This window comes from Virgibacillus sediminis, assembly GCF_042643265.1.
Classification (GTDB): domain Bacteria; phylum Bacillota; class Bacilli; order Bacillales; family Amphibacillaceae; genus Virgibacillus_O; species Virgibacillus_O sediminis.
Genome location: NZ_JBHRRZ010000008.1, coordinates 1 through 115,343, shown reverse-complemented (window position 1 = coordinate 115,343; position 115,343 = coordinate 1). Strand labels below are relative to the sequence as shown.

The 115,343-nt window shown below is 41.5% G+C and carries 113 protein-coding genes, 11 tRNA genes, 1 rRNA gene and 2 pseudogenes (1 of these 127 running past the window's edge); 22 read left to right on the top strand and 105 right to left on the bottom strand.

Going from position 1 to position 115,343, the window contains the following annotated elements:
• A protein-coding gene (locus ACFODW_RS04725; protein WP_390303724.1) for a type I restriction endonuclease subunit R crosses the window boundary here: on the top strand, positions 1-2,949 show its 3' portion. The gene continues 201 nt to the left of window position 1, outside the view; the window shows 2,949 of its 3,150 coding nt (coding positions 202-3,150); its start codon lies beyond the left edge, outside the window; it ends in the stop codon at positions 2,947-2,949.
• Positions 2,950-3,143: 194 nt separating this feature from the next.
• Here ACFODW_RS04725 and ACFODW_RS04720 read toward each other — a convergent pair whose 3' ends face one another.
• Entirely contained in the window at positions 3,144-3,884 is a 741-nt protein-coding gene (locus ACFODW_RS04720; protein WP_390303721.1) for an LEM-3-like GIY-YIG domain-containing protein, read from the bottom strand.
• A gap of 77 nt (positions 3,885-3,961) precedes the next feature.
• A complete protein-coding gene (locus tag ACFODW_RS04715) occupies positions 3,962-4,579 on the bottom strand; it encodes a recombinase family protein (protein ID WP_390303718.1) in 618 nt (205 codons plus the stop codon).
• A gap of 471 nt (positions 4,580-5,050) precedes the next feature.
• Between ACFODW_RS04715 and ACFODW_RS04710 the strand changes: the two genes are divergently transcribed.
• The 4 genes from ACFODW_RS04710 (at position 5,051) to ACFODW_RS04695 (ending at position 10,614) form a co-directional block, all read left to right on the top strand.
• Positions 5,051-5,917: a MurR/RpiR family transcriptional regulator gene (locus tag ACFODW_RS04710; protein WP_390303715.1), complete on the top strand. Its 867-nt coding sequence runs from the start codon at positions 5,051-5,053 to the stop codon at positions 5,915-5,917.
• Positions 5,918-6,805: 888 nt separating this feature from the next.
• The gene (gene putP, locus ACFODW_RS04705; protein ID WP_390303712.1) at positions 6,806-8,281 is read left to right on the top strand and encodes a sodium/proline symporter PutP; all 1,476 of its coding nucleotides are present in this window, start codon (positions 6,806-6,808) and stop codon (positions 8,279-8,281) included.
• A 70-nt stretch (positions 8,282-8,351) separates the two neighbouring features.
• Entirely contained in the window at positions 8,352-9,431 is a 1,080-nt protein-coding gene (locus tag ACFODW_RS04700) for a proline racemase family protein (protein WP_390303709.1), read from the top strand.
• Between the two features lie 211 nt (positions 9,432-9,642).
• On the top strand, positions 9,643-10,614 hold the full coding sequence (locus ACFODW_RS04695; protein WP_390303706.1) for an ornithine cyclodeaminase family protein: 972 nt from the start codon (positions 9,643-9,645) through the stop codon (positions 10,612-10,614).
• Between the two features lie 949 nt (positions 10,615-11,563).
• Here the strand turns inward: ACFODW_RS04695 and putP (ACFODW_RS04690) are convergent.
• The 7 genes from putP (ACFODW_RS04690) to ACFODW_RS04660 form a co-directional block, all read right to left on the bottom strand.
• Positions 11,564-13,105 carry a sodium/proline symporter PutP gene (gene putP, locus ACFODW_RS04690; RefSeq protein ID WP_390303703.1) on the bottom strand — a complete coding sequence of 514 codons (1,542 nt, stop codon included), beginning with the start codon at positions 13,103-13,105 and terminating at the stop codon, positions 11,564-11,566.
• Between the two features lie 290 nt (positions 13,106-13,395).
• Positions 13,396-14,958 (bottom strand): BCCT family transporter, encoded by a 1,563-nt coding sequence (locus ACFODW_RS04685; protein ID WP_390303700.1) that lies wholly within the window; start codon positions 14,956-14,958, stop codon positions 13,396-13,398.
• A gap of 316 nt (positions 14,959-15,274) precedes the next feature.
• Positions 15,275-16,312, bottom strand: coding sequence for a proline racemase family protein (locus tag ACFODW_RS04680; protein ID WP_390303697.1), 1,038 nt, complete (start codon positions 16,310-16,312; stop codon positions 15,275-15,277).
• Between the two features lie 130 nt (positions 16,313-16,442).
• Positions 16,443-18,008: an L-glutamate gamma-semialdehyde dehydrogenase gene (gene pruA, locus ACFODW_RS04675; protein WP_390303694.1), complete on the bottom strand. Its 1,566-nt coding sequence runs from the start codon at positions 18,006-18,008 to the stop codon at positions 16,443-16,445.
• A 16-nt stretch (positions 18,009-18,024) separates the two neighbouring features.
• On the bottom strand, positions 18,025-18,942 hold the full coding sequence (locus ACFODW_RS04670) for a proline dehydrogenase family protein (protein WP_390303691.1): 918 nt from the start codon (positions 18,940-18,942) through the stop codon (positions 18,025-18,027).
• Positions 18,943-18,969: 27 nt separating this feature from the next.
• Entirely contained in the window at positions 18,970-20,034 is a 1,065-nt protein-coding gene (locus ACFODW_RS04665; RefSeq protein ID WP_390303688.1) for an ornithine cyclodeaminase family protein, read from the bottom strand.
• Between the two features lie 324 nt (positions 20,035-20,358).
• On the bottom strand, positions 20,359-20,484 hold the full coding sequence (locus ACFODW_RS04660; RefSeq protein ID WP_390303684.1) for a hypothetical protein: 126 nt from the start codon (positions 20,482-20,484) through the stop codon (positions 20,359-20,361).
• A 255-nt stretch (positions 20,485-20,739) separates the two neighbouring features.
• Between ACFODW_RS04660 and ACFODW_RS04655 the strand changes: the two genes are divergently transcribed.
• Complete coding sequence (locus ACFODW_RS04655) at positions 20,740-20,976, top strand: hypothetical protein (protein WP_390303681.1); 237 nt, start codon at positions 20,740-20,742, stop codon at positions 20,974-20,976.
• A 372-nt stretch (positions 20,977-21,348) separates the two neighbouring features.
• Positions 21,349-21,594 (top strand): hypothetical protein, encoded by a 246-nt coding sequence (locus tag ACFODW_RS04650; RefSeq protein ID WP_390303678.1) that lies wholly within the window; start codon positions 21,349-21,351, stop codon positions 21,592-21,594.
• Between the two features lie 234 nt (positions 21,595-21,828).
• On the opposite strand, the gene ACFODW_RS04645 is transcribed toward ACFODW_RS04650, so the two are convergent.
• Positions 21,829-22,017: a hypothetical protein gene (locus ACFODW_RS04645; protein WP_390303675.1), complete on the bottom strand. Its 189-nt coding sequence runs from the start codon at positions 22,015-22,017 to the stop codon at positions 21,829-21,831.
• 224 nt (positions 22,018-22,241) lie between these two features.
• Here ACFODW_RS04645 and ACFODW_RS04640 point away from each other — a divergent pair, with 224 nt between their 5' ends.
• From ACFODW_RS04640 to ACFODW_RS04630, 3 genes are all read left to right on the top strand, one after another.
• Positions 22,242-22,586 (top strand): AbrB/MazE/SpoVT family DNA-binding domain-containing protein, encoded by a 345-nt coding sequence (locus ACFODW_RS04640; RefSeq protein WP_390303672.1) that lies wholly within the window; start codon positions 22,242-22,244, stop codon positions 22,584-22,586.
• A gap of 82 nt (positions 22,587-22,668) precedes the next feature.
• Positions 22,669-22,893, top strand: coding sequence for a hypothetical protein (locus ACFODW_RS04635; RefSeq protein ID WP_390303669.1), 225 nt, complete (start codon positions 22,669-22,671; stop codon positions 22,891-22,893).
• 581 nt (positions 22,894-23,474) lie between these two features.
• Positions 23,475-23,699, top strand: a complete 225-nt coding sequence (locus ACFODW_RS04630) for a hypothetical protein (protein ID WP_390303666.1) — start codon at positions 23,475-23,477, stop codon at positions 23,697-23,699.
• Positions 23,700-24,357: 658 nt separating this feature from the next.
• On the opposite strand, the gene ACFODW_RS04625 is transcribed toward ACFODW_RS04630, so the two are convergent.
• From ACFODW_RS04625 to ACFODW_RS04515, 23 genes are all read right to left on the bottom strand, one after another.
• Positions 24,358-25,803: a vWA domain-containing protein gene (locus ACFODW_RS04625; protein WP_390303663.1), complete on the bottom strand. Its 1,446-nt coding sequence runs from the start codon at positions 25,801-25,803 to the stop codon at positions 24,358-24,360.
• A gap of 73 nt (positions 25,804-25,876) precedes the next feature.
• A complete protein-coding gene (locus ACFODW_RS04620) occupies positions 25,877-27,001 on the bottom strand; it encodes an AAA family ATPase (RefSeq protein WP_390303660.1) in 1,125 nt (374 codons plus the stop codon).
• Between the two features lie 115 nt (positions 27,002-27,116).
• Positions 27,117-28,007, bottom strand: a complete 891-nt coding sequence (locus tag ACFODW_RS04615; RefSeq protein ID WP_390303657.1) for a DUF6744 family protein — start codon at positions 28,005-28,007, stop codon at positions 27,117-27,119.
• 142 nt (positions 28,008-28,149) lie between these two features.
• Entirely contained in the window at positions 28,150-28,725 is a 576-nt protein-coding gene (locus ACFODW_RS04610) for a hypothetical protein (protein ID WP_390303655.1), read from the bottom strand.
• Positions 28,726-28,847: 122 nt separating this feature from the next.
• Positions 28,848-29,138: a hypothetical protein gene (locus ACFODW_RS04605; RefSeq protein ID WP_390303652.1), complete on the bottom strand. Its 291-nt coding sequence runs from the start codon at positions 29,136-29,138 to the stop codon at positions 28,848-28,850.
• Positions 29,139-29,153: 15 nt separating this feature from the next.
• Positions 29,154-29,339 (bottom strand): hypothetical protein, encoded by a 186-nt coding sequence (locus ACFODW_RS04600; RefSeq protein WP_390303649.1) that lies wholly within the window; start codon positions 29,337-29,339, stop codon positions 29,154-29,156.
• Positions 29,340-29,456: 117 nt separating this feature from the next.
• A complete protein-coding gene (gene radC, locus ACFODW_RS04595) occupies positions 29,457-30,107 on the bottom strand; it encodes a RadC family protein (protein WP_390303646.1) in 651 nt (216 codons plus the stop codon).
• 114 nt (positions 30,108-30,221) lie between these two features.
• Positions 30,222-30,593 (bottom strand): hypothetical protein, encoded by a 372-nt coding sequence (locus tag ACFODW_RS04590; RefSeq protein WP_390303643.1) that lies wholly within the window; start codon positions 30,591-30,593, stop codon positions 30,222-30,224.
• Positions 30,590-30,832 carry a hypothetical protein gene (locus ACFODW_RS04585; protein WP_390303640.1) on the bottom strand — a complete coding sequence of 81 codons (243 nt, stop codon included), beginning with the start codon at positions 30,830-30,832 and terminating at the stop codon, positions 30,590-30,592. The genes ACFODW_RS04590 and ACFODW_RS04585 overlap by 4 nt, the downstream gene beginning before the upstream one ends.
• Positions 30,833-30,948: 116 nt before the next feature.
• Complete coding sequence (locus tag ACFODW_RS04580) at positions 30,949-31,299, bottom strand: hypothetical protein (RefSeq protein WP_390303637.1); 351 nt, start codon at positions 31,297-31,299, stop codon at positions 30,949-30,951.
• Between the two features lie 416 nt (positions 31,300-31,715).
• Complete coding sequence (locus ACFODW_RS04575) at positions 31,716-32,300, bottom strand: hypothetical protein (RefSeq protein WP_390303634.1); 585 nt, start codon at positions 32,298-32,300, stop codon at positions 31,716-31,718.
• A 122-nt stretch (positions 32,301-32,422) separates the two neighbouring features.
• Entirely contained in the window at positions 32,423-33,115 is a 693-nt protein-coding gene (locus ACFODW_RS04570; RefSeq protein WP_390303631.1) for a PD-(D/E)XK nuclease family protein, read from the bottom strand.
• A gap of 77 nt (positions 33,116-33,192) precedes the next feature.
• Complete coding sequence (locus tag ACFODW_RS04565) at positions 33,193-33,624, bottom strand: single-stranded DNA-binding protein (protein WP_390303628.1); 432 nt, start codon at positions 33,622-33,624, stop codon at positions 33,193-33,195.
• Between the two features lie 58 nt (positions 33,625-33,682).
• A complete protein-coding gene (locus tag ACFODW_RS04560; RefSeq protein ID WP_390303625.1) occupies positions 33,683-34,441 on the bottom strand; it encodes a hypothetical protein in 759 nt (252 codons plus the stop codon).
• Between the two features lie 5 nt (positions 34,442-34,446).
• On the bottom strand, positions 34,447-35,736 hold the full coding sequence (locus ACFODW_RS04555; protein ID WP_390303622.1) for a RecT family recombinase: 1,290 nt from the start codon (positions 35,734-35,736) through the stop codon (positions 34,447-34,449).
• Positions 35,737-36,164: 428 nt separating this feature from the next.
• On the bottom strand, positions 36,165-36,530 hold the full coding sequence (locus ACFODW_RS04550; RefSeq protein ID WP_390303619.1) for a sigma factor-like helix-turn-helix DNA-binding protein: 366 nt from the start codon (positions 36,528-36,530) through the stop codon (positions 36,165-36,167).
• Between the two features lie 598 nt (positions 36,531-37,128).
• A complete protein-coding gene (locus tag ACFODW_RS04545; protein ID WP_390303616.1) occupies positions 37,129-38,406 on the bottom strand; it encodes a TRAP transporter large permease in 1,278 nt (425 codons plus the stop codon).
• Positions 38,406-38,897, bottom strand: a complete 492-nt coding sequence (locus ACFODW_RS04540; protein WP_390303613.1) for a TRAP transporter small permease — start codon at positions 38,895-38,897, stop codon at positions 38,406-38,408. The genes ACFODW_RS04545 and ACFODW_RS04540 overlap by 1 nt, the downstream gene beginning before the upstream one ends.
• A 73-nt stretch (positions 38,898-38,970) precedes the next feature.
• Positions 38,971-39,990: a TRAP transporter substrate-binding protein gene (locus ACFODW_RS04535; RefSeq protein WP_390303609.1), complete on the bottom strand. Its 1,020-nt coding sequence runs from the start codon at positions 39,988-39,990 to the stop codon at positions 38,971-38,973.
• 82 nt (positions 39,991-40,072) lie between these two features.
• Positions 40,073-41,284, bottom strand: coding sequence for an FAD-dependent monooxygenase (locus ACFODW_RS04530; RefSeq protein WP_390303606.1), 1,212 nt, complete (start codon positions 41,282-41,284; stop codon positions 40,073-40,075).
• A gap of 65 nt (positions 41,285-41,349) precedes the next feature.
• Positions 41,350-42,462 carry a cupin domain-containing protein gene (locus ACFODW_RS04525; RefSeq protein WP_390303603.1) on the bottom strand — a complete coding sequence of 371 codons (1,113 nt, stop codon included), beginning with the start codon at positions 42,460-42,462 and terminating at the stop codon, positions 41,350-41,352.
• A gap of 259 nt (positions 42,463-42,721) precedes the next feature.
• On the bottom strand, positions 42,722-43,228 hold the full coding sequence (locus ACFODW_RS04520; protein ID WP_390303600.1) for a DinB family protein: 507 nt from the start codon (positions 43,226-43,228) through the stop codon (positions 42,722-42,724).
• Positions 43,229-43,230: 2 nt separating this feature from the next.
• Positions 43,231-44,181, bottom strand: coding sequence for a fumarylacetoacetate hydrolase family protein (locus ACFODW_RS04515; RefSeq protein WP_390303598.1), 951 nt, complete (start codon positions 44,179-44,181; stop codon positions 43,231-43,233).
• Between the two features lie 404 nt (positions 44,182-44,585).
• On the opposite strand from ACFODW_RS04515, the gene ACFODW_RS04510 reads away from it, so the two are divergent.
• On the top strand, positions 44,586-45,317 hold the full coding sequence (locus ACFODW_RS04510) for an IclR family transcriptional regulator (RefSeq protein WP_390303595.1): 732 nt from the start codon (positions 44,586-44,588) through the stop codon (positions 45,315-45,317).
• Positions 45,318-45,388: 71 nt separating this feature from the next.
• Here the strand turns inward: ACFODW_RS04510 and ACFODW_RS04505 are convergent, their stop codons facing one another.
• From ACFODW_RS04505 to ACFODW_RS04445, 13 genes are all read right to left on the bottom strand, one after another.
• Entirely contained in the window at positions 45,389-46,633 is a 1,245-nt protein-coding gene (locus tag ACFODW_RS04505) for an MFS transporter (protein ID WP_390303590.1), read from the bottom strand.
• 191 nt (positions 46,634-46,824) lie between these two features.
• Positions 46,825-47,871 carry an MBL fold metallo-hydrolase gene (locus ACFODW_RS04500; protein WP_390303587.1) on the bottom strand — a complete coding sequence of 349 codons (1,047 nt, stop codon included), beginning with the start codon at positions 47,869-47,871 and terminating at the stop codon, positions 46,825-46,827.
• 310 nt (positions 47,872-48,181) lie between these two features.
• Entirely contained in the window at positions 48,182-49,105 is a 924-nt protein-coding gene (locus tag ACFODW_RS04495; RefSeq protein WP_390303581.1) for an alpha/beta hydrolase, read from the bottom strand.
• A gap of 120 nt (positions 49,106-49,225) precedes the next feature.
• Positions 49,226-50,344: an FAD-dependent oxidoreductase gene (locus ACFODW_RS04490; RefSeq protein WP_390303578.1), complete on the bottom strand. Its 1,119-nt coding sequence runs from the start codon at positions 50,342-50,344 to the stop codon at positions 49,226-49,228.
• Positions 50,345-50,894: 550 nt separating this feature from the next.
• Positions 50,895-51,644 carry a GntR family transcriptional regulator gene (locus tag ACFODW_RS04485; protein ID WP_390303575.1) on the bottom strand — a complete coding sequence of 250 codons (750 nt, stop codon included), beginning with the start codon at positions 51,642-51,644 and terminating at the stop codon, positions 50,895-50,897.
• 5 nt (positions 51,645-51,649) lie between these two features.
• Positions 51,650-52,345: a 3-oxoacid CoA-transferase subunit B gene (locus ACFODW_RS04480; protein WP_390303572.1), complete on the bottom strand. Its 696-nt coding sequence runs from the start codon at positions 52,343-52,345 to the stop codon at positions 51,650-51,652.
• Positions 52,338-53,030, bottom strand: coding sequence for a 3-oxoacid CoA-transferase subunit A (locus ACFODW_RS04475; protein WP_449366027.1), 693 nt, complete (start codon positions 53,028-53,030; stop codon positions 52,338-52,340). The genes ACFODW_RS04480 and ACFODW_RS04475 overlap by 8 nt, the downstream gene beginning before the upstream one ends.
• Positions 53,031-53,034: 4 nt before the next feature.
• A complete protein-coding gene (locus ACFODW_RS04470) occupies positions 53,035-53,985 on the bottom strand; it encodes an MBL fold metallo-hydrolase (protein ID WP_390303566.1) in 951 nt (316 codons plus the stop codon).
• Between the two features lie 67 nt (positions 53,986-54,052).
• Positions 54,053-55,738 carry a CocE/NonD family hydrolase gene (locus ACFODW_RS04465; protein WP_390303563.1) on the bottom strand — a complete coding sequence of 562 codons (1,686 nt, stop codon included), beginning with the start codon at positions 55,736-55,738 and terminating at the stop codon, positions 54,053-54,055.
• Between the two features lie 72 nt (positions 55,739-55,810).
• Positions 55,811-56,224: a Zn-ribbon domain-containing OB-fold protein gene (locus tag ACFODW_RS04460; protein WP_390303560.1), complete on the bottom strand. Its 414-nt coding sequence runs from the start codon at positions 56,222-56,224 to the stop codon at positions 55,811-55,813.
• 5 nt (positions 56,225-56,229) lie between these two features.
• Positions 56,230-57,393 carry a thiolase domain-containing protein gene (locus ACFODW_RS04455; protein WP_390303557.1) on the bottom strand — a complete coding sequence of 388 codons (1,164 nt, stop codon included), beginning with the start codon at positions 57,391-57,393 and terminating at the stop codon, positions 56,230-56,232.
• Positions 57,394-57,518: 125 nt separating this feature from the next.
• The gene (locus tag ACFODW_RS04450; protein WP_390303554.1) at positions 57,519-58,526 is read right to left on the bottom strand and encodes a phosphotriesterase family protein; all 1,008 of its coding nucleotides are present in this window, start codon (positions 58,524-58,526) and stop codon (positions 57,519-57,521) included.
• The gene (locus ACFODW_RS04445) at positions 58,514-59,563 is read right to left on the bottom strand and encodes a phosphotriesterase family protein (protein WP_390303551.1); all 1,050 of its coding nucleotides are present in this window, start codon (positions 59,561-59,563) and stop codon (positions 58,514-58,516) included. Before ACFODW_RS04445 ends, ACFODW_RS04450 begins: the two co-directional genes overlap by 13 nt.
• A 411-nt stretch (positions 59,564-59,974) precedes the next feature.
• Here ACFODW_RS04445 and ACFODW_RS04440 point away from each other — a divergent pair, with 411 nt between their 5' ends.
• A complete protein-coding gene (locus ACFODW_RS04440; protein WP_390303548.1) occupies positions 59,975-60,961 on the top strand; it encodes an MBL fold metallo-hydrolase in 987 nt (328 codons plus the stop codon).
• Positions 60,962-61,135: 174 nt separating this feature from the next.
• On the opposite strand, the pseudogene ACFODW_RS04435 reads toward ACFODW_RS04440, so the two are convergent.
• The 5 genes and pseudogenes from ACFODW_RS04435 to ACFODW_RS04415 all read right to left on the bottom strand — a co-directional run bounded on the left by ACFODW_RS04435 (position 61,136) and on the right by ACFODW_RS04415 (position 67,550).
• Positions 61,136-62,241, bottom strand: a pseudogene (locus ACFODW_RS04435) (5-methyltetrahydropteroyltriglutamate--homocysteine S-methyltransferase).
• Positions 62,242-62,622: 381 nt separating this feature from the next.
• Positions 62,623-63,981: an MFS transporter gene (locus tag ACFODW_RS04430; protein ID WP_390303546.1), complete on the bottom strand. Its 1,359-nt coding sequence runs from the start codon at positions 63,979-63,981 to the stop codon at positions 62,623-62,625.
• A 152-nt stretch (positions 63,982-64,133) separates the two neighbouring features.
• The gene (locus ACFODW_RS04425) at positions 64,134-65,234 is read right to left on the bottom strand and encodes an FAD-dependent monooxygenase (RefSeq protein WP_390303544.1); all 1,101 of its coding nucleotides are present in this window, start codon (positions 65,232-65,234) and stop codon (positions 64,134-64,136) included.
• A gap of 261 nt (positions 65,235-65,495) precedes the next feature.
• Positions 65,496-66,503, bottom strand: a complete 1,008-nt coding sequence (locus tag ACFODW_RS04420) for a phosphotriesterase family protein (protein ID WP_390303541.1) — start codon at positions 66,501-66,503, stop codon at positions 65,496-65,498.
• 24 nt (positions 66,504-66,527) lie between these two features.
• The gene (locus ACFODW_RS04415; protein ID WP_390303538.1) at positions 66,528-67,550 is read right to left on the bottom strand and encodes a phosphotriesterase family protein; all 1,023 of its coding nucleotides are present in this window, start codon (positions 67,548-67,550) and stop codon (positions 66,528-66,530) included.
• Between the two features lie 258 nt (positions 67,551-67,808).
• Here ACFODW_RS04415 and ACFODW_RS04410 point away from each other — a divergent pair, with 258 nt between their 5' ends.
• The 4 genes and pseudogenes from ACFODW_RS04410 to ACFODW_RS04395 all read left to right on the top strand — a co-directional run.
• Positions 67,809-68,705 carry a LysR family transcriptional regulator gene (locus tag ACFODW_RS04410; protein WP_390303535.1) on the top strand — a complete coding sequence of 299 codons (897 nt, stop codon included), beginning with the start codon at positions 67,809-67,811 and terminating at the stop codon, positions 68,703-68,705.
• Between the two features lie 151 nt (positions 68,706-68,856).
• Positions 68,857-70,380, top strand: coding sequence for a hypothetical protein (locus ACFODW_RS04405; RefSeq protein WP_390303532.1), 1,524 nt, complete (start codon positions 68,857-68,859; stop codon positions 70,378-70,380).
• Between the two features lie 70 nt (positions 70,381-70,450).
• Positions 70,451-71,206, top strand: a complete 756-nt coding sequence (locus tag ACFODW_RS04400; protein WP_390303529.1) for a cytochrome c oxidase assembly protein — start codon at positions 70,451-70,453, stop codon at positions 71,204-71,206.
• 172 nt (positions 71,207-71,378) lie between these two features.
• A pseudogene (locus tag ACFODW_RS04395) lies at positions 71,379-71,606 on the top strand (iron chelate uptake ABC transporter family permease subunit); the annotation flags it as partial.
• A 406-nt stretch (positions 71,607-72,012) separates the two neighbouring features.
• On the opposite strand, the gene ACFODW_RS04390 reads toward ACFODW_RS04395, so the two are convergent.
• From ACFODW_RS04390 to ACFODW_RS04230, 33 genes are all read right to left on the bottom strand, one after another.
• The gene (locus ACFODW_RS04390) at positions 72,013-72,093 is read right to left on the bottom strand and encodes a putative holin-like toxin (RefSeq protein WP_390303775.1); all 81 of its coding nucleotides are present in this window, start codon (positions 72,091-72,093) and stop codon (positions 72,013-72,015) included.
• Positions 72,094-72,218: 125 nt separating this feature from the next.
• Complete coding sequence (locus tag ACFODW_RS04385) at positions 72,219-72,416, bottom strand: hypothetical protein (protein ID WP_390303526.1); 198 nt, start codon at positions 72,414-72,416, stop codon at positions 72,219-72,221.
• Positions 72,417-72,570: 154 nt separating this feature from the next.
• On the bottom strand, positions 72,571-72,717 hold the full coding sequence (gene sda, locus ACFODW_RS04380; RefSeq protein WP_390303523.1) for a sporulation histidine kinase inhibitor Sda: 147 nt from the start codon (positions 72,715-72,717) through the stop codon (positions 72,571-72,573).
• 67 nt (positions 72,718-72,784) lie between these two features.
• Entirely contained in the window at positions 72,785-73,471 is a 687-nt protein-coding gene (locus tag ACFODW_RS04375) for a hypothetical protein (protein WP_390303520.1), read from the bottom strand.
• A 12-nt stretch (positions 73,472-73,483) separates the two neighbouring features.
• Positions 73,484-74,329, bottom strand: coding sequence for a S1 RNA-binding domain-containing protein (locus ACFODW_RS04370; RefSeq protein ID WP_390303517.1), 846 nt, complete (start codon positions 74,327-74,329; stop codon positions 73,484-73,486).
• Between the two features lie 85 nt (positions 74,330-74,414).
• The gene (locus ACFODW_RS04365; protein ID WP_390303514.1) at positions 74,415-76,673 is read right to left on the bottom strand and encodes a type IV secretory system conjugative DNA transfer family protein; all 2,259 of its coding nucleotides are present in this window, start codon (positions 76,671-76,673) and stop codon (positions 74,415-74,417) included.
• A 101-nt stretch (positions 76,674-76,774) separates the two neighbouring features.
• Positions 76,775-76,948 carry a Spo0E family sporulation regulatory protein-aspartic acid phosphatase gene (locus ACFODW_RS04360; RefSeq protein WP_390303511.1) on the bottom strand — a complete coding sequence of 58 codons (174 nt, stop codon included), beginning with the start codon at positions 76,946-76,948 and terminating at the stop codon, positions 76,775-76,777.
• Between the two features lie 668 nt (positions 76,949-77,616).
• Complete coding sequence (locus ACFODW_RS04355) at positions 77,617-77,838, bottom strand: hypothetical protein (protein ID WP_390303508.1); 222 nt, start codon at positions 77,836-77,838, stop codon at positions 77,617-77,619.
• Positions 77,839-77,852: 14 nt separating this feature from the next.
• Positions 77,853-78,908, bottom strand: a complete 1,056-nt coding sequence (locus tag ACFODW_RS04350; RefSeq protein WP_390303505.1) for a replication-relaxation family protein — start codon at positions 78,906-78,908, stop codon at positions 77,853-77,855.
• Positions 78,909-79,173: 265 nt separating this feature from the next.
• Positions 79,174-79,842, bottom strand: a complete 669-nt coding sequence (locus ACFODW_RS04345; protein WP_390303502.1) for a hypothetical protein — start codon at positions 79,840-79,842, stop codon at positions 79,174-79,176.
• Positions 79,843-80,113: 271 nt separating this feature from the next.
• A complete protein-coding gene (locus tag ACFODW_RS04340) occupies positions 80,114-81,196 on the bottom strand; it encodes a peptidoglycan DD-metalloendopeptidase family protein (protein WP_390303499.1) in 1,083 nt (360 codons plus the stop codon).
• A gap of 15 nt (positions 81,197-81,211) precedes the next feature.
• Positions 81,212-81,889 (bottom strand): hypothetical protein, encoded by a 678-nt coding sequence (locus ACFODW_RS04335; RefSeq protein ID WP_390303495.1) that lies wholly within the window; start codon positions 81,887-81,889, stop codon positions 81,212-81,214.
• An 18-nt stretch (positions 81,890-81,907) separates the two neighbouring features.
• The gene (locus tag ACFODW_RS04330) at positions 81,908-84,208 is read right to left on the bottom strand and encodes a CD3337/EF1877 family mobilome membrane protein (protein WP_390303492.1); all 2,301 of its coding nucleotides are present in this window, start codon (positions 84,206-84,208) and stop codon (positions 81,908-81,910) included.
• A 69-nt stretch (positions 84,209-84,277) separates the two neighbouring features.
• The gene (locus ACFODW_RS04325) at positions 84,278-84,910 is read right to left on the bottom strand and encodes a hypothetical protein (protein ID WP_390303489.1); all 633 of its coding nucleotides are present in this window, start codon (positions 84,908-84,910) and stop codon (positions 84,278-84,280) included.
• A gap of 29 nt (positions 84,911-84,939) precedes the next feature.
• Positions 84,940-87,531, bottom strand: coding sequence for an ATP-binding protein (locus tag ACFODW_RS04320; RefSeq protein ID WP_390303486.1), 2,592 nt, complete (start codon positions 87,529-87,531; stop codon positions 84,940-84,942).
• Positions 87,532-87,553: 22 nt separating this feature from the next.
• Positions 87,554-88,018: a TcpE family conjugal transfer membrane protein gene (locus ACFODW_RS04315; RefSeq protein ID WP_390303483.1), complete on the bottom strand. Its 465-nt coding sequence runs from the start codon at positions 88,016-88,018 to the stop codon at positions 87,554-87,556.
• 74 nt (positions 88,019-88,092) lie between these two features.
• The gene (locus tag ACFODW_RS04310) at positions 88,093-88,317 is read right to left on the bottom strand and encodes a TcpD family membrane protein (protein ID WP_390274425.1); all 225 of its coding nucleotides are present in this window, start codon (positions 88,315-88,317) and stop codon (positions 88,093-88,095) included.
• Positions 88,318-88,351: 34 nt separating this feature from the next.
• Positions 88,352-89,380, bottom strand: coding sequence for a conjugal transfer protein (locus ACFODW_RS04305; RefSeq protein WP_390303480.1), 1,029 nt, complete (start codon positions 89,378-89,380; stop codon positions 88,352-88,354).
• Between the two features lie 28 nt (positions 89,381-89,408).
• On the bottom strand, positions 89,409-89,630 hold the full coding sequence (locus ACFODW_RS04300) for a hypothetical protein (RefSeq protein WP_390274428.1): 222 nt from the start codon (positions 89,628-89,630) through the stop codon (positions 89,409-89,411).
• A gap of 127 nt (positions 89,631-89,757) precedes the next feature.
• Positions 89,758-90,249 (bottom strand): hypothetical protein, encoded by a 492-nt coding sequence (locus tag ACFODW_RS04295; RefSeq protein WP_390303477.1) that lies wholly within the window; start codon positions 90,247-90,249, stop codon positions 89,758-89,760.
• Between the two features lie 220 nt (positions 90,250-90,469).
• Positions 90,470-90,838, bottom strand: coding sequence for a hypothetical protein (locus ACFODW_RS04290; RefSeq protein WP_390303474.1), 369 nt, complete (start codon positions 90,836-90,838; stop codon positions 90,470-90,472).
• Between the two features lie 3 nt (positions 90,839-90,841).
• A complete protein-coding gene (locus tag ACFODW_RS04285) occupies positions 90,842-91,348 on the bottom strand; it encodes a hypothetical protein (protein ID WP_390303471.1) in 507 nt (168 codons plus the stop codon).
• A 14-nt stretch (positions 91,349-91,362) separates the two neighbouring features.
• The gene (locus tag ACFODW_RS04280; protein WP_390303468.1) at positions 91,363-91,887 is read right to left on the bottom strand and encodes a ParM/StbA family protein; all 525 of its coding nucleotides are present in this window, start codon (positions 91,885-91,887) and stop codon (positions 91,363-91,365) included.
• A 223-nt stretch (positions 91,888-92,110) separates the two neighbouring features.
• Complete coding sequence (fosM, locus tag ACFODW_RS04275; RefSeq protein WP_390303465.1) at positions 92,111-92,533, bottom strand: FosM family fosfomycin resistance protein; 423 nt, start codon at positions 92,531-92,533, stop codon at positions 92,111-92,113.
• A gap of 71 nt (positions 92,534-92,604) precedes the next feature.
• Positions 92,605-93,168: a tetratricopeptide repeat protein gene (locus tag ACFODW_RS04270; protein ID WP_390303462.1), complete on the bottom strand. Its 564-nt coding sequence runs from the start codon at positions 93,166-93,168 to the stop codon at positions 92,605-92,607.
• Between the two features lie 133 nt (positions 93,169-93,301).
• Positions 93,302-94,315 carry a S66 family peptidase gene (locus ACFODW_RS04265; RefSeq protein ID WP_390303772.1) on the bottom strand — a complete coding sequence of 338 codons (1,014 nt, stop codon included), beginning with the start codon at positions 94,313-94,315 and terminating at the stop codon, positions 93,302-93,304.
• Positions 94,316-94,608: 293 nt separating this feature from the next.
• Positions 94,609-95,061 carry a metal-dependent hydrolase gene (locus tag ACFODW_RS04260; protein WP_390303460.1) on the bottom strand — a complete coding sequence of 151 codons (453 nt, stop codon included), beginning with the start codon at positions 95,059-95,061 and terminating at the stop codon, positions 94,609-94,611.
• Positions 95,062-95,208 carry a hypothetical protein gene (locus ACFODW_RS04255; RefSeq protein WP_390303457.1) on the bottom strand — a complete coding sequence of 49 codons (147 nt, stop codon included), beginning with the start codon at positions 95,206-95,208 and terminating at the stop codon, positions 95,062-95,064.
• Entirely contained in the window at positions 95,205-95,348 is a 144-nt protein-coding gene (locus ACFODW_RS04250; RefSeq protein ID WP_390303454.1) for a hypothetical protein, read from the bottom strand. Before ACFODW_RS04250 ends, ACFODW_RS04255 begins: the two co-directional genes overlap by 4 nt.
• A 458-nt stretch (positions 95,349-95,806) precedes the next feature.
• Positions 95,807-96,463 (bottom strand): hypothetical protein, encoded by a 657-nt coding sequence (locus ACFODW_RS04245; protein ID WP_390303451.1) that lies wholly within the window; start codon positions 96,461-96,463, stop codon positions 95,807-95,809.
• Positions 96,464-96,480: 17 nt separating this feature from the next.
• Complete coding sequence (gene recD2, locus ACFODW_RS04240; protein WP_390303448.1) at positions 96,481-98,691, bottom strand: SF1B family DNA helicase RecD2; 2,211 nt, start codon at positions 98,689-98,691, stop codon at positions 96,481-96,483.
• Complete coding sequence (locus ACFODW_RS04235; protein ID WP_390303445.1) at positions 98,688-99,581, bottom strand: transcription termination/antitermination NusG family protein; 894 nt, start codon at positions 99,579-99,581, stop codon at positions 98,688-98,690. Before ACFODW_RS04235 ends, recD2 begins: the two co-directional genes overlap by 4 nt.
• Before the next feature lie 27 nt (positions 99,582-99,608).
• Positions 99,609-99,929 carry a hypothetical protein gene (locus ACFODW_RS04230; protein ID WP_390303442.1) on the bottom strand — a complete coding sequence of 107 codons (321 nt, stop codon included), beginning with the start codon at positions 99,927-99,929 and terminating at the stop codon, positions 99,609-99,611.
• A 323-nt stretch (positions 99,930-100,252) separates the two neighbouring features.
• Between ACFODW_RS04230 and ACFODW_RS04225 the strand changes: the two genes are divergently transcribed.
• The 3 genes from ACFODW_RS04225 to ACFODW_RS04215 all read left to right on the top strand — a co-directional run bounded on the left by ACFODW_RS04225 (position 100,253) and on the right by ACFODW_RS04215 (position 102,449).
• The gene (locus tag ACFODW_RS04225) at positions 100,253-100,615 is read left to right on the top strand and encodes a helix-turn-helix domain-containing protein (protein WP_390303439.1); all 363 of its coding nucleotides are present in this window, start codon (positions 100,253-100,255) and stop codon (positions 100,613-100,615) included.
• 141 nt (positions 100,616-100,756) lie between these two features.
• On the top strand, positions 100,757-101,260 hold the full coding sequence (locus tag ACFODW_RS04220) for an ImmA/IrrE family metallo-endopeptidase (RefSeq protein ID WP_390303436.1): 504 nt from the start codon (positions 100,757-100,759) through the stop codon (positions 101,258-101,260).
• Complete coding sequence (locus tag ACFODW_RS04215) at positions 101,244-102,449, top strand: site-specific integrase (RefSeq protein WP_390303433.1); 1,206 nt, start codon at positions 101,244-101,246, stop codon at positions 102,447-102,449. The genes ACFODW_RS04220 and ACFODW_RS04215 overlap by 17 nt, the downstream gene beginning before the upstream one ends.
• A gap of 80 nt (positions 102,450-102,529) precedes the next feature.
• Here the strand turns inward: ACFODW_RS04215 and groL are convergent, their stop codons facing one another.
• Together groL and groES are read right to left on the bottom strand one after the other, a co-directional pair.
• Entirely contained in the window at positions 102,530-104,170 is a 1,641-nt protein-coding gene (groL, locus tag ACFODW_RS04210) for a chaperonin GroEL (RefSeq protein ID WP_390303430.1), read from the bottom strand.
• Between the two features lie 60 nt (positions 104,171-104,230).
• Entirely contained in the window at positions 104,231-104,515 is a 285-nt protein-coding gene (groES, locus tag ACFODW_RS04205) for a co-chaperone GroES (protein WP_390303427.1), read from the bottom strand.
• Between the two features lie 330 nt (positions 104,516-104,845).
• Between groES and ACFODW_RS04200 the strand changes: the two genes are divergently transcribed.
• Together ACFODW_RS04200 and ACFODW_RS04195 are read left to right on the top strand one after the other, a co-directional pair.
• Positions 104,846-105,556 carry a CPBP family intramembrane glutamic endopeptidase gene (locus tag ACFODW_RS04200; protein WP_390303424.1) on the top strand — a complete coding sequence of 237 codons (711 nt, stop codon included), beginning with the start codon at positions 104,846-104,848 and terminating at the stop codon, positions 105,554-105,556.
• A gap of 2 nt (positions 105,557-105,558) precedes the next feature.
• Positions 105,559-105,762, top strand: a complete 204-nt coding sequence (locus ACFODW_RS04195; protein WP_390303421.1) for a YdiK family protein — start codon at positions 105,559-105,561, stop codon at positions 105,760-105,762.
• 75 nt (positions 105,763-105,837) lie between these two features.
• Here ACFODW_RS04195 and ACFODW_RS04190 read toward each other — a convergent pair whose 3' ends face one another.
• On the bottom strand, positions 105,838-106,479 hold the full coding sequence (locus tag ACFODW_RS04190) for a redox-sensing transcriptional repressor Rex (protein WP_390303418.1): 642 nt from the start codon (positions 106,477-106,479) through the stop codon (positions 105,838-105,840).
• A 140-nt stretch (positions 106,480-106,619) separates the two neighbouring features.
• Between ACFODW_RS04190 and ACFODW_RS04185 the strand changes: the two genes are divergently transcribed.
• Entirely contained in the window at positions 106,620-108,536 is a 1,917-nt protein-coding gene (locus ACFODW_RS04185; RefSeq protein WP_390303415.1) for an ABC-F family ATP-binding cassette domain-containing protein, read from the top strand.
• 35 nt (positions 108,537-108,571) lie between these two features.
• Here ACFODW_RS04185 and ACFODW_RS04180 read toward each other — a convergent pair whose 3' ends face one another.
• The 18 genes from ACFODW_RS04180 to rrf form a co-directional block, all read right to left on the bottom strand.
• Positions 108,572-109,744: an FtsW/RodA/SpoVE family cell cycle protein gene (locus ACFODW_RS04180; RefSeq protein WP_390303412.1), complete on the bottom strand. Its 1,173-nt coding sequence runs from the start codon at positions 109,742-109,744 to the stop codon at positions 108,572-108,574.
• Between the two features lie 205 nt (positions 109,745-109,949).
• Positions 109,950-110,960 (bottom strand): tRNA (adenosine(37)-N6)-threonylcarbamoyltransferase complex transferase subunit TsaD, encoded by a 1,011-nt coding sequence (gene tsaD, locus ACFODW_RS04175; protein WP_390303409.1) that lies wholly within the window; start codon positions 110,958-110,960, stop codon positions 109,950-109,952.
• Complete coding sequence (gene rimI / locus ACFODW_RS04170) at positions 110,957-111,406, bottom strand: ribosomal protein S18-alanine N-acetyltransferase (RefSeq protein ID WP_390303769.1); 450 nt, start codon at positions 111,404-111,406, stop codon at positions 110,957-110,959. Before rimI ends, tsaD begins: the two co-directional genes overlap by 4 nt.
• Positions 111,403-112,104, bottom strand: a complete 702-nt coding sequence (gene tsaB, locus ACFODW_RS04165; RefSeq protein WP_390303406.1) for a tRNA (adenosine(37)-N6)-threonylcarbamoyltransferase complex dimerization subunit type 1 TsaB — start codon at positions 112,102-112,104, stop codon at positions 111,403-111,405. The genes rimI and tsaB overlap by 4 nt, the downstream gene beginning before the upstream one ends.
• Positions 112,105-112,125: 21 nt before the next feature.
• Positions 112,126-112,587: a tRNA (adenosine(37)-N6)-threonylcarbamoyltransferase complex ATPase subunit type 1 TsaE gene (gene tsaE / locus ACFODW_RS04160; RefSeq protein WP_390303403.1), complete on the bottom strand. Its 462-nt coding sequence runs from the start codon at positions 112,585-112,587 to the stop codon at positions 112,126-112,128.
• Positions 112,588-112,599: 12 nt separating this feature from the next.
• Positions 112,600-113,565: a thiamine-phosphate kinase gene (gene thiL, locus ACFODW_RS04155; protein ID WP_390303400.1), complete on the bottom strand. Its 966-nt coding sequence runs from the start codon at positions 113,563-113,565 to the stop codon at positions 112,600-112,602.
• Between the two features lie 201 nt (positions 113,566-113,766).
• Positions 113,767-113,843 (bottom strand) — tRNA-Asp (locus tag ACFODW_RS04150).
• Between the two features lie 68 nt (positions 113,844-113,911).
• Positions 113,912-113,988, bottom strand: a tRNA-Met gene (locus ACFODW_RS04145).
• Positions 113,989-114,149: 161 nt separating this feature from the next.
• Positions 114,150-114,225 (bottom strand) — tRNA-Ala (locus tag ACFODW_RS04140).
• Between the two features lie 15 nt (positions 114,226-114,240).
• Positions 114,241-114,317: transfer RNA gene (locus ACFODW_RS04135), tRNA-Pro, on the bottom strand.
• A 4-nt stretch (positions 114,318-114,321) separates the two neighbouring features.
• A tRNA-Arg gene (locus ACFODW_RS04130) sits at positions 114,322-114,398 on the bottom strand.
• Positions 114,399-114,404: 6 nt separating this feature from the next.
• A tRNA-Leu gene (locus ACFODW_RS04125) sits at positions 114,405-114,489 on the bottom strand.
• Positions 114,490-114,497: 8 nt separating this feature from the next.
• Positions 114,498-114,569: transfer RNA gene (locus tag ACFODW_RS04120), tRNA-Gly, on the bottom strand.
• An 18-nt stretch (positions 114,570-114,587) separates the two neighbouring features.
• A tRNA-Leu gene (locus ACFODW_RS04115) sits at positions 114,588-114,672 on the bottom strand.
• Positions 114,673-114,678: 6 nt separating this feature from the next.
• Positions 114,679-114,754 (bottom strand) — tRNA-Lys (locus ACFODW_RS04110).
• A 44-nt stretch (positions 114,755-114,798) separates the two neighbouring features.
• Positions 114,799-114,874, bottom strand: a tRNA-Thr gene (locus ACFODW_RS04105).
• Positions 114,875-114,881: 7 nt separating this feature from the next.
• A tRNA-Val gene (locus tag ACFODW_RS04100) sits at positions 114,882-114,957 on the bottom strand.
• Between the two features lie 65 nt (positions 114,958-115,022).
• A 5S ribosomal RNA gene (gene rrf / locus ACFODW_RS04095) occupies positions 115,023-115,138 on the bottom strand.
• Positions 115,139-115,343: the final 205 nt, after the last annotated feature.

Genomic DNA, 115,343 nt, shown 5'->3' with positions numbered 1-115,343 from the left:
CTGTTATTAAAAACAAAAACCCCTTTTGATGCTGCAAGATGGCTCAAAGGGGAGAATGGAATTGCTCGTATTACCATTGAACGGGAAAATGCTTCCTTAGGTCCGATGGCCTTAGTATTGTATTCCAATCAAGATATTGGTGGTGGGATCTCTACATACGAAGTCGTTCACCAAATTGCAAAACAAAAAACAAATGTGGATGACCGTGATCGTCGCTTTGATGTAACTCTCTTAATCAATGGCTTACCGATTGTTCAACTAGAACTAAAACAAGCTAGCGCCAAAGATGGTGTATTCCAAGCGTATAATCAGATTAAGAAATATGCAGAAGAAGGCATGTTTAGAGGGAATATCTTTTCTACACTGCAATTATTTGTCGTTTCTAATGAACAAACGACCCGCTATTTTGCGAATGCATTGCCCAAAAATATGCATAAGAAATTTCTTTTTAGCTGGCGAACGACAGATAATAAAAAAGTAGAAAATCTCTATGAATTTGTAAAACAGGTCCTAAATATACCAGACGCCCACCGGTTAATTGCTGATTATACGATTGTGAGTGACGACCATGATAATAAAACATTAATGGTTTTACAGCCGTATCAAATTCATGCAATTCAAGCCTTATATAAATCCGCCATGAAACATGAGTCTGGGTTTGTTTGGCATGCAACTGGTTCTGGGAAAACATTAACCAGTTTTGTTTCTACAAAGTTATTAGCTCGTAAAGCCGGTGTAGACCGTACCATTATGCTGATTGACCGTAAAGATTTGGATAACCAAACTACTTCTGAATTCACTAAATTCGCTTCTGAATTTAATACTGGCATCTCTTCTGGTAATGCGCATTCTAACAGCTTAATTGTCGGAACTGGCAGCGCAAAAGAACTAAGTAATACATTATTATCTGACGCTAATTCAAATACAGTCATCATCACGACTCGTCAAAAGCTAGAATCAGCTTTACGCCATGCACAAAAGGTAGAAGAGAAAAAAGGTACGCAACGCTTTAAGAAACTACTAGGACAACACATCGTTTTTATCGTGGATGAATGTCATCGTGCATTAAGTGCGGAAGGAATGGAAAGTATGAAAGATTTCTTTCCAAACTCCACCTGGTTCGGCTTTACAGGTACGCCAATTTTCAATGTCAATAAAAAGCAAGCGAAAGGTCAATTAGCACGCACGACTCGTGATCAATATGGAGAAGTCCTGCATACCTATACGATTAAAAACGCACTAGAAGATGGCGCTGTTTTAGGGTTTCAAGTAGAACATGAAGATACGATTGAACCGACATCACTAAATAATTATATCTTTGACCAACTCCGTAACAATGAAAAATATGCTGATTCTACTAATGATGAAATAAATGACTTGATTGATCAAATGGATGGCATAGAAAAAGAAAAATATATTGAACCCTCCTCTTTTGAAAGGGATGAACATATCCAGAAGGTCATTCATAAGATTTTCAGGCCAGATAACGCTTATATGAAATTTGACTTCCAAAACGGTCGACCACAAAAATCCGCCATATTAACAACAAGTTCAATTGATATGGCGAAACGTTATTATCATGCAATCAAAGAAATGACCAAAAATCCAGAGTGGTTGACTGAAGAATTTGCTGATAACCCCATAAGAAAAGGACGTACGGTTGAAGACTCGGATTTTCCTCGGATTGCCATCACCTATTCGTTACAAGAAAACGAAGAGAATGCCACACTAAACCAAGATGAAATGAAAGAAATCATCAAGGACTATAATGATTATTACGATACAGCATGGTCCATAGAAGATATGGAACGATATAATGGCGATATTAATAATCGTTTGGCTCGTAAGAAAGCAGAGTTTAAGGAGTTCGGAAAACAAATTGACCTTGTCATCGTTGTTGATCGCTTATTAACGGGCTTTGATGCACCAACCATTCAAACGTTATTTGTCGATCGGAATTTAAGTTATGCCAATTTGATTCAAGCATTTTCTCGGACCAATCGAACATACCCAGAAAAAACAAAGGGGTTAATAGTAACCTTTCGAAAGCCATACACTATGGAGCAGAATGTACAAGAAGCGACGAAGTTATATTCTCAAGAACAAGAAGAGTCTACACTTGTTTATCCAACATATGGTGAGTCAAAGAAACGTTTTAAAAAGGCCCATAAAACATTAAAATCTGTCGTCCCAAATCCAAACGATATTAATGAACACTCACCTATTGATACTCGGATTGAATTTGTAAAGACATTCCAAGAGCTTAATAATTCCTACGAAGCGTTAGTAACGTATAATGAATATAACGATGAAATGGAACAATCAGAAGCACTTCAAAATCAAGTAAGAACGATAGAAGAATATATCGGCATATATAACACAATTAAAGGTTCGCTAGTCGATGACCAGAATATTATTGATGGACCAGAACCAGATTTCTCCGATATTGAATTCTATGGAGACAATGCGATCAAGATTTATGATATAGACTCAACCTACATTGATAAATTATTGGAAACATACTCAGCTAATAATAAAAATATTCGTGACGATATTGAACAGGCACTTCAGAAACTAGAGAAATCAGAAATGGTTAAGAATGTATACCGTGCGATTTTAAATGCTATTGATGCCGAAGAAGTAAATACAGATGAAGATATTTTTATAGTAAAACGAGGATTTTTTACTGAAGCACGCAATAAAGCGATTGAAGAATTTGCAAATACATGGTTTGTGGAAGAAAATGAGCTGCATCTATCTGCAATTCAATACTTGATAGGAATCGACCCTATTCCAAATATTGGCGGCATCCTCAACAGCAAGCAATTTGATAAGTATAAAGCTGTTAATCTTGATGCAAAACCATTGAAGTACGGACCAGAAATGAAACGTCAGTGGAGAAAAATGTTAGATGAAGTCATTATACCTTTAGATGACGAGCTCAGATAAATTCCAAAATAAATATAGTCATAGGTCAACTACAAATCTGTAGTTGACCTATACAGTATCCGAAAAACTTCCATTGTTGTGTGATTAACTCAATACCCTAACATGATGCAGTCCGAACCCTCCCTCTTTCCTCATCACCCTCAGGACAATTAAGGTACAACTGTTCAAACAAGATGTTACAAAGCAGTAATAATTCAAACAGACTTGTTCAATACATTCACGTATTTAATCGGGTTCTGTGCACCTCTTGTCAGATAGTGTTCAACCGATTTCCTCAAATATTTGGATCTCATGGTATCCTCTGCGATATGACCGACGAACTCCCACCGGGAATCGTTATCGAGCCTCCCTCTTGTATTGAAGGTACTTCCCGCCTTAAACCAGCCTTCCACTTTATATACTTCGTGCACAATACCATCAAATACTGCAAATGCATAATCTACTTTTTCCCGATTATCCCCGATTCGCCATACCCCCCTGACTGCGTCATATAATTCGATGTCTGTTAAATCATAACGAAAAGCTTTGGTTAAACGGATTAACATCACAGACTCATCGATGATGACATGCTCCCGATCATAGTGAGAGATTAATTGGTTAACGCTAACTCTTCCAAAGACACCACTCTGAAAACCACGCACTCGATTCGTCAATTTCTCCTTTCCAATAAGGTCTATCACTGAAGCTTCAACTTTCAGGGCTGTATGGTCATCTTCCAGTCCGTGAATAAGAATTTCGATTTTGGGTTCTTGTCCCCTGTCCCGAATACGTTTAATCATGCGGCTCTTTTCTACATCCTCATTATCGGTTAAGTGCGAAAATACGCGATTGCCCACACCCTTTCCGACATAAAAAATGTCATCGGTCTCGGGGTCTGAGTAAATATAGACATAATGCTTTAATTGGTTAATAACCTCTTTTGAAAACTTTTGCATATTCCACCTTCCTTTTTAATTCACCCTGATTATTTAATTTAGCTGCTTCCACCCAAAGTGCTAATAATTTATCATAGTCAGTTAGTGGGAGTTGATGGGTGCTCCGCCTCTCTTACTAATTTGTAAAAGGTAGTTTTTTTAACCCCAGCCTGTTGCATGGCTTCTATAGCTGTAATCTCTCCCCTTTTCCACTCTCCGTAAGCTTCCATGAATTTATCGGTTATCTGCACTTTAGGACGCCCGAAAGGTTTCCCCTGCTTTATTGCAACATCAATTCCTTCCCGCTGTCGTTTTCTTATCCGGTCTCTTTCTTCCTGGGCCATCCAGGACAAGATTTGCAAGACTAGATCCGCTATGAATGTTCCCATGCTGTCCTTGTATTGAGTGGTATCAAGCAACGGCATGTCCAATACGACAATGTCAGCTTGCAATTCTTTCGTGATAGCATTCCACTCCTGTACAATCTCCTCTTTATTTCGGCCGAAGCGATCGAGGGAATGGATGTACAGCACATCTCCCGGGCGAAGGATACGTTTTAATAGCTGGTACTGCTCCCTATCAAAGTCCTTCCCACTTACTTTATCGATAAAGATATCCCGCTGCTTGATTCCCCGTTCTTTCATGGCTGCGACCTGCCGTTCTTCATTTTGGTCTCTGCTGCTCACCCGTATATATCCATACTGCCTTACTTCCATTAAAGAATAACCTCTCTTTCAATGGTAGATTCTTCCTTAATTATACGCCCATCTGTTCGTAAAGGTCTACAGGAAACCGCGAACGTTCGTAATTAATTTCGAGTGTTTTACGAACGTGAAATTCGCTAGTTTTGTTGATTACCTAGACCGTTCGTAAAGGTGTACTTTTACAGACAGCCCCTTTAAGATGAAATTGTTTGTTTCTGTTAATTTTACTTATACTTTGTTCCTCGCAGTAGCATCATATGACCATATTTTAATTTTCTGCTAGTGAAGTTCCAGGCCGTTTCTCAGTCATAACAGAGATGATTAGGTAAGCACCAAGCCTCCCATCTTACCAAATATTTTTTCTAATATATAAATTAATAATTCTTTACAAAAATTAAATCTGTTATTATTAACATACACTGTAATTAGTATTCGCTTTATTTAGTGAACTATCTCAAAATCAAAAGAAGAAGGAAGGTTGTTATGAGTAGACAGCAAGAAAGTAAAAGTATAATAGATAAATTAATATCTATCCAAAGTTCACTGCCAAAGAAACAGGAAAAATTATGTTCTTACATTTTGGAGCACTATAAGGAAATTGGATTACTGACCGTTAAAGAATTAGCGGACCGAGCAGGAGTTGGTACAACGACAGTAATGCGTTTAATTAAGGCTTTAGGGTATGACAGCTTTTTTGAATTAAAGAAGGAATTTCACCAAATTCAAGTTAATCAATCAAATAAGTGGTTAAATGTCCAAAAATCGTTTGTTTCAGATGATAGCAACTCTAATACCCCTCTCTCAGTTGGAGGTCAACAAGGAATTGATTTAATAGAAAAATCTATAACTCCCCAACTGATAGAAAATTTCAGCTTAGCAATGGATATGATTGATAGCGCAACTAGAATAAACCTATTGGGATTACGAACTTATAAGGGTATAGCAATTTACATGGAATCACTTTTAATAGAATTCCACCCCAATGTTCAGCAGTTAAGTCATGATAGTGAGGCAATGATTGATAGAATCTTACAATGTGAACAAGATGAAGTACTTATTATTTTTGCTTTTTCTAATTATTTACAAGGTACAATAGATGCAGCAAATGTGGCAAAGGAACGAGATATTCCAATTGTTTTAATTACTGATCAACTTTCTTGTCCAGTTTCTGAATATGCAGACGTCATCTTGAGGTTAGACTTAAGTGGTAAATATTTTACTGTTATTCCCATTATTACACTTATAGAGGCTATTGTAGTTGAATTAGGGAAACGGACATCCGACACATCAGTACCGAAAATTCAAGATCTATTTAGTATTCTAAAAGAAAAAGGTATTATATTAGATTAATTCTACACTGACAACGAGATTTAAAATGGAATAAATTTTTCTTTTTTTAAAAAAATAGTTTACAACAAACCAAACTGATGGTATGGTAAAAATAATCAATATAAGTAAGCGTTTCCATTTTTATATAAACAAAGGAACAAAAAAGTTTTTTTATTAACAAAAGGTTTAAATGTGCTTTTTTCATTTTCCATTCACATAGAAGGGAGGGGGGTCGATTGACTGTACCGATCCAGTAGGAAGGAGGAATGCGAGTAGATGCTTAACGGGATGTTTCATATGTCCAAGATATTTAAAACTGTTGATCCAAAGTCTTGAATAAATCTGTAATTGCTAGTTAAAGGGCAAAAGCTGTCTCCTTGCATCTATTTGAGAGGTTAATGATCTGGAACAGGTTCAAAAGCTGTGCCTTATGATTATCTAAAGATCTTCTCCCAAGTTTAATTATTTCCGCCACAAATCACTAAATAATTATTAAGAGGAACTTGCAAATCGGTGCAAGTTCCTCAACTATACACATCAATTGTACTGCATAATTATCTATCAATACCAAAGGGGGGATTAGGAATTATTTTTTTAGCTTAAATTGTCGGAATGTTTATAACCCTAGGAACTTTCAGATCGAAGAGCCTGGGATAACCTTTTATCGATCTGGGACCCGATGAATAATTTGAGAAGAGTGAAAGCGATAGGAAATGTTTGAGGACGTTATAAAGCAGAAAGGTGGAAGGATATGTTTACAACCGTTACATTACTCGTTTTATTTATACCTATGCCTTTGCTTATCTTATTTTCTTTAATATCTATTTTAAATCAATCTAAAAGTAGAAAACAAAGTCATTCCATAACAGAGAAGGAGCGTAAATTAATATAAGGAGGCATATATCAACTATGGATTATTTTTCTTTGACTGTATTTACCATCTATTTTTTGTTAGTACTATTAATTGGTTACTTAGCATATAGGAAAAGTAATGATTTTTCAGACTATATATTAGGGGGGAGAAAACTAGGTCCAGTAGTCGGTGGATTGAGCACAGGTGCTTCTGATATGAGTGGTTGGTTGCTGCTAGCGTTTCCTGGCGCAGTTTATGCCGGGGGAATTTCAAATGGAGTTTGGATGGCGGTCGGCCTGGCAACGGGCGCTTTTTTAAATTGGAGGTTAGTCGGTAATAAAATTAGACAATTCACCATAATAGCCGGTGATTCTGAAACGGTTCCTGACTTTTTAGAAAATCGAACCCGTGATAAAACCAAAACTATAAAAACCATTTCTTCCCTGTTCATTATAATCTTCTTTACTTTCTATGTTTCTTCAGGTCTAGTAGCAGGAGGATTACTCTTTGAACAAACTTTTGGTATCTCATACTCTACAGGGTTACTATTGATTGGTTTAGTCGTTCTCATTTACACCACCACAGGAGGTTTTTTTGCAGTAACATGGACTGATTTTATACAAGGGATAATTATGTTGTTGGCTGTAGTAATTGTTCCAATCGTTGCTTTCACTGATTTAGGAGGGTGGAAAGCTACCATAGGTGAAGTCGGACAAGTTTCTTCCAGCAATCTTGATGCCTTTTCGGGAATTACAATATTGGGTATTATCTCTGCAGTAGGTTGGGGGTTACTAGGATACTTCGGCCAGCCCCACGCCCTTATAAGGTTCATGGCTTTTGGTTCTTCGAAAGAAATTACTATTGGGAGGGCAGTATATACTACATGGAATGTAGTTGCCCTATATGGGTCTATGTTTATAGGTGTAGTGGGAATCGCTTTTTTTGCTAACAATCCCTTAAACGATCCGGAGGTAGTATTTATTCAGCTATCCCAAGTGCTATTTAATCCTTGGGTCACAAGTATATTATTAGTTGCCATCTTAGCTGCAGTTATGAGTACCGTAAGCACACAATTATTAGTTTCAGCCACTGCCTTGACTGAAGATTTGTATAAAGGTTTGTTTAGAAAGAATGCTTCAGAACGTGAACTGTTTGGGGTTATTCGGTTGGCTATTATGACGGTTATAGGTATAGCTTCGGTAATAGGATTAAACCCGGATTCTTCAATTTTAGGTTTAGTGGCTTATGCATGGGCCGGTTTTGGTGCTGCTTTCGGTCCAGCTGTTTTGTGTTCGATATTTTGGAAAGGAACTACAAGAAATGGAATATTGGTTGGTATTATTGTGGGGGGGCTGACAGTAATATTCTGGAGTTTACTTACTACTGCTGGCATTATTCCGTTTACATTATACGAGATTGTACCAGGATTCATTTTTTCAACTATAGCCATTTTCATTTTTTCGAAGATTGGTTCACCGCCAAGCAAAGAAATGACTGAAGAATTTGAGTTAGCTAAACAAAGTACAATATGACTAACTACTAATTTCCGAATATTAAATATACTAATAAGAATTTTAATTTAATTAATGGGGAGTGTAAAATATGAGTTTTAAAAGAATGATCCATGCTGTAGATACTCATTCCGGGGAGCCTATGCGCGTAATTACTGGAGGAGTTCCTAATATACCTGGAAAAACAGTTTATGACCAGATGCGTTGGCTTGAAAAAAATGATAACCAGCTTAGAAACCTTATGTTAAGGGAGCCGAGGGGATATCCTCCTCTATGTTGTAACCTCATTGTTCCTCCTAAGCATCCGAATGCAGATGCCGGTTATATTATAATGGAACAGGTTGAATACCCAGTGATGTCTGGTGGAAATACCATTTCAGTAGTTACGGTATTACTAGAAACTGGAATGTTGCCTATGCATGAACCGATAACTGAACTTACCCTAGAAGCTCCAGCTGGGCTTATCGATGTTGTAGCAGAGTGCTCAAATGGTAAAGTTACTAGTGTTGCTTTTAAGAATGTCCCAGCCTTTGCGCCGTACATCGACACAGAAATTAATGTACCTCATTTAGGAAAAGTAAAGGTTGATGTGGGCTGGGGGGGGATGTTCTATGTCATTGCTGACGTACGCCAGTTTGAAGGACTTGAACTTATCCCTGAACATGGTCGTGAAATTGCTCGTATTTCATCTATGATACGAAAAGCTGCTCAGGAGCAATTACCCGTAGAACATCCTGACTATCCGGGAGTAGGAATTACTATTTCTCAGCTATCTGGGCCAACTACAAATCCAGAAGCAGATTGGAAGAATGTTGTTAATGTTGCTTCAGGAGATCTTGACTGGGATGACCCTTCCACATGGACGGGTGCTCTGGATCGATGTCCTTGTGGGACTGGGACATCTGCAAAAATGGCTACCTTGTATGCTAAAGGAGAATTGAACTTAAATCAAGACTTTAGGCATGAGGGAATTCTAGGGACAGTATATAATGGGCGTCTTGTTGAGGAAGTGAAAATTGGTGACTACAAAGCTGTAATTCCAACAGTTAGTGGGGAGGCTTGGATTACCGGATTTAACACGTATGTTCTCGATCATCAAGATCCTTTTCCGAACGGATTCCAGGTGGGGGATATTTGGGCTCAAAACAATTCTAATCTTTTAAGAGTGTAACAGGACATTAGTGCAATTTACCACATCTTATTTTTAAGTTCTATTTTGCCATTTTTAATAATTTATCAAGAGGAGAAATTTAATATAAATCACCAACACTCTCCTATATTACTAACAGAGACGTTACTATATTAAGTAGAGATATTAAAATACTCCTTTTACAATCAGTAGATAACTTTTTAAAATCAAAAACTAAATGGAGGAAATAGTAATGTTAATTTTATCGGAAAATGATGTAAAACAGTCCCTTTCTATGAGGGAAGCGATTGATGTCATGGAACAAGCCTTTATTACCTATGCAAAGCAAGACTTTATTATGCCGGATAGAATATTCTCACAAGTAAAAGAGGAAGATACATTTTTACTGATGCCTTGTTATGTAGATGATTGTATCGGATTGAAAGCGGTCACCTCTTTTCCTTCAAACAATGAGCGTAGTGAACCGGTAACGCAAGGGGTTATTATGATAAATGATAGAGAAACGGGAACCCCTATTGGCTTGATGGACGGAACCTTATTAACTGCGATAAAAACAGCAGCTGTGTCTGGAGTAGCTATGCGTTATTTTAAAAAAGAAGCAACAACGATTGGTTTAATTGGAACGGGCTTACAAGGGCTATATCAACTTCTGGCAGCAATTGAATCGACGGAAGCAGAAAAAATTTATGTGTATAATCGTACACCTGAAAAAATCGAGCCCTTTAAAAAGGAGTTTCATAAGTTAACAAATCAAACTGTTGAAGTAGTTACTTCAGACACAGTAGAACAATTAATTCACAATTCCGAGATCATAATCACTGCAACAACATCCCTGTCTCCAGTTATTCCGAATGACGCTACTCTTTATAAAGGGAAACTTGTTGTTGGTGTTGGTTCTTATAAGGAAAACATGCGTGAATTACCTGAAGAATTATTCAAAAGTGCCGCCTATTACGTAATAGATTCGGAAGATGGTAAGAGAGAATGTGGCGATATCATCGATCCAATTCAAAGTGGCTGGGTCGAGAATAAAAACATTGTTTTACTATCAGACTTGATCATCGGAAATAGAAATTATGAACCTTCAAGTGAGGAACCAATCATTTTTAAAACAGTAAGTATGGCATTGTTTGATGCGTTAATTGGTAATTATGTATATAAAAAAGCCCAAGAGCAAAACGTCGGTGTAGTTGTGGAAATTTAAAAGTTTAGAATGATAAGGTAAGTTAACTCTTTGTTAGAGAGGGTTGCCAATCCCATCTTATTATTTGTAGCTGTTTTATGGCTCGATATTTAACCATTAAAAAAGCCTCCTGTATAGAAAACGAGCACTCTATGGTGCTAGTTTTCTACAGGAGGCTGGTCCTTGTCATGGCAGAGGTGATTCAAAATTACCTCAAAAGTGCATCAGAAATATGGTAGACGTTGGATTTTTCCATGTCTTCATTCATATACGCACGTAGTTAGACACACATTATTAAAAAACAGGTTTGTGGATCGATAACCTTATATATATGATGATGGATCAATACCAGGCAAACCTGTTTTACCAGTGAGTTAATTATTTGTATGAGCGAAGCTCAATTATACTGACTTTTAATCAAGGGATCAGAGGAATGAGGCGAATTAATGGGTGATCAGGATCACCTCAGCAGTTTTCGACAGACTAATCCATTTAAATGAAGGCTTCCATTTAAAGGTATAAATTTATCCTAATAGTGACATCGCTCAGGAAATAAGATATAGGAAATTCATTAAAACTTCTCCTTATGACATAGTTTATAATCAGAAAAAAATGGCATCAAATTGTATTTCCTCATCTTTCTCCATAATCCGTAAAAATAAATCCCGATTCTCTTCAGTCAAGGTTTCTATGAGGTACGTATTGTCGTGCGTTTCAATCTTAGTACATCTTAGTAAATATATAACATAAACGTTGTCTTACAAAAAAAGAAAAAAGGCAATTCTTAATAAGAATCTCCTTTTCCCCTAAGTAAATTTAAACACATTCTACCAATTTATTATATAAAGTAATAATCGTCCATTTAACAATTCAAATAGCATAATGGGGTAATTTTCAACTACCATGGCAATTTCCTATCCACCCCAATACACATAGTGGCCAGTCCGGATTGTGCTTTCCTTTTTTCACTTTATATACCTACCTTTAGATCTTCTTTTTCTCTGTCTACAGGCTTAGGTCCAATGTACTTCTTCATCATCTCAAACTCTTCGAGCATTTCCTTGCTTGGTTTTCTGCCGACTTTGGAGAATGCAAAGGTGGCTATTAGGGATAAGAAAAATCCAGGAACCAGTTCGTATAGCTCAAATGGGATTATGGCAGCACTTTGCTCCATGCCTTCAGGAGGAGTGGATAAGATACTCCAGAAAATAACAGTCAGACCTCCGATTAACATCCCTGCCATCGCACCATTTTTCGTTGTTCCCTTCCAAAATAAAGCTAAAAGGATAACCGGACCGAAAACAGAACCGAACCCAGCCCACGCATAACCAACCAAGCCTAAGACGGAACTCTCTGGATTCAAAGCCAAAAAAATCGCAAAAATGGAAACCACTAAAACACTTAGCCGTACTACTATCAATAATTCTTTTTGTGAGGCATTTTTTCTAATAAATCCTTTGTAGAAATCCTCCGAGATAGCTGTTGCCGATACCAAAAGTTGTGAACTGATTGTACTCATGATAGCTGATAACACAGCTACCAACAGGAAACCGGAAATCCATGGATTAAACAGATTCTGGGCAAATGCTATAAAAACTGTTTCTGAATTTTCTAATGGATTACTATTAAAATAAGCGATTCCGACAAACCCGGTGAAAATAGCCCCAAGCAAAGCAAGAAAATTCCAAGTTGTATAAATCGTAGTCCCTATAGTAATATCCTTTGTTGATTTCATTGACATAAAACGAACAATTACATGAGGCTGTCCGAAATACCCCAGCCCCCATGCCAATAAAGAGATAATTCCAAGCGAGGTAGTCCCTGAAAATATATCCAAATGGCCAAAATCAATGCTGCCAACAGCATCCATTGTAGAATTCCATCCGCCCATAGTGGCAATGGCCACTACGGGAACAATCAACAAAGCAATAAACATTAATGTTCCCTGCAAAAAGTCTGTCCATGCTACGGCGAAAAAGCCACCAATAAATGTATACGCACAAATAATAATGGAACCGATTATTAAAGCTGTCAAATAAGGAATATCAAAAATGCTTTCAAATAGAATAGCTCCTCCGACTAACCCGGAGGAAATATAAAAGGCAAAGAAAACTAAGATAAATAATGAAGAGATCATTCTCAATACTCTATCTTTATCTTCAAATCGATTCTCCAAAAAATCTGGTAATGTCAGTGAGTTTTTAGATACCTGTGTATAGACCCGCAATCTTTTCCCAACAAATTGCCAATTAATATATGCTCCGATACAAAGGCCGATAGCCAACCAAGATCCCGACATACCACTTACATATACTGCCCCTGGCAACCCAAGTAATAGCCAGCTACTCATATCGTTTGCGCCAGTTGCAATTCCACCAACTACGGGACCTAATTTTCTCCCCCCTAAGATATAATCTGAAAAGTCATTTGTCTTACGATAAGCTAAATAGCCTATTAAAAGTAAAACTAGGAAGTAGAAAATCATGACGATTAAAGAAATGTGTTCGCCCATAAGTATATTCTCCCCTTCTATTTATTAGATTTGCCATTTCCCGAATCCTTTTTAAGAAATATTAAGGATGAAATAACGCATAACAACATGGGAACAAACACCCAGAAAACGGTCGCTATCGTTAAAAAATAGTCCATTTTGGTTCCCCCTTCTTAAATATAAACTACTCTCAATTTTATATATTTAAACGCTTTCATTTATCAGTAAAAACATAGTTTGTTTTGAACAAGCAAACTATATTTTTACTGATTATGACCTTTTCCTATTCTTTACTTGGAGTAGCAAGTCTCTTAGTTATACTTAGATGCTACTTGTTCTGGCACTGACTTGTTGGATTTCTCAAACTTTCGGATGTTATTACTATTGGCGACTTCTTCTTCTTCTTTTAATGATTTAAATAAAGATATGTTCATCAAAATCATCAATATAACAATGGGAAGAGCAACAATCATTAATGTTGTCTGCAAGGCATTTAAACCGCCTATCCATAGTAATAAAGAAGTTACCCCAGATACTATAACTCCCCATATAAATTTAATCTTATTTGAAGGGTTGAGATTCCCTGTTGTCTGGATACCTAGCACATAGGTTGCTGAATCTGCTGATGCAATAAAGTAGGTAAATAACAGCACAATGGCCAGCAGAGATGAAGCAAAACTTAAAGGAAATTGGTCCAGTAGCACAAAGATGGCATATTCCACTCCTTGAGTATTCATTACCTGACTTATTCCAACTTCAGAGAATAAGTCGAATGATAATGCTGTTCCTCCAAATGTCGAAAACCAAATAATCCCAAAGGCAGTGGGAGCTGCAATAACCCCTAATACAAATTCTCTTATTGTTCGCCCTTTAGAAACACGGGCAATAAATGAACCAACATAGGGAGCCCAAGAAATGTACCAAGCCCAATAAAATATAGTCCAATCTTCGACCCAAAGGCTACTTTGTTCACTAAAAGACCCTGCAAACAAACTCATTCCTACTAAATTTTGAAGATAATCACTTGTACTATTTGAAATCAAACTCATAATAAATTGCGGATTCCCCATGACAAAAACAAATAGTAATAAGACAATGGAGAGAGTCATATTTATTTGACTGAAATACTTAATGCCCCTCTTTAGGCCTGTTTGAGAAGATAAGATATATAACACAGTAGCGAATCCTATTATACATAGATAAGTGGTAATAGAATTCGGAATAGTGGGGAACAAATGAGAAATACCACCTCCAATTTGAACAGTTCCGAATCCAAAGGTTGTAGCAACTCCAAATGTTGTCGCTAAGACTGTTAAAATATCAATCATCTTCCCTAGAGGTCCATTTACTCGATCACCAAAAATAGGATAAAAAATGCCGCTAATTAAACCTGTAGTATTCTTTCGGTAATTAAAATAGGCTGATGCTAAGGCAACCGTACCAAAAATAGCCCATGCATGTAATCCGTAGTGAAAAAAGGCTGATCTCATTGCTATATTTGCTGCATCAACTTGGTCGGAGGGTTCAACTGGAGGGTTGGAAAAATGGATCAAAGGCTCTGCAACACCATAAAACACTAGTCCAATACCAGTCCCTGCAGAAAATAAAAAGGCAAACCAAGTAAATTTACTGAACTCCGGCTTTTCATCATCTTTTCCTAACTTGATAGAGCCAAAACGGCTGAAAGCCAGATAAAGTAAAAAGACTAGAAACCCAGTAGTTCCCATTAAATATAGCCACCCAAATTGATTGGTAAAAAAAGACTCTATGGTATTAACAGTCATTTCTAAACTCTTTGGACTAGTTAGACCCCAAACTACAAAAGAAAAAATCAATGTTAATGAAATATACAGTATAGAATTACTCTTTTTCACTAATTCTTCACTCCTCTTTATGGAAATTACATCAGTGATAATTTTACAATCTAATGTAATATCGATTGCAATGGTGAATTATGATTCGGCAGCCCATATCTGTAATTTTAATTTTAGGTTTTTTAATGGATTTTAGCTCTACTCTCCATGACGCGAGGAAGAATAAATATGGAATGGAATTCTCAAGAGAACAGGCGATTAACATTAGGCTGTCAAGATTTTTCTCAACAGCCCGTTCCAATTATGGATATACTAATTTTAACAATATGGCTACCTATATAAATATTAGGAAAATTTATGTTAAGCAACTTAGAAGTTAGTCCAATAAAAAACCTCTGCTCAATGAGTCTCGCCTATCAATATAAAATTCATGTTGTCCAGTTACGACTGCATCTCCTGTTATAATTGGTATGACTCCTACTTTATTTTCAAGTTTAACTTCTTCCACTAAAACACCTCTCATCGTTGTACCAATGAAGCTTTCTGTTACATACGTTTCATTCAGAGATAACTTACTATTATAGATAGCAGCCATTTGGGCACTTAGCCCTGTTCCGCATGCCGAACGTGCAACATTACTTTCTCCAAATACCGCTACATTTCTCGTATTCACTCCTTCTGTATCAGATTTATCTAGAAACAAAACTAGATCTATTGTATTGATATCCTCCACCGTTGGATGTTGAACTGGAATTTGTTTATTTACTTCTTCTTTAATCAGCATCCCTAAACTTCTGAGTCTATCAGCATTTGCAGGAATTAAATCTATATTCAACTCTCTCGGATTTACAAAAACATAAAAACTTCCACCAAAAGAAACGTCTACATGAATTTCTCCTATTCCGGAGATAGTAACTCTTTTATCTTTGATCCAAGAGAAGGAAGGGACATTTTTCAATGATACACTTGTTACCTTATCCTCTTTCATTCTCGCTTTAATCTCTACTAACCCAGCCGGTGTATCCAACACTAACTCAATCTCATTTCCTGATTTATCAACAATCCCAGATTCAATTATTGCCGTCACCACCCCGATGGTCCCATGGCCACACATATTTAAATATCCGCCTGTATCCATAAAAACAACACCTATATCTGCAGTTGGAGAAGTAGGCTCTAATAAAATTGCTCCAAACATATCACGGTGACCTCTTGGCTCATGCATTAAACTGGTACGAATGTTGTCGTAATGATCAATTAAATAACGTTTTTTCTCTATCATAGTATCCCCTATTATTTCAGGCAATCCATCGGTAACGATTCTTGTAGGGTCACCGCCAGTATGGGTATCTAAGGTTGTAATCTTCATAATACCTTTATTAGATTCTGTTTTCATTTTCTCGCTTATATACACTACCACTCACTCCCTAATTATGCTGTTGTTAGATTAAAATCTTTTTCAATTATTCATAGTGGAGAATATGCTTTTAAAGAATTAAAGGAGAATCTCCCTAAGTTATATCTAGGGAGATTCAAAACTTATATTATAGCTTTTGTGTATAGAGTTTACCTTGGCTAAATAGTTTCAAATAATCATAGCTACCCGCTTTGGAGTCCGTACCAGATAAGTTAAATCCACCGAATGGATGAACTCCAACTAGTGCGCCAGTAATATTTCTGTTAATATATAAATTTCCACAATGCATTTTATTTACTGCTTGATCAATCCTTGATTGCTCGGAAGAGAAGAATCCACCAGTGAGACCGTAATCTGTGCTATTATAAATATCAATGGCTTCTTCCCAGTCTTTTGCTTTTGCTATGGCAATTACCGGTCCGAAAATTTCTTCTTGCATGATGACATCATCTTTTTCTGCATCTATAAAGATGGTTGGTTCAATATAATACCCTTCATCATCACCCGTATTGCCGCCTAATACGAGTTTCGCTTCTTTTTTACCAATCTCAATATACTCCAAGATTTTATTGTATGCTTTTTGATCAATAACTGGGCCTACAAAATTATTTTCTTCACCATTACCAACTGTAATTTGTTTTGCCCGATCCACTACTTTTTCAATCAATTCATCATAAACGCTTTCTACCACCACTACTCGTGAACCTGCAGAACACTTCTGCCCTTGGAAGGTAAACCCGGAATCAATAATAGCTTGTGCCGCAGCTTCTAAATCTGCAGTCTCATCAATTACGATACCGTCTTTTCCACCCATTTCAGCATTTAAACGTTTAATCCAGATTTGCCCTTCTGCAGTTCTTCCTACAATCTCATTGATGTGGAGTCCAACATCTTTAGATCCTGTGAAACTAACGAATCTTGTTTTTGGATGACCTGTAAGATAATCACCAATCTCCGACGAATCCCCAGTAACAAAATTAATAACTCCATCTGGAAGACCAGCTTCTTCAATGATTTCAAAAAACTTATATGCAATACCCGGTGTTAGTGAAGCTGGTTTTAATAAAGTTGTATTACCAGTAACAACCGCAGAAGCCGTTAGTCCAATGCAAATTGCTAGAGGGAAGTTCCAAGGTGGGATAATAAACCCTACACCTAATGGAACATATTTAAGTCTGTTTCTTTCTCCTTCTATGCTTTTCACATCATGATTATCACTTTCAAGTTTTATCGCGGATCTTCCGTAGAATTCTAAGAAATCAATCGCTTCAGATACCTCAGCGTCTGCTTCTTCATAATTTTTTCCAGCTTCTAGGATTAGAGTAGCACTGAATTCATGACGACGTTCTCTCATAATATCTGCTGCTTTAAATAAATACTCTGCTCGTTCTTCAGCAGTGGTTTGTTTCCAGGACTTAAACGTTTCCGTTGCTACTTGTAATGCCTTTTCTGCATGGTCTTTATTTGCCTTACTAGCATAACCTACTACCTTGTCTTTTTTTGCGGGGTTAATAGAATGAATCTTTTCGTCCGTATAAATTCTTTCTCCGCCAATAACCAGTGGATACTGCTGTGGCAAGTCTTTTTTAATTTTAGCAATCGCCCTCTGCAGTGCCTTCACTTCACTTCCTTTTTCAAAGTCTGTATTCGGTTCATTTACAAAAGTTTCGAATGTTCTTTCAATTGTTTTCATAATGAATCTCCTCCTGTTATTTTTTAATAGTGTTTTTTAATACAAAGGATACGTTCTCTGGCCTTTCTGCTAACCTCCGCATAAAATAACCAAACCAATCTATTCCATATGGTACATAAACCCTCATCTTATAGCCGTTTTCAGCTAACTTCCTTTGTAATTCTGGCCTGATTCCATAAAGCATTTGGAATTCAAATTGACCCTTTGAAATATTGTTTTCTTTCGTGAATTTAATTACCTCTCTGATAATTTTCGGATCATGAGAAGCAACTCCCGCATAATTACCATTGAGTAAATGAGTTTTTATTATTGCTTCATAACTCTCATCTACCTCTGCCTTATTTGGAAATGCGATATTTGGCGGCTCATTATAAGCACCCTTTACTAGACGTAAATTAGCATTGTACCTATTTAGATCATCGATATCCTTTTCTGTCCTATATAAATACGCTTGCAATACAGTGCCAACGTTATCGTATTCAGCTTTCAGTTCTTTAAAGATTTCTAATGTGACTTGGCAGTGACTGTAATCTTCCATTTCGACCCTAACAAAATTATCATACTCTTTTGCCACATCTAATATTTTTTTCAAGTTAGTAAGTGTAACTTCCTTGTCAAGATCTAAACCTAAAGATGTTGGTTTCACGGTTAAATTACAATCAAGTCCATATTTATTAATAGCATCTAATGTACGTATACAATTTTCCGTCGCTAGATCTGCTTCTTCTTCAGATGTCACAAATTCACCCAAATAATTCAACATAGCTGCCATTCCATTATTATTTAGAGCTCTTACATGCTTTACTGCATCAGAAATATTATCTCCCGCAACAAATCTAGAAGCACCAAACTTTAAACCATACTTCTTCGCCAGTTTGTTCGCAATCTGATTTCTCGATAATGAACTGAAAGTGTTTGTTAGTACCTTTGACACCATTTCTCACTCCCTTCTAAATATTTTCTATATCCAATATGGGTGATCCCATAATGTCATATCGTTGCCTATCCCATTTTCTTTAGCACTTTTATAAACTCTATATGCTTCTGATATATCATGAATGGACATTCCAATAGGGTTAAACAAAATTCTTTGCTTTAAATCTCTTCTCCCTTCGGTCTTTCCAATAATTATATCTCCTAAATTTATTATCTCCTCTTCTTTCAAATATCCTTCTTGAACTGCTCGGTAGCTCACATCTACTCCATGGTGTTTTACATGTTCAAAATCATCCACTACTACTTTGTCGTAATGTACTACTTCTTTTGGAGCGGTATCCCAGAAAGAAATTTCAGAATGAAATGCTCCTTCTTTTAACCATTCACCTTTCACATATGGGTAAGATGACATTGTTGCTGTTACGACTATATCTGAATCCCTTATAGCTTCTTCGGCGTTTTTTGCACTGAACACGCTTACATTAAGTTCAGCAGTCATTGATTTCGCAAACGCGTAAGCCTTTTCCTTATTTAGATCATATACTTTGATTGTTTCAATTTGATCCTTAAATGTCTCTGTCAATGCTTTTAATTGCGTTTGGCTTTGAACACCAGCCCCAATAATTCCAATACTATTGGAAGATGGATTAGCTAGATACTTAGCAGCGACCCCCGTCGCCGCTCCGGTTCTCATTGCACTAACAATTGTTCCATCCATAATAGCAAGTGGGAATCCGTTATGAGGATCAGAAAGAATGATAATAGCTGATGCTCTAGGCTGCCCTAACTTTTTTGGGTTTTCTGGCATACTTGGAATCCATTTCATTCCTGCAATATCAATATCCCCACCCAGATAGGAAGGCATCGTCATTATCCTTCCTCTAGTTTCTTCTGTCTCCGGCCCTCCCCACCTTATAACAGGTTTGGACGGTTGAACTACATCATTTTCAGCATGTAAAGTAAATGACTTTTCTATTGCCTCTAGAGTTCCTTCCATTTCAAGACCGCCCGCTTTAATACACTCTTCCTGGGAAAGATAAGTAAAGCCTACCTTCTTACTTTGGACACTTCTCTCAGTCTCTTTTAACAAGACATGCCACCTCTTTATTTTATTTTTTCAAAAATCTAAATCTTATGAGTAAGATTAACAGCTTTTTGGTTTAAAGTAAACCATTTTTTTAAAATAAAATATATTTATTCCGTTATTACTAAAAAAATTTATTACTAAAAAAATCATACTACCTGTTGCAAATATTCTTTTAAAACTACTCGGTTTAACGAATGGATTTCCAATCAACAATCTGAAAGTCTAGGTCGTTCCCTTATATGGTGTTTATTAAATTTAAGAGACCTTTCTAAATAACCGAATTTAATTCTCTTACAGGGAATCATTCGAAAACGTTTTCAAACGATGTTACGCATTCGCTAAAAGTTTATCCAAAAGCTCTTCTTCGGATGATTCTTTAGAGTCCTCTAAACTACGCGATACAAAGAATAAAACTAATCCTATCATGAACATCGCAGTCCAGTATTTTTTCATAACAATCCTCCTTTTTTTACTAGTCCTAGGATTAATTCAATTTCCCTTTATCTATTTATGAATAGGGAATATTTTACTAAGACTAAATATTGTTTGATTTCTTACTATTTAAATTAACACTAATTTTTTATTATTTCAATAACTTTTATTCCTTTTTTTATAAAAAAGGAATAAAAGTACCTAATAAATATTTTCGGAATATTATATGGGCCTATATTTTTCATAGCAACTACTATTTCACCAACAGTGAAAATCATGATATTACCAATAACTGCAACTATAGAATCAGCAGGAAATGTAGTGGCCTATGTCAACGGACATAATCATGCTGGGAACTATGCTCTCAAAAACGACGTTCACTATGTTACTCTACAAGGAATGGTGAAAACCGAAGATAGTAACTCATATTCCATTGTCCAAGTTTATAAGGACCGTTTAGAAATAGACGGCTATGGCAGAGAGGAAGACCGCGTGTTAAAAATTGAAGATTAAAGTGACAAAGTTAAAGGCCTCTCGTTCAACAGGACGAGGGGCCTTTAACTTCCATCATTCGTGCATATGAAAAAAAGGGCAATTATGAGGTCGCTCTCCGTGAATTAATACCTGCATTATAAATTGTTTTCTTGCTCATGGGGAAAGATTTACCTAATAACCACGCAGTTCCTAAATTCAACTTCATACATCCTCCGTGGATGAGGGAAGAGGCTGGAATCTTCCCTGTATAATAATATCCTATTCTTAATCCTATTAAATTAATTTAACTTCAAAATTGATGTCGAATTATGTTGTATTTCTTCCTATTCTTTTCTAATATATAACTAAATTATTTTGCGGAATAAATAATTCAAAGAAGTGGGTGATTGTATGGCAGATATCATTCCCTTTAAATCCCGTGCTCAGTTAGAACAGGAACGCAAGAAGCAAGCTCAGGCCGAGTGGGAAGAATGGTTAGAATTTGAAGACTATTACTTAAGAGAAGCGGTTTTGAATAAGGAACCTACAGAAATGACGGAACAAGAAATAATTGAGGATGTTAAGCAGCGTCTTACTGAAGAAGAAATAAAAGATATTAAAGAGATTACCGGCTTGGCAAATATCGTTGGTACGTGAGCAATTGGCGGAGTAGCTTGTTCTGTCATCTGTGCTTATGCATTTTCGTATGCATGTTAATTGGGGGTCAATTTGTATTTTAAAACGATTGTTTTGGTCACTCAATAGTGTTATTGCAGGACTGGTGGTGGGGTATTCCTTATTTGCCCTCACCAACACCGACAATAAAGAGATCGCAACGGTATTTTTACTCTTAGGCATTTCTCACACCATTGTTAGTATCTGGGGGTATCGTCAGTTTGTCGGTAAAGGATTATTCTTTGTTAAATAAATAAACTGCTTCTTTGGCCTGGAAATTATTTTTGGAATTTCCTTTTTTTTCTTGATTTCAAGTTCCCCAAAAGGGGTGTAAGTTATTGTATTCCACTCGTCTCCCAATCCCGAGATTCCAAGGTAGAGTTCTCTCCATTCATCGGAAGTCACCTCCCCATTCTTTTTCTGGATACGGCATAGCTCTCGTTGCCTGCCCATATATCATTCGTTGTCAATGGAATTATAATTGGGTAGACTACATCGAGACTCGAGACTCATAGCGATATTGTTAGTTATCTACATTCAAGATATAGTTTATCCCCCACCGAAAATGGGTAGAGGTACTTAGATTTAAGGAAATAAAGTTAATACCAGTTTAGGGGGTGTCAATTTCCATGGAACACTATGAGTCCGTCCTACAACAAGAAGGAGAGCATATCGAAACCGAGTCCACTTGCAGATTAACCACACGATACTCGATTACTATTCCGAAGAGGATTAGGGAGACACTTGATTTAAAATCACATGAGGAAGTGTCCATCAGTTTTAGGAGTAAACCCAGTGAAGTCTTCATACAAAAAATACATCAGAATAATTCAGGAGAAAACACAATGGTAATGGATAGCAGAGGAGGTATACGGATCCCTGCTGAAGTCCAAAGGTTTCTGAACCTAAAGAAAGGAGATAAGTTTTCCCTTTTCATAATAAACAATGATAAATTAATGTTAAAAAAACGATAAGGTACTGCTATTATATAGAATAATATTTAACACTGGTGCCGATGATGTACCTAGAAAATAACTACTAAACGAGTGAGGGCTTATGGCAAACTATTTGGAGGCTGCTAAACACTATAAATTAACCTTGATGGAAGTCAGCATCCTGGTGCAATTGGATAAAAATTATCCCAAGGCGGTTACCATCGATCAACTTGGTGGTCATGAAACCATAAGGTGGAACATTAAAAGAAGTATGGAAAAGTTAAAATGGAAAGAGCTTGTCGAGGAATCGCCAGACGGATATCTGAGGAAACGAAAAATTGACTAATGCAGAAGAGACTAATCGATGTCTACCAAACCCAACAGTCTCTTTTTGTCTTCGATGACCCCCTACCCGCTCCTTCTTTGAAGAGGTTCTTTTTTTGAGTGGGAACTTTTCCTGGAAAGAACTTCGTTACACTCTGACTGCATATAATCCAGATCCGCTTCCAACTTCACCATTTTGGCCTCTAAAGTTCTAAAATAATAATCCAATTCTTTGATGATTTCCTCCATCTACAACCATCTCACTCTCCATAAAGATATAAAGGTCTATACTATCACATTATCCGTCATACTACTCTTCCCCCGGCATGCTGTCTCTCAGTCAGAAGGGGTTGGCGGAAAAATCTCGTCTTATTTGAGTACTTTTTAATCCTTCCCTATTCTTTTAAGAACTTCCACTTCCTAAATAGGTACTTTGACAATCCTTTACCATTTCTACAATAATATATCCTTCCCCTTGCCCTCTTAAACCCAATTTGCTCTGGAAGATTATGTCGAATTATGTTGTATGCCTGCCTATTTTATCCTATTATATAACTAAATTGATTTACGGAATAAATAATACTTAAAGAAGTGGGTGATTGTATGGCGGACATCATTCCCTTTAGATCCCGTGCACAACTAGAGTGGGAAGAATGGTTAGAATTTGAAGACCGGTTAAGGGAAGCGATTTTAAAAAATGATGAGAGAACGTCGGAGATGACGGAACAAGAAATAATTGAGGATGTTAAGCAGCGCCTTACTGATAAAGAAATACAAGGGGTTAAAGAGATTGCAGCATTGTTAGATCATAACCTTGGCAAAAAATAAAAAGAGGTTTTTGCTTTTCCCAAGAACGGGTATGTAATAATATCTGCTGGATGATGTAGGCTTGTACCACCATGCTTACATGTGCTAATTCCTTCATAGGATGTCGCACCTCTTACTTTGGCAACTACTCAATAGCTCATTACTATGGGTAGTTGTTTTTCTTTATTCTGTATATGTTGCGCTGTCTCATCAGTCGCTTAGGCTTGCTTCAATGTTGTATAATCAGAATAAAAGGTTTTAACTTCTTCAAAAATGAGGTATACTGAGAGTAGAAAATCATAAAACTAAAAAGACCGGTTGGTGCTGGTAACACCAAACGGCCTAAGTGTAACAGCCCTCCAAAGGGGCGACTCACAATTTTAAGTAACTACCTGGTAAAGTAACTACCCCAAAAAGCTCGTCAGGCTATAGGGTGGTTACTTTTTTTGATGAAAAGACAGTACAGCTACGATTAAAGATGCAAACGAAATACTGATGATTAGTGTCTCAAATACCGTCAATCCTATCACCCCCTTTCTTCAAAGGGAGTGAGTTCGCCACCCATGGAAGCCTTATTACACTGTAGCTAGTATACCAAAAAACATGATTAAATTGGGCATTATAGCTAAATCGAAAAAAAATAGACCCCGGAAAGTATTCCAGAGTCTATATGTTTAGCCTATATTTCAAATGCGGTAAAACTTCCCTCATCGGTAAAGTCTCTCACCTGCACCATCTTATCGGAAAACGCTTGGACGCTTTTACTGCTCGACCCGAGGAGAAGCGTCAACACGTGAAAACCTTTTTCTTCCTTCTGCTCATCCAAATACCGAAGAAACTCTTTGGAGATAGGGGCTTCCCCGTCTGTAACGAAGACAATATCCGCTTTCTTGAAGCTGCTGCTTTGGATGACTTCTGTTCCCTTCCTTAACGGAGCTTCAAAGTTCGTCCCGCCACCGAGAAAGTTTTCACAGACCTCTACCATATCATTTCCTTTGATTCTTCCCCTCTTGAAAATATATTTATAAGCACTACCTGAAAAGGGAATGAACGCAAAGTCACGATGCTGCTTCTTTGCAATGCTCATCAAAGCCAGGGCAAACCCTTTGGACTGTGTGTCCAAGTTCTTCATACTGCCTGATTGATCCAGACAGAGAATGATTGGTCCCTGTCCCAACGTGTCCTTCCCTTTGGTGTCATGCTGTCGTGTTCGACGTTGCGCAAACCGTCGTAGGAATTCCATTCGGGTGGATTCATTCTTATACAGGGCAAGCTCGGATGACAGTAACCTTTCCGGGTTGTTGCCCAAGGTCACGCCACTCCTGCTGGTTGTCCTATCATGCTTCGACTTTTGTTTTTTACGGGCTATCTGCTTGAAACGTCCCGCCCATTCTGCAATTTCTTTCATCTGTGCGTTGGCTGCCATATTATCAGCAAGTTCCAGTTGATCACGGAGGGGCATCTTCTTTAATTCGGCTTCCCCGCTTCCGGCTTTTGTACCGCCAATCAACGACTTCAGATTCTCTTTGGTATCTTTGGTGTCCTGTATTGCCTCTTCCATTGCCTGTTCAAAACTTCTTTCGCCCCCGGTCAATGCCTGTTCAATATGGCTATGCAGTTCCTCTAATTGCTGCTGCAAGTCCTTTTGGAGGTCCTGGTTTTCCTTCCCAGCCCCATGGTCTCGACGCTGTTTCTCCAGTTGGTTCTGCATGTGTTGGAGTTCCCTCATATGCTGATCGAGTGCTTCATTGTCTTCCCTCTGCTGTTCCAGCCATTCCCGAGTCTTCCTCCCGAACTGCACCGTGCCGATGGCCGATGAGAGGTCATCCAGGCGTGTGGTCTCCCGATAACGCTTAAAGTTCTCATCCTCCACGATTCGCTGCATGAAGGCATGATTCGTCTGAAATTCATCGGTCACTTCTTCCCTGTCTTTTAACTCGGGGTTCATTTTATACAGGGAACCCCAGATATCATTCAACAAAGCATGATAGGTCGGGAACGGGGTATCAAAGTCATTCAAATCCTGTAACCCCTGCGACATATCATAAAGCTTCTGGAATCTCCGTCTGTCGAACTTATCACTATTAATCACCGCCTCCTGTCCGTTCCACGTTTGATTCTTCATGGTACCCTCCTTTTGAATAAAGAAAAATGCCAAAGTCTATCACTTCGGCATTTCTCCCCGTTTCCTTATGATTTTATCTTTCGATTGGCTCCAACACCGAATTGGTCAGTTCATCTAAATTTCTTTTTAACTCTTCATGGGCTGCTTCCAACTCATCCCCTCTCTCGGGATACTTGGTTTTCAGGTTAGAGATTTCATTCGCCAGTGACTTCATTTTCTGTGTGGCTTCCAGCACGTACTCGGTAGAAGAATCCTTGTCTCTGCCATCCATAATGTCTTTGGCATCTTCGGCTACCGCCTCCAACGCATGAGCGACCGCATCCTGCGCATGATGACGGACAATGTCTCTCACTTGTTCCCGCTGATCCGCATTTTCCCAGAGTGCATGTTCCAGAAACAGAATATCTTTTACTTCAACGATTTGTCGCTGTTCAATCAACGCCTTCGCCTGCAGAGCAGAATAGGAACGCTGCAACCGCCTGTCGGACGGGTGTATCCCTTCGTCCTTCAGCTCTTCCCAGATATCTGCCAATGTTTCATAGACATTTTCGGGGATATCCACCATTTCACGGAGAAACTGCAGGCCTTCCAATTCTTCCAGCGTTATCGTAGGCATGTTCTGCCCTTTTCCCGTTCCTTTCATCATGGAAATCAGGTTTTGGCGATCTTTGATGTAATCCACTTCGAAACGGAGAAGAAACCGATCGAATAACGCCTCCAGCCCTTCATCTTCTTCCGGATACTCGTTGCTTGCACCGACTAAGGTCATGAGTGGCATGGCCATCTCATCGGGGCCGTTTTCGAATGTCCGTTCATTGATCGCTTTCAGCAGGGAATTCAGGATTTCCGAGCTGCCCTTGAATATCTCATCTAGGAATACCAGATGTGCTTCGGGCATTTTGGAAGCTGTATTATGCCTGTAGATGCCCTGTTCCATCTCTTTCAGCATGATGCCGCCGAACACTTCATCCGGTGTCGTGTACTTGGTCAGCAGCCATTGAAAATAGCTCGCTCCCTCTATCATGTTGGATAGTTCATTGGACAGAGCGCTTTTGGCTGTACCCGGCGGGCCAACGAGCAAGAGATGTTCTTTGGCCAGCAGAGCCACAAGCATCCCTTCAATCTGGGTTTCCCGTTCCAGATACTTTGTGTTCAATGCATGCTTTATTTCTTTTAACTTTTCCAGGTTATTTGACATATAAATCGATCCTTTCTTATATCTTAAGTAATGACCTGTTTCTACTTATTGGTTTTCTTACCGGCCCCCGTAAGGAGACCATTTTTTTATTTATCCAGCAAGTGTGGCTTACCCTCTACTCCATTCCCTTGAGGAGTTGGTTCATCTCCGAACGAATCATCAGGATGGTCTCCTCCATCTGTTCAGACTGCTCCTGCACAATCGATTTATAATTTCGGTAGTTTTTTATGACGGTATTGGCTTCATCGACCAATTCCTTGACCTGTCCTTTTTTCAGTCCCTCTCGGTTTCGGCAGCCTTCTAAAACGGATTGCAGATGCTCCGCCAGTTTGTCATTTACCATCTGACGGTTATCCGTGGTATCAATCACCGGAATCTTGTAGCCTTCACTGTTTTCCAGAGAAGAGATGAAACGTACCAGACTGGATAAGTCCACCGTCTTGGAGGATGGGACAAAGTAGATGCCTCCATTCTTCCGTACCGGTGTAGGTGCGAGGGATTGTAGGATTTTACTTACCATGACCCGGATTTGCTGGGCTGCATAATGGTTTTTATAAACATCGAATTTCCTTTCCGCTTCCTGACACAGCGCCTGTGCTGCTTCTTGATGTGCGACCAAGGCAATCCTATCCTGTTTCTTATCCAATGTGATGATGGCCGCCTCTGCGTCATAGGACAGACGCTTCCCATGCTGATCCACGCTTTCGATGACCAGATTCCGCTGGACGGTCGTGGCATCCGAAAAGACTTCCCGTACCAGAACGTTTTCATACACATCCGGATTAGTGGTGGTCTTCCGCTGTTCCAGTTCCTTGGTCGCACGGCGGAAAGCGTCCGGAGAGCGAATGGCTTTCGGCATCCAGCATAAGTCCAATCCAGCCTCGTTCAGCTTTCGTTCCAGCTCGTCCGTTTGGATTAATTGCTTTCCCACGCTGTACCACATTAAATGACCTAAAAGATCCGAATGTTTACTTTTAACGACTGCAAGATTAGCCAACTCCGCCATTATTAAACACTCCTTCATCAGAAAAGATTTTTAACAAGTAAAGGAACGTATTTCCCTCAACTTATAGCAAAAGTTGAACAAAAATACGTTCCTAAACCGCCCTATTATTCAGCTTTCATATTTTCTCTGTGCTTTCCTCTTCCTAGCTTGAAGCTTCCCTTCCGTTATTAAAGGAAAGTTTGTTGAGAATACTCACCTTAATTCCTGAAATGACGGGAATACGATAAAGGTTTTTACCAGCTTCAAATCCACTGGCGAAGTAAGTGACTTTCTCTTTATTATAGCTGACCCCAGAATCTTCCAACATTTGGCTCAGTTCCTTATTCTCATCTTTCAGTCTTTTCGTTTCTGTTCTATAGCATTCATTTTCTTCTATGAGTTCCTCCATAATTAGGGAGGGCATTTTTTCAATAAGGGTATCCAGTTCAATAGTTAGTTGAGGCATCAGACTATACCACCCCTTACTCCAATTTTCACCATCAATATCATAGTGATAAACGTGCACAACCCCTGTGTGTCTATCGATAGAGACCTTCTTATTTCCTTGGTCCCAAGTATTAAGGGAAGGGAATTGTTGAAATACCAAGATGTACGAATCTTTTTCTTCCGTCACTGCTGCATCTTTATAAAATAGATTTCTATCTTTTACCCCGATGGCATAAAGTCTTATTAATTCTACATTGAATTTGTCTTCCAATAGTTGTTGAATATGTTCCATTCGCCTATTTCTCCTCCTTTTATCGATCACTTTTTCTTCCACTTTGGAAATAAAGAAAGCACCTTCCTTTTCTTGTTCTGTGATGGAAAGATGCTTTCAGGGATTTTTATTTATGTGCTCATCTAGTACTCTCGCGGCAGCATTGCCACACAAGTGATATTAGCATCTGTCTCTTCCAATACCAGCCATATATTCTCCGGCAGGGACAGCAACAATCTCTCTAGGACATTGCCATCCCCGTCGGTTACCAGTGTGGTTCCTTTCTGTTTATGGAAAGCGATAAAACAGCTTATTTCCGCATGCTTTACTGCCGTCTTTATCATCTCCACCATGTTTTCATGGCTGATGACTTCTCCTTCCCTTAGATAGTTTTCCAGTTCTGGAGTAACTGCCACCAGGAAATCCTTCACCATTCCATTCTCCCCCTTTTATCCTGCGTACACGTGCATCTCCCTGTATTGCTCCACAATGTCATGGAAGTTGTCATCCGCCCAATCCTCGAAGCAGCCGTTGTCACAGAAATAGACTTCCGCCTGTTCATCGAATAGGGCATCGTCTAAACTGGTTTGAGCATCACAGATTTCGCAGGTAATCAATTCATTTTTAACTTTCATGGTATCGTTCTCCTTTCCGTTTACTTTTATGGGTAGAAGCTGTCTAAACAAAAAGAAAGACACTCCGGGGACCGGCGTCTCCAGAATGTCTTTTCATCGTTCCTATTCATGTACCTTTTACATATAGCCTTTTTCTTTCAGACTGACGAATTTCCGGTCTCCCAGTATCACGTGATCCAGCACCTCAATCCCAATGGTTTTCCCCGACTCCGTCAATTTGCGAGTGATATGAATATCCTCCTGTGAGGGAGACGGAGTTCCACTTGGATGGTTGTGAGCCACGATGACGGAGGAAGCCGAACACTTCACCGCCTCACGGAAAAGTTCTCTTGGGTGAACGACCGAAGCATTCAGGCTGCCTATGAAAATCGTTTTTTTATGCGTGACCTCATTTTTGGTGTTCAGCATCAAAGCCACGAAGTGCTCCTGTTTGTACTGGCGCATTTCCTCCATGAGATAGTCGGCTGCATCTTCAGGTGTGCGAATCACGGTTCCATGCCTGTTCTCTGTCTGGGTGTATCGCTTACTCAACAGCATTGCCGCATGGAGCGTCAGCGCCTGATTATGCGTCAACCCTTCCGCTTCCAATTCATGGACGGTCATTTCAGCCAGACTGCGTATGGAATGCTCACTCAGCTTGAGGACCGTTTCCCTGGAAGCGAATGGTCCGAGCACCACCGAAAGAATGTCATACGTGCTGATCAGCCCGTGCTCCCCAATGGATTCATACGTTGCCACTGCTTCTCTCGCTTTTTCTATCACGCTCATATTATCTCCTTTCCATGCAAGACAGGAACCAGATGGCACCCGTCTTGCATGCCATCTGATTGTATGCCTTGATGGAAGGCTTATTTTAAGATATAATTTCTGTATTCAACTATTTTATTTCTTTCGTGACGTAAATCTTTGCGTCACTTTTTTTGTGCCCAATTTGGAAAGGCGCTGTTCCTCCCATCCCAACTTGTTTAGATTGGCTTTGGAGATGTTCAGCATCTCCCACGGGTCAATGCCTTCCATGGCCATTTCCCCTGCCAGCTCTTTCAAGCGCTGCCGATCAAACTTCCAAGAAACAGATTCATAGAAGTCCCAGACTTCCTCGCCCGTATCGATTCCCCCATGATCTTTTACATAGGATTTCAATACCGCTTTCATCTGTTTCAGCGCTGCTTCCAACCGGTTGATTTCATTCGCCAGTTGAACAGCCTCTTCATGCGTTTGCAATTCCTCTTCTTGTAGTTTTAATGCTGTACTCACTTCACTTCCACTCCTTTATTCATGTTTTGAAAAGAACCAATGCCCCGGAATTCCACTTCTTTCATGGAGATCAAGAGAAAGATCTGATAAGCCTCTTTAAGACTTAATTTCCGGACCTCTTTTTCACCGGATAGGTGGAAATACTGCTTTCCCTTCCGAACCAGGAACTGGTTCTTGTTATCCTCACCGGCAAATGCGATGAACACCTTCTTCTGCTTTTTGAACCATGCATATGACATGGACATCCTTCCTTTCCAATAGATTTTTTATATTAAAAAAGCCCATTAGCTCCCGTGGGATCTAATCAGCTTCTTTAATCAGTGTATATAAAGTTACTTTTTGAATGGAGAAAGTCCTATTCTTCCTCCCGGGTCAACACATGAAAATGAGATTGAAGGAACTCATCCAGATGCATATGTTGCTCACCAGCCAGTACGATGAAGTCATCTATGGGTATGATGCCTTTAACCCTCTTGATGTCTAAGGAACGCTCGATGGTATGCATTTTCTGCGCACTGCGTTCACCGACTACAACCAGCATCATTTCCCCTTGTTTAATCGGATACACATCCTTTTTAGCACTGCTGGCGCACACTACTTCTGCCAGCAACGGGGTCTCTTGTTTTACTCGCTCCTTGTACTGTTTCCATTCCTTTCGTAGATCTCTTTCACTTCGGAATCGAATGTAAGACTCCTGATATCCCATTTGTTTTCCACTCCTTTTCAGTTGATTTTTATATATAAAAAAAGCCGACCAATCCCCGGAGGAATCAATCGACTTTTTTATCCGCATGAAAAAAAGCATTGCAAGTAGCAATACTCCTTTTTACGATATCTTGATATGATATTCATTGTGTATTTATCGTGTTCGATAACATACTGCCTTTTTACGTGTTATTATCACCAAAACCAAAGGCCAGAGATGCTTTATGCCGAATCTCCTTCTTAAAGAAGGCCTGACGACTGCTGCACAGGATGCAGGTTGAATACTTAATAATATACTGATAGCTTACTGAAATAGTTTAAAATTGTCAATATAAACCATTCAATTCAATTTAGACTCAGCAGGAATCCCCTTATCCTGCTCTAACTTGCTATATAATAAATAACTTTAATATATTATTAAAGAGAAAAAAAGTCTTTTTTTATCTCGTTAGAACTTTTGTTAGTGTTTAAAAGAAGAAAGCTGTGTATTTTATCCTTATCATTGTTCTCAATAAGCGTTTTAAATTTATTTATAAGCCCTTCATAGTCCTCAAAATATTGACTATCATATTCTATATTATTATATATTTTTAAATACTCTTGGTAATCACTTACAGCCATCTTATCTTCAATTTGTTTTAGGACATCTTTCCATTTTATTATTCGTTTTGAATGTATTCTTTTTTTAACAGCAACTTCTTTTTCCTCTTCCTCTTCAATCTGCTTAATAAATTGCTCTATTTCTAATTTAAATTGGAATAGCTCACTCTTTTTTCTATTATTTAAATTTGGTAGTACCTCAGTATTATAATAAGCATAACGTAACTTTCGAAAAGGAACCTTCCCTTGCTGATGTTTATTTTCATTATATTTTTTGAAGGACTCAACACCTTGTAGCACAACTGGAGCCGCAACTCTCCAATTATCTTTAACTAAATTTTTTGCTTTCGGCCCATAGTATTTAACTGCACCAAGAATCGGTTTGACTGGTATTTTAGCCATATTATCACCCTTAATTAGTTAATTAACTATATTTTACCAACTCTTACCATGAATAGTCTATATGATTTTCAATTTTACATAAATACTATTTAAAGGTTATCCTCCATTGGTATATTTTATTATCATAATCTTTTCACACATTGACTAGCAAACGGGCAGTGACTACACTGGCGTGATGGTCTTGGCGGGAATAATTTTCCCCTCTCCTCAGGCATGATCTCCAACAAATTCAGCCTCTCATTGATTTCGTCGGCTGTATCCAATGCCCATTTTCTCGCCTTTTCCATTTCCTCTTTGCTGAATATCCTTCCCTTCTCTATACGAAAACGTAAGAAGTACAGGATTCCCTTTACTCTATCTATGCCTGTTTTTTGGCTAGTTGCCCAAGCGTATAAAGCTAACTGCTTATTATCCTGTACTCCGTAAATTGACCTGTTCGTCTTCCAGTCTGTAATCGCTCCATCAGGTGACAAGAGATCAATATAGCCTTGAATTTCCGGTGCGTTATGGCTTTTAGATAGCGGGAGTTTAAAATACACTTCCGTTCTGCCCATATTCCGGTGAACTGGGGCGCGTTCCACTAGATCCGAAATCTCCTGATGCATCAGTTCTTCATGAAACCCTGTGGCTGCATACCCGTTCAAAACGGCCTCCTCATGGCTGGCACCATTGATTATATCGTCGATGGCCTGATGGACCGCCTTTCCAAGAGCCAACGGCTTTGTCACGGGCTCTTCTTTTCCTAAGACATACTTGTTGTAGAAACGGTAGGGACATTGGCTGTACAGATTTAATCGTGAGAATGAAAATATCATCTTTCCCTTCTCCTTTCACGTATAGATGAAAGAAGAGAGACAGATTTGATTCCATCTCTCTTCACTCTTCAATCATTTTAAAATGGCAGGTCGTCATCATTCACATCCACAGGTACGCCCTGGGATTGATATGGATTATTCTGTGGACGACTCTGGTTATTGGGGTTGGATTGGTTCCCCTGTCCATTCTGGTTACGGGTATCAAGAAACTCAACATGATCGGCAACCACTTCGGTTATGAATACCGTCTTTCCATCCTGTCCTTCAAAGGAACGGGTCTGAATGCGGCCGGTCACGCCTACTTGAGAACCTTTCCTGCAATATTGTGCTGTATTCTCCGCGGGTTTCCTCCATACCTGACAACGAATGAAATCCGCGTCCTGACTGCCTTGATTATTTTTGAATGGACGGTTCACCGCCAGTGTAAATGTTGCCACAGCATTTCCGTTCTGCGTATATTTCATGTCCACATCTTTTGTCATGCGACCGATTAATTGAACGTTATTCATTTCATAAAACTTCCCTTCGATTTGATTTTTGTTTTTGACCTTGGTAGACTAAACCAAGTTAAATAACTTTTTGTGTGACACGTTTCTCTTTCGGAACGTGTCTTTTTTTAGTTTCCATGTGGGCTGCATAATGGATGAACATGATGTTCAGAAGCAATGTCTCCAGTTCAAAATCCATGGTCTTCAGACAGACCCTCCATGCACTCCGTCCCAGTTCGATTCCTTCTCTCGCCCAATCCGCAGCAGCTTCACTCGGTTTCAAAAATTCATCTTGGATCCGTGTGTACATATTTGGGATATAAGCCTCCCAACAGCTTTGTATCAACCATTCCAATAACTCCTCTTGGCGCTTCTCCTGATTTTCCAGATGAGCGATGCAGATGAATAGGGCATAGTTCACCACCATTTCATCATGGACGTATTGCTTCCAATCTTTGATGACCTGCTCCCGTTTCTGCAAGAAATCTTGGAACGATTTCCTTTTGTACTCCTTCCAACCGATCCGGTCCAGCTGATAGGGATTCAGCAGGTAGGCCGGATGCAGTTTTCTCTTCTTTTTACCAAAGTACTGTTCCTTCACCTTGTCATAAGGCTTGCCGCTGAGTTGCACTTCAAAATCCAGCACTCCACCGGAAGTCTTGCAGTACCAACACTTGTAAACGTTATCGACTGTGTTCAAGGAAAGGTAATATTTCTTCGGCTTGTTGGCATCCTCCTCGCAAAACGGGCATTTGCATCTGGTTTCCTTTTTGCCGTAACTCCTTGTTTCAAATTGTATTCCAAACTTCTGAGCCACATCCAGAATGCTAGGCAGCACGATGATCACCCCGCTTTTTCGGCTGGCTGAACAACATCAACCAGAAAAAGGAATCCATTCTCTTTTTTCAAGATGAGGCTGGCGTCAGCTCCTTGTTCCAACCTCTCCGCTTTTTGAACAGCTTCATTTCCACGCGCAAGGATCAGTTGATTTTTGCCATCAATAACGCCGGCAATCTTCGCGAATTTCTCCGATGCTTTTTCACCAATTGTGACGTTTTGGATGAAAACGTTATAAGCATTACCGGATTCTGTCTGAGCTGAGGGCTCCTGCTGTTCGCTCTCAGATTCTTGAGCAGGATCATCAGGCTGGTCAGATGGCTGACCGGTTTGGCTCACCTCTGCGTTTTCATCTTCATCTTCTTGGTTTGAAATTGTTTTGGCATAATTTTTTAGGAAATAAAAACTGTTTTCCTCATAGAGTTCCAACTCTAGTATTTCTCCTTCAGTTACCTGTTTTAAGGATTCCATTAATTGTTCATCCTTCACCAATACCTGGAATTTTTTCTCAGACTCCTTGCTTTGAACCATGAGCAGGCCATACTTCTTTTCCGAGGAGGTCGTCTTGATATCAAATGATTTTATTGCCACCTCATTAGTGAGTGTTTCTGGTTCCGACTGTTCAGCTTCCTGTTGAACTTCTTTAGCAGGTTGCAGAATTTCGGATGCCTGCTGTTTCTGTGGTGTTTGGCCTGCACCCTCTGTTGGCATGTCTTCATCCAGCCCGATTTCCTCCTGCGTATGCAGTCCTCCCAATGGAAACTGCCGGCGCAATACAAAAGTTTCTGCTATCTTGACAATCATGGCGCTCGGGAGGGTGTCCCAGACGTTGGGGTTGCCATACCGGGAGTTTTGCCTTCCACTGTTAGCTTGGAAGTACTCCTCGAAGTCAACAAAGACGGCTACAGGGTGGTGGGTCTTATGCTGCATGATCGCATATGCCCCCAGGATCTTCCCACGCTTAGTGCCGAATTGATGTCTGACCGTCCCCTCAGAAGGTAAAAACTCAAAATGATCGCCTTCTTTAACAACGTTAGCGTTAGGCGGTCCGACATACCCCGGCTGACGGGTGGCTACACGAAGAAGGCCGTCCCTTGTGGTGATGAACTGGGTCTTGGCTCCACGTTTGGTCTCATAGCGCTGAAAGACGATATCCCCCAACAGTGGATTCAGCCCGAAGTTCTCACAGACTTCAAGAAAATGTTCGGCCTCTTCCTGTGTGCCGTTGGCTGGTTTAATAAACCGGTTCCAGATCAGCGACTTTTCATTGTTCGAGAATTGAATAGCTTTTTCCATGATTTCATCCACTCCTTCATAAGATTTTGTGTGATATGGCGACAGACAAAAACTCGGTCAGGTCATACCATCACTCCCTTCACTGAGATTTTTATATACATGAAAAAAAGCCAGTTGACCCCATAGGTAAACTGGCTTTTATAAGCAATAAAAAAAGCGTATCGCTCGTGCAATACACCACTTTTAATATCTTGAGTTTTAATACCATTATTTTGGACGTTTTTCACATCCGGTAGATGTTGCTGTGTTCCTTCAGCACTTTTAACAGAAATACTTTTGTGTCGAATCTCCCTCTCATGATGAGGATATGACGACTTCCATCGGTTGGATGACAGGTACACTTGATAACTATACCTGCACAATAACAGAATATTATGATGATGTCAAAATAATCGATCGGTATCTAAGCAACTATTAGCGTAGGTTTGTTAATTAGAGACCTTTACCACCCTCAAAACCTCCCTCACTATTTTCCTCTCAGCCTGATTGCGTATTTGTCTTACACGTTCAGGTGTTATATTTAATAATGCACCTACTGTTTTTAATTGGCTACCTTCTTTAATTAATCCATATAATTCATTTAAAACTACCTGTTCTCTTTCAGATAAAATATGCCTCAAAGCTATATATATTCTAATAAACCTCCTGAATTTATTGGAATCTCTCTCTTTTATGATTTTATAGTATGGTTTTACCCCATTCATTCTAGTTTCAAAATTAGGACTTTTCACAGATCCAACCATATCCATAAAGAAGATTGCATCATCTTTACTTAAATTGTTTTCCTGTTGCATTGAAATACTCCTCATTAATTGTTCAGATATTTTGAGTCCAACACTAACATAATGAACACAGATGTAAAAAAGGCATTCACACATGTACAAGTTTTGCTTGTTTGTCTATTACCTGCATGCTATTGTAGCGATTAATAAAACAAACATAAAATCTTTAACGAGACATTTATCCTTGGAACTGTAAAGATGTGATCAGTGCCGGTGGATTAACTCCCGTAAAAATAAAAGAGGTAATCCCTATTCCAAAGAGTAATACCATACCTATATTTAATAACTTCACTACCAGATCTTCTCATTCCTCACTCTCACAATGGATGACCATTTGAGTTTCTCCAATGATTAAGGCCATTCAACCTATCTCTCCAGCTTATTTAATTCGTCAATTATCGATGGAGTAAAAAATACTAACAACTTTTAACTTTGACTTAATTAACCACTAATTTCAACAAACTCTATCTCTTGTGTTCAGATTTATATCCATTCAAGATACTCTTATTCAGGAAACGTCTCTTTGTTAATGTAAGAGTTCTCGCTTTGGTAAGAACTTATTCCAATTCAACATGTATACCATAATTTTCGATCTATTAGGCCATCCTTCTTATTCTCCAATTACTGCTGGCAGCCACAATACAATATCAGGTACATACGTCAAAATGACGAGGACCACATATGTTACCAATAGGAACGGTAAGATTGCCCGTGTTAATTGACCGATTGATATATTAGCAAGGGATGACGCAATGTAAATACCTGAACCAACCGGCGGAGTCAGTAACCCTGCGGCTAGGTTAATACACATAATTACCCCAAAATGGATCGGATCTATTCCATAGGTTACTAGTAAAGGGGTAAAGATGGGGATTAAAATGACGAGTGCAGCAATTCCATCCATAAACATTCCTACAAAAAGTAAAAATAAATTAACTAGCAATAAAAAAATTAATGGATTTTCCGTTAAGGATGCCATCCATGAGGCAATGGTCTGGGGGACTTGTTCAAAGGAAAGCATCCATCCGAAAATATTAGCCATGGCAATTAATAAGGTAATCATTGCAGTAGTTTTTGCAGTATTTACTAATATTGATGGGGTGTCCTTTAACTTGATTTCCCGATAAAAGAAAAATCCGCTAATCAAGGCAACCACACTAGCTATGGCTGCAGATTCGGTTGGTGTAAAGGCTCCGCTGATGACCCCTACAATAATAATAAGAGGAACGAGTAAGGCGGGAATCACAGTAGTAAAGCTTCTAGCGACTTCCATAATCTTTGCTCTGTCATGAGTTGGCCACTTTTGTTTCATCCCAATCAATGCAATTAAGATAATAAATGTTAATGACAGCAGAATCCCCGGAAGTACACCTGCTAAAAACATCTCCCCAATAGAAACTCCAGACCCTACACCATAGATAATAAATAACATACTCGGTGGGATAATCGGTCCTAATAACCCTGCGGAGGCCGTAGTAGCCGTACTAAAATCTCTGGAATATCCCTCTTTTTCCATAGCTGGTACCATGGTTCTGCTCATCATCGCAATTTGGGCGGACGCGGAACCAATAATAGAAGCAAGCATCATGTTGGCTAGGATGTTTACATAAGCCAGGCCTCCCCTAAAATGACCAACAACGGTCTGAGCAAACCCTACTAATCGTTTCGTCAGGCCACCTGAATTCATTAATTCTCCTGCTAACATAAATAATGGAATGGCCAATAACCCGTAGTTTTCCATTCCAGAATACAGCCTTTGTGGAAGCGTCGTTAAGATACCGATATTTCCTGTAACCCAGATGTATATTACCGTTGTCATCCCAAGTACTAAAGCAATCGGTATTTTGATTAATAAAAGCACGATAAACGCGGTAATTGTAATGGCCATCACTCTACCTCCTTGTTAGGAAAGATGCTATGAAGCAGTAACTCTAAAACATGTATTAACATAAAGAGAAAACTAACAGGTATGCTTAAATACGGAATAATCATCGGCAATTCCATCGATCCGGATCGCTGAATTAAGATATTCGGGGAACTTAACCAATTGATGGATAGATAGAAAATGTAGGAAACAAAAAGAAACATTAGAAGATATCCTATTACATTAATTACATGTTTTAGTCTACCACGTAAATTTTCCACTATGATGTCAATTGTTGGTGCAGTTGACGTTTTAATGGTCATACTCCCACCAACAAAAGTCAGCCATGCAAGCGAAAAAATAGCCGTTTCATTTGGCCATGTTAATGGTGCACTTAGAACGTACCGAAAAATTACTCCCAATGTTAAGGAAATAAGGATAATAGAACACAAAAAGGCTACTATACCCTTCTCTATTTTATATACCAGTTCACTTACATTCTCGATAAATTTCATGCGATCACTCCTTTAACTGGAATAGCAGCTTCTAAGGAGATAATTAGAAGCCACTATTACGTTATCTAAACTATTACTCTGCAGTTTCTATAAAGTTTTTAATAATCTCAGACTCAGCAGAGAACTCGTCACGAACCTCGTTTGAAACATCTTCAAAAGCAGACCCATCAAGTTCCTTTACCAGTACACCTTCTTCTTTCAACTTTTCTAAATTCGTTTCCTCCCGCTGGATTGCTTCTTCTACTCCCCAATCAACAGCCTTCTCCAGTGATGTTTGAATAATTTCTTGATCTTCGTCAGATAAGCCGTCAAAGACCTGTTTACTCATTGCAATCACCGTAGGGAATGTTGCATGATTGGTTAATGTTAAATACTCAGCGTTTTCATAGTATTTTTCAGTGACCAATGCATCCAAGTCAATATCCATCCCATCAATGACACCTGTTTGCAGAGATGTGTAAACCTCAGATAAGGGCATTGCAGTAGGGCCAGCAGAAGTTTTGTCCCAGAAACTTTGGAATGCTGGACTGCCAATTATTCGAACCTTTTTCCCTTTAATATCTTCCGGTGATTGCACAAAACCTTCTTTTAATAGAATATGACGATTCCCAGCAAATCCGAAATCAAGTCCTACTAAACCTTGAGATTCTAAGGATGCGAGCATTTCCCTTGCTTCCTCCGAGTTTCTCATTTCTGCTGCTTCTGCTAAATCACTGAATAGGAATGGCATAAACCATGCATTAAGAGAATCTTCCCTCGTACTCATGTAAGCGTTTGTAAGAAAACCAAAGTCAATAGATCCAGATTCCATCTGTTGTACCATGTCCTGCTCCAGTCCCAATTGTGATGCAGGATAAATTTCTAAAGACATTCTGCCATCTGAGGCAGCCTGTAATTCCCCATCAAACTTTTCAGCCGTTTTGTGCCATATATGAGATTCCTGTACAACGTGGGAAACCTTAAAAGTATATGTTCCATCCTCACTGGCACCACCCGACCCACTCGTCTCGCTTCCCCCACATGCTGTCAATAGCAGAATAATAGAGACAAAAAGACTACAAATCAATCCTTTTCTTAGCCTAGAAACTTTCATAAACTTCCTCCTATCATGAAAAATATCTGGCAAAAAACAATAAAGGAAATCTCCTCTATTGTTTTTTGTCTAATATTCACCTTTAATTAACCTTTTCCAATACTTTATTATAGCCATGGTACTGATCAACATATTTGTAATCTTTATCTGTTCGATTTTCTAAAATCTTATTACGCAGCAGTGTCATAATAGGATCAGTAGCATGGATAATTTCTCCCCATTTTCTTGCACTGGTCTGTACATAAGCAGTTCGTGGCTGACGTTCTTTTTGATATTTTCTAAATGCTTCACTGTAGTTATCGCCGTGCTGTCTAACAACATCCGCTAGGTATCCTGCATCTTCTAATGCTTGGCAAGCCCCCTGTGCCAAATATTGAAGCATCGGATGTGCAGCATCTCCCATTAAGGTAATATTTCCTTGTGTCCAATTCTCGATTGGATCCCTATCGTACATTGGCCATCTTTTCTGCCTGGAAATATAAGAAATAGCTGTTTTCACTCGGTCACATGTATCTTTGAATACTTCGTCCATTTCTTCTGGTGTTCCCCACTGGTCTGTATGTTCAATTTCTTTTCTGTATTGGCTGCTCTTGAACACGACAACCTGATTATATAACTCCCCACGTCTTACCGGATATTGAACGACATGCATGTTTGGGCCAATAAACATATAAACATCTTCTGGATCCCCAACATTCGCATTTGCTACTTCTTCCATTGGAATTGCTCCCCGATAGGCTACATATTCAGAGCATACTGGTTGGTCGTCGACAAATAGTTTACGTGTCTTTGACCACAATCCGTCAGCGCCAATTACCGCTGAGCCTGTGTAGGATTCACCTGCCGCCGTAAATACTTGTACAGAGTCATCATTATTTTCAGCATTGGTAATTTCTTGGTTTGTCAGTAGTTCTATTTTCGGATGGTTTTCACATGCATCAATAAGTGTTTTTTGAAGATCGGTACGATGCAGTACAACATACGGCGCACCATACCTTTCTCTATATAATTCATCGATATTCAATGCGGATAGTTCCTCACCTGTAAACGCATCCATTAAAACCAAGCGTTTTGGAAAAACAGAAACTTCACTGACTTTATCCATTACCCCTAATTTTTGTAAAACATTTGTTGCATTCGCTGCAAGCTGAATTCCCGCTCCTACCTCGCCAAATTCTGGAGCTTGTTCCAGTACTTTTACATATCTATCGGCTTGTGCGAGGCCAAGTGCGGTTGCTAAGCCACCAATTCCTCCACCAACAACGATGATCGGATTTTCTTTACTGTTTATCATTTTCTTTCCTCCCCTTGAGTGTGTAATAGTTGGAAAACAAAGCATATATATTTCCCCTGGAAGCCTCATCTAAAGTCCGGTTCAAATTCTCCAGTTACCGTTTGGTGGCCGTTGTTTTTCTCATACTTTTCTTCTCTTTCTAGTTCAAACCGATTCATTATAGGAATATCATTTACAGAAAAAAGGTAAGAATCTTCAGCTGGTATATGCTCATACCATGCCCAGTTTGGCACTACGAAATAGTCGCCAGCTTTCCAATCGAACCTGACGCCATTAATAATCGTATAGCCAGATCCTTTATACGCATGATAAATGGTTGAATGTGTATGACGCAGTGCTTTCGTACCAAAGTCCTTTGGAAGAAACTGCATTCGTGTACCCATCGTTGGGTTGGCAGATTTCCCAGTTGTTGGGTTAATATAATCTACTGCATATCCATGGTTTGGATCTGGAGGAAATTCCATTAGCCCGTTAATTGCATCCAGCGTACGGCTCCATTTATAGTTTGCTAATGGTGCAACATCGAATTTTTCATCTCCAACCGGACGAACCATTCCACCTCTATACCTTTTTTCAGAGAAGTTATCCGGAACATTTGGTTGTTGCAATCCTGCTTCATATGGCTCAAAAAACGTTCCGCCAATATTGTAAATCGTCGGGATATCCAACGCATCCATCCAAATCATTCGCTTGTCACCTAGGTGTCCATGACCATGCCATAGATTTTTAGGAGTGGTGAGGAAATCTCCTTCTTCCATAAAAATCCGTTCCCCTTGTACAATGGTATAAGCGCCTTCTCCTTCTGTAATAAAACGGAGAGCACTTTGTGTATGTCGATGGGACGGCGCTTCTTCACCAGGTAAAAGCATTTGAACAGCAGCATATAATGTCTGTGTAGTGGAAACATGGCCCCATGGATTACGATAGGTTAAGCCAGGGTTTTGGAAATAAATGGCCCGACGTTCTCCTCCCCGTTCCGGGGTGAAGATTTCTGCTGCTTCCATTAGTTTCTTTTCGATTAGTTCACTTGACCATAAGTAAGCATTTGCATGAGGTTCTGGGTTTTTATTCATTACTTCTGGAATTGCTTCCCATAATGGTCCAAGGTTATACTGCTGAATGTCCTTAGTGAAATCCCTTACATCTTTGTCTTGAAGAAAATTTGCCTTTTCAACCATTAGAAAAACTCCTTTTTATTTAGGCTTTTTTCGAAAACCTTCGCTTGTAAAAGCATTGCAGTTATACGGTACATATGCCGGCCTCAATCTACCGTCCCGGAGAATAACTTAGCTTACACCTCCCGCTAAAATTACTTTCAAGGAAAGCATTTCTATCGAGGAAGTTGTCCGCAGAAATCCCGTTTGTCCGGGACGGAGGCCAACAAGCATCTTAAGCCGCCTTCTTTCGCGATACAGTTAAGTATCTAATCTCTCACTTTTAATTAGCACTTTTGCTGCTTAACTTGCTGAGGTTGCGTTGTATTTGCCCGTAGTGTCCTTCAATATGTTCTACTAAAAAATGTTCGATTAAGAAGGATACTGGCTGGTTTCCAAATTTTTCAAAGTTCCGGTGGGGGTTTTCTTCTTTTAACCTATCGTCCCTTACTTTTGATATTCGATTTGTTACCTTTTCTTTGAGTTCTTCCACTACCGTAATAGCCTCGTCAACTTTTAATTCTTCTGGTTTTTCAACTGCTGCTAATCGTTTTGGATTTTGTAATCCTCTCCCCCATTCAGAACCTGGAGTTTCGAGGATCGTCTCTAACTCTCCTAACCAGTAATTCGTAGATTCCCATACATGAGATAAGATTTGTAAAATAGACCATTCCTCTTCCGATGGTTTCCAGCGGATCGTGTCTTCGGATAAATCATTGACAGTAGCCACAATTTTATCTAGTGAACTGTTAATAGATTCGATATAACTCTCTGCCTTTGAATTTGCCATTTTTATGCTTCTACTCCTTTTTGCAATGCTACTTTATTTTCAAGTGTTCCAACATTGTCCACTTCAATTTTGACAACGTCTCCGTCTTTCAAGAATACTTGTGGATCACGTGCGAAACCTACACCGCCTGGAGTGCCCGTAAGAACAATATCACCAGGCTCTAGCGTCATTAGGTTAGATAGGAAAGCAACAAGCTTTTGAACGGTAAATACTAAATTTCTCGTATTCGAACGTTGGCGTTCTTCCCCGTTTACCGTAAGCACAATTTCTAAGCCGGAAGGATCAGTTAGTTCATCAGAAGTAACTAGCCACGGACCCATTGGAGCACTGCCTTCCACTGCTTTCCCTTGTAGCCATTGAAGGGTACGCCGTTGAATATCCCGATAAGTGACATCGTTTACGATCGTATAACCAGCCACATAATCCAATGCATCATCCTCTGAAACATTACGAGCCTGACTTCCCACTACAAAAGCAAATTCCGCTTCATAATCCAGTTGTTCAGATATCGGGTAGTGCGGAATATCATCTTCGGGACCGACTATAGTGTTTGCAAATTTGGCAAAAACTACGGGATTGGATGGCAACTCCCGGCCCATTTCCAAAATATGTTCCCGATAATTATGGCCCACACAAATCATTTTTCCAGGTTTAGATAATGGGGCTTCCACTTTTACTTCGTTTTTGCTATAAACTAATTTGTGCTCAGAGGAAGTTTGATTTCCTAATGCAAAATCAACGGCTTTCCGGGCTATATCGATACTTTCATTCCCACCTTGTAAAAACGCTTCCATTTTAGACGGAACAAAAGCCTCTGCAATTTGCTCATAGCGATATTTTCCTTCCCTTTGCAATTGGGCTTGATATGCATGATTAAGATCTACTACTTTATTCTCTTCAACAATTGCTCCGACTCTTGAATAACCATCTACAGTAAATGTAATAAGTCTCATCGAATTCTCCCTTTTGTTTTTAAGAATTTAGGTTTTGTCTGAACCCCGTTTATGTCCCTTTCTACACTCACTAAGTTGTAAATCCTCCATTATTTTTACAGTAAAATCACCTACCTTAACTTTTATTAATTCCACTATTGTGATACACAGTTATATTATATATAATATTATAGGTCAGAATATAAACTAATGTCAATGTGCAAATTGTCAGAAATAATTAATTTGCCTAATAAATTATCTAGAAGAAATAAGGCTTCACCTGGAATTTTGGCTGTTTTGTAATTGAAGAAACTACTGAGAAACCCGTGATATATTCACTGCTGAATAGCAGGCCTATCAATTTTCCCAATAAAATATTAAAATTATAGAAAATAATAATTAAAAGAATAAGAGGAGAAATAAATATGGAGAAAAAAAGCAGGGATACGATTCAATCTCTAAGAATTGGAATGTCGATTTTAGATGTCTTAGCTCAAGAGAAGAGGCCATTGAAGATCACTGAAATCCAAGAAAAGACAACTATTACCAAAAGTAATTTATATAAATATATCAATACCTTAATTCAAGATGATTGGATTTACCGGGATTCGAATACTGGATTGTATTACCTGGGATCCAAGTTGATCAAATACGGTATGACAGCCATGGGCAACCAGGATATACTAGCAATGATCACACCATATTTACGATCTATCAGCGAACACACGAAAAATTCCGCACTATTTTCTGTACCAACTTATAACGGACCAGTCATTGCCAAAATTAATCGTTCCAATCAAATATTGAATATTGGTGCGGAAATTGGAACATTACTTCCGCCGAATTCTTCGTCTGGAAAGATATTTTATCTATTCGCAGATAGTCAGAAATCAAAAAAGTGGAGAGTGAATTACGCTTCTTCGATCATTCAAGATACAGAGGAAATTCAAAGGATACGCAAGGAGAAAATTGCTTTTGCAAGAGCACCTTTAATAGCTGAAGCGTCCTCCGTTTCTATTCCGATTATGGACTATTCCATGGAGTTAATTGGGATCATCACGGTTGCGGGATTCTCTTCAGATATTCCTCGAACAATTGATGACCCACTTAGCCGATATCTACAACAAATGCAAGCAGAAATATCAATGGAATTTTAATGCAGTAAAACATTAAAAAGGTATACCAAAGCAGGTGTTGGTATACCTCTTTACCCTTATCCAGCTGGATATTATGCTAGCTTTTCTACTTTTTCTTTGTTTGCTCGAAGCTTAGCTGGTGCTGTTTCTCTTAGAAATAGAGAGAATAAAAAGCCGGTAAATGCTGCCGATGAGGCAATCATTAGTGGTGCAGCAAGCCCCCAAGCATCCGCAGCCATTCCACTAAATACAGGGTTGAGAACCCCGCCAAAGATTTCCCCTATACCAATCGTTATTCCTACCGCAAATCCACCATATTGTGCTGGAACGGATTCTGTTGGGATAACAGACATTGCTAAACCACCTACACCCATCCCTGCTGAAAATATAAACACTAATACAGACATCAATGCTACTGAATCGAACATTAACACGACAATCGGAGAAAATAGGGAGAGAAACCCAAAAATAAGTGTTGCCGGCTTACGACCAATACGGTCAGAAATAGCTGGGACAACAAATCCTAAAATGGCGGTTCCCGCACCGAATCCAGCCATTACTATACTCATTGCACTTTCTGATAAGCCTTTCCCGTTGACAAGAAAGACAGGCCCGAAAATCTGAAAAGACATCAAATAAACCATAAAACAACTAAAAATTATGATGGATAACAAGATATTTCTGTTACCCATGACTTGTTTGATGCCCATTTTTTGCCCTTCCGCAGCAGGGGAAATGACAGTTTTATCATCTGTTTTCGGCTCCTTCATATATCTCCAAATAAAGAAAGCTAAGATAAGCCCTGGAATAATCGTTAAGTAAAACGCAGTACGCCAATCAAAAGCGTTAGCCAACGCAACAATGATTAGCGGGGCTAAAAATCCCCCGAATACACCTTGAGCTGTATTCATCGAGAATCCCAAATTGAAACCCCGGCGTTTTTCGGATGATTCAACCGCTAGAACGGATTGTGTAATAGGTATAATAGGACCTTCTAGTAAACCCATTAGTAAACGCAATACAAGTAATAACCCAAATGTTGCGACCAGTCCATGCATAAGGGATACAACAGAAAATAGCAAAATGGAGATGATCAAAATATTTCTTTTGGCATTAACCTTGTCAGATAGATAACCTACCAACGGTCCAGAGATTGCCCAAGTGATGGCTAAGGCCGATCCAATTAAACCGATTTGAGTATTGGTCAGACTAAAATCGTTTTGCATAAAAGGAATAAGATAGTTGATAGCCAGTCGATCAAAAAATACAAATCCAACTGAGAAGAAAAAGAGCGTAACAATTTTATTCTCATAGTTCCAAAATTTTCCTTCTCCCATATTAAACACCCTTTCAAATTTATCCCCTATTATTAGGAGATTTTTAGGTGACCAATGTTAACTGCCTACGGAATGTTACCAATATTACAAAATTTCTGCGGAGACTAAGCTCTATAAGTGTTATTTTTAATAATGTCTGTTTTCTAAGCCTTACCATCACCTAATATCAACTTACACTGACAGCCTTTAAATTAATCGACTTCATAGGCTTTTAGAGATTCTGCAATAATCACTTCCCCTTCATACCCCTGTTTCCTTAACACTTCTGTTGTAAGTTCTTTATCCATTTCTCCATTAAACAAATGGGTTAGCACCATTTGTTTATAATTTCCTTCTGCTGCTGTTTTTCCAATTTCCTCTAACGTCATATGTGCCCTTGATAAATTAGGTTTCAGCTTTTGAAACATACTATAAGAAGGGTCATCTTCTTTTACTTCCGTCAACATTCCATCCATAACCACTAAATCCGTATCTTTTGAGAATTCAATAAGATCTTCACTGAATTCTGTATCTCCAGTGATCACTACTGACTTTCCACCAGCCTCAAATTTATAAGCTACGGTTTTAATAGAGTGTGGTACTTCAATCGTAGAAATTTTGACTCCATCCAGTTCAAATTGTTCTCCACCCTCCACTTCTTTCAATTCCACATTATCGATGATTCCCTGTGGGGTTGTAAAACCGGCATCAATGCGATATTGGATATCTTCTTTATAAAAATCAATTGCAAAATCATATACTGCTTTTGTACCTTCAGTTCCAACTAAGTTTAATTTTGGCCTTGGACTATCTGTTGCCCATCCGGCTATTAGAATGGTTAGAAAATCAGAATTATGGTCGGCATGATGATGAGAAAATAAGATATTATCTATATCGGATGGCCTTACACCAGCTTTTGCTATCCCATTCGTACATCCACCGCCACAATCAACTAAAAAATATTTGTCCTGATACTGAACGAGAGTAGCTGGCCAGGATTTTGTATTATAAGTAGTAGGCGATCCTGCTCCAATTGCAGTCACTCTAAAACCATCTGGTATATCCTGGGTTTCTTCTGGATTACTGGCACTATCAGCTTCTTCGTCCACTCCATCGTTATTTAATTCTTTAGTTTCTTCCCCAGAAACTTCTTCCCGCTCAACCTGCTCTTCTGCTTCGCCTAAGGAGCTTTCTGATGTGCATCCTATGATGACTAGAACTGACAATACCATAGTAAATACTAAAGTGATCCGTGTCATATTTATCATTTCGCCTCCCTTTCTCATTTCCACATATCAAAATATTTAGATAAATTAGAGTGAATCATTTCCTTACCTAAGATAGAATCACTGCTATTATGTTAGAGCCATTTGATAGTTAAATAGACTGCCGAGGGTTTCTCGGCAGTCTTTTGCAACTATAGTATAGTCGCCATATGATTTACAATATCAGTAGAAACTGGATTGTAAAAATCTCCTTGGAGCCAATATTCAATACAAACAGTGGAATTTAGTTCTTCAAGAGGATCCCTAAACTTTTGGACCTCTGTATTGATTCAAGCAATATCTCTTATTTCAAAAACTCACCAGTTCGCTGGTAAACATCTTTATATTCATCTAAATGGGTCCATTTACCTAAAAAGCCGTGAACAGCACCTTTATATCTTTTTGTCTCTACATGTACCCCAGATTTCCTTAAGTTGTCAGCAAACAACTCACCCTCATCGCGAAGTGGGTCATGTTCTGCTGTAATCACCAATGCGGGCGGAAGGTTCTTCAAGTTTTCCTCTTTGATCGGTGAAACTAGCGGATCATTGGGATCCGCTCCCCCAGATAGATAGAAAGAATTAAATTCAGGTAAAGCATCCGTTTCTAAACCATATCCCTTACTGTTTTCAGTCAGTGATGGATAACGAGATTCATCTATAAAGTCAAGGTCTAAGGATGGATAGTATAATACTTGGTTTGTAATAGTAAATTCTTTTCTATCACGAGCCATCAAGGATATTGCTGCAGCTAAATTCCCCCCTGAGCTATCACCAGCAACCGCAAGATGCTCGCCGTCCCAATTCAATTCTTCCTTATGCTCTGCAACCCACTTGGTCACATTATAGCAATCTTCTAATGCAGCCGGATATGGGTGTTCAGGTGCAAGACGGTAATCCACTGAAATCACCTTATAACCGGATTCCATGGCTATCGGACGAACAATTTCATCGTGACTTTCTAAGTTGCCTGAGAAAAATGCTCCCCCATGAAAATACATTAGGATGGGATAGGATCCTTTATCCTTTGGTGTATAAATTCGTACAGGTATATCTGCTTCGAATGTTGGAACAGTTCTATCCTCCACCGCATGGACTTGCACACGCTTTTCCAGTGGTAAAACCGGTTCATTCATGAATTTCCTTTGTTCTTCTGGAATAATTTTTAATGGTTCATCCGACTTGGGCATCGACTCAAAAGCTTTCTTTATCTCGGGATGTAGCGCCATTTACAATGATCCTCCTTTTTGTTACAGCCAAATGTAGGCAAATGATTTTTCCTAATTACATATTTTACCGGTATTGGTCAATTATTTGTTGTGAAAAAGAATGATATTGATCAATACTCCTTACTCTGCTACTCTTTCAAATGTTTCTTTTTCTGGAAAAGCAGTTTGATTCTCTTCAGATGGGTTTAGACGAGATAATTCCTGATATTTATCTGTTACTGGTTTTCTACGAGCCTGGTACCTCTGCAGAGCTTGTGGAATTGTATCCGCATCACGTAATGCTTCAGCCAAAGCTCCTGCATCTTGTATCGCCTGATTTGCACCTTGCCCTTGATGGTGGAGCATGGCATGGGCAGCATCGCCAAGCAAGGCAATTGAGTTCGAAGTCCAACGCTCGACTGGATCAATATCATACAGTGCTCGGCATGTATAGTCATTAATTCTTTCTGCTACTTTCTGAATTCTCGGATCGAAGTTCGTTAGATGTTTTACGATATCTTTGGTTTCTACTTCTGGGGCCCATGAGGAATCATCAGATGGAACAGTTACATCAAATGAAATTTGATTTCTATGATGCAATGGTAATACATATACATTCACATCACCTTCCACCCAAACTCTAAATGTATTGTCAGGGGCAATATCAAATGAATCTTCTTTATCTATCACGGCCCGGTAGGCATGGGTTCCAGAGTAAACAGGCTCTGCATCACTGAAAAACTTCGAACGGATATTGGAGCGAATTCCATCTGCGGCAATGACTAAATCAGCTTCAATTGTTTTATCGCCTTCAAATTGAACTACTGCATAATCTCCATAATCAATGACCGACTTACATTTATGATCCAAGTGGATGGATTCTGTTGGTAGATGTTCCAAAAAAGTTCCAATGAAGTCTGCTCGATGAATTAATCTCGACCACCTTGCATTTGGTTCATCCGTTAATTGTGGCCATCTTTCCCTGAACACAACCTCCCCCTTTCCTGTCACTACTTCCATATACTCACTTACGGAACTCTTACTCACCATAGCGTCATAAATTCCCCAATCCTTAAAAAACTCTACGGTTGGCGGGCGCATACCTATGCCCGCACCAACTTCTCCAATGACTGGCGCTTGTTCATACAGATCAGCTTTGATTCCTACACTTCTTAGGGCAACTGCAGCTGCTGCGCCACCGAAACCTCCCCCGATAATAGCAACTTTTAATTCAGAATTATTTTTGCCTTTCAGACTCATAAATCTTCCCCTCCTAAGTTTTATGTTTTATTAATTAACTTTTGCCAATTAAATTAAAGAAGATAGAATATATACACTATTCCCTTATTGGCAAAGATTCCGAAAAATTATTGTGTACGTAAATCCTTTTTGCAAAGTCAAGTGACTATCCATTATTAGCAGTCTCTCTCATTTCCAATTCATCAGTTATATCTTCTTTATCTCGACCGATTTTTTACTCAAGGGAACAAACGAAAATGCAATGGCCGCTATAATACCTGGAATTGCAAATGAAATAAAATCATCTTAGCTGGTAGATTAAGTACTAGGAGTATTCCCCCGAAAGTCGGCCCCACAATTGCCCCCATCCTTCCTACTCAGGAAGGTATAAAGGATGGGTAATTGCGATACAAAGGAGTATGAAATATGTTGAACTCCATCGTACATGCAACCATTAGTAAAAGAATAGTCATATTGTTGCCAAGCCCGAAGAAAGATGCATATTGAAACCGCTTACCACAAGGTGTTTACTGAAGTGCGAAAATCTCCGCACTTCATAAGATAGCTGATTTCACCGGCTCACTGTAAAAGAATACTTGTATTCATCAGCTAAGTGAACACCACGCCTCCACCCGATAAGCCGATGACTACGTGTGTACATCAGGGTTTCCGATAGGAGAACAGGGTCTCCGACACTGACATTGAGCGTACGGGCCTCATCAATATCCGCCCCTGTTGCCCAAATTTGCTGCTCGCCTCTGGACAGGTAGATACCCTCATCGCGTTCCAGAAGGACGAAAACACTTCCGGCCTTCTCGAGTTCCTGTTTGCTCGGTTGAAATGTCTCCGGAACACGCAGGTAGGTTTGTGTTCCAATAATCGGCTTGTTACGGACGTAGATTACCCGTGAGACTTCCAAAACCTTCTCAGACGGCTCAAGATCAAGGAGGTCACGCACCTTCTTGGGGGGGGCAACATGCTCGACATTTAAAACACGAGATTCAGATTCCATCCCCTGTTTCCGAAGATATTCGACGAGCCCTCCAAGTTCGAGACCAGGGGGACGTATAGGAAGGTCTCTTACCGGAAAGGTGCCCTTCGCTCGTTCCCGGTACACATACCCCTCATTAGCTAAATCCTTTAATGCCTGCCTAACTGGTGCCCGACTCACACGGAAGCGGCGAACAAGCTCCTCTTCTGTACTAATTGGACGGTCCGGATCGAGTTTACCTTCTCGTATTTCCGCAATCAATATTTCTTTTATTTGTTTATAGAGCGGAACAGAAGAAGATCGGTCAATATTCTGTGCAGTGGTAGTCATTTAAATCACCCTCCTGAATATTCTGTATGTCTAGTTGATATGATATCACTTTTTTGAAGGGGAGCTGCTGTTAAGGCCTGTACATCTTCAAACTCTATACCGGGGGCCAGTTCTCGTACGACGAGACCCTTATTTGTAACATCAATTACTGCTAAATCCGTATAAATACGATCCACACAATTTGCTCCGGTTAATGGAAATGAGCACTCTTCAACAATTTTAGCTTCGCCTTCTCTAGTACAGTGTTTCATAATAATGAAGACACGCTTACTTCCGACTACTAAATCCATTGCTCCACCTACACGTCCCAAGGACGCTCCAGGCAATTTCCAACTGGCCACATCTCCATTCATGGATACCTGATAGGCTCCAAGTACCGCAGCATCCAGATGTCCTCCACGTATCATAGCAAAGGATTCAGCCTGTGAAAAAAATCCCCCTCCTGGAAGCAATGTAATAGGTTCTTTTCCTGCGTTTACAAGGTCTGGGTCTTCTCCCCCCTCCTCAGCTTTTTCTCCAATACCAAGAATTCCGTTTTCACTATGAAGAATAACCTCCTTCCCTTCCGGAATCCCATCGGCTACAATAGTTGGAATACCAATTCCAAGGTTGACAAACCAACCTTCTTCAATGTCTTCAGACAAACGGACTGCGACCTCTGGCATTTTCCAACCCTGTAGCTCTTTGTAACTTTTACTCATTACCCGCCACTCTCCTTTCTTCCTTGGTATCAACCGTAATCAGACGGTGAACATAAATACTTGGAGAAACAATTTCTTCAGCACTAATTTCTCCCACTTCGACAATCTCCTCCACTTCGGCAATCGTAATCGTTGCAGCGCTGGCCATGACGGGGTTGAAATTGCGTTGAGCCTTGTTATAAACAAGATTGCCCCAGCGATCCGCTTTATTAGCTTTGATTAATGCATAGTCCCCTGTAATCGCGTATTCCAACAGGTGCTTTTTACCATTAATTTCACGAACTTCTTTTCCTTCCCCGAGTTCAGTCTCCACACCTGTCGGCGTATAGAAAGCTCCAACTCCAGCACCGCCCGCACGGATACGCTCTGCCAGTGTTCCCTGAGGAACCAATTCCAGTTCAATCCTCCCTGATTCAAGAAGCTGGACAAGTTCTTCGGCATGTGGGCCGACTGGGAAAGAACAGATTATTTTACTTACTTGACCGTTACTAATCAGTTTCGCTACTCCATCGCTGACTGCTCCGATATTGTTGGAAACAACTGTTAAGTTTTTCGCCCCCTGTTCCATCAAAGCTGTAATCAGCTCTGTTGGTAAACCACTTCCACCAAATCCTCCTACAAGAACAGTGGAACCATTCTCAATATCTGCGACAGCTTTTGCACTGTTTTCATATTTCTTTTGAATCATTCTATTTTCCTCCTTTCGTTAGGCTTCCTAGATAACCATTAAGGGTAACAAAGAATGCGGATGGTAACCCCCTCGGATCACCTTTATATCCTAGTTCATCAGCGACAGATTCGAACGGGGCATAAAGGCCCTCACCCTCCCCCGGGCGTTTTTCATCTATACGATGACGTTGTGCGATATCAATTAGTTTTTCATCCATTTCAAGGCTTTCCCGTAATGCTTTCGTTACTTCTTCACCAGCTAATTGCGCTTCCACAGTTTCTCCATGCGCATTTAGAAAATGATGTCCTAAATACAATCGATTTGGCTTCACTTCTTCTAGGAGATACTTCACGCTTTCTCTATAAAGTGTAGCGTCTTCTATAGTGGGGAAACCACCAGCTGCCCCACCGTAGATTTGAACAGCATCCGCAGCAAAAGCCCATTTCGTTTCTTCCAGTAAGAAGGTTACAGAGCCGAGTGAGTGGCCGGGTGTAGAGAGAACGCTCATTTTAACATTGCCGCCAAATGACAACTGATCACCTGGTTCTACTTCGTGCGTCGGTTTAATTTCCTCCCCGATCACATGCATCAGAATTTTCTTGTGTTCCTCTCTTGTCTGCTCGTCGAGATATTTCCCCTGCAGCTGGTCATGTGCTTCAAGATGTGCTTGACGATTATGAATCAGTTCCGCTTCTTTTTTCGGTATAACGATATTCGCTTTTTTTCCTGTTCTTTCCCATATTTCCTTTACTCCCCCGATATGGTCAGCATGTCCATGAGTTAACAAAATCCAGCGTATATCCGCTATATCAATTCCATACTTTGCAAGTTCAGGCACAATCTTCTCGGAAGGGGATGAAGCTATCCCTGTATCAATCAGGACTGGTTCCGGTGCATCAATATAGTAGGTGTATGCTATTGTCCGGCCGAACTCACAGCCAATTGGGATCACACGCAATCCCTCTGCCACTAGTGATCACTCCTTTTTTCTTTCTTATTTACTCTCTTACCCTGCGATGGAAGACTATCAAAGTGTCTTATTTACTTTTTGGAATAACAGGAAGAACTAAGTGTGATTGATGGTCCTTATCACGATAAATCTTATGCGTTGTAGCTCTTCCACACGGTAAGTGATAGCTGTCCGGTGGAAGCAGCTGTGCACTGGAATCATTAATTTGTTCGTTATTTGAAAGCACAAGCTCCATTTTATGACCAGCCTTGAATACATTAGAGAATGGATAAAGTTTGATTGCATATTCAATTACTTCACCAGCTTGTACAGGTTCTGCCCTTGTATGAGGATGATACGGCGCCCAGCGTTTTGATTTGGATTTATCCAATTCTCGGTGAGAAGCTTTCAAATAGCCTGTTGTTACTGGTTTACGCTTACCGTGTGGATCTACATCATAAAGCTTCGCAATTAAATTGGTATCATCCGTATCAATTTCAACATGTACATATAATGCTCCTGATCCAGTCATTTCAATATCTTCAAGGAATGCATCCGTACTCCATGTCACGGAGTGTGTATCATTTGTTACTGTATATGGTGCCTGATAGAATCCGTCTGGTGGAACATTCTCAGCACCAAGTGGTTCCGGCGTAACCTCAATTTTATGACGCGGGCGAAGGTAAAAGTTCTTATATTCTGTGTTTGGTAACGGCCATTCTTTTTCGCTGCGCCATTTTCTTTCCCCTTCAACGAACATCTGGATTGGGTCTTCGTCCATAATTCCGTTATCGATTCCTTTTAACCAATAATCATACCAGCGGAACATTTCTTCATGTGACTCATCGAAAGGCCTTGTCTGCATTGGTGGATACGGTTGTAGGTCTAGCTTTTTGACTCCCTTCACGCGATTAAATGCTTCAATCGTCCCATCAACAGTCCAGCCACGGCCCCATTTCACCTGGAAGTATGCAGGAATGTTTACTTTATCTGCAACTGCCAATGGGCTACCTTCTTCATAAAATTTCCCATTCAATGGATTGAGGAGGAAGTCCATCCATAATTCATGTCGGTTAGGATAATTTAATAGATGAACAAAATCCGACCAATTAGCTATATCCGGATCCTTTAATCGTTCCTTAATTTTCTCCTGATACTCTTCAGGGCTATATACCTCTTCACTCTTACCTTTTACATTACGGACAGCTACACCACTGTCACCCCCGCGGCCTTCACGAGATGCACGTGGCATTAGCCATAGGATGCCGCCATGATAGGCAAGCTCATATAGATCAAAGTGTCCGCCATTGGCGAAGATTGCTTTTAAATGTGGCGGGTTCTCTGCTGCGCCCAATAATTGAACAGTAGCAAAGTAAGATATGCCAATCATTCCAATATTACCGTCACACCAGGGTTGTTCTGCCAACCATTCTACTGCATCGTAAATATCCTTACCCTCTCCATGGCCGCCACTGTCGTAATTGCCAATCAACTGACCTTCCGAGAAACCTGTACCTCGAACATCCGCAATAACATGCGCATAGCCATGATCCACGACCTCACGGATATCCCCAGCTTCGATAACCCCATTCCAAAGAACGCTTGGACGTTTTTGCGGAGTCATTGTCAATGATTGGGACTGTAATTCCTTCCCATATGGGCTTAGTGCAAGTAAAGCAGGTACTTTTTCGTCCGTCCCCTCTGGTCGATAGATATCGGCTGCCAAATGGACGCCATCTCGCATAGGGATTTTCACATCTTTTTCTATCTCCATTTGTTTTCACTCCTTTACGCAGCATTTCTAAGTACGTATAAAATAAACGGTTCTTCGTTATTGATTGCTTCTTTATGATGGGGTAAAACAAGGTATGAAAGGCCCGGCATTGTCTTCATCCCCACTTTGCTTAAACACCACCTTCACCTTTTGCCCGATTTTTACTTGATCAAGATCACAATCCACAATATTCGTCATCATTCTTGGACCTTCATCGAGCTCTACATAAGCGATAGCATACGCACTCGGTTTTGCACGGCGCATAATACTGAATGTATAAATTGTTCCGGTTCCTTTCACCTCTTTCCATACAGTTGTATCATTCATACAGAAAGGACATAATGTGCGTGGATAATAATGATATTCACCGCAGGATTCACACAGTTTAATAAGCAGTTTTCCTTCTTCGGCTGCATCCCAAAAATCTTTATGTTCGGGGTGTACCTCAGGGATTGCCATTGTTCTTTCCTGATACGGAGTCGTCATGATGATTACACTCCTTCCATAATAAGTGTTGCACTGCCGTGGCGGCTTCCAAGTCCACCGCCTATACCGTTAACAAGTGCAATATCACAATTATCAACCTGTACTTTTGGATGTGCTTCTCCGCGAAGCTGACGTACGGCTTCAATCAGTTTCGTCATCCCCCCTCTGCTTGTGGGATGATTATTATTTAATCCACCGCCATCTGTATTGATTGGTAGGTTACCTTTTCCTGAAATCAGATTTCCCTCAGATACAAACTTTCCGCCTTCTCCTTTTTTACAGAAACCTAGATCCTCAAGCTGCATAATAACCGTAATTGTAAAGCTGTCATAAATCCCCGCATATTTAATGTCAGCTGGCGTTAATCCCGCTTCTTCAAATGCTGTTTTTCCGGAATGGACAGCACCCGTGTAAGTCATGTCCATCTTGCCGCCCATGGGACCTTTGGGAGACTCTCCTGTACCGCTCACTTGAATAAGTGGTCGGTTTGAACTTTTGGCTATTTCGGGTTTGACTACTATTAATGCTCCGCCTCCATCACTCACTACACAGCAGTCCATCAAATGTAATGGATCGGCGATCATCGGTGAGTTAAGCACATCTTCCACTGTCACTAATTCTTTTAACCTTGCATTTGGATTGTATTGTGCATGATGGGAAGCTGCTACCTTCACCCATGCCATTTGTTCGCTTGTAGTTCCATATTCATGCATATGAAGCTTAGCAGCCATTGCATATTCATTCACCGCTGTTGGTCCATACGGTCTTTCAAACGGGACTTCCGGTACATTCGGTGTGAACGCTTTTGGTTTTACACCGCTTTTCCCTTCCGCCCGCGGTCGTCCTCCCATTGTAATTAAAGCTACGTCGCACTTACCTGCTGCGATTGCCTGCGCCGCGTGTGAAACATGAACGATATAGGATGAACCGCCGGTTTCTGTCGAATCAACATGCCTTACATTAAGCCCTAGATAATCAACCATGGATAAAGCTCCACCTGGTGCATCTCCCGCGCAAAAATAGCCATCCACATCCTCAAACGTTAGTCCCGCATCCTCAAGTGCACCCTTCGCACACTCAGCGTGCAGAGCGGCAACAGACGTGTTTTCAGCCTTGCGTGTCGGATGCTCGAATGCTCCTGCGATATAAGCTTTTCCTTTAATACTCATATTCCTCAAACCTCCATGGTTCTGATCAAATCCCCTGCCCCATCTGAGATTGTTCATTTAGAGAGAGGGACTGGGAATTTCGATCCATATTTACATGCCATAAGATGTAGTCCAACGTAATATATTTAAACCTGTGCCGCTGCTTCTCCAGCCGCCTTCACCAGTTTAGGCTGTGGATCCCGCATCGTAAGAAACCTTGCAGGAGTGTCTATCAGAAGCATCTTGATTGTTTCATCATCAACGCCCCTAGCTTTAAGATCTGGGACGAAAATTTCAAGAAGTTCTGATACAGAATGCTCTGTGGACGCCCATCCTAGTGGGAAACAGTTTGCATCACATGAAATGATTGCGCGATTTGCATATCCTGCATTGAATAGATCCATCACCTGATCGAGACGTTCTCCTCTTGGACGTGCCCAGAATGGAGCTGGAACTTCCGGTGTTCCCTTTTCCGTGTCAAAACCGATTGTGTCATATCCAACATAAGCGCCTCTCTTCGCGATTCTGAAATCCCGCTCTGGGTCAAGACCTTCTTTACCGTCGGAATGACCTATCACCACACGATCTAAAGATAGTCCCTCCATCTCAAACAGATCCATCTGGCGGTCTCCGTTAATTGATAAGTGTGTAAGGATTGGTACACCGGTAGCACCTGCTGCTCTTGCTGCTGCACGGTAAACCCTTTCATCCAATTCGCTTAGACCACCACGGCTGACACCAACTTTAATGGCACCTGCTTTCACGTTCGTCCCTTCAATGCCAACCGTAATCTCGTGATAGAATAGATCAGCCAAATATTCAATGGACTTGTCCCGGAAATACGGCAGAACTGTGTCACCTGAAACGAAACCCGTCATAGGGACAATGTTTACCCCAGTTACACGTGATACAAGTTGCCAGTAAGATACATCGCGGCCAGTGCCGATTCCTGTGCAATCGACGATTGTTTGTCCACCGAGTTCTCGGAAACGCCGAAGCTTATCAATTGTAACCTCGAGCATTTTTGGACGGGCTTCCCACCATTTTGTATCCAAATCACACCCCGGTAAGCCAAATCCAATATGCTCGTGTAACGCTGTAATTCCAAGCTGTTCTGTAGCGATGGGCCCCAAAACAGTGTTTACTTTACCCATGTTATATCCACCCCTTCTATCTCCGGTTTGAATACTTCTATGTCTCCTTCAAGCGTAAGGATGCGCGCTGGGTTCTCTTCTAGTAATTGACGCAGTTGCTCATCTGTAGCTCCAGCCCTGCGCAGCATTGGTACGAACGAACTGAGCAAGTGATCGAACCCAATCTGTGATGCCTCATGGCCGACTGCATGTCCAACAGCATTACTTGAAACTAATACACGATCACCGAGACCTTCTGCGAACAGCTCCAGTACTAACTGCACTCGCCGGTCGTCGCTCACGTATCCCTCGTGTGGCGTCCAGCCAGCATGATCGATTGCAACCATGGTGCCACGGCGAGCCATGGTGAAAGCATCTCCTCGTTCATCTGTATCCAACCGGTCAAGTCCCCCGACTATAACTCGACTAGGAGCAAGCCCTTCCTTTTCCAAGATACCTAGTTCATATGCAGGGTCTTTTCCAACTTGGATTGATACTGCTGCACCGGTTTGCAATGCCGCTTGTGCTGCGCCACGATAAAGGTGCTCTTCAAATTCTGTAATCCCTTCTTTATTGGCTTCCGTACAGATTAAACCAGCTGGGCCTGTACGTTCTCGCCTTGGTACAACCGTGCCCTCCGTTATCTCTTTAGCATACATTTCTGCTAATCTATCAAGCGGCATTGGGCCAGGTGGCTCTGTCTGCTGGGTAGTAAAATAGGATCCTACTCTCGTAGCCGGCCCAAGCCCTGTAGATGCCACAATGTGGACACCCGTCTCCTTGGAAAGCGTACGATACATCAATACGTTACGGCCTTGAAACATGCCTCCGCGGTCGACGATTGTCCCTCCGCCAAAGCGACGGAACTCCGTAAGTGCACGTCTTAGTACATCAAACTGTTTACTTTCATCAAAATCGATCTCAGGTGCAATCTCCGCTCCAGGTACTACAGAGAGCAGCGCTTCATGAGTTAATATGAGTCCAAGCTCTTTTCCCGAAACAGGCCCAAGAACGGTTTGAACAACCCTTGAACTGTTCACATTAAAATTATCTACCATCTAATAAAACCTCCTATCTTCTAAGACACTATAAAATTTTTTCACTAGAGCATAATTTTCTGCAACCGCTTTCTAAATTTGTAACTTTATATTATTATATTGTTATACCAAAGTCAAACATATTTTTATAATTTTTATATTAAAGTAAAAATACAGAATATTGTTTCGAGACAATTTATTTCTGTTTCCAAATCACTGAATATACTGGGAAAACCCCATCAATATGGGCATTTTTGAAGATACAAGAAACAATATATCTTTTAGTTTTTAAGGGTAATACGTTTCCTTTAGGAGTAATTTATAAATGAAGATATTATATTAAATATTCAGAATTTATATTTTGAATATTTTCGATTGAAAATTCATCATATTTCAATGGAACATAAAGAGTACCACAGGGGGGGAATTTGTTTGTTGAGAACTCATGAATTTAAAGTATTTCCTGTAATCGTTCCAGTTTCTAATAAGTTAAAAAGTATAAACTTTTTCTTGGTTAAACGGAATAATGGATTAACATTAGTTGATGCCGGGTTAAATACAGATAAGTGCTGGGATTATTTAGATGAGACGTTGAAGCAAAATGGTCATATCCATAGTGATATCACAGAAATTTTGTTAACCCATCATCATACAGACCATATCGGTCTAATTAATCGAATAATAAAACAGCACCCTGTTCCCATTTATATTCACCCTTACTCCATCCCTAAATTGAAAGGAGAAACAAAATTCATACAAATGCATTTTGAATTTTTCAAGAACCTTTATCAAGAGATGGGTTGTGGGGAGATTGGTAGTAGACAAGCAGATTATTTATATCACACTGCTATTCAAGGGAAGGATGAAAAAAGCCATTGGGAATTCCGAGAGATCGATACTAACCCACTTTTAGGATTTGATATAATAAAAATACCAGGCCATTCTCCTGATCAAATTGCTTTTTATCATCAGAACAGCCGAATTCTATTCGCAGGAGACTTAGTAATCGAACATATGGCATCTAATGCCTTCGTAGAGCCGGATACCTTTGGAAAACGTCCGAAAACCTTAGTACAACATAAAGAATCCTTAGAAAAATGTGTAGCCCTATCCCCACGAACAATCTTTTCCGGACACGGCAAAATCATCGAAGATCCCATTCCTTTATTGAAACAAAGAATAAAAGAGATAGAAGAAAAAGCAATAGAATTTTTGGCTATTGTCCAATCTGGAATATCCACTGCAAGCGAAATAGCCCAATATCTGTATCCATACAAATATGAAAAACAATTTTTTAGTGTAATGTCTAAAGTAATCGGTTATTTAGATTACCTAGAATGGCAAGGGAGATTAACTCCCGTGCTTGAAAAAGGGGTTTGGCATTTTTATCCAATCGGCATCAATGGAATTCGTTCGTAGTATGAGCGCATTACATAGCTTCCATCAAATAGCAGAGGCTATGTAATGCTTAAAGATTATTTAGGAATCGACTATCCTTCCCTGAAGGATTTTTTGTTTTCTCATATTCCTTTCTTCTTATTTCACTTCAGAGATGCAGGTGTGGCCATCATGGAACGATGATTGGCTGCCATGTCACTCCCACACATCGTTTGCAAGGTCTACAATAAACTTCAATTTATCCCATTGCTGTTCTTCCGTCAGTTTGTTGCCGAGGTGTGTGGATGCGAACCCGCATTGTGGGCTCAGGCATAGTTGTTCATGTGGTACATAATCTGCCGCCTCTTTGATCCGCGCTCTAATCGCCTCTTCATCCTCAAGCTCTCCGCTTTTCGAGGTAACGACACCCAGGACGACTTTTGGGCCGTCATTCGGCACATGTTCCAGTGGCTTGAAATCTCCTGAACGGTCATCATCATACTCCAGGGAAAAACCGTCTACTTTCTCTTTTGCAAATAAGGTTGGTGCAATACGGGCATAACTTCCTTCAAATGCGTAGGTGGATCGATAATTGCCACGACATAAATGAGTGGTTACAACCAGATCTTCCGGCTTGTCTTCCAATGCGCCATTCACCACACGTACTGCCAGGTCGATCAACTGCTCACTGGAATATTCATCACTTTTGTTTGAATGATAGTTATCAGAAGAAAGCCCAGCAATATGGACGTCATCCAATTGTAGATAGCGCACCCCTGCATCATAAAACGCACGGATGGCATCCTTATATGCTTTTGCCACGTCCTTTGGGAATTCTTCGATATCCGGATAGATCTCTGGGTTGCGGATGCCTGTTTCAAACAGTTGGTTCGGACTTGGGATGGTCTGTTTTGGAACGGCTCGATCACCGACAATCTCCTTGAATTCTATAAAATCTTTTTTAAATGGATGGGCTGGATTGAAGGAAACTTTGCCGGTATTCCGGATATAATACCGTTCTGTTTCGATCCCCTCGAATTTATAGCCTTTTTCTGTCTCATACCCTTCGATTCAATTCAGATGTTCCAAGAAATCGAAATGCCACCAGGTACGCCGGAATTCCCCATCCGTCACCACATCTAATCCGACTTCAATCTGCTTATCAACAATGAGTTTGATTTCCTTTGTCTCTACTTCACGCAATGCCTCTGCAGAAATTTTCCCTCTTTATAATCCGCTCTTGCCTTATGTAAACTATCAGGACGCAGCAAGCTGCCCGCATGATCCGCTTTGAATGGAGCTTTCACGATTGTCTTTGTCATTATTGATCTCCCTCTTTCCTTAATATTTAAATAATTTTCCCTTATAAATACCATAGCATAGGAAGATCGGTATAGCTTGATACTTAAAAGATATAACTTGTTATAGTTTTAGGCTATATATGGGGTGTTCTTTTACTCACTCAGGATGGTCAAGAGGCCATAACTGATTAATATTTCCTGTTATCTACGTAATATCCTCACTTATCAATGCCTCAAGGATAGACACCATGAAGCAATAAATCCTACTTGGAAAGCTAGGTTTGTATATTGGGGTGAAAAAGGAAAGGAGGACCATAATTAAAAATCCATTCTGAATGAAATTCAAAATGGATTTCTTATTGGGAATTACCCATATATAGCACTCTTATTGAATTTATAATGTTATTTTACAGCCTCCTCCACCAATGATTCATCATTAATTCGTTCTGACTCTTGGGAGCTTTTTTTAGTTAGAGGAACAAAGCTAAACGCTATAGCTGCTATAATACCTGGAATCGCAAAAGCTATAAAATTCATATGGACAGGAAGACCAAGCATTAATAGAAATCCGCCGAATGTAGGTCCTACCACTGCTCCGACTCTTCCGATCCCAGATGCTAATCCAACTGCAGTGGCACGCATAAATGACGGATAATATTGGGATGCAAAGGCATAGGAAATACTTTGAGCCCCTATTGTACAGGCACCTGTAATCCCAACCAGCACATAAAGAGCCAGCATGTTTTTTCCAAACCCAAGAAAACTCAATGAAATGGCTGCGACAATAAACATTGGAATAAGCACACGCTTCGTTCCCCACTTATCTGCAAGCCCTCCAAGGAATAACGTTCCAATAATCGAACCTACATTTAAAACAATCATAAAGGTTAAACTGGAACCAAGAGCATAGCCTGCTTCCACCATAAAATTAGGAAGCCATGTAGTTAATCCGTTGATCATTAACAAGCACATAAAGAACGCAATCCAAATCATGAAAGTTCCTAGTGCACGATTATCCTTAAATAAGGAAACAACAGGGGAGTTAGAGTTCTTTTCTTCTTTGTTCATTTCAAATTCTGTTTTATTCGTCAGTACTAGCTGGTTATTTATTTTTGATAGAGCCAGACGAAGATCGTTCATTCGGCCTTTTGCTAAAAGGATTGCAGGTGAATCGTGAATATGCTTTATCATAAACGGAAGTAATAATAGGGGGAGCGCCGCGATATAGTAAACAACTTCCCAGCCGACGGAAGGTATTAGGACAATGCTTAATAAAGAGGCTAAAATCCCTCCAATTGGAAAGCAACACATAGCAATTGCAATCATCATGTTCCTCTTGTTCTTCGGTGCATAGTCTGTTAATAGGGCAATCGCATTTGGCATAACACCACCAATCCCTAGTCCGCCTAAAAACCGAAAAATAGAGAAAGTGATTGGTCCAGGAGCAAAACCGCAAAGAGCAGTAGTTATACTATAAAGGATAGTGCTTGCAATAAGAACATTTTTCCTTCCGAATTTATCTGCCAAAATTCCAAATAATATGGCTCCAATCATCATCCCGAAAAATCCATAACTGCCTATCGCCCCTCCCTCAACAGGTGATAGGGCCCATTCCTCCATAAGTACAGGTAACACCGAACCGTATATAACAAGGTCATAGCTGTCAAACATAATAATCACACAACACCAAAATAGCAGCCAAAAATGAAAGCGGTTAAATTTACTTTCACTAATCACTTGATTAACATGTATTTTTTCCATGCATCATCCTCCTATCATAAATTCGATTCTTATTAATGCTCTGTTGTCGATTTTGTCACATGATAGCACTCTTTCAGCTATAACAACGGTTCATCATCATTTTTCTAGCCTCGGAGAATCATTACACCTTAAATGATATAAACGTACTCCTCTTAAAATTTTAATATCTCTTTTTCCGGAAAAGCTGTTCCCCTCTTGTTATTAGGGGTCAGACGTGATAATTTCTGGTATTCATGGTTGATTGGCTTTCTGAGTGACTCATAAATTTTTAAAGCTTCTTGGATTGTGTCCGCTTTCATTACTGCTTCTGCTAATACACCTCCGTCCTGTATCGCCATATTTGCTCCTTGTCCCCGGTGGTGTAGCATCGCATGAGCTGCGTCACCAAGTAGGGCAATTCTGCCAGAAGTCCAGCGATCGATTGGATCAATATCATAAATGGCACGGCAAGTAAAACTTTCAGCTAGATCCGCCATTTTTTGAAACATAGGATTAAACTCTTGTAAGTGCTCTAGTATTTCTTCTATACTGACGACCGGCTTCCAAGATTTATCTTCGGAATGGACGGTAATGTCATAAGATACTTGATTGCGGTGGGGTAACGGCATTAAATAAACATGCGAACCACTCTCCGCAACAAACACTCGAAAAGTGTCATCTGGTGCTAAATTGAATGCCTCCTTCTCTGGCAACACTGTCCGGTAAGCATGCATTCCAGAGTAAATCGGCTTTACGTCACTAAAAATCTGCTGTCTTACCACTGAACGAATGCCATCTGCTGCAATCAATAAATCCGCTTCAATTCTATTTCCATTTTCAAATTGAATTTCCACACATTCCTCATGTTCGATGACCTTTTTACAGCGATGCTTTAAGTGCACGTTTTCAGTTGGGACTTGATTGAAAAACGTTTCAATTAAGTCAGCACGGTGAATTAACCTCGCCCAATCTTCCTTTGGATTGTCGGTTAAAACCGGCCATTCTTCCTTTACCAGGACCTCTCCATGTGCTGTTAATACTGCCATATAGCCGCTTATAGAACTCTTTTGTACGATTTCCTCGTAAATCCCCCAATCTTTGAAAAAATGTACAGTTGGAGGCCTCATCCCTATTCCAGCACCGAGTTCTCTAATATCAGATGCCTGTTCGTAGATATTAGCTTTAATTCCTTTGCTATGCAATGCGACCGCTGCCGCTGCGCCACCAATACCTCCACCAACAATAGCAACACTTAAATCAGACTTGTTTTTCATCTTTCTCCCCCAATTTCTATGGTTTAGATTAACCTCGCCTGCACTTTTAACAAACGTGTTATGAATATTCTGCATTCTTATAAGCTAGTCCGCTTATCATTTTTCTACACATATAACGTTCTTGCTTCAAGCCAATAGTATGTTGCCATAGGGTGAATCTAATTGTCCCGGTATCTTCCAATTTTCTATATTGTTAATCTGGACTAGCTATTGAAAGAAACCGGGTATTAGTCCTATTCTGTTATGTTCCTTTGCGTTTCATTATCCTTGTGTAACTGCTTGTTTAGCCGCTTTTACTAAATTAGGTTGTGGATCCTGCATGGTCAAAAGTTTCGCAGGCGTTTCAACAAGCAATAATTCAATAATCCTATCATCCAAGCCATGTTCTTTTAAGTCAGGAATGAAAACTTCAAATAGCTCATTTACTGAATGATTAACTGATTTCCAACCAAGCGGCCAGCAATTTGCATCTGCAGAGATTATCGCCCGTTTTTCATATCCTTTCTCAAAGAAGGTCATTACATGGTCGAGACGTTCCTCCCTCGGACGTGACCAATATGGCGCTGGCTGTTCAGGCGTTCCTTTTTCAGTGTCATACCCGACCGTGTCATAGCCAACATATGCGCCACGTTCTGCTATACGGTAGTCACGCTCAATATCAGCTCCCATCCCCATATCCGAATGTCCAATAACAACTCGATCTAAAGATAATCCTTCCATTTCAAACAGATCCATCTGACGATCAGCCTCTACTGATAAGTGGGTTAAAATGGGAACCCCTGTAGCTCTTGCCGCTCTTGCTGCTGCTCGGTAAATCCGCTCATCCAACTCACTTAGCCCTCCACGGCTGACCCCTACTTTGACAGCACCCGCTTTTACGTTCGTTCCTTCAACACCGACAGTAATCTCGTGATAGAATAAATCAGCGAGATATTCAATCGACTTGTTCCGGAAATATGGCAGCGCAGAATCTCCTGCGACAAAACCCGTACAGGCAACGATATTGACACCGGTTGCTCTAGAAATCACCTGCCAATATGGGATATCCCTTCCTGTCCCGATACCTGTACAATCCACCATTGTTTGGCCCCCGTGTTCACGGAAACGGCTGAGCTTCTCTATAGTTACTTCAAGCATTTGATGACGCGGAGTCCACCATTGCGGATCCAGGTCACAACCTGGCAACCCAAATCCAATATGTTCATGCATTGCAGTGACCCCAAGTTGTTCTGGTGAAATAGGCCCTAAAACCGTATTAATCTTACTCATTTTATCTTCACTCCTTACAGGCTCTTAAGAATTAGTGATTTCAATATCTACTTCTGCTTCCAGGGAAAGTATACGCTTCGGATTTTCTTCCAATAATTGGCGAAGGTGTTCTGCACTGCATCCTGCCTTCCTGAGCAACGGGGCAAATGAGTCAAGCACATGGCCGAATCCAAGTTGGGAAACTTCCTGGCCGATTGCACAACCTGAAGCATTGCTCGAAACAACCACACGATCTGCAAGTCCTGCTTCGAATAATTCCAGCACCAGCTGCACCCGGCGATCATCACTCACATAACCTTCATGAGGATTCCAGCCGGCATGATCTAATGCAACCATGGCACCTCGCCTTGCAATTTCCAATGCAGCGCCCCGCTCCATCATATCCAGACGATCAAGACCACCTACAATCACTCTGCTCACGTCAAGTCCTTCTCTCTCCAGAATATCCAGTTCATATTCTGCATCGTTGCCAATTTGAATTGAAACGGGAGCACCAGTTATCAGCGCTGCTCTTGCCGAAGCACGATAGAGATGTTCCTCCAATTCGGTAATGCCTTCCCTGCTCGCCTCCGTACAAATTAAACCAGCCGGTCCTGAACGCTCGCGCCGCGGAACCACAATCCCCTCAGTAACTTCTTTCGCATAAAGGTCTGCCAAATGGTCGAGTGGAAGTGGGCCCGGTGGATTCTTCTGGCCTGTGGTAAAATACGATCCAATCATGGTCTCCGGTCCTAGCCCCGTTGAACCAATAATGTGCACCCCCGTCTCTTTAGATAATGTTCGGTATAATAACACATTACGACCACGGAACATGCCGCCACGGTCGACTATCGTCCCCCCTCCAAGCCAGCGGTATTCCTTCAAGGCACGTTTCAGGACCTCAAACTGTTTATTTTCATCCATATCAATCTCTGGCGCAAATTCCGCTCCTGGCACAATGTTTAAAATTGACTCACTTGTAAGGATCACACCTAGTTCCTTTGCAGGTACTGGTCCCAGAACCGTATGAACAAGTGCTGTACTCTCTCCATTTAGATTTTCTACCATTATGAAAAACCTCCTATCATTTTAGTCTTCGGAGCATCTCTGACTGTAACCGCTTGCTAATTTATCAAAATTAAACGTGAAAAAGCGACCTTCTAAATGAGTCTCCTCTTTTCCCTATCACCACCCTGTTTTTTAAAACTTACCATACCCCAAAAAAGATGTTAAATATTGATTTATTAGAATATTTATTCAATAATAATATAAATAGATTCTTATGGTTCCATACAAGGGACGCTAAACTAGGGAGGATACAGTGAGATGGAAATAAGGCAATTAAAATACTTTCTAACTATTGTAGAAGAAGGTTCTTTCTCAGGTGCGGCGAAGAAATTGCATATGACACAGCCACCGATAAGTCAGCAATTAAAAATTTTGGAAGATGAATTAAATGTCTCCTTGATAGAAAGAACTACAAAAAAGGTCGTCACAACAGATGCAGGGGAATTGCTCTATCAAAGAGCAAAGGAAGTATTAGACTTACTTGATCTAACTGCCGAAGAAGTTCGAGAACTGAGGGAAGGAATCAGTGGGACGTTGTCAATTGGCGCCATTACTTCACTAGCTTCAGAACTTTTACCAGAGAAAATCCAGCACTTTAAAAAAATGTATCCTAAGGTGAATTTTCAAATTCATGAAGGTGACCCCAATCGAATTATGGAACTCCTAGAAAACCGGAATATTGAACTAGGGATTACAAGACTGCCTGTAAATACTCAAGTTTTTGATATGATTAGATTACCCGAGGAACCAATGATAGCGGTAATGAATAAACAATGGGACATTTCCAACAAATTTCCCTATATTAATCTCTCAAACCTGGAAGACAAACCGTTAATGCTACTCAGAAGGCTTCAAGGCACATCCTCGTACAATGATACAGTAGAACCAGTGAAAGATTCCTTTCGAACCCTCGGATATGAACCGACAATTATAACTGAGAGTGATAATATCGCGACATTATTAAACTGGGCTTATCATGGAATTGGCATTGCCATTGTCCCTAAATCAGCTAAAAATCTTATTCCATATGATGAAATTATCTATAAAGAAATTATTAATCCAAGCATAAAAACGCGGCCCTCTGGTATCATCTGGCGAAAAAAAGGATACTTATCAACAGTATCAAGAAAATTTCTAGAATATTTCAAAGCGTAGAAACGGTAGAGTTGACTCCTCTAATCAATTACTTATTCGAGATTCAAATAGCTAATCAATAAAATGAATATTTCTAATATAATCTCTAACCTGTTATTGTAAAAGTATAGATTCAAAGTTAAGAATATTTATAAAACAGGAGTGATCTCTTATGGTTAGAGCAGAAAAAGTAGTAAAAGGAAAGCCAAATTTTGACAGCCCACCATTAATTGAAAAAACACCACCTCGCTGCCCGCCTTTCGTTGATATACAAAAACCGGAAGATCTCATCCCATATCTGGAAGAAGTTGCAAAACGGCCATACAATCACGGCCTTCATGCTGGATGGGATCTACAACCTGGTGAACGGGTCCTCCTTCGGGTTGACAACTGGCATGATCCGATGGTAGTGGAAGCATGTAAGAAAGTATTGGAAAAATTTGAAGTGAATTACGAAGTGAAAGAGGTAGATAAAGGACCCGTTGTCAGATGGAAAGGCCATGACGAAGTAGAATATTACTTATCAAGAACAAAAGAACTCGCTGAATGGATGGACGAATGGGAGGAAATGGAGAAAGAAGGAAAATACGATAAACTCTTATGGGGCTATGGCGGACCAGTGCTGCGATCAAACAATATCAAAATCCAGCGTATGCCGTTTATGACAAAAGAATTAACGGCTACTCCAGCTCACACAACGCCTTATGAAATTATTGATGCAATTGATAAGTGGACGTGGGATCGCATCCGAAACTCAAAAGAAATTCGCATCCAAGATCCGGAAGGTACGGATTTAACATATACCAATCATGATGAGTACTATGATTCGAAACGCGAATTTTTCAATCCAGATTTGGTTGAACAGTTCTGGGAAGGAAACACGGACTTCGGGAAAACCTATCTCCCAGGCCATGTATTAGGACGTCCATGGCTATACCATCCAAAAGAGGATGCAGAAGGTGTTATTGCCGGAACAACGAACCACATCGGCCCTGTCCCATGGATCCAACTGGAAGTGAAAAAAGGAAAGATTACGGAAATTAATGAAGGCGGAGAGTTCGGGGAAAAACTCCGAAAAGTGAAGGCTGACACCGATCACATACAATATCCGGGGTTCCCGGACAAAGGTCTTTTTCGCTGGTGGGAAGCCTCCATTGGGACGAATCCGCATGTCCACCGTCCGAGAGAAGATTTTCTGAAAGGCTGGGTAAACTGCCTATATGAACGAGTAAGAAGCGGTGTAATTCATATTGGTTTTGGTACGATCATTTCCAGTTCCATGGAACGCAAAGCTGCCCAAATGGGACTGCCAGTCGGACATTGGCACGTCCACCTGTACTTCCCTACTGTTACAGCCGAAATGGTTGGTGGCGGTACAGAAACCATTATTAAAGATGGTCATTTGTTAGCACTTGATGATCCTGAAATCCGTAGAATAGCTTCCAAATATGGCGACCCTGATCTCCTTCTTTCCGAATCCTGGATCCCTGCTGTTCCCGGGTTAAATATGAAAGGTGACTATTGGGAGCATTATGCCAAAGATCCGGAAGATTGGGTGCTCACAGAGTTAAATATTTGTAAAAACTACCACCCTTTATTTATGGAAATGGTGGGAGCAGATCCGAAGTACTGCAACAATCCGCTTTGGACACCTCCTCATCTGAGCAGTGCTTGTTCATGCGGGCATCACCATTAGAAACATTAGAATTCTAGTTGAAAAGCAGTCACATAGGTGGCTGCTTTTCTAAAAGAAGGAGGGAATTCACATGCATCATAGTGAGCAGATTTGGAATGTAAATTTATTAATTGGATTATTAGTTATAAGTATTCTTTATTTACTTGGGATCAGATTTTTAGAGAAAAGATCAATGAAAACTGTCGTAAAGAATGACCAAATAGCTTCTTTTATCGTTGCCTGTTCATTGATATTTCTCTCCTTTGGAAGCCCGATGGCCATGCATAGCCATCACTATTTGAGTATCCATATGTTGCAAATGAGCATGCTATGCTTCATTATTCCGCCTCTATTGATCTATAGCCTGCCACTTGATTATTTGAAAAAACGATTGCAATTATTTAAGTTTCCTTTAGTGGGTATCATCTCTTTTGCCTCTATCTTTTATTTCTACCATATCCCTCAAGTATTTGATTGGATGATGAGTAGTCAATTCGTTCATATCCTATTTCATCTGTTATTATTCAGTGCAGCCATCATCATGTGGCTGCCGTTGACTCCTAAACTGATCAATGAAGTATTGGGGGATAAAAGAAAAAGATATCTGAATTATAAGATGTGGTTAATTATGCCTCCTTGTATGTTTTTACTTGTCATGAATATAGAAGTGTACGGAATATTTCAAGCACATAGCCACGGGAAGATTTTTTCAAATATGATGGATCAGAGGTTAAGTGGAATAATTATGATCATCCTCCACCAACTGTCCATATTTGTTTACTCTCGCCCGTATAAAAGAAAGAATGTTAATGAAAGAGCCTTATCCCAAGTGAATACCACAGCTTAATAAAGTAGAATGCTATAGATCCTTTTTGAAAAGGGTGCAGATAAATTGAAAGCACAGCCAATTTTCTATTGACACCAGTAAGAAAAAACGAGTTCCGGGTGATCTGGCGCTCGTTTTCATGTTCCCCAAAGATCCGCCGTTTTAATGAAATGCTAGAAATCTCCATGAAGTGGGAGATATTAACATCATCGGTCTAATGGCTCCTCATATAGCGAAGAGCTTGGTGGGCCCCAAACACCAATTATTCCTCCCAATCGCTTTGTTGATGGGAATGATTTTACTGACTGCAGCAGACACGATCGGCCGGAACCTGTTAGTATCGGATACTATTCCAGCCGGGATCGTGGCAGCATTCATCGGGGCCCCTTATTTCATTTATTTGTTAAGAAAAGCAAATTAGTATCTTTTAAAACCTGGACACTTCTTCTGCAAAGGAGGATGGTCCAGGTTATCTTTTCTATTACCCCTTTTTGGCTTTTATACTTAGTACCTCGTTACTTTAAGTGTAGTGATTCCATTCTCCAGTTATTCTACCATAAAATTCCATATCCCTTTGGGGTGAATTTGAGAACAATACAGTTTTTCCGATAAAGATGCCCCATCTTCATGTGCATGAAATGACACTAACCATCCAAGATGTTTTCATTCCCAACAATATCGGGTATAATAAAAATATAATCATTGCATAAAATAAAAAGAGACCGCCAGTGCGGTCACACTAGCGGTCTTGTACAACAGCCCTTCAAGGGGGCGGCTCACAGAGTGGGAAAATAACTACCCAAACGCTTGCCAGCTTTTATGGGTGGTTATTTTTTTTGACTCGACTGAATCGCAACCATCAACGTTCCAAAGGAAATCATCAGAACCAACGATTCAAATACTGTCATCAGGCATCACCCCCTTCCGTCATGGAAGTCAGGGAGTGAGCCACCACCCATGAAAGCCTTGCTGTACAAGATAATTATAGCAAAGATTACCGTTCAATAATAGAACATACCTTCTCTTATTTCATTTATGCCTGCCTGTTTAGACGATCCCTCTTATCCATCACCGATTTCACTTTCCATTGTTTATCTATTTCCATGCTATTGTTTAACTTTTGCGCGAATATCTTTGCTGATTGAAAGTCCGGGAACATTTTAGGTATTTGACTGTTGGATTTGGTTAAAACCTCCGTTGAATCATCTATTCTCCGTACAAGAATAAACATCCCATTCAACTCCCTTCATGGTTCAGCTCAAACTCGCTGTGGTTTTATTCTCTCATATCTCCTCTAAAAAATATGGCAATTGACAAAATTGTCACTGTTTTTTAAACATCCATAAATTATTGGTAATTATCATACTTCTCTGCCCTAAAGTACGTTAATTTTCGGCTGAATGTCCTACTCTGTGCCACAATTTTCTCCTCTCCAGCTCCTCTTCCAACAAAGAGATGAAGTCTCCATCCAAATCCATAACCAGAGCCTTCTTATATGCATGGATCAACAGTTCATCCGATAGATGTTTCAACGCCCTCCCCCTTTTCTAGTTCCAATAGGTAACTCATTTTTCTTTTTCCAGATAAAACCTTGATGAACTAACCTTCTTTGACGAATTCCCCATCTTGATTCAGCAAGTAAAACAACTTTCCCTCGCCTGCTTGTAAGTCTTCATCCGTGGTGATACGCAGCTTCATTTCTTTTGCATATATTTTCAAGGGCTGGAGATGGTTCAAGGACTCCGCCACAATAATGAGCCGTTCCTGCCCAATACCTTTCCATTTCAGGTGCATGATCAAGTCCTTGATGTCCCCCCGGGATACATAGATATGGAACAGCTTTCCTTGAAACTCGATGGCTCCTGTAAAGGGTCCGGGGGCTGAGAGGATTGCCGATTCAGGAAAGTATGGATACAGTTCAAAAAACATCAACCGTTTTAAAACATCTTTCGTTCGGTATTCCACCCAGTAGTTCGATTCATAAGGGACCTCGGTAATCACCGCTCCCACCTGTCCCAGGGTATAGACGGGTATGGTTTGCTTGTTCACACGCAGTTCATGGCGCACGATCTTCTGTTCTCTCTCCATCCGTTTCAGTCGCTTCTTCGGTAAGCGGAACAACCGGGAGAGCTGTCTTCCCCCGATTATCCCTACCTTCGCTATGGCATCCAAGGCGGCACATTCCTTGGGCGACTCGCCATTGACATAGTTCATTTTTCTTAAATTGGACGGCAGGCACTTCCAGTGTAATTCCCATGGCCGTTTGATGGAGAATGGGCTTGTCATTGGAATACCTCCTTACAATACCCGGGTGATGCGCGTGCGGATTTGTTCTTTCTCCGTATTGATGTTATCCACGCGCACCAGCACCCGGTCGTCTTTCTGGACGTTCTGGAACTTCAAGTGGCTGGACAGGGAATCGACCCCCGGCTCCAGGCGGACAAACACGCCATATTCTCGGACTCCTGATACCTTTCCGACGTATTCCCCGTTCTTATGGTATCGTTTCACGCAATCCGGCCATGGGTTCTGCTGCAGGGCCTTCGCGCTGATCTGTACTTCCTTCTTGTCCTCGTCGATGGACAAGACTTCCACTTTCAGGGCATCGCCTTCCTTGAATTCCTCATGCAGGTCATCGATCCATCCGTAGCGAATTTCCGCTATCGGAAGGAACACCTGAATGCCGCCGATGTCTCCGAGCATATAGTCATCGCCCACATGGCGGACGACTGCCGGGATGACATCTCCTTCCTCGATTTTCCGCAGGGTGATATCAGCCATCTTTTCCAGCGCCTTTGTCCGGGAACCGGTAAACAGCTCATTCTCCTGGTCGTAATTCAGCACCATGAAGGCGATATCCTGACCCGTCATGGAACGCAGCTGCCGGAGGTTCTGCGCCCCCGTGAATTCCAAGGGAATCAATCCACGGATCGAACCGACACGGACGACTGCACAGGCTGTCTTCTCTTCCCCGTCCGGCCCCACCTTTTCGATACCGGAAATCGGAGCATAAAGGATTTTGCTGTTCTGGTAAGCCCCGTAGATTTTCATCCAGTTTTCCATCGTGTGGTCCTGTTCCTGATCCACCATTTTGGCTGGGTCAAACCCTTCAATCATTACCTTTTCATTCAATTCTTCTGCCATTGTTAATCGCTCCTTTTTAAAGTGGTTTTGAATCTCTTGGAGATACATTTATATAAAAAAGCCCCTCTCTCTAGAGAAGGACTTCTCAATCCCAAAAGCCGTCACTGGATGCTTTGGGTTTCACCGTTTCCGGTTTCTTTTGTTTTTGGTTGGGTTCTTCCTCTTGCTTTGGCTCTTCGTAAACTGGGTCGGCATTCTCTTCTTGTTCCGGCGGATAATCTATAGATGCAACCACTGGGCTGGATGGCTCTGGCTCCGATCCGATATCGTCAATCGGTTCATCCTGTGTTTCTTCTTGGACTGCCACTGTAGGCGGTTCATGCTGAATAGGTGCGGACGGTGATTCTTCTTCCGTCCTATTTGAAATATGTTTTGTTTCTGTCGGCCTTTGCAGGTCTTCCCAGTTTCCAACTCGCTTCATGGATACGTGACTCGCAGGCTGAACCGTATGTGGCTGTTGCATGCTTCTCCCTGCGTTTGAAATCCGTTTTAACTGAGCCATCGTCTCAGCCCCGGCTTTCTTCATTCCGTTATGCAACCTGACCCTCAGGCGGTTGTCTTCCCATTCCCGCTTTTCCTTCCAATCGGCTGGCACCAAGTTTGCTCGCGCAAGGGATGGTTTCTGCATAGCTGCTTCATACATGATTTTGTGAACGAAGCTGTATTTCGGCAGGTTGTCCATGATGTCGGTCGGGTCGAAGCGGTATTCCTCCGACTCCGTATCCCGGTAGGAATCCGGGAAGAGGTTCGGCAGGAAAATACGGTGCTTGTACGTCGATTGCCGCATGACGATCTTGTCCTTTCCGAATTCATCGGCAAATTCCTGAGCATCCCGAAAGCCGATACCGTTGAAACATAATTTGTTCCGGCAGTTGGTCATGATCGCCTGTTTCATGGCACGCGGACTGATATCCCCCGCTTCCACCTCCAGCTGACCGAGTGACTGCGAAGCCAGAATGCCGGAAACCTTGTAACTGGCGGCGAGCGACAGGAAAATCTCCACCTGCGGATTGATGTAGCGTTTGTACTCATCGATGAACATGAAATGCGGGGTACGCATGTCTTCGGTGCCCGGGCGACGGAAGGTGCCGTTCTGCAAATGCATGATCAGGAACTGGCCAAACGCATCACCGGCCTTTTTGAGTGTGCCGAGGGCGGTGTTTACGATGAGCACCCCGTCATTGGCGAAGTGTTCATCCACTTCGAGGTCGCTTTTGCCACACATGATATTTTTCAACAGTTCATTACTTGTGATGTTCTCCAGCTGAGCGCGCAAGCCGATGACAAACTGTTTGTATTTCTCCGCCATGCTTCCGAGCAATTCATTTTCGATGGAGTGGACAAGGTCGGTCTCCCCGTCTCGCATGCGGAGTTCATTGGTCCGCTGTTCCAGAAGTTTGAGGTCTCTCAACGTCTCCAGCACTTCCATCAGGTCCACTTCATCGCCTTTCAGTTCCTTTAACAGCCTGGTCACATTCCGGGCTGCCAACTCCTGGACGTTGGCGAAGAAAGCATCCTGTTTCCCGAATAATCCGCGCAGGACAATGACGGTGCCTTCCACGACATCTTCTACGTTGCCTTCCATCGGGTTGAATTTGTGGGTATCCGGGCTGGTGGGGTCGATGTAAATATAGGGGATATCCATTTCATCACAGAATTCCTTCACCTTCTCGGCAAACTCCCCTTTGGGTTCCACCACCGATAAGCCGAGTTTCTTCCCCTGCTTCTTTTGCAGGAGGAGCTGATAGATCATCGGTTCTAAGACGGAAGCCGTTTTCCCGGAACGGGTGGCTCCGACCACCAGCATGTGGGTGAACATGTCTTTTCCCTTCCACACGATGGGGGTGTCGCTATGTTCCAGAGAGTTGCCCAATACCGTCACAATCTCCTCGCTGTTTTTGCTTTTCGACTGCTTCAGGTCTTTTTTGTATTCCATATGTCCTTCCTGCGGCTGTTCGGTGATCCGTTGGTTGCCCCTCTTCTTCCGATAGGCGGATTCTGCACGCATGAATAGGACATTCAAGTAGATGCCCAGTGTTCCAAACAGGAGGAGGGTCACTTTCATCATAAATTCTCTGGTCACCATCTGTTCCCATTGCCAGATTTGAAAAACCATAGCACCAAGAGATATGACGACAAACAGAGTGATGGTGAGACCAACCAGGCGCTTCACCGCCGGCGAAATGGTTACTTTGCCGCTCCATTTATGCATTAAATAGTATGCCAGGAGTGTTCCGGCTGCACCCAAAGGAAATAGCGGACTAGGTATGACTGCCTCCTGGAATAGGAGGAAGCCTCCCGTGACGGCAAGAGTGAAGCCGATCAGGGTTATGGTCATTAGCATGTGTGTATCACCTCACTGTAAAAATTGAGCATAAAAATAAGCACCGCTCACACGGTGCCCTTGTCATTTACCTTATTTTGTTGTTCTGTATATATTGTTTCCTAGTATAGTTTTCCATGTTGCAATTGATTCAAGAGGTTGTCCAATTGTTGGCTGCATTCAACCGTCCTAGGGTTAGCCAGTCCATACGCCAAGCCAAGTTCGATCATCTCCTGCTTCTTTCTCTTAATAAGTGCAGGTAGGTCGATTTCCACTGGTTCTATCACTTGCTCCATGATTCATTTCTCCTCTTTGATTAATCTTGAATAGGCCTTTCGTTGGAAGACCCAACGAAATTGATTATGCCAATTTTCCAGTATTTGGGCAATAGCTTCGACAAAAGAAGTCATAATGCCACTAACTTAGATAACCGTTCTGACGATATCTGTGTCGATGATTGCCATGTACACCTGAGCGTTAGGCATTTAGTCTATCATCAGGCATAAAAATAGCACCGTCATCAAGAACGGTACTGCAATTGAACATAGTTTCTCTTCGCTAATTCCTGATACGATTAACCTTCTGTCTACCCTTTTCCCAGAGATACGAAGTTATCACACTACATAGGGAACCAAAGGATAAGAGATTTCCGTATGCTATGAGATATATACTGTATTTAGATTCAAACCCAAGACCGATGCTCCCCAGAAGAAGACCAACGGTTAACAGCGTACCGAATATCCATACGTTATAATCCGATTTCATTCCACGTCTGACTTGAATAGCCTTTATTACTATAGAAGTTGACAGGAAAGCAGCCGTGACATATAAATAGATCATTTTTGCTCCTCTCCTTTCATTTACATAGCTTATTCTTGTTTAAATGGCAAAGTGTGGGCATATTTCATGTTTCTTTCTTTGTTTGACTCTTTCCTGCTCCAACTTCCATTTTCATCTGTCTTACCTAAGGAGCCCTATACCGCTTCATATTCTCGATGGAAATCACATAGGCCAGCTCATCTGCAAGCAATACTCTCATTGCCTGCAATATTCGTTTTTGAATCTCTGGTTTGAAGGTTTGCAGTTCCTTATTCAGCGACCGCTCCGAATGAGTATGCCGGGTAATGCTTTTCAACTCTGTCAGTATTTCATACGTGGGATAAGCATGTTGATTCTCTGCAATCATGGATTGACCTCCTATCATTGATTTTGATTCCTCAATGCCGTCTCCAATATCTCTCCTCCTACCTCCAAGAAGTGTACGTGGTGTATGTGCTGCAACAATGCTTCGTGTTTCGGGCGGAGTCCCGGGTGTGTGAGCACCAGTACCCTTCGACCGTTCCGCTCGTATCTGTCTTTCCGGTATTGCAGGATGTGTTTGATTTTGATGAGATCGGTGTCCAGCAAATTGATGAAATACATTTCCTCATCCTCATATTGGACAATCTGGCTGAGTCCGTCTGGATGCCCTCTTGCTGTATTGCCTGTTTCAGTGGCAGGCACGTGGTGTATTCCCCGGTATGCCAATTCCTTCATCATCCGCTCTTCGCTTGTCTGGAAAGCAAGAAGATAATTGATCCCGAATGTCTGTGGGAATACTTTCAGGCTCTTACACTCCCGGATGACCCTGCTGTCCATCAAGCGGTCCACCACCTGGCTGAAGCTTTCCTGCCCCTTCGTGAAGAAGGCATAGGTATCGAAGAATCGGTGCTGCTCCATCTCCCGGATGATTTTCTTCAGGTTTTTGGCCGATGTGCTGTGCAGGAACGTGTAAATGACAAAGGCCATGCCACTCGGCGTCGTAATCATCCCCTGCACATTGGTGGAACGATTCAGGTGGAACTGCTTCTTGACGCTACGGCTGTCTTGTACCGTCCATCCGGCCTGCTCCAGCTTGATCAGGATGTTGTTGGTGGTGAGCACGAACGGCAAGTGGAACCGTTTGATCCGGAGATCGTCCGCTCGACGCTCCGCCGGATAGCCCTGCTTCCGCAAGCAGGCGATGCCGGCCTCGCTGATGCGGTGGTAGTTCCCCTGTCTGCTTTGGCCTCTGATATAGCCGCGTATCGGCTCCGACCGGATGTAGCCTGTATTGCGGAGGATGTTCAGCTTCCGATAGGTGTACGGCATGCTCATCCCGTGGAATTCGCTCACCTGCCCGGTGCTCAGCGCGCGGTAATTGTATAGGTTTTTGAGTATGTCCACGTCCAATGGCTGGAGCTCTTTCACTACCGGTTTATGGGTGGTTTTCGGCATTGTTTTCACCTCCTTTCTCAGTTCGTGCGGTGGCTGTTTTGTTTCGCCATTTCTTCGTGTCCTCCGTACTGTCTCAACAAAACTATCCAAAAATCCCCTCACCCGCCCAGTTCGTTCCCAAGTTCCATACATGCCTGCTATTAGCTGTCTGTATCAAATAATGCATGTACAATATCAATTTGAACTCATATTAAATATTGAGCCATTTAAAAAAAGCTAATGTTATACATAGGAAAATGAGTCATCCTCCATGTAAAACATTAGCTTACTTCCCCCATAACTCTTGCAAGTGGTGTTTCTCGTTGTGAAAGAGATTATCTTCTATTTCTTCTTGTGGCTTCTGCTTTGCTTCACTTTCTATCTCCCTTCTCCTTCCCACCTCTGGTATCTTTTTCAGATGGTGACTGTTGTGTTCCAGATAGTTTAAGAAGTTCACCCTATTCTCTTTTCCCAGCAGGTAAACCTGAATGTGGTTCTGTTTATCTGGTAATCCTTCTTCAATAATAGACAGCTCCTTCCAGTTATCATCCTTCACCAGCCCGGTCTGCCGGATGGCATCGATGATATACTTCCGATTCCTGTTATCCAAATCCCGGATGATACCATCCCTGAAGTAATGCTGAATAACTAACACTGCGCGGTTCAACGGTGTTTCAACTTTGGAGTAATCATATGCCTCAAAGGTAATACGGTGATAATAGTTGCGGATCAGGGCCAGATATTCTCTATCTTTCTCCTTATATAAGGGCAGCATCCCGTCATAGGAGAACTGGTAGACCGGGTAATCATTTACCATAAGGGGTGTTGCTCTCGCCAAGGGGTTGCCTGGTACAAAGCCATCCTTTTCTTCCGGCTCCAGTTCATATAGCCGCCGCATGGTCTCTTCCTTGAACAGTTCCACACATTTCAGTAATTCCAGGTAGTGCGTTCTCATTATTTCATTCTCCCTCTCCTTTGTCCGACGTGATTTTAGCTGTAAATACATTGATACACCTATAAACAGCTTTCCATGAGGCAGACGTTACCAGAAAAATAAGTTTGCTATATAATGAACGTCCGACACACAGAAAGAAAAACTTTGTTATACTTGGATTTAATCCCCTAAATATATGTCCGACGTCTTTTCCCTCTGGCGTCGGACGGTCTAATTCATGCATGCCTTTACAGCGATACATCCACCCCCTTTTAAACGTCATACATATTGATTAACTTCCCAAAAACTTCTCCACATAAGGCATGGGATCAACTTGCTGAAAATCGCCATCTTCTTTAACATGAACTTCGAAATGCAGATGGACTCCAGTCGAATTGCCGGTAGTCCCCATTTTTCCTATGACTTGTCCAGCCTTCACTTCTGTTCCAACCGGGAGCCCCGGTTCCATCAGGTGAGCGTAGTATGTCCGCATCTCATCTCCATGCTGAATAACAACCAGGTTTCCGAAACCGCCGATACCATTTTGGGAAACTACCACTTTTCCGTCCATGAATGCCACAATCGGCTGTCCAAGGTCATTTCCTCCGGCCACGTCAATACCAGCATGAAAATCCCGGTTTCCCCTTATTGTTCTGTAACCATAATCTGAAGTGAGGTTTTTCGTGTGAGGCACCATCCATGCCATATCTCCATGGATTTCTACACTGCCTCCCTCTTTAGGTTTGTATCCATCGTTATACAACCGGTAGTAATACAACACATCATCTGCATACCAGGTGGCGTGGTTATAGGCCAACAACGATTCTCGCAAGCCTTCATCCCCGTTGATATAGGGAGCCAAATGGTTGGCGGCTGCGAATATCGCATCCTCCTCTTCCCATGGACTTGCCTTACCATTACCATTTGCATCTATCCCGAAGCCCCCGTACTCTTCAATTTTATCTGGATCTGTTTTAATTTCTTCAGGTATCTCGACACCTCCCAGACCTTCGCAGGACGGATATTCCCAGCCTAGCCAACTGCAAGGCATGAACTGCATATGACCTTCGGCGTTAACCGGAGAAACCATATCAATGGAAGAGAACACCGTTTCGACTCGATGAACCGCCGCCAATAGAAGCCAGGGTATCCCGTATTCCTCTCCAGCATCTTTATAAATCGGAATGAACTGTTCCGGTATTTCTTCTTCCGCAATCGCGGAAGGGATATTGGGATATAGATACTCTTCCTCCTCCCCAAACTCAAAACCAATGACAAATAATAGTAGGATCCCCATACCAAACAAGATGGCTAGACCGCCTAGGAATCCTAAACCGATGAATGAACCTACTACCCATTTGATTATCTTTCCCATGGCTATCCACTCATTTTAATAAGGGACATTCAACATGTAATTCTGCACTTTGAATGACCCTTCTTCCTCTTCCATCTGGAGTGTATAATCCATGCTTTCTTCGGCCGTTTTATTTCCCCCACTGTCAAAAACGTTTCCTTGTACACGTACTTTCCAAATTAAATGCTCCTCCGTCGGTTCATAGGGTTCATAAACATCGATGGTCTCCACTTCCTTATAGGACACTGCAGCTGTCGGTCTCGGATTTTCATTCTTTAATTCCTCGTACATGTCATCAGTCATATATGGTTTGGCATTTTCGATATGTTCCAGTGGCTCTTCCCCTTGAAAGGAATAATACTTTTCTACAAAGTTTCTAGCTGCTTGACGAGATGCCTCGATTGCCTCTTTAGAAAAGTAATCGGCATATTGCCCTTCCGGAGGGATGAGCGTATCCATTTCAGGTATGTCGATTTGTACCTCCTCATGGTGTTCCTCCGTGATTAAATCACTTTTCTTTGGCTGACTGTTTGGTGCGGAATCACCCAAAGAGTCATAACTTCGAACTTCCTCGCTCTGTTCCTTCCTGGAAGAATGATTAGACTCTTCTTCCAGTTGTTTTTGCTGGTTACCAACGAAAACGGCATAAATAAAAAGCGCAATGGCAACCGCCATCACGCTGTACACGATAATGTTTTTTGTTCTGTCACTCACAACTCGGTCACCTCTTTCCTAATCCAACGTCGGGTAGTCATCTTCCTTTTCTTGTGGTGGCATCGATTTCTCCAAAGAAATCATATTGGCTGAATCCGTATCTCTTTCCTTTACTTGATTCCGGTGTCTATTAAGATTTGTTGTATCTAACTCCGGCGGCTCTTTCATAGATGGCTTAGTTTCCTTTGGCTGAATGGATGTTCCTGCAGGGATCTCTACTGAGTCGGTAGATGCGATATGTCTTTGTTCCTCCATAGGTGGGACTGAACTACTTTCAATTTCCCTCTCCGATATACCTCCTTCGCGGGTGCTGCCTTCCATTTCCGCTGACCCTGTGATTGGTGAAGTTACATTTTCCCTATATAAATCAGGAGTTTCTTCCATCCACTCACTTACTTTATAGGAATCATCATTGAGTACTTCACTTTGGGCTGGATCAACAGTCGGGGTGCTCGGGATATAATTCGCCTCGTCAGCATACATATCCGGTGTATCCTCTACCGAGTCATTTGATATAGGTGGTTTTTGTACACTTAGGTGTTCACTTTTTCTCTGGGATCTCATTCCGTCCATAGGTCGGAGGCGAGGATACTGTTCCTCTGATCCCCTGTTATCTCGATTTACCTTTTCCTTCATTAGTTCATTCTGACTGGAGGAATCGGACTCCTTTATATTCTTAAGGCTTGCATTATCAGACGGCAACTTTCGTAAGGAGGCCATTTGATGTGAACGGTGAGCATGCATTCCGCTTTTGGCAATGTCACCGACATTCCCCTCTCCAGTTGCTGCCCTTCCTATTGCCCCGCCTACATTCGCTCCCGCAATTGCTCCTGCTCCGCCAGTTGCCACTGCCCCAACTGCTGCTCCTGCCGCCGTGCTGGTTCCCTGTACACCCTTTTTCAACGGGTTTGTCAAACTGCCCATTCCTTCTCTAAGTTCCTGAACACCTTGAGATCCAGCTGAGAATATGTTTCTAATCCTATTCCGTAGAAGGAAAATAAGGATTAACAATACAAAGTGGATGAGGGCCGCGGCAGTATAGGCTTCCACTGGTCCATTGTTATCTGCCACTACAAAATCAGCTTCGTACAATAAATCGGATATGGCAAAAATGACAAGGGCTGTAAATGATACGACTATTTTAAGAACCAATGGCAATCCCAATTCAATGAAATACCGTTTAACCACATTAAACTGTCCTGGAATTGCCCCAAACAGCAAAGCGAAGGGGGCGAAAATAGCAATCAGCATGAACCAAAACTGAAAGACCAGCAAAGCAATGGATAGCAAGTAAATCGGAATGGACACGACGCCATTGATCCCCAAGTACATAACCGTAAAAGATAGCCGAGAACGGATATTATCGTAAAGTAAATGTTCATTCTGATGAACTTCTAACTCATTTGATATAGCTGAATATCGTTCCTCTGAATTTGGCTGTTCCTTTAAAATATTATTCACCCTATTAACAGCTTCGCTCTTGCTATCAGCTAAACTGTTCAAGTCGGTTTCCCCATACATCATATATAAATAGGGTCGATCTATAAACAATCCCCAAATGTTATCCTTCATTCCATCTTTTAGGCTCTCTTCATCTAGACGAGAGGTTGTAGAAGGTTGGGCTCCATCATCCACGTCCTGGGAGTTACCTGCTAAGACTAGAGAGCTTGCCTGCGTAGTGATTTGGTTCAGCCCAGTTAAAAACGGAGAGTAGTTTGTAAATAACAGAATAGCAACCGTTAAAGCAAGTGTGGTCTGAATAATCGTTCCAAGTGATGCAAACATTGATCTTTTCCATAACATGAGAAACGCTGCATAAATCACCGCAAACACGGCTGCAAAGATGGCTAGGTTGCCGAAAATACCGGAGCTTGTGATATGGCCATTCCCGCTTATTCCTGTTATGCCCCCCACGATATCGTCTAGTTTCTCAATGATTGTATTGATGAAGTTAAATTCATACGCAAAATCTAGGGAGGAGAGCATGAAGTTAGTCATAAGGATGTTCATATCAAATGCGATATTTGCTAGATAGTTAAACATTTCACTCATTTTCTGGGATATTTCGTTTGAATCCAAAAACCATAGATTGCTTTTGATGTTATCCATAAAACCTTCATCTTTAGCAAAGTCTTCCGGGACTGCATCCAAGTGATAATAGGACTTGCCCTCTTCCTTAAAGTTACCTAGTTGCTCTTCCCCATCCTCATTTCCTTGCCTGTCTTCAGCATGAATTGGGTGATTAACCCCTATACCGGTAGTTAATAGAGTCACAATCAATATAATCTTAGTTATCCTTTTTAAAGTCGAATTCCTCATATTTACGCATAAAAATAATCCCTTTATTTAAAAAGGGATTATCCAGAGCGATATGCCTCCTCTCGTACTTTATTCAAAACCGTACTCATCTTCATTTGATTCCTCTGACTCTTCAAATGGATGGATAACCGTACCAGACTCAGAACTTGGTACATCATCAGGTAACTGTCTATCTACGTATTCTTTTACTTTCCATTCTCCCTTCTCATTTTGTTTCATACTTATAAAGTTATAGTCGCCATCATCAAATTCGTAGCCATTCCAAGGTTGAACATAATAAATGACTTCTCCAGATTCATCGTTATAAACATTATCGTAACGACGTATTTCATACTCATCATTTAATTTGCTAAAATTCTTAAATTGGTCAGAGTATTCACCTTTATATTCTTCATAATCCTCTTCCTTAATCATATCCCTAGCATGAAGATCACTGCCATCTTCTTTCACAATCCCTGTAACATACGGCTCGTTTTCAAGGTTTTCTTGGCCAGCTGGTGACAACATGGAATGTGCCTTAGGGATATTCAGCTCAAACCCAGCTTGGTAGAACTCTCGTGCTATTTCATCGGTTTCCTCAAATACCTTCTCCTTTTCCGTTTCAGCAGATTCGTCCGAACTCGCATCACTGTTTGATGAGCATCCAACAATCGTTAACAAGCTAACACTCAACAATATCAGCCCTATCAATTTCTTGTTCATGTGTTCACCCCTCTGTTAATTTAGGAAATTTAGGAAGTCTGCATCAACTCCCTTTTTCGTTCTTCCTCCGTAGCTGTGGAAGAGTCAAAAGCCTCTATCAGATCTCTAAATATTGCATCGACATGGATGACCGCCGATCGGCCGAATATATCCTGAAACAGGGCATCTCCACGCTCCAGATTCTTCAGAATATCGATATTTTCCTGTGTCTGGGGTAAGTTGAAGTAATTCAGCATTTCTTTGGCTTCCTCCGTTTTCCTCAAGCCAAAGCTGAACTTCATCCCCATGTTCGCAACTTCTTTTCCGTGGTCAGAAGCATTTTGGGACCCTTTAATAAGCGTAGTGTTGTAGTAACGTCCCATCCGTACGATGAAATCCATCAATTCCGCACCTACTGCACTCCGCTCAATTACACTGGCTTCATCCTGCAAAATGAACTTGTGCTTCATCCGGTCCTGGTTGAACATATATTGTTTGGTGAATGCAGTTAAAGATATCATAATCGCTTCAGAGATTTTGTGCTGCGGTCGTAACTTCTTTGCCGAACCGCTGGGAAGATTCAAGTTCTGAACCATGAGTACCTGGATTGGTACCCCCGTCTTCAACACTTTGTATTCCTGTCCAACTTCTCCAAACAACAATTTGGCCAGCTGGTTGCGACGCAGGGTTTCCAAGGTGCTCTTCAGCCTCTCCACCGACGTATGACGCACCGAGGTCATATGCTCGTGCTGCTCTTCATATATGTTCTGCAGATACGTAATTACTGCACCGATACAAGGGTCGTCCTGTTTGGCCACTGCCTCGATAGCTTCACTTAGCAACGTATACGCATCGTCATCGATATTCACGTTGACCAGGTGGGACAGGATATCCATGCAGATGTCTTTGCCCTCTTCGATGTTCGTACTGGTACGGAACGGATCCAGAGAGCCGGCATCCCTTTCATCGGTGCCCATTTCCCAGACCGAAATATAGTCTTTCGGGATGTAAGGCAGCCCATTCTTCCAATCCTTCCGGTCACCTTTCGGGTCAATTATCAACCCCTGCGAGCCCGTCAGAGTAGCCAGATAGACGAATAGATTCATGAAAAAGGATTTGCCTTTCCCCGTCATCCCGGCAACCAGTACAGATATGGAATCAAAGACGTTGTTCAGATTCTCGTAAGCTTTCGCCGCAAGGTCCGGTTTGATGAAAACAGGCTTATGAAACTGCTTGGTATAACCAATATAGAAACCACGGTTGTCGCCGATATTCGTAGTCGCCCCGAACATCATCCCTGCTAGAACGCTCGGTGATACATGCATTTGGTAATCTTTATTGAAGGATTTAGAGCCAGGGATTGTCTCCATCATAAGATTCAATTGCTCCCCGTATGGAGGAAGCACGGAAATGCCGAACCGGGAAAGTTCGTTGGTCAATTGCTCCACGCGTGTGTTGAGAGTCTTCTTATCCTTAGCACTCACCTTGAAGACAAAAGAACAACTGTAACCCGGCTGCCCTGTCTGTTTAAAGTAATTCTCCATCTGGATGGCGCCCTGTTCCGATTCGTTCACGCTTAGATCAACCGCTTCTTCTCCCTTGGCGGCTTCCTGCCGCTGATCCTTGAATTCCAATCTGGCATTGCTTAATTTCTTCCTTATGAACTTGTTAGATTGATAGTTTGCCCGTATAGATATGCCGATGGGGAAAGGCATGCGGGCTTGAATATGATACAGCCACTCGAAACCCGGGTGCATGCTCATATCATCCATGTTACTGCATATCACATACTGGGAATATAGGTCTTCCACTTCATTATCAATGATTTTACTGGATAGCAGGGTCTTGGGACCGACTTCTTCAATATTAGCATTTTGCAAGTCAACAAATGCTTTTTCTTTCGGACGTACAGCTTCATGCTTGTTCTCTTTGTAATCCATTCCTTCTACTGGGTAACCGGACGTGAAACCTTTTCGGTATGTGACATCCTGATGAGTCGGAGAGACGGAATATGTTTTTTCTGCTAAATAAATGATTTCTGCAGAGGTGGCTGGTTTCACCATCGATGAAAATCCGTTTACCATGTTCACGATCAAGCTCTCCGCCTGTTCCTGGTAGGCTCGGATAACTTCCTTCGGGATATCGTATGAATCCAATCCAACTGCATGATACACCGGGGAACTCAATCCCTGTAAAAAGTTTTTCAGCTGATAGATAGCCGAGTTGCCTACATTCAAGGATTGAATGCTGTTTTTGGCTGGGTCCAATTGGACACCCAAGTAATGGACATACTCTCCCGACTCGTTCCTTGACCGTTGTTGGTTCAGTTCATCCTCCACTTGCTGCATCAAATGAATACCATTGTCTTTTAACGGATAATCCAGCCGTTCCAATTCCTGTTTCGTCTGGTTCATGATACCGCTGACATTCATGGGTGTCGGATCGATGAGAAAATGCAGGTCATGCCCGTTATTGGATAAAAACCCCAATTGCCTCTGGAATGGTTTTATTTTATCATCGAAATCCAAAAAGTCATAGCCGAATCCTTCAATCCGGTAGTACGCCCAGACCGTTTCATCCCGGGCAAATACCAGATTGTCTTCGATATGCTTCATCGGAAATTCTAGAATACTGGTACGCAATTCTATCTCCTCCCAATCTGGTTTACTTGTAGGTAACGAACCCACTGTATCGGTATCTTCTCTTCCTCCATAAACTCTTCTTGATGCCATAGGTGTAGTGACCATGAAACACATGGTTCTTTTCTTTTGGTATTGCTCTCCCCCGCACATATGTGACTTGTCGTGCCTGCCGTAGATGATAGGAAATCAGCGATCGGAAGAAAGCTATCGGAGATCGATTTTCTGTCCCCACGTCTGTTAACAGCCAGGCAAATGTTATGGGCAAGACAAACAGGATGCCCGGCGGCAGCCATTGGATCAATCTGCCAAGCACTGGTGTGACATACCAAATTCCTTCGATTGCTCCGAATGCGAGAAAGTATAGTAAGCCTTTCAGCGACACCGGCCTTCCGAGTTTCACTCCAAAAATTTGGTAGATTTTCCGCTCAAACTTCAGGAAGTTATTGATGACGTACAGCGGAATACGTTTCTCTTCTCCTTCTCTCATTCTTCTCTCTCCTCCTATACTTGTACCAGTTAAGGAGGAGCAAGTGTCATGCCCCTCCACTGGTACAACGTCTCTTATCCGCCCCCGATATTCAATTTATCGCTGAACCACTCAGACAAGGCTAAGATCGAGGAAGGATTCAATACAAAGATGCCGATAAAAGCACCGGCAATCAGGACACCTACCGCAAAAATCCATGCCCGTTTGGCAACGGCCACGAGCAGCAATACCAGGATGACGAAAAACAATACATATTGTAATTCGCCTGTGAACCAGTTAAATAATGATTCTAGTGACACTGCACATCATCTCCTTTCCGATTTGGTCAGTAATTTATTCATTGGCCATCTCCTCTATCTGCTGTTCTGCGTTCAGTTTTGAGACAACGTAATGATTGTCCCTTTTCTCCACCACCAGTTTATAAACCGCTCTGAACGCAGTATTCAAGTTCGGCTCCTCGAAGGTAGCTTCCGAAATGACGATAAACTGATTGTCCTGCTCCCCTTCATACACTTCTGCATTGTTCACTTCTACAAACTCCACAGCCCCGTTTAATCCGTTTCGATGGTCTTCGTCAGTCAGGATATAACTGAGCTGGTCTTCCGAATCCTCCACATAACTTGTAAAGAATGTTCCCAGAAAACCCTCGATGTTCTCGACCTCGCTATTGTCTTTAACAGAAGTCAGTGTCGTTTGGTATCGATTCTCATCTACTTCTACATCTGTTTCCTCTACGACATGGGTGATGAATGGCAGCTCGTACACTCCGTATGAACTTCCGTTAAAGATGACCGGGACTGCAAAATATTTACTGATGGTCTCTGTCTCCTTCTCCTTTTTCATTTGCATGCGGACGTCAAAGATAATATGTGCTTTCCGGTCGGTGATTTCGTCCACTTGGCGGAGATTAACCCCCTGAACACTCGAGTTCCATTCCAGTCCTTCGGTGATCAGTCCTGCCTGTTCATCCAACCCATCGGCCAAGTACCGGGAGAGTCGCTCTTGGCGATCCTCCCAGCCTTCGTTATCTGACTTCCATGTGAAATAGTTTCTCGCAAAGCCTTTTGCAAACTGAATCGCCTCCGGTTTTGTTGCAGGATTCAGACTTACTTCCATTTGTTCTTCCTCGGTGGACTGTGCCGAGTTGGATTCAGAGGTGATTGTCACCAGCACGACTAAAAACATGAACGAAAAAAGGAGCCAGAAGGTAACAGCTCCAAGCTTTCTCATTCGATAAGTTTTTGGACGTATCGGTTTTTCTTTCTTCGGTTTTGCAGTTGCGAACTTTTTCAGCCTTTCCCATAAGCCTATGCTATCCGAGTCTTTATAAAGCTTCTTTTTCTTCTTTTGAATATGGTTCATTGCTCATCTCCTTTCTGCCCTCATCTCTTTATATCCGCTTGTTGGATCCAAACACGATGAAAATGGCGATAATAATCACAAAAGTGGTCACTGCGCCATAGCGGACTAACGACATATTATATAACTGCACAATATGCGCTTTGAATTCCTCCCACAGTGGCTGCAATGAAGGGAATTCTTCCAATACGAGGCTTCCGACAATGAGGAATAGAAAAATCCCCAGTATCAGTGCAAGAAAAAAACGAATCAAACTGCTCTCCCCCTTCCTTTTACTACTTATCTGAGTTGAATCCGCAAGCTGTCTGCTATTCCACATCCCCCCTTTCAAGGCAATAAAAATACCCTGTCTCAGTCAGACAGAGCATTAACCATGCAAACTATTTAATTACCGACCGCTTTTTAGCTTGGCGGGCCTTCCTCTTTCCTTCTTTGCGCAGATACCAGCTTATAATTTCCAGCTGTGTCTTCTTTCCCTTGATATCCTCCCATTCCATCATTGCCATCATTTGCTTTAATACAGGGAGCGTCAGCAACTCCCTTGGTACGATGGAATCATCCAATGTCTTATTGATCGCCTCCATAGTCCTTCTCATATGCTGAATGACTTCTTGTTGTTTCGTTATCTTATTCTTCTTATTTCTGTTATAGCTTATCCGGCATATATTATAGATCCCCAACATGGTCATAAAGATGACGGTCCAGGAAACGGCAGCTACCAGATTTGCAATAAAGTTTATCGGTCCCAAGGATGACAGCAATCCAGTTTCCCTTACGGCTAACCCCATTCCTACAAGGAAGCATATCAGAAGAATACAAGGGGCTAACTTCCAGAAGCTTGATGTTTGCCAAGCATAACGGTAAAGACTCAATCGGCCTGCTTCCTTCTTTTCCTTCCACTCATACAAATTATTTCGGCAGTTCTCGATATACGGGTTCCCAGTTTGAATGAGGTCCGTCCTTAACAACATAAGCCGATATGTCTTTTGTATGTTCAAGGTTCCCAGTCGGTTCATTTTCTTAATTAATCTGTTGAGCCAGAAGCGATTCAATCGTATCTTTTTCGGGATTCTCACTTATCACTCAGCCCTTTCACTCGTATTCATCAACTCCAAAAGAGGAGAAAAAGGCATTGGCGGTATCAGCAATGGCTCGATCGCTCATATCCTCTTCTTCCTTATCTGTTGCTACCTCCGACGTATGGTTGCTTTTCTCCTTCCATTGATGGATAATCTCTTGGTGACTTTCCATTTGCTCTTGTATTTTTCTCAGTTCCCGCATGACCTGTTCAAATTCCCCTTGCTGATTCTGTTCTACATGGAGGTATTTCACCGCCATTCGCAACAGAAACCGTATGGCTTCGCTTCTTTTGTTATCGGGCAGCCCTTCGAGAAACTCATAAATCGCTTCATCTTTATCCGTCAGGCGGAAGCTATACCGTTTCTTCCAATTCATTGTCATGGGTTATCCCATCTTTTTGGCAGGCTGCTGTTGAGACAGGGCTTTTCCCAACCGCAAGTATCCGATAGCGTTCGCAAATTGATTTTCCAACACTTTTTCCAAACGGTGGTCGAAATGGGGCTGGATAAATGATTCAAACAGCTCTCCTCCCCCTCCAGCGAGGAAAACGGCATCAAATAAGTCACTCTCTTCTGCCCAAACACCCTTTAACCGGTCCGTTATATTCGCAGCAATGGACTGCTTGCTGTTTTGAATGGCTTCCGAAAATTCAATTCGTTTCCCTTTATAGGGAAGAAATTCATTCTTCAGTACCCTGCTGATGTTCGATTCACTTAAATCGGCTCCGCCCGTTGTGGTCTTGAATACCTGGCGGATATCCCGATGCAGGTTGATGACCCCTTCATCGACCGTCCCAGATAGCTTTGCCTTGGGAACGAATGAACCATTCTTCTGCATCTCCACTACGACAAAATCAGTGGTCCGGAAACCGATGTCAATCAATGCAATCATATTCCCTTCTTCCATCAGCTGCGGATAGACATATTTACCTTCATGAGTGCTGAAAAAATTGCTGATGCACCCTGCGGGAAAACCATCGCCTGATGGATGTTGATCCTCTTTTCTCTTTCAGCCAATGGCCCAGTCTTCCACCTAGTAACCGGCTGTATTCCTAAAATAGACTGCCGGAATTCTTTCGCCTGTGACTGATAGAAGTCCAAAGGCAATCCTGTAGAAACTTTTACCATGTCATCTTCGGTCACCATCTGGATCGCCGCGTTCAGTAATATCTGCGTGTAGATGTGACTGAAACGTTCCCGTTCAAATATACGGGAAGCTGAGCGTGATTCTTTCGCCAATTCTCCTACAAAATATGCCTCCTCCTGATATTCCAGATGGATATTTTGGATGTCATCGGGGGTTTCACCCAGAACACTCGTAATACTTCGGTCAAAGCCTTTCCCGACCAGAGAAGGAAATACGATTCTCCTTCCCGATGAAGATATTGCCTTCACATATCCGTAACCCAAGTCAACTGCAACTTGTTCCATATCTATGTCCTCCTTTTAGTTTAGATTAATTAAAAATATCCAGTAATGGCAAACTGGTTTACTTGTTCGGTGCAAACTGCGAATCACATGGAGTAACATGCTAAATCACAGAAATATCTAAGGACATTCACAGTAGGATTCATACAAAAAGAGCTTGGGAATTAAAAGTTCCAAGCCCTTTTTATCACATAACTAACGCACACGCTTGTTAGCAAAAAATTTTTTAATCGAAAAATTCCATATGTGGTTTCTCTTGTTTGTAGTAATCCAATCTATCTTGCAATGTACCTGTATGAAATTCAAATTTATGCCCATCTGGGTCTGTAAAATATATGGACTTTTTATCTCTCCCATCTCTCGGACGACCTGATAATATATTTACATTTAATTTCTTTAATCTGTTGTAGATTTCATCAAATTCTTCCTCTTCGATTGAGAAAGCAATATGTGTGTAGGATTGATGTATTTCATTACGGGGGATGTCTTTTTCTACATTAAGAGCAAACCACATTCCGTTTACATAGAAGTAAGCCGTTTTCCTACCCTTTACTAATAGTTTTGCATTAAATACACTTTTATAAAACTCTATAGCTTTTTCTAAGTCGGAAACTGAAAATAAAAAATGATTAAGCCCTCTAATCGACATTTTCTCACCACCTAATTTAATTAAAATATCCATTATCACAAGGCTAAATCCAATTATTTAATATCGCTCTCCTAATAGGAATATAATAAATCAATTGCTGCTTGTGTTGAACTAATTAACTCCGGATTCCCTTTTTGCTTCCTTATTCTAAGAGCCTCTAAGAAGCATTCTTCTGCTTCATCTAACCTTGACAATTCCATAAGGCACTTCCCCTTATGCTGGTGTACGTAGTCTATATAGTTATCCATATTATTACATTGGCATCTTTCCAAGGCCTGGTTGAATTTGTTTAGTGCCTCATTATGATTGTTATTATATTTTAATGCTTCCCCTAGCCGTATTAGTGAGACTATCTCTTTTGATGTTAGCTGACCTTCTTGAGCATAATTAAGACAAAAGTTAAGATTGTTAATAGCCTTTTGCGGTTCCCCATTTATCCTGTACAAATTACCAAGTGTCCCCCGCACAAAGTACTTTTCTTCCTCATTTAACGTACTTTTCAATAACTCGATTGCTACATCAATATACTGTTGTAATCTAACCGCATCTTTGGTCTTCTCTCGAAGAAACTGATTATCATCAAAGTAAATAATTTCATTTAAACACGAAAGACTATTTTTAAAATCTGTTAGCATTCTACTGCCCCTTTTCTTCGATAAAATCAATATAGCCGTATCTAAAAAAGACGATCAATTTGATGATCGCCTTGTTAAACTCTTGCGCTCGCTACGCTTAATAACGGTGTTTCAATCTACAGTACAGTATATGTTACTTGAAAATTTGTAATACCTTGCCTTTTCCATGTTCGGATTTAACTTCTGCGTATGCTCCGTTTATGAAAGTAATTTGTGGTGGAACATGACCACAATCAACATCGTATAAGATAGGAATTTGAAGCTCTTCTGAAAGTTCTTTATAAACATCTTCAACTGTATAATTTGTAACAGACGTATTAGCTGAACTTCTACCAAACAAAATGCCATTACAATTGTCAAACCAACCAGCTAATTTCATTTGTACAAGGGATCTACGTAGATCAGTCGTTGATAACTCGCAGTTTTCTAGAAACCAAATGACAGAATCTCCTTCAATATAATTCTCTTCAAAATTCCGTACATCCCCATATGGTGTACCAGCTAAATGCCTAATTGTATCAACACATCCACCAAGTAAACGCCCCTGTATCTTCACTTTATCGTTAACAGTTGATTTCCAGTAAGTTTGTTCTGTTAGGTTGAAAATATAAGGAGTCGGGTTATCAAATTGCCATTCCTTTTGATATTTTTCCGATGACCGTTGAAGGATTGATTCACCCTTTTTGGTAGACAAAACTGATTGCCACATTGCTGTCGTATCATCAGAATACTCTCCTCTTAAATCCACTAAATTTGTTCCATGGGCAGTAGCAACGCCAGTCTTCAATGTGATCGCTAGCAATAGTAGACTAATATCAGAGTAACCTAATACCCACTTATCCTGTATATTTTCAAAGTCAATATATTCAAGTGTTTCAATAAGTAGTTCTCCACCCCAAGGAGGAAAGATTAGTTGGATATTTTCATTAAGCATCATTTTATTAAACTCTTCTGCACGCTTCTTAGCGGATGCAGACTTTGCCTTATTCTGAACCCAAGCAGTTTCACCACTAATGATGTTAAAGCCTTTCTTTTCCATACTTTTAAATGCAGCATTCAGCAATTCATGTAATTCACTTGAAACTCCAGATGATGGTGCAGTAACCCCTATAGTTGCCCCTTGTTCTAAGAAAGGGTATTGTATCATGCATAGCCCCTCTATGCTTTTCGTTATTTTTGTATCACTTAAGTTAGAAATAATGAAAAAATTTTTTGCCACTCAAGAATGTTCCGTTAGTTGAAAAACGAATTATTATTTGTTTTCAGATCTTTCACCATTCATTTTATCATTTATCTTCAACTCCTTCATTTAGCATACTCAACCAAACACGTAATTGCAGAAAAATCATAGTCAGAAATAATTTTTCACCCTTGCGAATTCTGCTGTAACTTGTTTACACCTCTTAAGTGAATTCGTTAGGTTATAGCTTCTGTGTCTATTTAGAAGAGAATTAGTAGTATGTTTCTAGTGATATACAATAACGATAGAATCGCTGTTATTCGATCAAGGATGATGAACATCAACGGATTAGTGCTTATACCAAGTGATTTTTGGGCTGGGTAAAAAAACTTCACCCTCCCGGTCAGCATATCACCTAGAATATGAGCCAATATCCCGGCACTGGTTCCCAGCCATACCCATTTCTCCGTAAGATGATACAGTAACATTCCAGCCAGAACTGCAAACAGCAGGGAATGGGTAATCGTCCGATGACCAAACACTTTATTGATTGGATAAGCAATGGGCAAGAAGAGTCTACCAAACTTGGATTTGGGCTCATCCAAATCGGGAATGACTGCCGCTACTCCTCCTATTAGTGCTCCTCGCCAGTCTCCGCCCGTAATGAGATGACCGGCTACCATTCCGGATAGGCAGTGGGTACTCCATTCCATTTATGCTAACTCGTTCTCTCTTAATTGTTCCGTGATTCTCAGTTCTATCTCATCTACCCAGCCTAAACACTCCGTGCAGATGAACCGGTCGTTTTTCTCCTCTACATCCTCGCTCTGACGCTTGCAGATTGAACAAGAAGTCTTCATCCTCCATCCCTCCTTATCTCAGCCAAAAACCGTTTCACGGCCTGTTCTGTCTCCCTTTCAAAGACACCGTTGGATTTACTCTGCAAATACCACAAAAATCTTTCTAATTCATTCACATCTATCAATCTATTTTGACTCATGCTTTCACATCCTCTCTATTTACACAGACCACAGAATCCTCCTGCCTGATTAAATATTGCCTATTGCATAAGAAGACTTATTTGGGTGGAGGTTATTGAACCAGCCCCATTTAACCCCTTTCGTATTTTCCTGTCCCCTTATTTAGAGAAGTTCACATGATGATATTGCGAGACCTAGTCCCCCCTAAAGCTTGAGCGTCGATCACCAATCTCAGTTGTATATATAGAGAGTGAGAATAGGAAACCATGCATGACATGGCGATAAAACCTGCCACATCAACTTTTGCAGGAGATTTAGGGTGTGGCATTTTCGCCACACAGGTGTGGTTTTTTTGCCACACCCCTTCTTCATACGTCTCCCTTTGTTTCAGGTGTGGTTATATTGCACACCCTCACAGGCGATTCTTTTCCAATCTTGTTATATCAACGATTTGACGTGTGGTTATAGACCACAGATACTATTGCTTCTTTAGTTGCAGATAGGTTTTTCTTCGATATAGCCTTCCGAATTCGCTGCCATGTTTCAACCATAATTTCCAGGGCAGGTACACCTTTTTACGTTCCAAACGATCAAATTCCATGACCAGCCTGGACAAGGTGGCATTTATACGGTTGCGGTCTCCCGAATAGATAATTTCAGGATTCATAAATAAAGGCCGCTGCGTAACACTCCGCTTATATTCCTTAATCTCCTGTACATTCGCAAACTCGAACAGCATCCCTTTCTGTAACAGCCGGGATATCAGCTTGCTAGTGGATGTCCTTTCCCTATCCAGGTATCGGGCGATGTTGGAGATGCTCATGAATTCATTACTTTCCCTATCAATGATTGCGTTGGAATGCAACTGCACCAAAGGCATGAGGGAGAGGAGTAGCCCTATCTCGCTGTTCGTCAGCAGTTTGCTTTTTATCACGGTGTCCAGGTTTTCCTGTATGGCCTGACAGAAAAGCGCGTGGTTTTTCTTCCTCATCTTAAAAAGGCCATACCCCTGTTCATTCGCTTTGCTCTCCTCCAGGGATATGGCCGTTAAATCTATATGGTTTTGCGTATCTCGTAATCTGGCTTGATGCTCAGCTTGTTGAAAATCGTTCTTCCTGCTCATTGATCCTTCCACTCATTTCCATCCATATTTCACTGACTAAGAGCTATCCCTTCCTTTCTACATTTTTGCCTCTCCTCTAACCGAACCAACCGCTCAGCCAGCCTGCTATTTCTCTGGGCTATTTGGTTGTTTTGAATGGCTATATTCATTGCTTTCTCGGTGCCGATGAATATCACCTTCTCTCTCGCTCTTGTCATCCCAGTGTATATCAGGTTGCGGGCCAGCATCACATAATGGCTGACGGTGACTGGCATGATAACGATGGGGGCTTCTCCACCCTGCGATTTATGGATGGTTATAGCGTATCCCAATTCCAGTTCTTTGACGGCATTCCGGGCATAGGAAACAACATTCCCATCGAAATTCACTTTCATCACCTCCACCGGGTCGCCGTTATCATCCCTTTCACTGGTAAAAGATTGAATGATCCCCATGTCGCCATTGAATACTTGCTTGTCATAATTCGTTTGAGTTTGTATCACTTTATCTCCTGTGCGAAACAGCCTTTTGCCCACCTTCCACTCGTTTTTCTCAGGTGACGGGGGATTAAGAGCCTCCCGCAGCTTTTCATTCAACGCTATCGTCCCCACAGGCCCTTTTCTCATTGGGCTTAACAGTAGAATGTCTGATAAGGAATAGCCCATTTCCATGAATCGCTTGGCACTTTTCACCATTAATTCTGCTATCTTCACCGGATCTTCCTGCAAAAGAAAAAAGAAGTCATCTTTTTCTTTATCGAAAAGTATGGACTTCCCTTGATTGATTCGATGAGCGTTATTAATGATTTGGCTTTCCTGTGCCTGCCGGAAAACCTCTGTAAGCCTTACTGTTGGAATACCTGCATGGATCATATCTCTCAGCACATTCCCCGGGCTGACAGAAGGCAATTGATCAATATCCCCTACCATCAATACTGTCGTGTCGGGGTCAAGCGCCTGAAAAAGATAACTGGCTAAACTGACATCCACCATCGACATTTCGTCCAGCACCAATAATTTGCATGGCAGCTTGTTATCCTTGTTATATTCCGGACGTTCACCCTGCCGGTATCCAATCAACCTATGAATCGTGGAAGCTTCATGCCCGGCAACCTCAGACAATTTCCTGCTCGCCCTGCCGGTCGGTGCCGCAAGACTGATTGCAGCTTTGGGGTACATTTTCTGATAGATATCGATCATGGCCTTTACCACTGTCGTTTTCCCCGTACCGGGACCACCAGTCAGAATAAGGATTTGTTCACGAAACAATTGCTTGATGGCTTCCCGTTGTTTTTCTGCGAGAATCATTTGGTTTTTCCTTTGATACTTTTCCATCTGCCTGTCACATTCGGGCATACCTCGCCCATACCGTGAACCTCTCATTTTGGAGAGTTTCCGGCTCAATTTCTCTTCCTGTTGATACAGGAATTTCGGGTATATACATTCGTCTTCGTTGACGATGAGTTTTTCTTCCGAACACATTAAGCTGTCTTCCAGCTCGTCCATGGAAACCATCTCGGATGGTTCCGACTGATGATTCAAAGCCCTTTCCGTTTCTTCCAGCCATTCTTCTTTGGGGATATACGTATGCCCTGACTCCATACACCTTTTCTGTAAAACATATTGCAAGCATGCTTCGATACGGTAGCCTGATGTCGGCATAATCCCTATCCTTCTAGCAATCTCGTCCGCTTTTTGAAACCCCACCAGATCTAATTCTGTGAGCTTGTAGGGATTTCTTTTGAGGATGGCCAGAATATTCGCCCCATACTCCCGGTAGGCTCGCAAAGCCATGTTCGCGGTGATGCCATACACGAGCAGTTCTGATACGATTCTCTGTACTTCGAAGGTAGATATCACACTACCCACAATCTTCTTTGCCCGTTTCTTGCCTATCCCCTTGATTCCTGTAAGGCAAGACTCCCGTTCCTCGGAAATAATCTCTAACGCTTTGCCTCCGAATTGCTGGACAATCGCTTTTGCCTGTTTCTTGCCACATCCCTTGACCATCGATGAGGTGAGAAACGCCAGAATCTGTTCTTCAGTCTGCGGGATAGGCCTTTCCCAGGATTCCACAGCAAACTGTTCCCCGTATTTCGGGTGGTTGTCCCATGTCCCTCTCACGGCCACCGTTTCCCCTTTTTCCACACCGTAGATATTCCCCTTGATTTTTATGTCTTCAGACTCCGTCCGTAAGACTGCAATCAGGAAATCCTCGTTTTGATACAGGATTCGAGTAATCGAACCGGTTTCTTTCTTCATTCCAACACCGCCTCGGGATAATTCGCCCATCGTCTCAAACGGTGAAGGAAATCAGTGGGGCTTTTCCATGTGGCTGAATGCGTACCAGTCCCTATTTCTTTCCTGTACAATTGACGGAACAAGGCGACAGGCAGACGAACCATCTCCCGCTTGTTTTTGATGAAGGCCTGGATTCGCTTCATCATAGGTAGAGGTGCTTGTTTAATATCCTTCACTTCCTCCACTACATCCGTATGCATGTCCTCAAGGGATTCATCCAGCGATTTTCTCTCTTCACTATCTTGCGACTGGTTCACCCGTTCCAACAAAATATTTTGTTCTTCCAGGTGTTCCTCATAAGAAAGGATTTCATTGAATTGCAGTTCCACTTCCGGTGACATTTCCACCTCTTCAAAAAAAGCATCAACTTCCTCTTGAGGGATGTTCATCTTGCTCGGAAAACCGGACACTTTGGGAATAGATTTGATCAAGTGCCACAAATGGTTCGGCAGATAATGGAAGTTGTTCTCCAATTCGATAAGGATATACCCTTTTAAAACACTTCCGATTTTCTTGGAGGAAGGTCGCAGATTTTTCAGTCTTGCCGTCAAGTGCTTGATCTGTCTGCGGTACTCGTCCATTATGTCGGAAGCACCCGTAGAGGCTTTCATTTCTTCGTACGCGACACGTAAATTGCTCAGACTTGCTTGTATCCGCTGTACAAATAAATGATTGGATATATCTGTATCGGTTAATTCGCTAATATCCATTTCCTTCCCCGTCTGAGTAAATGTCTCCAACGCATAAATCGCTTTAACTGCATCATCACCCAATCGTGTTAACAGGTCGCCAAGCATCTTCTTGACCGCTATTTCAGATCCTGTGCGCACTTGAACAGCAAAGAATGACATATTCTCCCCCTCCTTTTCACGTGAAACTTATCCAAATACCTTCTTTGGCATGTTTTGTGCCAGCCCGTCGGCCAACACGCTGTTCTCTCTGATCCACTTGAACACCTCGTCCCGCGGATATCTGGCCTTTACGAACTTGGATTTGGGGAATCCCGGTGTAGCCACAATTTTATTAACCGTCGGCTCTTTGACCTGAAAAATTTTTACCAAATCTCTTTTGGTTAAAAGATCCGGATAACCGTACTTTTCCTGCCCATCCCTTAGCCCCTGTTCATAAGCTTCAACAAACAAATCTTTCAAATTCTCTTCAAGCAACTTTGCCTTCAGTTCATCGATACTAATTTGCATCCCATCCACCTTCCTCGTTTAAAAGATTAGATAGCCGAAAGTACAAGTTTTTTGTCCCACCCGGATTAAAGTATGATATTCTTGTACATAATAATTAAAAAAAAGAAAAGAAATATCCTTCTTCAGAATAGAATCTACTCATAACGTATTATCAATTTCCTCCCAGGTATGAATAACTTGTACTATACCTGCATTATAGGTATGATTAACTTGTACGTCAATAGAAAAGTATGATTATTTTGTACTTTTTTATATATCTCTCTTTTATTAAACCTCTATTTCAAGTACAATGTACTTGTACAAATTAATGAAGGTGTGGCTATATGTTAAGAGAACGACTGAAACAGCGGAGAAAAGAACTCAAGTTAACCCAGGAAGAACTGGCTGCAAAACTTCATACGACCAAGGCGACTATAAGCAATTATGAAAGTGGTTATAGTAACCCGCCGAATAAAACCTTGAAAGAACTTGCCAAACACCTTGATACATCCACTGACTATTTATTGGGGGTATCAACATATTCCCCCTCTACCGGTGATATGTCAGTAAAAGAGGAGCCTGCCTTCTATGAGGCGATCAGCGACCCAGAGTTAAAGCGTTGGTATAAGGAATTGCCAAAGTCCGATGAAGAGGATTTGCGGAAGCTTCGTAAAATGTGGGATATCATTAAAAACGAAGAAAAGTAACCACAGAAAGTTAGAGAAAACAAAATGCATTTTAAAATCATTATTCCATAACTATCCTATCTTCCAGAAGATAGGGTATTATTTTAATCCATAACCGAACACCAGTTCTATATTGTAAAGGATTTAAAGGAGTGAGGAGGAATGTCTTTCAACAACTATGAGATGCCCCTATGTATAGAAGACCTTGTAAAAACCATCTATATGGAAATGGACATAACCACGCCGGAAGAGTTGAATACCCGCTGTCTCATGGAAAGGGTATCGGACTATTTCCATATACGGCTCCATTACTTTGATGAGCAAAGTGAAGCAAACAATCTCGGCGGCAATTTTCATATCTTCCTTAATAAAAATCAAAGTTCCCAGAGACAATGGCAGGATTTTGGCCACGAACTTGGGCACATTTTAGGACATGAAGGCTGTCAATTGGGATTGCCTGCACTATTTCGTCATTATCAGGAAGGACAGGCAAAAAAATTCGCTTATCATTTTTGCGTTCCGAGTTTTATGTTATGGCAATTAGATGAAATAGCAGTCTCTGAAATTATGAATATATTTCATATGGAATATCCATTCGCTATGCAACGTCTGGAAATACATAAAAATCTAGTATGGGAGGTCGTGAGAAATGGCAAGCTTTCATAAGTATCAAACCAAAAAAGGTACACGCTGGATGTTCAAGATTTATCTCGGCGTTGATAAAAACTCTGGAAAAAGAAAACGTGTTACAAAACGAGGATTTGCGACGAAGGAGGAAGCAAAAAAAGAAGCTAGGAAACTTGTAAAAGCCAAAGATGAAGGGGTGAACTTCTTCTATAACACCATCACCTTCGATGAATTCAGTGGCAAATGGCTGGAGCTGTATAAAGATGAACGAGGAGTCAAACCTGGTACCATCAGAATCAGACAACACGAGATCAACAATTTAAATAAATATCTTAAAGGCCTGAGAATGATTGATATTACCTGGCAGATTTATCAAAACGTATTATATAAGCTGCACGCCCATTTTTCACAAAATACTTTAGATGGCATTCATCGGACAGGTCGGATGATCTTCAAGAAGGCAATGCAGCATGATATCATTCTTAAAGATCCCACGGAATACGCGTATCTGCCCAAAAGAAACAGTACGGTCGAAGAACTTGAAAATGAAAGGATTTTACCTAGATATATGGAAAAAGAAGATTTGGCCCGGTTTCTTGAGGCAGTTATGGAGGAAGGTCTTGCCATGGATTTTGCCATTTTCTTAACCTTGGCCTATACGGGGTTACGTGTTGGGGAGCTCTGTGCGTTAAAAGAAAGTGATTTACGCATCTCTGAAGAGAAGTTGCTTTCCATCACTAAGACATATTACAACCCTAAGAATAATATAAAAGAATACCAGTTGGTCCCGCCAAAAACGAAAGGCTCCAAACGATTAATTGATATAGATCCTGTCGTCTATGATGCTCTTGGAGAAATAATCCAGGAAAATAAACAAATCCAACAAGAAGCCGAGAAAGATTATCATGACATGAAGTTTATCTTTGCCAATCGGTCGACGTATCCCGGGTACCCACTATATCCAAAGATTATCCAACAGCGCATGACTAGACTGTTGAAAATAGCAGAGATGGATACCAGTCTAACGCCTCATTCCTTTAGGCACACCCATGCAAGTTTATTGGCAGAGGCCGGGGTCAGTTTAGAACGAATCATGGAACGATTAGGACATACTGATGACAAAGTTACCAAATCCGTCTATTTGCATACCACCCAAGCAGTACGGAAAAGAGACTCGGAAAAGTTCGGAAACCTCATGAAGGGGGTAATTAAACGACCTGGAAAATAATGGAATAGGGTCAAAATTAGGGTCACAACACGGAGTTGTGACCCTAAAACACTGTCATATCAAGGTTTATGGGGGTGGGTTTACATCATGCCGCCCATGCCGCCCATTCCACCCATGTCGCCCATACCGCCACCGGCACCGCCATCATTTTCTTCAGGCTTGTCGGCAACAACAGCTTCAGTGGTCAGGAACATTGCTGCAACAGATGCTGCGTTTTGCAGAGCAGAACGGGTAACTTTTGTAGGATCCACGATTCCTGCATCTACCATGTTTACCCATTCACCGGTAGCTGCATTGTATCCAACGCCTACTTCTTCACCTTTCAGACGTTCTACAATGATAGATCCTTCCAGACCGGCATTGTGTGCAATTTGACGTACAGGCTCTTCCATAGCACGGAGAACGATATTTGCACCTGTAGTTTCATCGCCTTCCAGGTTCAGGCCGCTGACTTTATTGTAGATATTGACTAATGCAGTACCACCACCGGCAACAATACCTTCTTCTACTGCTGCACGAGTGGAGTTCAAAGCATCCTCGATACGAAGCTTGCGCTCTTTCAACTCTGTTTCTGTAGCAGCGCCGACTTTGATTACTGCTACACCGCCGGCAAGCTTAGCCAGACGCTCTTGCAGTTTTTCTTTATCGAACTCAGAAGTGGTTTCTTCTGCCTGTGCACGGATTTGGGATACACGGGAAGAAATCGCTTCTGGGTTTCCGGATCCTTCAACAATAGTTGTATTTTCTTTGGTTACAACTACTTTGGAAGCACGGCCCAATTGATCGATATTGGCGCTCTTGAGATCAAGTCCCAGATCTTCTGTGATCACTTCTGCTCCAGTAAGGATGCCGATATCTTCAAGCATTGCTTTACGGCGGTCACCGAATCCAGGAGCTTTTACCGCAACTGCATTGAATGTACCGCGCAGTTTATTGACAACCAATGTTGCAAGTGCTTCGCCTTCAACGTCTTCAGCGATGATCAACAATGGCTTGCCTTGTTGTACTACTTGCTCTAATACTGGAAGCACTTCCTGGATGTTGCCGATTTTCTTATCGGTTACAAGGATGTATGGATCTTCCAGTTCAGCAACCATTTTATCCTGGTCTGTCACCATATACGGGGAAGCATAGCCACGGTCGAACTGCATACCTTCCACTACTTCCAGCTCCGTATTGAAGCCTTTGGATTCTTCGATCGTGATGACACCGTCATTGCCAACGCGCTCCATTGCTTCGGCAATCAGTTTGCCCACTTCATCATCAGCGGAGGAAATTGCTGCTACCTGAGCAATGGATTCCTTGCTTTCAATTGGATTGGAAATGGATTTCAGCTCTTCAACAGCTGAAGCTACTGCTTTTTCGATACCACGGCGGATACCAACAGGGTTGGCACCGGAAGTAACGTTTTTCAGCCCTTCACGGATCATCGCTTGTGCCAGAACGGTAGCGGTAGTAGTACCATCACCGGCAACATCATTTGTTTTGGAGGCTACTTCGGAAACAAGCTGTGCACCCATGTTTTCAAAAGCATCTTCCAATTCGATTTCCTTGGCGATTGTTACACCGTCATTGGTGATAAGCGGGGAACCGAACTTCTTATCCAATACGACATTGCGGCCCTTTGGCCCTAAAGTTACTTTTACTGCATCTGCCAAAGTGTCCACACCGCGAAGCATGGCGCGGCGAGCGTCTTCACTGAATTTAATATCTTTAGCCATAATGTATATCCTCCTTGAAAATGATTTTTGGTTTCATTAAGTATATTTATATTCTTCTGTTTAGCTAACTACTGCCAGGATGTCGCTTTCGCGAAGAATTAAGTATTCGGCACCTTCATATTTCACTTCTGTGCCAGCAAACTTGGAGAAGATGATACGGTCTCCTTCTGAAACCTCAAGTGCTACTCTTTCTCCGTTATCTGTCACTTTTCCGGAACCGACGGCTACAATTTTCCCTTCCTGCGGTTTTTCTTGTGCAGAATCTGGAAGTACGATACCGCTTGCAGTTTTTTCTTCTTGTTCTACAAGCTCAATTACTACGCGATCTCCTAGTGGTTTAATCATGTAGAAAGCCTCCTTAATCCTCATTGATTTAATTTTTATTAGCACTTGATAGCGCCGAGTGCTAATTACAATTTATATAATAAATAATCCACTTTAAAAATGCAAGCATTGTAACTGTAAATTTTTATTATAATTTTTGAGTGGCGCAGCCGATTTATCAGTTCACCTCTACGCCCTGCAGTCATTCTATTATAATAGATTTATGAGGTATGATAAAATGATTACTATGCATGGAGAATAATATTGTTTTTGCATAGTTCGAAGCCGCTGCCGGCAGTATGTTTGCTGCCGTTCACTTATGACAAATCGTTCAAAAGGAGTCGTTGTACTTTGCCGAAACGTTACTGGTGGGTTATTGTCACTTATGTTATTATGCAGTTCTCTGTTATTATCGGGGCACCCGTTCTATATGCTCTATTTCCAATTACAGATTTTGAAGCTGTCATCTATTGGTCCATTCTTAGCTTCATTGCCGCTTTGATTGTTACGCTCCTGTTGATGAGGCCCGATATGAAAGAAGGAAGCGCAAGGGATGCTTCTTCCCTGAGTACCGTAGTTGTCTGGTCTGTCCTCGGTGTTTTTATGGCCTTTGCTGCACAGACAATTGCCGGCCTTATTGAGATGGAACTGCTCGGAATTGAATCGGGCTCGGAGAACACCCAGCAGATCATGGATATTACAAGGGCTGCACCAATCTTTATGATTATCCCTGCATTGATTGCCCCCATATTGGAAGAACTCATTTTCCGAAAGATTATCTTTGGAAGCCTTTATAAACGGATGAATTTCTTCTTTGCGGCATTGCTATCCGCTTTGGTCTTCGGTTTCATCCATTTGGATCCGACCCACATTCTGGTTTATGCTTCCATGGGGTTTGTCTTTGCATTTTTATACGTGCGCACCAAACGGATTATTGTTCCCATCATCGTCCATGCGGCGATGAACACCATCGTTGTTCTTGCTCAATACGGGCTTACTCCTGAGGAAATCGAGCGTATGCAGCGTCAGTTGGAGCAGCAGATGATTCTTATAGGAGGTTAAGCATGAGAATTTCCCCGCTCACATCGGCAATTATCTATTTTGCCATGGGTGCTGTCTTTATATACGCAGCCATACAGACAGCTGATGAAACCATTTGGAATTTCACTACCATCCTTCTCGCAATAGTTGCTACGATGGATTTTGGAGTGGCGTTCCGTATGGTAAACATCCATTTTCAGATCAAGAAAAGAAATAAGAAGAAGTAGTGCCCAACTGAATGACACGCACCTTCCCAGTCAGATAAAAAACCTGTCAAACAACTAGTTCGACAGGTTTTTTATCTATTGCTCGGATGAATCAAGAGGATAGTGCTTTAAGAAATACACCAATGCCTGCAATTCCACAGCCAGGTCGATATGGTGCACGCGCACATGGGAAGGCACCGTTATCCTTGCAGGAGTGAAGTTTAGAATACCCTCAATCCCAAATTCAACCAGACGCTCCGTAACACGATCTGCCTCTTGTGCCGGGATGGTGAGAATTGCCACTTTCATTCCTGCCATCCTCTTTTCCATTTCATCTATATGGTAGACAGGGACCCCTCCAATATCTGTCCCGACCTTCTCCGGATCGGCATCAAAAGCCATTTTTATCTTGATATTATTGTTCTTCATAAAATTATAATTCAAAAAAGCGGTGCCAAGATTACCTACACCAATCAGGGCCACATCTGTGACTTCATCCTGATCGAGAGTTTCCCGGAAGAAACCCAGCAGGTATTCCACATTATATCCATATCCTTTTTTCCCCAGGGCCCCAAAGTAAGAAAAATCTCTGCGGATTGTGGCAGAATCCACTTTGACCGCTTCACTAAGCTCCTTGGAAGATACTCGGGCTTTTCCCTGCTGATTAAGATTATTTAGAAAACGGTAATATAATGGCAGACGTTTGGCGGTAGCCTGTGGGATGTTATTCTGTACCATAAATATTCCTCTTTTCGGTCCTGTTTGATTACTCATCTACATTTTACCAGAAAAAACGGAAAAAGTCGTGATTCCTTTCACAATTTGATTGCCTGGCGAATCCCATATAAGATAGACTTGAATAGATGAGGTGAACAAAAATGATACTGATGCAATTAAATGGAGTTTCCAAATCCTTCGGGGCCGAGGAGATTCTCAGCAATGTAAAAATGGAGATAAAAGACCGCGACCGTATTGCCATCGTCGGCAGGAACGGTGCCGGTAAATCCACCCTCCTTAAAATAATGGCCGGCGAGTATACATACGATGATGGAGAACTTTTCCAGCCAAAGGAAACAACCATCGGATATCTTTCCCAGCATACTTCCCTGGAATCGGACAAAACAATCTGGGAAGAGATGCTGGAGGTCTTCCAGCACCTGATCGACCGTGAACAGGATCTCAGGGAACTGGAACAGAAAATGGGGAATGAGGTGTCCTCGGACAAATCACAAAAGCTCCTGGAAGAGTATGACCGCCTCCAGCAGGCCTTCCAGCATGACGGAGGATATATGTACGAAGCAGAAATAAAGTCGGTGTTGAGCGGGCTGAATTTCCAGGACTACAGTTATGATACGCCCATACGGGAATTGAGCGGAGGACAGAAAACCCGCCTGGCTCTCGGGAAGCTTTTATTAACCAAACCGTCCCTCCTTATATTGGATGAGCCCACAAACCATCTGGATATTGAAACGCTTGGCTGGTTGGAAAATTACCTTAACGGGTATCCTGGGGCAATTACCATTGTCTCCCACGATCGATATTTCCTTGATAAAACAGTGAACATTGTCTATGAAGTTTCCAGACATAGGACAAAGAAATATCATGGCAGCTATAGTAAATTTCTCGAACAGAAAGCACGGGACTACGAACAGGAATTGAAAGAGTACGAGAAACAGCAGACAGAGATTAAGAAGATGGAAGATTTCATCCAGCGAAATATTGTGAGGGCTTCTACTACGAAAAGGGCACAAAGCAGAAGGAAGCAAATGGAGAAAATGGAAAAAGTGGACAGACCTCTGGGAGAGGAAGGATCAGCCAATTTTTCCTTTCAGATCAATAGAAGGAGCGGCAATGATGTTCTGAGAATAAATAATCTCAGCTTCGGTTATGAGGATGACAGTGAGCCGCTCTTCTCTCATGTGAATTTAGAGGTGAACAGAGGAGAACGTATCGCACTAGTAGGCCCCAATGGAGTCGGAAAAACTACCCTATTAAAGATCATTATGGGAAGATATCAGCCTCGCGAAGGATCGATACAGGAAGGTGCCAATGTCCAAATAGGCTATTACGACCAGGAACAAGCAGACCTTTCTTCATCCAAAACCGTATTGGATGAGTTATGGGATGAACACCGTACAGTGAATGAGAAAGATATTCGGACGATACTCGGGAACTTCTTGTTCTCTGGTGATGATGTACTAAAGCCTGTCAATTCGCTGAGCGGCGGTGAAAAAGCCCGCTTGGCCCTTGCCAAACTGATGATGCAAAAAGCAAATCTGCTGATATTGGATGAGCCGACCAACCATTTGGACATTGATAGTAAAGAAGTACTGGAGGCAGCGCTTCAGGATTTCCCAGGAACGATCTTATTTGTTTCCCATGACCGATATTTTATCAACCGCATCACAGACCAAGTCGCTGAAATGAACCGGGATGGTATGACAGTCTATCTCGGAGATTATGATTATTATATGGAGAAGAAGGCGGAAGAGGCGGAAATTGCCAGGCTCCAGCAGACAGAAGAAGTGATCAATAGAACTGATAATAAAGCCCGGAGCTACCGAGAGGATAAAAAAATACAGAGAGAAGAACGCAAGAAGCTAAGACGTATCCAGGAAGTAGAAGAAGAAGTGGAGAAACTGGAATCAGACTTAGTTTCTCTGGAAGCACAAATGGCAGAGCCTGCAGTCTATCAAGATCATGAAAAAGCATTAGAACTTACAAAACAAACCGGTGAGCTCAAACAGAAGATAGAACAGCTGATGGAGGAGTGGACAGTTCTTCAAGAAGAATAAACAAGACACCCGTATGGAATCCATACGGGTGTCTATCATTTAAATAGATAATCATTCTGAATCGTATGCTCCACTGCCACACGGTAGATCAGGCCGAAGCCTATCATCGTGGACAACACACTGCTCCCTCCGTAACTTACTAACAGAAGAGGAATCCCCGTAATCGGCATAACGCCCAAGGTCATACCAATATTCTGGAATACATGGATCAGCAAGACACTGAAGTAACCAAAACATAGATAAGCCCCAAATGGAGAATGACTGTATGTGTTGAGCCCAAGGGTTACGAGTTTATATAAGAACATAAAATAAAGAAAAATGACCAATGCACTCCCAATAAAGCCGAAACTCTCGCCTATCACCGAGAAGATGAAGTCAGTATGTGCTTCAGGGTACGGCACCTCCAGACTGTCCATCCCTTTGCCAAACAGCTGGCCTGATCCGAGAGCCATATAGGCCCGGTCAAAGTGAAAGGTAGCATCGCTGGACTGTTGGGTAGGGTCGAACCAAGTAAGAATCCTGTTAATCTGGTATCCTTTAATTCCGATCATATTCTGTGCCAGCTCTGGAAAACGAATGATAAATCCAAGCAGGGCAGCAGCCAATACAGTACTGGAAGCTACCAATGCCGTTATGATCTTCCAGCTGATGCCTGATAGAATAATAAACATCCCCAGTACAAATACATACACCATAGCAGTCCCGAAATCGGGCTGCATCATAATTAGTACTACAGGTGTGGCAACGATGAGAATAAGTTTGACCAATAATAATGTATCTGATTTTAAAGTTGGTGCCCCATTTTTAGACCGGTGTCTAGTGACAACAGCTGATAAATAGAGAATGGTGGACATCTTCACGAATTCTGCCGGCTGAAGCGATAGGCCCGGGAACTGGAACCAGCTTTTAGCCCCGTTAACTGGGTATGCTATACTCGGTGGACTGATTAATAGCACAAACAACATGAAGACACCAAAAATGTATATAAATGTACTTGCCTTATATAATTGATCCAAGTCAAAATACTGGATGGCTGCAACGAGACAGATCCCCACTGCAAACCAAAGTATCTGTTTCAGCACAAAGTTCTCGTTGCCGTACTGTTCCAGCTGTTGGGCATTATAGATGGCCAACAGACTAACACTAACAAACATAATGAACAGAATGATCAAGTCACTCTGCATATAATAAGATTGCTTTTTATTCATTGCAGTATCACCAAATTTCTCTCCGCTTCCCCAAATTTATCCACAGGCTGTTTATCCGCCGATCCTATTTAAAATGAAGTTGCCAACAATGTTATGCACACTATCCACACCAACCATTGATATTATCCACTAATTTGTCCACATTAAAAAGATGCATATTGATAGTATATCATACAGGTTACCCACATATTTGTGGATAACCTGTTTATTTTAATAACAAAGAAGCACTGGCATTTAAGTCCAGCCCTGCCGTGTTCCCTTTTTCATAGGAAATCGTACCGGCTGCTGCAATCATAGCAGCATTATCCGTACACAGCTTTAATGGAGGGATCATTAAAGGAGTTCCTGTTCCGCTGAATTTCTGTTCTAAAGCTCTTCGCAGACCTTGATTTGCCGCTACACCGCCTGCAACAATTACTTGCTTCACTTGAAATTCCTCAGCCGCCCGAAACGTTTTCTCAGTAAGCACCTCTACTACGCTTGACTGAAAGCTTGCAGCTATATCCTCTTTTTTCAGTATTTCTCCACGCTGTTTGGCATTGTGGATTTTATTGATCACCGAGGACTTCAAGCCGCTAAAACTGAAATCATAGCTTCCTTCTTCCAGCCAGGCTCTTGGAAATTCAATAGTTTCTTCTCCTGATGCTGCAAGACGGTCAATATGCGGCCCCCCGGGATAGGGGAGTTCCAGCATCCTGGCAACCTTGTCGTATGCCTCCCCTGCGGCATCGTCCCTTGTTTCCCCGATAACCTGATAATCACCATGGCCACGCATCAGGACGAGCTCTGTGTGTCCTCCTGAGACGATTAAAGCCAGCAAAGGGAAAGTAAATTCACTTTCCAGGCGGTTGGCATAAATATGACCGGCAATATGATGGACACCTACCAAAGGTTTGCTCTTTGCAAATGCCAATGCTTTCGCAGTATTGACTCCGACCAAAAGAGCACCTACAAGACCAGGCCCTTCCGTCACTGCTATCGCGTCAATATCATCCCAGCCCATTCCAGCCTGGTCAAACGCTTCCTCTAGCACCAATGTTATTTGCTCGACATGGTGTCGTGAAGCTATCTCCGGAACCACCCCGCCGAAACGCTTATGGCTTTCAATCTGAGAGGCAACCACATTGGAAACAATTTCCCTCCCATTTCTAACAATAGCGACAGCCGTTTCATCACAGCTGGTTTCTATGCCTAAAATAATTTTATCTTTATTCATCGCAGATTCACCCACATCACTATAGCATCTTCCTGGTTATCCGTGTAATAATTTTTTCTGACTCCACCAGGTACGAGTCCAAATTTCCGATATAGCCGCTGAGCCGGAAGATTGGATTTCCTCACTTCCAACGACAGCCGGGTTACTCCCATCATGGCCGTCTGCTGGAGAAGGTACTGAAAGAGCTTCTGTCCCATCTTCTTTCCCCGGTACTCCGGATGGATGGCTATGTTGGTGATCTGTGCATCATCCAACACTACCCAAATGCCGGCATACCCTACTATCTTTTGATTTATCTCTATGACGAAGTAGTGGGCATGGCGGTTATCGATAAGCTCCTGATAAAAAATATCCGTTGTCCAGGGAGTCGAGAAAGAGGCACGCTCCACCTCCATCACCGCTTCTACATCCCCAGTTTCCATCTTCCTTATATTGCAATCCATCATTTTTCTTGTCCTTTTTGGGCTTTCAGCCATTTAGCTTCTGCCTCCGCCAAGCGAAGATAGTTTGGAGTCAAGTTGTGCTTGTCATCCGTTTCTTTCTCCAACCCTGCAAGGGCCAAATGACTCGGCTTCGGGAGATGATATGGAAATTCAGGTATAACCGCCAAGTCGCCAAGATGTTTCCTGATCAAATCTTTATGCTTGGAAATATCCGGGCTCAGAAAAAGGACTTCCCTCTTTTTGGCGGCCAATTCCTTCAATAGATCTTCCATCAGAATATTGGCTTCTTCCCGAATAGGTAATAAATTTCTACCTTGCCATTCGTATACTACACTGTATACCAGGCCTCTTCGCGCATCAAAAAAAGGACAGACCATCCCGTCAAAAAAACGGCCCTGATATCCGAGCACTTCCAGACTGGAGACCCCTGTTACCGGAATATCAAGAGCCCACGCCATCGATTTAGCGGTAGCTAGGCCAATACGTACTCCTGTATAGGAGCCAGGACCCTTGGCAACAACAATCCGGTCGAGATTCTCTGGCACCATGCCTACCTCTTGCATTAATTGGTCAATAGCAGGCATCAGTCTGACTGAATGGTTCTTGGCCAAGTTTGTCGTTATTTCACCAACTAACTCGCCATTCCTCAGAACAGCAACGCCCATAATTTGGTTTGATGTATCCATTGCAAGTGTATTCATCTTTATAGATAGCTCCTTACTTTACACACCAGCGCGCAGCATCTCCCGGACGACCCGTTGATAATGTTTGCCTCGCGGTGTGAGTTCCAATGTTCTTCTATTTTCATCCACATAACTGATTTTAATTGCCAATCTCTCTTCCGGCAATAGTTCTTCAATAAATTGGGGCCACTCCACAATGGATACTCCATCGCCATGCAAATATTCCTCCAGGCCTATATCCTCCTCGGAATCTTCCAGACGGTAAACATCCATATGATACAGCGGTATCTCTCCTTCATATTCCTTTACTATAGTAAAAGTAGGACTGCTTACCGTGCGTTCTATCCCTAAACCTTGAGCAATCCCTTTCGTAAAAGTCGTCTTCCCTGCCCCAAGATCACCCTCAAGAGTCAAAACATCTCCGGGCTTTAAAAAGGAAGAAAGCCTAACTGCCAACTGTATTGTTTCCAAATCAGTATTGGTCTGTACTATTTCTGTCATTTACGATGTCACCTACTTTAAATGGGTATATCCTTCACTATATAATGGAATCTTTCCATTATCCGTAATCAAATAAACTTTTGAGGATAAAGAGCGTTCCGCTACATACCCTATTGGAGTCACTACTGTGTCCGTATTGCTTGCCGCTTCTTTTACACTCTCCCAATCGTCTTCCGCGACTGTACCAACCAACTCAAAATCCTCTCCCCCATAGAGTTTCCATTTATGCTGCAAATCAACGGGGAATTGAGGATATTGAGGGCTGACTGGCAGATCCTTTTCATTCAGTATAATAGTCACCTGTGAAGCGTCTGCAATTTCGTTCACCTCATTTGCAAGCCCATCACTGATATCATTTAAGGACACCCTTTTAATCCCACTGAGTTTCGCAGCAAAATCCACTCTAGGAGAGGGCATTCTATGACGTTCGATGAAATAGCTTTCCTCTTCATATTCCCCTTTATTGGCAAGGATATGAAAGCCTGCCTGCGAATCGCCAAGTGAACCTGTAACAAATACCAAGTCACCTTGCCGGGCTGAACTGCGATATCGGGCTCTCCCCGGCTCCGTATAACCAATGACGGTAATGGAGATGGAAAGTTCTTTACCGGATACCGTATCACCACCGATTAAATCCATCCTATACAAAGAGGCCAAGGATTCCATCCCGGAAAATATGCTTCCTGCATCCTCATTCGACAAATCGGCTGGTATAACGATGGAAACTAAATAAAAAGCAGGTACAGCACCCATGGCAGCCAGATCACTAATATTAGCCGCAAGTGCGCGATAACCTGCATGAAAAGGAGACATGGTATATTTGGCAAAATGTACATTTTCCACCATTGTATCTACAGAAGTCACTATATCCTTGTTCTGCTGGCGGAACACTGCCGCATCGTCGCCTACACCTTTAAGCAGTGTCGGCTGTTTATAATATTTTTGTTTAATCGAATCAATAAATGAAAATTCATCCATAAGTCATCACCATTTTTTTAATCTCTATTAACTATAGCAAAAAGAAACAAAAAAGGAAAAATAAAAGGTGGAGGCAGCTAAGCAGAGTACCTTGAAAGAAAGTGTGAGGTTAGGTTCTATTAACCATTTTTATGTCTGGGTAAATAAAAAAACACACGATTCACTTCAAATCATGTGTGAGTATGTATGCTAATATAAAAGTGGCGGTCCGGACGGGACTCGAACCCGCGACCTCCTGCGTGACAGGCAGGCATTCTAACCAACTGAACTACCGGACCGTATTAAAGATGCTAATTACTACTATTAAAGAAATTGGTTGCACTTTCAGTACTACTATTAAAGAAATTGGTTGCGGGAGCAGGATTTGAACCTGCGACCTCTGGGTTATGAGCCCAACGAGCTACCAGACTGCTCCATCCCGCGATATTAATAAAAATGTTGCTGCCTGGCCNGACACCAATCAATCCTACCGAATGTCTTAGCTTTTGCAGAAGCAATGCTTCTGCTTGTTTATAAGAAAAAACGAGTTGTTTCTTCTTGACATACTGGTTGTTTTGTTCAGTTTTCAAAGAGCAAATTGAAAATGGTGGAGCCTAGCGGGATCGAACCGCTGACCTCCTGCGTGCAAGGCAGGCGCTCTCCCAGCTGAGCTAAGGCCCCTAAATAATATTTAAATGGTCGGGAAGACAGGATTCGAACCTGCGACCCCATGGTCCCAAACCATGTGCTCTACCAAGCTGAGCTACTTCCCGTATATGGCGCGCCCGAGAGGAGTCGAACCCCTAACCTCTTGATCCGTAGTCAAACGCTCTATCCAATTGAGCTACGGGCGCCTGTAATGCCGAGGGCCGGACTCGAACCGGCACGGTAGAACCTACCGCAGGATTTTAAGTCCTGTGCGTCTGCCAATTCCGCCACCCCGGCGCGGAGAAAGCGGAAGACGGGATTCGAACCCGCGACCCCCACCTTGGCAAGGTGGTGTTCTACCACTGAACTACTTCCGCATGGCATAAAAGTGATAATGGTGCGGGTGAAGGGACTTGAACCCCCACATCATAAGATACTAGATCCTAAATCTAGCGCGTCTGCCAATTCCGCCACACCCGCATAAGATGGTGAGCCATGGAGGATTCGAACCTCCGACCCTCTGATTAAAAGTCAGATGCTCTGCCAGCTGAGCTAATGGCTCGTACAAACACCATTTATATATATATATCTATATAGTTGTTAAGGTGGTGCCGGCCAGAGGACTTGAACCCCCAACCTACTGATTACAAGTCAGTTGCTCTACCAATTGAGCTAGGCCGGCATTTATATGGTGGAGGATGCAGGGCTCGAACCTGCGACCCCCTGCTTGTAAGGCAGGTGCTCTCCCAGCTGAGCTAATCCTCCACATACAGGTTTGCGCCTGTTTGTATAAGTCTTAATAGTAAAAATGCATTTAAAATATTGCATTTGCCTGGCAGCGTCCTACTCTTGCAGGGACAAAGTCCCAACTACCATCGGCGCTGGAGAGCTTAACTTCTGTGTTCGGCATGGGAACAGGTGTGACCTCTCCGCCATCGCCACCAGACAAGGTGAAAATCAATGACAAGAATCATTATACGCATTTTTTGACGAAAATGCAAGGGTTTTTTATAAAAATGTTATAATTTGCACCCTGAAAACTAAATAAGAGTAAATACCGTGACATGGTAAAGAATGTAGTTAAGTCCTCGATCGATTAGTATTCGTCAGCTCCACGTGTCACCACGCTTCCACCTCGAACCTATCAACCT

Coding starts and splice junctions, on each gene's coding strand:
- ACFODW_RS04720 (WP_390303721.1), bottom strand. CDS start 3,884: ATGCAAAAGTTTTCAAAAGAGGTTATTAACCAATTAAAGCATTATGTC.
- ACFODW_RS04715 (WP_390303718.1), bottom strand. CDS start 4,579: ATGGAAGTAAGGCAGTATGGATATATACGGGTGAGCAGCAGAGACCAA.
- ACFODW_RS04710 (WP_390303715.1), top strand. CDS start 5,051: ATGAGTAGACAGCAAGAAAGTAAAAGTATAATAGATAAATTAATATCT.
- putP (WP_390303712.1), top strand. CDS start 6,806: ATGGATTATTTTTCTTTGACTGTATTTACCATCTATTTTTTGTTAGTA.
- ACFODW_RS04700 (WP_390303709.1), top strand. CDS start 8,352: ATGAGTTTTAAAAGAATGATCCATGCTGTAGATACTCATTCCGGGGAG.
- ACFODW_RS04695 (WP_390303706.1), top strand. CDS start 9,643: ATGTTAATTTTATCGGAAAATGATGTAAAACAGTCCCTTTCTATGAGG.
- putP (WP_390303703.1), bottom strand. CDS start 13,105: ATGGGCGAACACATTTCTTTAATCGTCATGATTTTCTACTTCCTAGTT.
- pruA (WP_390303694.1), bottom strand. CDS start 18,008: ATGAAAACAATTGAAAGAACATTCGAAACTTTTGTAAATGAACCGAAT.
- ACFODW_RS04660 (WP_390303684.1), bottom strand. CDS start 20,484: ATGAAAAAATACTGGACTGCGATGTTCATGATAGGATTAGTTTTATTC.
- ACFODW_RS04655 (WP_390303681.1), top strand. CDS start 20,740: ATGATATTACCAATAACTGCAACTATAGAATCAGCAGGAAATGTAGTG.
- ACFODW_RS04650 (WP_390303678.1), top strand. CDS start 21,349: ATGGCAGATATCATTCCCTTTAAATCCCGTGCTCAGTTAGAACAGGAA.
- ACFODW_RS04640 (WP_390303672.1), top strand. CDS start 22,242: ATGGAACACTATGAGTCCGTCCTACAACAAGAAGGAGAGCATATCGAA.
- ACFODW_RS04635 (WP_390303669.1), top strand. CDS start 22,669: ATGGCAAACTATTTGGAGGCTGCTAAACACTATAAATTAACCTTGATG.
- ACFODW_RS04630 (WP_390303666.1), top strand. CDS start 23,475: ATGGCGGACATCATTCCCTTTAGATCCCGTGCACAACTAGAGTGGGAA.
- ACFODW_RS04625 (WP_390303663.1), bottom strand. CDS start 25,803: ATGAAGAATCAAACGTGGAACGGACAGGAGGCGGTGATTAATAGTGAT.
- ACFODW_RS04620 (WP_390303660.1), bottom strand. CDS start 27,001: ATGTCAAATAACCTGGAAAAGTTAAAAGAAATAAAGCATGCATTGAAC.
- ACFODW_RS04615 (WP_390303657.1), bottom strand. CDS start 28,007: ATGGCGGAGTTGGCTAATCTTGCAGTCGTTAAAAGTAAACATTCGGAT.
- ACFODW_RS04610 (WP_390303655.1), bottom strand. CDS start 28,725: ATGGAACATATTCAACAACTATTGGAAGACAAATTCAATGTAGAATTA.
- ACFODW_RS04605 (WP_390303652.1), bottom strand. CDS start 29,138: ATGGTGAAGGATTTCCTGGTGGCAGTTACTCCAGAACTGGAAAACTAT.
- ACFODW_RS04600 (WP_390303649.1), bottom strand. CDS start 29,339: ATGAAAGTTAAAAATGAATTGATTACCTGCGAAATCTGTGATGCTCAA.
- radC (WP_390303646.1), bottom strand. CDS start 30,107: ATGAGCGTGATAGAAAAAGCGAGAGAAGCAGTGGCAACGTATGAATCC.
- ACFODW_RS04585 (WP_390303640.1), bottom strand. CDS start 30,832: ATGTCATATGCATGGTTCAAAAAGCAGAAGAAGGTGTTCATCGCATTT.
- ACFODW_RS04580 (WP_390303637.1), bottom strand. CDS start 31,299: ATGGGATATCAGGAGTCTTACATTCGATTCCGAAGTGAAAGAGATCTA.
- ACFODW_RS04575 (WP_390303634.1), bottom strand. CDS start 32,300: ATGGCTAAAATACCAGTCAAACCGATTCTTGGTGCAGTTAAATACTAT.
- ACFODW_RS04570 (WP_390303631.1), bottom strand. CDS start 33,115: ATGATATTTTCATTCTCACGATTAAATCTGTACAGCCAATGTCCCTAC.
- ACFODW_RS04565 (WP_390303628.1), bottom strand. CDS start 33,624: ATGAATAACGTTCAATTAATCGGTCGCATGACAAAAGATGTGGACATG.
- ACFODW_RS04555 (WP_390303622.1), bottom strand. CDS start 35,736: ATGGAAAAAGCTATTCAATTCTCGAACAATGAAAAGTCGCTGATCTGG.
- ACFODW_RS04550 (WP_390303619.1), bottom strand. CDS start 36,530: ATGCAACAGGAAAACAATTTAAGTAAAGATGATGCAATCTTCTTTATG.
- ACFODW_RS04545 (WP_390303616.1), bottom strand. CDS start 38,406: ATGGCCATTACAATTACCGCGTTTATCGTGCTTTTATTAATCAAAATA.
- ACFODW_RS04540 (WP_390303613.1), bottom strand. CDS start 38,897: ATGAAATTTATCGAGAATGTAAGTGAACTGGTATATAAAATAGAGAAG.
- ACFODW_RS04535 (WP_390303609.1), bottom strand. CDS start 39,990: ATGAAAGTTTCTAGGCTAAGAAAAGGATTGATTTGTAGTCTTTTTGTC.
- ACFODW_RS04530 (WP_390303606.1), bottom strand. CDS start 41,284: ATGATAAACAGTAAAGAAAATCCGATCATCGTTGTTGGTGGAGGAATT.
- ACFODW_RS04525 (WP_390303603.1), bottom strand. CDS start 42,462: ATGGTTGAAAAGGCAAATTTTCTTCAAGACAAAGATGTAAGGGATTTC.
- ACFODW_RS04520 (WP_390303600.1), bottom strand. CDS start 43,228: ATGGCAAATTCAAAGGCAGAGAGTTATATCGAATCTATTAACAGTTCA.
- ACFODW_RS04515 (WP_390303598.1), bottom strand. CDS start 44,181: ATGAGACTTATTACATTTACTGTAGATGGTTATTCAAGAGTCGGAGCA.
- ACFODW_RS04510 (WP_390303595.1), top strand. CDS start 44,586: ATGGAGAAAAAAAGCAGGGATACGATTCAATCTCTAAGAATTGGAATG.
- ACFODW_RS04505 (WP_390303590.1), bottom strand. CDS start 46,633: ATGGGAGAAGGAAAATTTTGGAACTATGAGAATAAAATTGTTACGCTC.
- ACFODW_RS04500 (WP_390303587.1), bottom strand. CDS start 47,871: ATGACACGGATCACTTTAGTATTTACTATGGTATTGTCAGTTCTAGTC.
- ACFODW_RS04495 (WP_390303581.1), bottom strand. CDS start 49,105: ATGGCGCTACATCCCGAGATAAAGAAAGCTTTTGAGTCGATGCCCAAG.
- ACFODW_RS04490 (WP_390303578.1), bottom strand. CDS start 50,344: ATGAGTCTGAAAGGCAAAAATAATTCTGAATTAAAAGTTGCTATTATC.
- ACFODW_RS04485 (WP_390303575.1), bottom strand. CDS start 51,644: ATGACTACCACTGCACAGAATATTGACCGATCTTCTTCTGTTCCGCTC.
- ACFODW_RS04480 (WP_390303572.1), bottom strand. CDS start 52,345: ATGAGTAAAAGTTACAAAGAGCTACAGGGTTGGAAAATGCCAGAGGTC.
- ACFODW_RS04465 (WP_390303563.1), bottom strand. CDS start 55,738: ATGGAGATAGAAAAAGATGTGAAAATCCCTATGCGAGATGGCGTCCAT.
- ACFODW_RS04460 (WP_390303560.1), bottom strand. CDS start 56,224: ATGACGACTCCGTATCAGGAAAGAACAATGGCAATCCCTGAGGTACAC.
- ACFODW_RS04455 (WP_390303557.1), bottom strand. CDS start 57,393: ATGAGTATTAAAGGAAAAGCTTATATCGCAGGAGCATTCGAGCATCCG.
- ACFODW_RS04450 (WP_390303554.1), bottom strand. CDS start 58,526: ATGGGTAAAGTAAACACTGTTTTGGGGCCCATCGCTACAGAACAGCTT.
- ACFODW_RS04445 (WP_390303551.1), bottom strand. CDS start 59,563: ATGGTAGATAATTTTAATGTGAACAGTTCAAGGGTTGTTCAAACCGTT.
- ACFODW_RS04430 (WP_390303546.1), bottom strand. CDS start 63,981: ATGGAAAAAATACATGTTAATCAAGTGATTAGTGAAAGTAAATTTAAC.
- ACFODW_RS04425 (WP_390303544.1), bottom strand. CDS start 65,234: ATGAAAAACAAGTCTGATTTAAGTGTTGCTATTGTTGGTGGAGGTATT.
- ACFODW_RS04420 (WP_390303541.1), bottom strand. CDS start 66,503: ATGAGTAAGATTAATACGGTTTTAGGGCCTATTTCACCAGAACAACTT.
- ACFODW_RS04415 (WP_390303538.1), bottom strand. CDS start 67,550: ATGGTAGAAAATCTAAATGGAGAGAGTACAGCACTTGTTCATACGGTT.
- ACFODW_RS04410 (WP_390303535.1), top strand. CDS start 67,809: ATGGAAATAAGGCAATTAAAATACTTTCTAACTATTGTAGAAGAAGGT.
- ACFODW_RS04405 (WP_390303532.1), top strand. CDS start 68,857: ATGGTTAGAGCAGAAAAAGTAGTAAAAGGAAAGCCAAATTTTGACAGC.
- ACFODW_RS04400 (WP_390303529.1), top strand. CDS start 70,451: ATGCATCATAGTGAGCAGATTTGGAATGTAAATTTATTAATTGGATTA.
- ACFODW_RS04390 (WP_390303775.1), bottom strand. CDS start 72,093: ATGACAGTATTTGAATCGTTGGTTCTGATGATTTCCTTTGGAACGTTG.
- ACFODW_RS04385 (WP_390303526.1), bottom strand. CDS start 72,416: ATGTTTATTCTTGTACGGAGAATAGATGATTCAACGGAGGTTTTAACC.
- ACFODW_RS04375 (WP_390303520.1), bottom strand. CDS start 73,471: ATGACAAGCCCATTCTCCATCAAACGGCCATGGGAATTACACTGGAAG.
- ACFODW_RS04370 (WP_390303517.1), bottom strand. CDS start 74,329: ATGGCAGAAGAATTGAATGAAAAGGTAATGATTGAAGGGTTTGACCCA.
- ACFODW_RS04365 (WP_390303514.1), bottom strand. CDS start 76,673: ATGCTAATGACCATAACCCTGATCGGCTTCACTCTTGCCGTCACGGGA.
- ACFODW_RS04360 (WP_390303511.1), bottom strand. CDS start 76,948: ATGGAGCAAGTGATAGAACCAGTGGAAATCGACCTACCTGCACTTATT.
- ACFODW_RS04355 (WP_390303508.1), bottom strand. CDS start 77,838: ATGATTGCAGAGAATCAACATGCTTATCCCACGTATGAAATACTGACA.
- ACFODW_RS04350 (WP_390303505.1), bottom strand. CDS start 78,908: ATGCCGAAAACCACCCATAAACCGGTAGTGAAAGAGCTCCAGCCATTG.
- ACFODW_RS04345 (WP_390303502.1), bottom strand. CDS start 79,842: ATGAGAACGCACTACCTGGAATTACTGAAATGTGTGGAACTGTTCAAG.
- ACFODW_RS04340 (WP_390303499.1), bottom strand. CDS start 81,196: ATGGGAAAGATAATCAAATGGGTAGTAGGTTCATTCATCGGTTTAGGA.
- ACFODW_RS04330 (WP_390303492.1), bottom strand. CDS start 84,208: ATGAGGAATTCGACTTTAAAAAGGATAACTAAGATTATATTGATTGTG.
- ACFODW_RS04325 (WP_390303489.1), bottom strand. CDS start 84,910: ATGAACAAGAAATTGATAGGGCTGATATTGTTGAGTGTTAGCTTGTTA.
- ACFODW_RS04315 (WP_390303483.1), bottom strand. CDS start 88,018: ATGAGAGAAGGAGAAGAGAAACGTATTCCGCTGTACGTCATCAATAAC.
- ACFODW_RS04305 (WP_390303480.1), bottom strand. CDS start 89,380: ATGAACCATATTCAAAAGAAGAAAAAGAAGCTTTATAAAGACTCGGAT.
- ACFODW_RS04290 (WP_390303474.1), bottom strand. CDS start 90,838: ATGACAATGAATTGGAAGAAACGGTATAGCTTCCGCCTGACGGATAAA.
- ACFODW_RS04285 (WP_390303471.1), bottom strand. CDS start 91,348: ATGATTGCATTGATTGACATCGGTTTCCGGACCACTGATTTTGTCGTA.
- ACFODW_RS04280 (WP_390303468.1), bottom strand. CDS start 91,887: ATGGAACAAGTTGCAGTTGACTTGGGTTACGGATATGTGAAGGCAATA.
- fosM (WP_390303465.1), bottom strand. CDS start 92,533: ATGTCGATTAGAGGGCTTAATCATTTTTTATTTTCAGTTTCCGACTTA.
- ACFODW_RS04270 (WP_390303462.1), bottom strand. CDS start 93,168: ATGCTAACAGATTTTAAAAATAGTCTTTCGTGTTTAAATGAAATTATT.
- ACFODW_RS04265 (WP_390303772.1), bottom strand. CDS start 94,315: ATGATACAATACCCTTTCTTAGAACAAGGGGCAACTATAGGGGTTACT.
- ACFODW_RS04260 (WP_390303460.1), bottom strand. CDS start 95,061: ATGGAATGGAGTACCCACTGCCTATCCGGAATGGTAGCCGGTCATCTC.
- ACFODW_RS04255 (WP_390303457.1), bottom strand. CDS start 95,208: ATGAAGACTTCTTGTTCAATCTGCAAGCGTCAGAGCGAGGATGTAGAG.
- ACFODW_RS04250 (WP_390303454.1), bottom strand. CDS start 95,348: ATGAGTCAAAATAGATTGATAGATGTGAATGAATTAGAAAGATTTTTG.
- recD2 (WP_390303448.1), bottom strand. CDS start 98,691: ATGAAGAAAGAAACCGGTTCGATTACTCGAATCCTGTATCAAAACGAG.
- ACFODW_RS04235 (WP_390303445.1), bottom strand. CDS start 99,581: ATGTCATTCTTTGCTGTTCAAGTGCGCACAGGATCTGAAATAGCGGTC.
- ACFODW_RS04230 (WP_390303442.1), bottom strand. CDS start 99,929: ATGCAAATTAGTATCGATGAACTGAAGGCAAAGTTGCTTGAAGAGAAT.
- ACFODW_RS04225 (WP_390303439.1), top strand. CDS start 100,253: ATGTTAAGAGAACGACTGAAACAGCGGAGAAAAGAACTCAAGTTAACC.
- ACFODW_RS04220 (WP_390303436.1), top strand. CDS start 100,757: ATGTCTTTCAACAACTATGAGATGCCCCTATGTATAGAAGACCTTGTA.
- ACFODW_RS04215 (WP_390303433.1), top strand. CDS start 101,244: ATGGCAAGCTTTCATAAGTATCAAACCAAAAAAGGTACACGCTGGATG.
- groL (WP_390303430.1), bottom strand. CDS start 104,170: ATGGCTAAAGATATTAAATTCAGTGAAGACGCTCGCCGCGCCATGCTT.
- groES (WP_390303427.1), bottom strand. CDS start 104,515: ATGATTAAACCACTAGGAGATCGCGTAGTAATTGAGCTTGTAGAACAA.
- ACFODW_RS04195 (WP_390303421.1), top strand. CDS start 105,559: ATGAGAATTTCCCCGCTCACATCGGCAATTATCTATTTTGCCATGGGT.
- ACFODW_RS04190 (WP_390303418.1), bottom strand. CDS start 106,479: ATGGTACAGAATAACATCCCACAGGCTACCGCCAAACGTCTGCCATTA.
- ACFODW_RS04185 (WP_390303415.1), top strand. CDS start 106,620: ATGATACTGATGCAATTAAATGGAGTTTCCAAATCCTTCGGGGCCGAG.
- ACFODW_RS04180 (WP_390303412.1), bottom strand. CDS start 109,744: ATGAATAAAAAGCAATCTTATTATATGCAGAGTGACTTGATCATTCTG.
- tsaD (WP_390303409.1), bottom strand. CDS start 110,960: ATGAATAAAGATAAAATTATTTTAGGCATAGAAACCAGCTGTGATGAA.
- rimI (WP_390303769.1), bottom strand. CDS start 111,406: ATGATGGATTGCAATATAAGGAAGATGGAAACTGGGGATGTAGAAGCG.
- tsaB (WP_390303406.1), bottom strand. CDS start 112,104: ATGAATACACTTGCAATGGATACATCAAACCAAATTATGGGCGTTGCT.
- tsaE (WP_390303403.1), bottom strand. CDS start 112,587: ATGACAGAAATAGTACAGACCAATACTGATTTGGAAACAATACAGTTG.
- thiL (WP_390303400.1), bottom strand. CDS start 113,565: ATGGATGAATTTTCATTTATTGATTCGATTAAACAAAAATATTATAAA.